General features: G+C 62.6%; 100 protein-coding genes and 2 tRNA genes (1 of these 102 running past the window's edge). 47 read left to right on the top strand and 55 right to left on the bottom strand.

The window, feature by feature from the left end; translation table 11 throughout:
• From gspN to gpmA, 12 genes are all read right to left on the bottom strand, one after another.
• On the bottom strand, nucleotides 1–254 hold the 5' portion of the coding sequence (gene gspN, locus AC56KZ_RS19185; RefSeq protein WP_497163783.1) for a type II secretion system protein N. The gene continues 520 nt to the left of window position 1, outside the view; 254 of the gene's 774 nt are visible here — the first part of the coding sequence; its start codon is at nucleotides 252–254; the stop codon falls past the left edge of the window.
• The gene (locus AC56KZ_RS19180) at nucleotides 251–772 is read right to left on the bottom strand and encodes a type II secretion system protein M (RefSeq protein WP_497163782.1); all 522 of its coding nucleotides are present in this window, start codon (nucleotides 770–772) and stop codon (nucleotides 251–253) included. Before AC56KZ_RS19180 ends, gspN begins: the two co-directional genes overlap by 4 nt.
• Complete coding sequence (gene gspL / locus AC56KZ_RS19175; RefSeq protein ID WP_497163781.1) at nucleotides 769–1,977, bottom strand: type II secretion system protein GspL; 1,209 nt, start codon at nucleotides 1,975–1,977, stop codon at nucleotides 769–771. The genes AC56KZ_RS19180 and gspL overlap by 4 nt, the downstream gene beginning before the upstream one ends.
• Before the next feature lie 16 nt (nucleotides 1,978–1,993).
• Nucleotides 1,994–3,127 (bottom strand): type II secretion system minor pseudopilin GspK, encoded by a 1,134-nt coding sequence (gene gspK / locus AC56KZ_RS19170; protein WP_497163780.1) that lies wholly within the window; start codon nucleotides 3,125–3,127, stop codon nucleotides 1,994–1,996.
• A gap of 13 nt (nucleotides 3,128–3,140) precedes the next feature.
• Nucleotides 3,141–3,773, bottom strand: coding sequence for a type II secretion system protein GspJ (locus AC56KZ_RS19165; protein ID WP_497163779.1), 633 nt, complete (start codon nucleotides 3,771–3,773; stop codon nucleotides 3,141–3,143).
• The gene (gene gspI / locus AC56KZ_RS19160) at nucleotides 3,770–4,147 is read right to left on the bottom strand and encodes a type II secretion system minor pseudopilin GspI (protein WP_497163778.1); all 378 of its coding nucleotides are present in this window, start codon (nucleotides 4,145–4,147) and stop codon (nucleotides 3,770–3,772) included. Before gspI ends, AC56KZ_RS19165 begins: the two co-directional genes overlap by 4 nt.
• 1 nt (nucleotide 4,148) lies before the next feature.
• Nucleotides 4,149–4,652 carry a GspH/FimT family pseudopilin gene (locus tag AC56KZ_RS19155; protein ID WP_497163777.1) on the bottom strand — a complete coding sequence of 168 codons (504 nt, stop codon included), beginning with the start codon at nucleotides 4,650–4,652 and terminating at the stop codon, nucleotides 4,149–4,151.
• Nucleotides 4,653–4,661: 9 nt separating this feature from the next.
• Nucleotides 4,662–5,114, bottom strand: coding sequence for a type II secretion system major pseudopilin GspG (gene gspG, locus AC56KZ_RS19150; RefSeq protein WP_497163776.1), 453 nt, complete (start codon nucleotides 5,112–5,114; stop codon nucleotides 4,662–4,664).
• 108 nt (nucleotides 5,115–5,222) lie between these two features.
• Complete coding sequence (locus AC56KZ_RS19145) at nucleotides 5,223–6,011, bottom strand: HesA/MoeB/ThiF family protein (protein ID WP_497163775.1); 789 nt, start codon at nucleotides 6,009–6,011, stop codon at nucleotides 5,223–5,225.
• Between the two features lie 18 nt (nucleotides 6,012–6,029).
• On the bottom strand, nucleotides 6,030–7,523 hold the full coding sequence (locus tag AC56KZ_RS19140) for a S41 family peptidase (protein WP_497163774.1): 1,494 nt from the start codon (nucleotides 7,521–7,523) through the stop codon (nucleotides 6,030–6,032).
• Nucleotides 7,524–7,539: 16 nt separating this feature from the next.
• Entirely contained in the window at nucleotides 7,540–8,907 is a 1,368-nt protein-coding gene (locus AC56KZ_RS19135; RefSeq protein ID WP_497163785.1) for a murein hydrolase activator EnvC family protein, read from the bottom strand.
• Between the two features lie 69 nt (nucleotides 8,908–8,976).
• Nucleotides 8,977–9,723 carry a 2,3-diphosphoglycerate-dependent phosphoglycerate mutase gene (gpmA, locus tag AC56KZ_RS19130; protein WP_497163773.1) on the bottom strand — a complete coding sequence of 249 codons (747 nt, stop codon included), beginning with the start codon at nucleotides 9,721–9,723 and terminating at the stop codon, nucleotides 8,977–8,979.
• 96 nt (nucleotides 9,724–9,819) lie between these two features.
• On the opposite strand from gpmA, the gene AC56KZ_RS19125 reads away from it, so the two are divergent.
• The 4 genes from AC56KZ_RS19125 (at nucleotide 9,820) to AC56KZ_RS19110 (ending at nucleotide 12,302) form a co-directional block, all read left to right on the top strand.
• Nucleotides 9,820–10,221: a rhodanese-like domain-containing protein gene (locus AC56KZ_RS19125; protein ID WP_497163772.1), complete on the top strand. Its 402-nt coding sequence runs from the start codon at nucleotides 9,820–9,822 to the stop codon at nucleotides 10,219–10,221.
• Between the two features lie 26 nt (nucleotides 10,222–10,247).
• Nucleotides 10,248–10,511, top strand: a complete 264-nt coding sequence (grxC, locus tag AC56KZ_RS19120) for a glutaredoxin 3 (protein WP_136221539.1) — start codon at nucleotides 10,248–10,250, stop codon at nucleotides 10,509–10,511.
• Between the two features lie 159 nt (nucleotides 10,512–10,670).
• Nucleotides 10,671–11,132 carry a protein-export chaperone SecB gene (gene secB / locus AC56KZ_RS19115; protein ID WP_193688000.1) on the top strand — a complete coding sequence of 154 codons (462 nt, stop codon included), beginning with the start codon at nucleotides 10,671–10,673 and terminating at the stop codon, nucleotides 11,130–11,132.
• A 162-nt stretch (nucleotides 11,133–11,294) separates the two neighbouring features.
• Entirely contained in the window at nucleotides 11,295–12,302 is a 1,008-nt protein-coding gene (locus AC56KZ_RS19110) for an NAD(P)H-dependent glycerol-3-phosphate dehydrogenase (RefSeq protein ID WP_497163771.1), read from the top strand.
• Between the two features lie 128 nt (nucleotides 12,303–12,430).
• On the opposite strand, the gene AC56KZ_RS19105 is transcribed toward AC56KZ_RS19110, so the two are convergent.
• The 4 genes from AC56KZ_RS19105 to mscL are packed head-to-tail and all read right to left on the bottom strand — an operon-like array spanning nucleotide 12,431 to nucleotide 15,143.
• Entirely contained in the window at nucleotides 12,431–12,805 is a 375-nt protein-coding gene (locus AC56KZ_RS19105; protein WP_497163770.1) for a cupin domain-containing protein, read from the bottom strand.
• 12 nt (nucleotides 12,806–12,817) lie between these two features.
• Nucleotides 12,818–13,504 (bottom strand): DUF2461 domain-containing protein, encoded by a 687-nt coding sequence (locus AC56KZ_RS19100; RefSeq protein WP_497163769.1) that lies wholly within the window; start codon nucleotides 13,502–13,504, stop codon nucleotides 12,818–12,820.
• Nucleotides 13,505–13,522: 18 nt separating this feature from the next.
• The gene (locus AC56KZ_RS19095) at nucleotides 13,523–14,710 is read right to left on the bottom strand and encodes a Do family serine endopeptidase (protein ID WP_497163768.1); all 1,188 of its coding nucleotides are present in this window, start codon (nucleotides 14,708–14,710) and stop codon (nucleotides 13,523–13,525) included.
• A 4-nt stretch (nucleotides 14,711–14,714) separates the two neighbouring features.
• Entirely contained in the window at nucleotides 14,715–15,143 is a 429-nt protein-coding gene (gene mscL / locus AC56KZ_RS19090; protein ID WP_497163767.1) for a large conductance mechanosensitive channel protein MscL, read from the bottom strand.
• Between the two features lie 310 nt (nucleotides 15,144–15,453).
• On the opposite strand from mscL, the gene petA reads away from it, so the two are divergent.
• From petA to AC56KZ_RS19050, 8 genes are all read left to right on the top strand, one after another.
• A complete protein-coding gene (gene petA, locus AC56KZ_RS19085) occupies nucleotides 15,454–16,068 on the top strand; it encodes a ubiquinol-cytochrome c reductase iron-sulfur subunit (RefSeq protein WP_497163766.1) in 615 nt (204 codons plus the stop codon).
• 2 nt (nucleotides 16,069–16,070) lie between these two features.
• The gene (locus tag AC56KZ_RS19080) at nucleotides 16,071–17,489 is read left to right on the top strand and encodes a cytochrome b (RefSeq protein WP_497163765.1); all 1,419 of its coding nucleotides are present in this window, start codon (nucleotides 16,071–16,073) and stop codon (nucleotides 17,487–17,489) included.
• Nucleotides 17,490–17,518: 29 nt separating this feature from the next.
• Nucleotides 17,519–18,280 carry a cytochrome c1 gene (locus tag AC56KZ_RS19075; RefSeq protein WP_497163764.1) on the top strand — a complete coding sequence of 254 codons (762 nt, stop codon included), beginning with the start codon at nucleotides 17,519–17,521 and terminating at the stop codon, nucleotides 18,278–18,280.
• A 92-nt stretch (nucleotides 18,281–18,372) separates the two neighbouring features.
• Nucleotides 18,373–18,984 carry a glutathione S-transferase N-terminal domain-containing protein gene (locus AC56KZ_RS19070; protein ID WP_497163763.1) on the top strand — a complete coding sequence of 204 codons (612 nt, stop codon included), beginning with the start codon at nucleotides 18,373–18,375 and terminating at the stop codon, nucleotides 18,982–18,984.
• 288 nt (nucleotides 18,985–19,272) lie between these two features.
• Nucleotides 19,273–19,758: a ClpXP protease specificity-enhancing factor gene (locus AC56KZ_RS19065; RefSeq protein WP_497163762.1), complete on the top strand. Its 486-nt coding sequence runs from the start codon at nucleotides 19,273–19,275 to the stop codon at nucleotides 19,756–19,758.
• 27 nt (nucleotides 19,759–19,785) lie between these two features.
• Nucleotides 19,786–19,861 (top strand) — tRNA-Thr (locus AC56KZ_RS19060).
• A 91-nt stretch (nucleotides 19,862–19,952) separates the two neighbouring features.
• The gene (locus AC56KZ_RS19055) at nucleotides 19,953–20,501 is read left to right on the top strand and encodes a DUF2939 domain-containing protein (protein WP_497163761.1); all 549 of its coding nucleotides are present in this window, start codon (nucleotides 19,953–19,955) and stop codon (nucleotides 20,499–20,501) included.
• A 169-nt stretch (nucleotides 20,502–20,670) separates the two neighbouring features.
• Nucleotides 20,671–21,441 (top strand): head GIN domain-containing protein, encoded by a 771-nt coding sequence (locus AC56KZ_RS19050; RefSeq protein ID WP_497163760.1) that lies wholly within the window; start codon nucleotides 20,671–20,673, stop codon nucleotides 21,439–21,441.
• Nucleotides 21,442–21,450: 9 nt separating this feature from the next.
• Here AC56KZ_RS19050 and AC56KZ_RS19045 read toward each other — a convergent pair whose 3' ends face one another.
• From AC56KZ_RS19045 to AC56KZ_RS18990, 12 genes are all read right to left on the bottom strand, one after another.
• Nucleotides 21,451–21,762 (bottom strand): BON domain-containing protein, encoded by a 312-nt coding sequence (locus tag AC56KZ_RS19045; protein ID WP_497163759.1) that lies wholly within the window; start codon nucleotides 21,760–21,762, stop codon nucleotides 21,451–21,453.
• A 93-nt stretch (nucleotides 21,763–21,855) separates the two neighbouring features.
• A complete protein-coding gene (locus tag AC56KZ_RS19040; RefSeq protein WP_497163758.1) occupies nucleotides 21,856–22,962 on the bottom strand; it encodes a LytR C-terminal domain-containing protein in 1,107 nt (368 codons plus the stop codon).
• A 19-nt stretch (nucleotides 22,963–22,981) separates the two neighbouring features.
• Nucleotides 22,982–23,920, bottom strand: coding sequence for a type II secretion system F family protein (locus tag AC56KZ_RS19035; RefSeq protein ID WP_497163757.1), 939 nt, complete (start codon nucleotides 23,918–23,920; stop codon nucleotides 22,982–22,984).
• 9 nt (nucleotides 23,921–23,929) lie between these two features.
• Nucleotides 23,930–24,907, bottom strand: a complete 978-nt coding sequence (locus tag AC56KZ_RS19030; RefSeq protein ID WP_497163756.1) for a type II secretion system F family protein — start codon at nucleotides 24,905–24,907, stop codon at nucleotides 23,930–23,932.
• A 33-nt stretch (nucleotides 24,908–24,940) separates the two neighbouring features.
• Complete coding sequence (locus tag AC56KZ_RS19025; RefSeq protein ID WP_497163755.1) at nucleotides 24,941–26,287, bottom strand: TadA family conjugal transfer-associated ATPase; 1,347 nt, start codon at nucleotides 26,285–26,287, stop codon at nucleotides 24,941–24,943.
• A 16-nt stretch (nucleotides 26,288–26,303) separates the two neighbouring features.
• Nucleotides 26,304–27,479, bottom strand: a complete 1,176-nt coding sequence (locus AC56KZ_RS19020; RefSeq protein ID WP_497163754.1) for a CpaE/TadZ family protein — start codon at nucleotides 27,477–27,479, stop codon at nucleotides 26,304–26,306.
• 54 nt (nucleotides 27,480–27,533) lie between these two features.
• Nucleotides 27,534–27,713, bottom strand: a complete 180-nt coding sequence (locus tag AC56KZ_RS19015; RefSeq protein ID WP_497163753.1) for a hypothetical protein — start codon at nucleotides 27,711–27,713, stop codon at nucleotides 27,534–27,536.
• A gap of 102 nt (nucleotides 27,714–27,815) precedes the next feature.
• Nucleotides 27,816–29,360 carry a type II and III secretion system protein family protein gene (locus AC56KZ_RS19010; RefSeq protein ID WP_497163752.1) on the bottom strand — a complete coding sequence of 515 codons (1,545 nt, stop codon included), beginning with the start codon at nucleotides 29,358–29,360 and terminating at the stop codon, nucleotides 27,816–27,818.
• 24 nt (nucleotides 29,361–29,384) lie between these two features.
• Complete coding sequence (gene cpaB, locus AC56KZ_RS19005; RefSeq protein ID WP_497163751.1) at nucleotides 29,385–30,242, bottom strand: Flp pilus assembly protein CpaB; 858 nt, start codon at nucleotides 30,240–30,242, stop codon at nucleotides 29,385–29,387.
• Nucleotides 30,239–31,651 carry a DUF8689 domain-containing protein gene (locus AC56KZ_RS19000; RefSeq protein ID WP_497163750.1) on the bottom strand — a complete coding sequence of 471 codons (1,413 nt, stop codon included), beginning with the start codon at nucleotides 31,649–31,651 and terminating at the stop codon, nucleotides 30,239–30,241. Before AC56KZ_RS19000 ends, cpaB begins: the two co-directional genes overlap by 4 nt.
• A gap of 101 nt (nucleotides 31,652–31,752) precedes the next feature.
• A complete protein-coding gene (locus AC56KZ_RS18995) occupies nucleotides 31,753–32,286 on the bottom strand; it encodes an A24 family peptidase (RefSeq protein ID WP_497163749.1) in 534 nt (177 codons plus the stop codon).
• A 56-nt stretch (nucleotides 32,287–32,342) separates the two neighbouring features.
• Nucleotides 32,343–32,528: a Flp family type IVb pilin gene (locus AC56KZ_RS18990; RefSeq protein ID WP_497163748.1), complete on the bottom strand. Its 186-nt coding sequence runs from the start codon at nucleotides 32,526–32,528 to the stop codon at nucleotides 32,343–32,345.
• A gap of 353 nt (nucleotides 32,529–32,881) precedes the next feature.
• On the opposite strand from AC56KZ_RS18990, the gene AC56KZ_RS18985 reads away from it, so the two are divergent.
• Nucleotides 32,882–33,922, top strand: a complete 1,041-nt coding sequence (locus tag AC56KZ_RS18985; RefSeq protein WP_497163747.1) for a GGDEF domain-containing protein — start codon at nucleotides 32,882–32,884, stop codon at nucleotides 33,920–33,922.
• Nucleotides 33,923–33,930: 8 nt separating this feature from the next.
• On the opposite strand, the gene AC56KZ_RS18980 is transcribed toward AC56KZ_RS18985, so the two are convergent.
• On the bottom strand, nucleotides 33,931–35,148 hold the full coding sequence (locus AC56KZ_RS18980) for an HD-GYP domain-containing protein (protein ID WP_497163746.1): 1,218 nt from the start codon (nucleotides 35,146–35,148) through the stop codon (nucleotides 33,931–33,933).
• A gap of 226 nt (nucleotides 35,149–35,374) precedes the next feature.
• On the opposite strand from AC56KZ_RS18980, the gene icmF reads away from it, so the two are divergent.
• Both icmF and AC56KZ_RS18970 read left to right on the top strand, forming a co-directional pair.
• On the top strand, nucleotides 35,375–38,662 hold the full coding sequence (gene icmF / locus AC56KZ_RS18975; RefSeq protein WP_497163745.1) for a fused isobutyryl-CoA mutase/GTPase IcmF: 3,288 nt from the start codon (nucleotides 35,375–35,377) through the stop codon (nucleotides 38,660–38,662).
• A 219-nt stretch (nucleotides 38,663–38,881) separates the two neighbouring features.
• Nucleotides 38,882–40,048, top strand: a complete 1,167-nt coding sequence (locus AC56KZ_RS18970; protein WP_497163744.1) for an acyltransferase family protein — start codon at nucleotides 38,882–38,884, stop codon at nucleotides 40,046–40,048.
• Between the two features lie 94 nt (nucleotides 40,049–40,142).
• Here the strand turns inward: AC56KZ_RS18970 and AC56KZ_RS18965 are convergent, their stop codons facing one another.
• From AC56KZ_RS18965 to AC56KZ_RS18950, 4 genes are all read right to left on the bottom strand, one after another.
• Nucleotides 40,143–41,375 (bottom strand): MFS transporter, encoded by a 1,233-nt coding sequence (locus AC56KZ_RS18965; protein WP_497163743.1) that lies wholly within the window; start codon nucleotides 41,373–41,375, stop codon nucleotides 40,143–40,145.
• 69 nt (nucleotides 41,376–41,444) lie between these two features.
• On the bottom strand, nucleotides 41,445–42,086 hold the full coding sequence (gene pgmB / locus AC56KZ_RS18960; RefSeq protein WP_497163742.1) for a beta-phosphoglucomutase: 642 nt from the start codon (nucleotides 42,084–42,086) through the stop codon (nucleotides 41,445–41,447).
• A 5-nt stretch (nucleotides 42,087–42,091) separates the two neighbouring features.
• Nucleotides 42,092–44,434 (bottom strand): glycoside hydrolase family 65 protein, encoded by a 2,343-nt coding sequence (locus tag AC56KZ_RS18955; protein WP_497163741.1) that lies wholly within the window; start codon nucleotides 44,432–44,434, stop codon nucleotides 42,092–42,094.
• Nucleotides 44,435–44,528: 94 nt separating this feature from the next.
• Nucleotides 44,529–45,539 carry a LacI family DNA-binding transcriptional regulator gene (locus AC56KZ_RS18950; protein ID WP_497163740.1) on the bottom strand — a complete coding sequence of 337 codons (1,011 nt, stop codon included), beginning with the start codon at nucleotides 45,537–45,539 and terminating at the stop codon, nucleotides 44,529–44,531.
• A gap of 187 nt (nucleotides 45,540–45,726) precedes the next feature.
• Here AC56KZ_RS18950 and AC56KZ_RS18945 point away from each other — a divergent pair, with 187 nt between their 5' ends.
• The 6 genes from AC56KZ_RS18945 (at nucleotide 45,727) to AC56KZ_RS18920 (ending at nucleotide 54,507) form a co-directional block, all read left to right on the top strand.
• A complete protein-coding gene (locus AC56KZ_RS18945; RefSeq protein WP_497163739.1) occupies nucleotides 45,727–48,180 on the top strand; it encodes a TonB-dependent receptor in 2,454 nt (817 codons plus the stop codon).
• 100 nt (nucleotides 48,181–48,280) lie between these two features.
• The gene (locus AC56KZ_RS18940; protein ID WP_497163738.1) at nucleotides 48,281–48,592 is read left to right on the top strand and encodes a hypothetical protein; all 312 of its coding nucleotides are present in this window, start codon (nucleotides 48,281–48,283) and stop codon (nucleotides 48,590–48,592) included.
• A gap of 153 nt (nucleotides 48,593–48,745) precedes the next feature.
• A complete protein-coding gene (gene prsT, locus AC56KZ_RS18935; protein WP_497163737.1) occupies nucleotides 48,746–51,520 on the top strand; it encodes an XrtA/PEP-CTERM system TPR-repeat protein PrsT in 2,775 nt (924 codons plus the stop codon).
• Between the two features lie 130 nt (nucleotides 51,521–51,650).
• A complete protein-coding gene (locus AC56KZ_RS18930; RefSeq protein WP_497163736.1) occupies nucleotides 51,651–52,421 on the top strand; it encodes an N-acyl amino acid synthase FeeM domain-containing protein in 771 nt (256 codons plus the stop codon).
• Between the two features lie 110 nt (nucleotides 52,422–52,531).
• Nucleotides 52,532–53,434, top strand: a complete 903-nt coding sequence (locus AC56KZ_RS18925; RefSeq protein ID WP_497163735.1) for a ThiF family adenylyltransferase — start codon at nucleotides 52,532–52,534, stop codon at nucleotides 53,432–53,434.
• Nucleotides 53,431–54,507, top strand: coding sequence for a nitroreductase family protein (locus AC56KZ_RS18920; RefSeq protein WP_497163734.1), 1,077 nt, complete (start codon nucleotides 53,431–53,433; stop codon nucleotides 54,505–54,507). The genes AC56KZ_RS18925 and AC56KZ_RS18920 overlap by 4 nt, the downstream gene beginning before the upstream one ends.
• 84 nt (nucleotides 54,508–54,591) lie before the next feature.
• Here the strand turns inward: AC56KZ_RS18920 and pepA (AC56KZ_RS18915) are convergent, their stop codons facing one another.
• The 4 genes from pepA (AC56KZ_RS18915) to AC56KZ_RS18900 form a co-directional block, all read right to left on the bottom strand.
• A complete protein-coding gene (pepA, locus tag AC56KZ_RS18915; RefSeq protein WP_497163733.1) occupies nucleotides 54,592–55,443 on the bottom strand; it encodes a flocculation-associated PEP-CTERM protein PepA in 852 nt (283 codons plus the stop codon).
• A gap of 221 nt (nucleotides 55,444–55,664) precedes the next feature.
• Nucleotides 55,665–56,513, bottom strand: coding sequence for a flocculation-associated PEP-CTERM protein PepA (gene pepA, locus AC56KZ_RS18910; RefSeq protein ID WP_497163732.1), 849 nt, complete (start codon nucleotides 56,511–56,513; stop codon nucleotides 55,665–55,667).
• 480 nt (nucleotides 56,514–56,993) lie between these two features.
• On the bottom strand, nucleotides 56,994–57,515 hold the full coding sequence (locus AC56KZ_RS18905; protein WP_497163784.1) for an XrtA/PEP-CTERM system exopolysaccharide export protein: 522 nt from the start codon (nucleotides 57,513–57,515) through the stop codon (nucleotides 56,994–56,996).
• Between the two features lie 263 nt (nucleotides 57,516–57,778).
• Nucleotides 57,779–58,561, bottom strand: coding sequence for a S1 family peptidase (locus AC56KZ_RS18900; protein WP_497163731.1), 783 nt, complete (start codon nucleotides 58,559–58,561; stop codon nucleotides 57,779–57,781).
• 386 nt (nucleotides 58,562–58,947) lie between these two features.
• On the opposite strand from AC56KZ_RS18900, the gene AC56KZ_RS18895 reads away from it, so the two are divergent.
• The 15 genes from AC56KZ_RS18895 to AC56KZ_RS18825 all read left to right on the top strand — a co-directional run bounded on the left by AC56KZ_RS18895 (nucleotide 58,948) and on the right by AC56KZ_RS18825 (nucleotide 78,182).
• A complete protein-coding gene (locus AC56KZ_RS18895; protein ID WP_497163730.1) occupies nucleotides 58,948–60,465 on the top strand; it encodes an XrtA system polysaccharide chain length determinant in 1,518 nt (505 codons plus the stop codon).
• Between the two features lie 31 nt (nucleotides 60,466–60,496).
• A complete protein-coding gene (locus tag AC56KZ_RS18890) occupies nucleotides 60,497–61,528 on the top strand; it encodes an XrtA-associated tyrosine autokinase (protein ID WP_497163729.1) in 1,032 nt (343 codons plus the stop codon).
• Nucleotides 61,509–63,071 carry a TIGR03016 family PEP-CTERM system-associated outer membrane protein gene (locus tag AC56KZ_RS18885; protein WP_497163728.1) on the top strand — a complete coding sequence of 521 codons (1,563 nt, stop codon included), beginning with the start codon at nucleotides 61,509–61,511 and terminating at the stop codon, nucleotides 63,069–63,071. The genes AC56KZ_RS18890 and AC56KZ_RS18885 overlap by 20 nt, the downstream gene beginning before the upstream one ends.
• Nucleotides 63,072–63,084: 13 nt before the next feature.
• A complete protein-coding gene (locus AC56KZ_RS18880) occupies nucleotides 63,085–64,116 on the top strand; it encodes an XrtA/PEP-CTERM system-associated ATPase (RefSeq protein ID WP_497163727.1) in 1,032 nt (343 codons plus the stop codon).
• A complete protein-coding gene (locus AC56KZ_RS18875) occupies nucleotides 64,113–64,997 on the top strand; it encodes an XrtA system polysaccharide deacetylase (RefSeq protein ID WP_497163726.1) in 885 nt (294 codons plus the stop codon). Before AC56KZ_RS18880 ends, AC56KZ_RS18875 begins: the two co-directional genes overlap by 4 nt.
• Entirely contained in the window at nucleotides 64,994–66,088 is a 1,095-nt protein-coding gene (locus AC56KZ_RS18870; protein ID WP_497163725.1) for a FemAB family XrtA/PEP-CTERM system-associated protein, read from the top strand. The genes AC56KZ_RS18875 and AC56KZ_RS18870 overlap by 4 nt, the downstream gene beginning before the upstream one ends.
• 3 nt (nucleotides 66,089–66,091) lie before the next feature.
• Entirely contained in the window at nucleotides 66,092–67,285 is a 1,194-nt protein-coding gene (locus tag AC56KZ_RS18865; protein WP_497163724.1) for a TIGR03087 family PEP-CTERM/XrtA system glycosyltransferase, read from the top strand.
• Nucleotides 67,276–68,808 (top strand): exosortase A, encoded by a 1,533-nt coding sequence (gene xrtA / locus AC56KZ_RS18860; RefSeq protein ID WP_497163723.1) that lies wholly within the window; start codon nucleotides 67,276–67,278, stop codon nucleotides 68,806–68,808. The genes AC56KZ_RS18865 and xrtA overlap by 10 nt, the downstream gene beginning before the upstream one ends.
• Before the next feature lies 1 nt (nucleotide 68,809).
• Nucleotides 68,810–69,994: a TIGR03088 family PEP-CTERM/XrtA system glycosyltransferase gene (locus AC56KZ_RS18855; RefSeq protein ID WP_497163722.1), complete on the top strand. Its 1,185-nt coding sequence runs from the start codon at nucleotides 68,810–68,812 to the stop codon at nucleotides 69,992–69,994.
• Nucleotides 69,982–71,895 (top strand): XrtA/PEP-CTERM system amidotransferase, encoded by a 1,914-nt coding sequence (locus tag AC56KZ_RS18850; protein ID WP_497163721.1) that lies wholly within the window; start codon nucleotides 69,982–69,984, stop codon nucleotides 71,893–71,895. Before AC56KZ_RS18855 ends, AC56KZ_RS18850 begins: the two co-directional genes overlap by 13 nt.
• Nucleotides 71,895–73,109, top strand: coding sequence for a TIGR04063 family PEP-CTERM/XrtA system glycosyltransferase (locus AC56KZ_RS18845; protein ID WP_497163720.1), 1,215 nt, complete (start codon nucleotides 71,895–71,897; stop codon nucleotides 73,107–73,109). Before AC56KZ_RS18850 ends, AC56KZ_RS18845 begins: the two co-directional genes overlap by 1 nt.
• Nucleotides 73,106–74,290, top strand: a complete 1,185-nt coding sequence (locus AC56KZ_RS18840) for a glycosyltransferase family 4 protein (protein WP_497163719.1) — start codon at nucleotides 73,106–73,108, stop codon at nucleotides 74,288–74,290. Before AC56KZ_RS18845 ends, AC56KZ_RS18840 begins: the two co-directional genes overlap by 4 nt.
• A gap of 36 nt (nucleotides 74,291–74,326) precedes the next feature.
• The gene (locus AC56KZ_RS18835) at nucleotides 74,327–74,455 is read left to right on the top strand and encodes a hypothetical protein (protein ID WP_497163718.1); all 129 of its coding nucleotides are present in this window, start codon (nucleotides 74,327–74,329) and stop codon (nucleotides 74,453–74,455) included.
• Nucleotides 74,448–75,872 (top strand): putative O-glycosylation ligase, exosortase A system-associated, encoded by a 1,425-nt coding sequence (locus tag AC56KZ_RS18830; RefSeq protein ID WP_497163717.1) that lies wholly within the window; start codon nucleotides 74,448–74,450, stop codon nucleotides 75,870–75,872. The genes AC56KZ_RS18835 and AC56KZ_RS18830 overlap by 8 nt, the downstream gene beginning before the upstream one ends.
• A 90-nt stretch (nucleotides 75,873–75,962) precedes the next feature.
• A complete protein-coding gene (locus tag AC56KZ_RS18825) occupies nucleotides 75,963–78,182 on the top strand; it encodes a glycosyltransferase (protein WP_497163716.1) in 2,220 nt (739 codons plus the stop codon).
• A gap of 57 nt (nucleotides 78,183–78,239) precedes the next feature.
• Here AC56KZ_RS18825 and AC56KZ_RS18820 read toward each other — a convergent pair whose 3' ends face one another.
• The gene (locus AC56KZ_RS18820; RefSeq protein ID WP_497163715.1) at nucleotides 78,240–79,697 is read right to left on the bottom strand and encodes an oligosaccharide flippase family protein; all 1,458 of its coding nucleotides are present in this window, start codon (nucleotides 79,695–79,697) and stop codon (nucleotides 78,240–78,242) included.
• A gap of 304 nt (nucleotides 79,698–80,001) precedes the next feature.
• On the opposite strand from AC56KZ_RS18820, the gene AC56KZ_RS18815 reads away from it, so the two are divergent.
• Nucleotides 80,002–81,051 (top strand): acyltransferase family protein, encoded by a 1,050-nt coding sequence (locus tag AC56KZ_RS18815; RefSeq protein WP_497163714.1) that lies wholly within the window; start codon nucleotides 80,002–80,004, stop codon nucleotides 81,049–81,051.
• A gap of 25 nt (nucleotides 81,052–81,076) precedes the next feature.
• Nucleotides 81,077–82,063 carry a glycosyltransferase family 2 protein gene (locus AC56KZ_RS18810; RefSeq protein WP_497163713.1) on the top strand — a complete coding sequence of 329 codons (987 nt, stop codon included), beginning with the start codon at nucleotides 81,077–81,079 and terminating at the stop codon, nucleotides 82,061–82,063.
• Between the two features lie 22 nt (nucleotides 82,064–82,085).
• Here the strand turns inward: AC56KZ_RS18810 and AC56KZ_RS18805 are convergent, their stop codons facing one another.
• The gene (locus AC56KZ_RS18805; RefSeq protein ID WP_497163712.1) at nucleotides 82,086–83,318 is read right to left on the bottom strand and encodes a pyridoxal-dependent decarboxylase, exosortase A system-associated; all 1,233 of its coding nucleotides are present in this window, start codon (nucleotides 83,316–83,318) and stop codon (nucleotides 82,086–82,088) included.
• Nucleotides 83,315–84,889: an acyl-CoA ligase (AMP-forming), exosortase A system-associated gene (locus AC56KZ_RS18800; RefSeq protein ID WP_497163711.1), complete on the bottom strand. Its 1,575-nt coding sequence runs from the start codon at nucleotides 84,887–84,889 to the stop codon at nucleotides 83,315–83,317. Before AC56KZ_RS18800 ends, AC56KZ_RS18805 begins: the two co-directional genes overlap by 4 nt.
• Before the next feature lie 108 nt (nucleotides 84,890–84,997).
• Between AC56KZ_RS18800 and AC56KZ_RS18795 the strand changes: the two genes are divergently transcribed.
• The 6 genes from AC56KZ_RS18795 (at nucleotide 84,998) to AC56KZ_RS18770 (ending at nucleotide 90,529) form a co-directional block, all read left to right on the top strand.
• Nucleotides 84,998–86,212: a DegT/DnrJ/EryC1/StrS family aminotransferase gene (locus AC56KZ_RS18795; RefSeq protein WP_497163710.1), complete on the top strand. Its 1,215-nt coding sequence runs from the start codon at nucleotides 84,998–85,000 to the stop codon at nucleotides 86,210–86,212.
• On the top strand, nucleotides 86,209–87,234 hold the full coding sequence (locus AC56KZ_RS18790; RefSeq protein ID WP_497163709.1) for a GNAT family N-acetyltransferase: 1,026 nt from the start codon (nucleotides 86,209–86,211) through the stop codon (nucleotides 87,232–87,234). Before AC56KZ_RS18795 ends, AC56KZ_RS18790 begins: the two co-directional genes overlap by 4 nt.
• 83 nt (nucleotides 87,235–87,317) lie before the next feature.
• Complete coding sequence (locus AC56KZ_RS18785; protein WP_497163708.1) at nucleotides 87,318–87,566, top strand: acyl carrier protein; 249 nt, start codon at nucleotides 87,318–87,320, stop codon at nucleotides 87,564–87,566.
• Complete coding sequence (locus AC56KZ_RS18780; RefSeq protein ID WP_497163707.1) at nucleotides 87,563–88,420, top strand: hydrolase 2, exosortase A system-associated; 858 nt, start codon at nucleotides 87,563–87,565, stop codon at nucleotides 88,418–88,420. The genes AC56KZ_RS18785 and AC56KZ_RS18780 overlap by 4 nt, the downstream gene beginning before the upstream one ends.
• 10 nt (nucleotides 88,421–88,430) lie before the next feature.
• Nucleotides 88,431–89,261: a hydrolase 1, exosortase A system-associated gene (locus AC56KZ_RS18775; protein WP_497163706.1), complete on the top strand. Its 831-nt coding sequence runs from the start codon at nucleotides 88,431–88,433 to the stop codon at nucleotides 89,259–89,261.
• An 8-nt stretch (nucleotides 89,262–89,269) separates the two neighbouring features.
• Complete coding sequence (locus AC56KZ_RS18770; protein WP_497163705.1) at nucleotides 89,270–90,529, top strand: glycosyltransferase; 1,260 nt, start codon at nucleotides 89,270–89,272, stop codon at nucleotides 90,527–90,529.
• Nucleotides 90,530–91,078: 549 nt separating this feature from the next.
• On the opposite strand, the gene AC56KZ_RS18765 is transcribed toward AC56KZ_RS18770, so the two are convergent.
• Nucleotides 91,079–92,308, bottom strand: a complete 1,230-nt coding sequence (locus AC56KZ_RS18765) for an acyltransferase family protein (protein ID WP_497163704.1) — start codon at nucleotides 92,306–92,308, stop codon at nucleotides 91,079–91,081.
• Between the two features lie 384 nt (nucleotides 92,309–92,692).
• On the opposite strand from AC56KZ_RS18765, the gene AC56KZ_RS18760 reads away from it, so the two are divergent.
• Nucleotides 92,693–93,724 (top strand): acyltransferase, encoded by a 1,032-nt coding sequence (locus AC56KZ_RS18760; protein ID WP_497163703.1) that lies wholly within the window; start codon nucleotides 92,693–92,695, stop codon nucleotides 93,722–93,724.
• Between the two features lie 9 nt (nucleotides 93,725–93,733).
• Here AC56KZ_RS18760 and AC56KZ_RS18755 read toward each other — a convergent pair whose 3' ends face one another.
• The 14 genes from AC56KZ_RS18755 to AC56KZ_RS18690 form a co-directional block, all read right to left on the bottom strand.
• Nucleotides 93,734–95,461: a 6-pyruvoyl-tetrahydropterin synthase-related protein gene (locus AC56KZ_RS18755; protein WP_497163702.1), complete on the bottom strand. Its 1,728-nt coding sequence runs from the start codon at nucleotides 95,459–95,461 to the stop codon at nucleotides 93,734–93,736.
• 30 nt (nucleotides 95,462–95,491) lie between these two features.
• Nucleotides 95,492–96,730: a carboxylate--amine ligase gene (locus AC56KZ_RS18750; protein WP_497163701.1), complete on the bottom strand. Its 1,239-nt coding sequence runs from the start codon at nucleotides 96,728–96,730 to the stop codon at nucleotides 95,492–95,494.
• Nucleotides 96,723–97,331 carry an arsenate reductase/protein-tyrosine-phosphatase family protein gene (locus AC56KZ_RS18745; protein ID WP_497163700.1) on the bottom strand — a complete coding sequence of 203 codons (609 nt, stop codon included), beginning with the start codon at nucleotides 97,329–97,331 and terminating at the stop codon, nucleotides 96,723–96,725. The genes AC56KZ_RS18750 and AC56KZ_RS18745 overlap by 8 nt, the downstream gene beginning before the upstream one ends.
• Nucleotides 97,328–98,386, bottom strand: a complete 1,059-nt coding sequence (locus AC56KZ_RS18740; protein WP_497163699.1) for a polysaccharide deacetylase family protein — start codon at nucleotides 98,384–98,386, stop codon at nucleotides 97,328–97,330. The genes AC56KZ_RS18745 and AC56KZ_RS18740 overlap by 4 nt, the downstream gene beginning before the upstream one ends.
• A 77-nt stretch (nucleotides 98,387–98,463) precedes the next feature.
• Nucleotides 98,464–100,188, bottom strand: a complete 1,725-nt coding sequence (locus AC56KZ_RS18735) for a 6-pyruvoyl-tetrahydropterin synthase-related protein (protein ID WP_497163698.1) — start codon at nucleotides 100,186–100,188, stop codon at nucleotides 98,464–98,466.
• Entirely contained in the window at nucleotides 100,185–101,234 is a 1,050-nt protein-coding gene (locus tag AC56KZ_RS18730) for a glycosyltransferase family 2 protein (RefSeq protein ID WP_497163697.1), read from the bottom strand. Before AC56KZ_RS18730 ends, AC56KZ_RS18735 begins: the two co-directional genes overlap by 4 nt.
• Nucleotides 101,210–101,599: a GtrA family protein gene (locus AC56KZ_RS18725; RefSeq protein WP_497163696.1), complete on the bottom strand. Its 390-nt coding sequence runs from the start codon at nucleotides 101,597–101,599 to the stop codon at nucleotides 101,210–101,212. The genes AC56KZ_RS18730 and AC56KZ_RS18725 overlap by 25 nt, the downstream gene beginning before the upstream one ends.
• A gap of 182 nt (nucleotides 101,600–101,781) precedes the next feature.
• Nucleotides 101,782–103,227 (bottom strand): right-handed parallel beta-helix repeat-containing protein, encoded by a 1,446-nt coding sequence (locus AC56KZ_RS18720; RefSeq protein ID WP_497163695.1) that lies wholly within the window; start codon nucleotides 103,225–103,227, stop codon nucleotides 101,782–101,784.
• On the bottom strand, nucleotides 103,224–104,585 hold the full coding sequence (prsR, locus tag AC56KZ_RS18715; RefSeq protein ID WP_497163694.1) for a PEP-CTERM-box response regulator transcription factor: 1,362 nt from the start codon (nucleotides 104,583–104,585) through the stop codon (nucleotides 103,224–103,226). Before prsR ends, AC56KZ_RS18720 begins: the two co-directional genes overlap by 4 nt.
• Nucleotides 104,586–104,599: 14 nt before the next feature.
• Complete coding sequence (prsK, locus tag AC56KZ_RS18710) at nucleotides 104,600–106,696, bottom strand: XrtA/PEP-CTERM system histidine kinase PrsK (RefSeq protein WP_497163693.1); 2,097 nt, start codon at nucleotides 106,694–106,696, stop codon at nucleotides 104,600–104,602.
• Between the two features lie 63 nt (nucleotides 106,697–106,759).
• Nucleotides 106,760–108,121, bottom strand: a complete 1,362-nt coding sequence (locus AC56KZ_RS18705) for a TIGR03013 family XrtA/PEP-CTERM system glycosyltransferase (RefSeq protein WP_497163692.1) — start codon at nucleotides 108,119–108,121, stop codon at nucleotides 106,760–106,762.
• Between the two features lie 68 nt (nucleotides 108,122–108,189).
• Complete coding sequence (locus AC56KZ_RS18700) at nucleotides 108,190–109,257, bottom strand: SDR family oxidoreductase (protein ID WP_497163691.1); 1,068 nt, start codon at nucleotides 109,255–109,257, stop codon at nucleotides 108,190–108,192.
• Between the two features lie 100 nt (nucleotides 109,258–109,357).
• Nucleotides 109,358–110,647, bottom strand: a complete 1,290-nt coding sequence (locus AC56KZ_RS18695; RefSeq protein WP_497163690.1) for a nucleotide sugar dehydrogenase — start codon at nucleotides 110,645–110,647, stop codon at nucleotides 109,358–109,360.
• A gap of 727 nt (nucleotides 110,648–111,374) precedes the next feature.
• Nucleotides 111,375–111,450, bottom strand: a tRNA-Arg gene (locus AC56KZ_RS18690).
• 234 nt (nucleotides 111,451–111,684) lie between these two features.
• Between AC56KZ_RS18690 and AC56KZ_RS18685 the strand changes: the two genes are divergently transcribed.
• Both AC56KZ_RS18685 and AC56KZ_RS18680 read left to right on the top strand, forming a co-directional pair.
• Nucleotides 111,685–112,629, top strand: coding sequence for a c-type cytochrome (locus tag AC56KZ_RS18685; protein ID WP_497163689.1), 945 nt, complete (start codon nucleotides 111,685–111,687; stop codon nucleotides 112,627–112,629).
• Nucleotides 112,630–112,885: 256 nt separating this feature from the next.
• Nucleotides 112,886–115,189: a hypothetical protein gene (locus tag AC56KZ_RS18680; protein ID WP_497163688.1), complete on the top strand. Its 2,304-nt coding sequence runs from the start codon at nucleotides 112,886–112,888 to the stop codon at nucleotides 115,187–115,189.
• Nucleotides 115,190–115,343 lie beyond the last annotated feature (154 nt).

The following is a 115,343-nucleotide window of genomic DNA, read 5'->3' as shown; positions in this document are numbered from 1 at the left end:
CCGAACAGGACCAGCGGCGACAACTGCCAAGAAAAGCGTCCCGGCAACAGCGGCGTCACCGATCCACCCTGGCCCGCCGCCCCGCCCACGAAGGCTGAACCGTTCCAGAGCGTACCTTGCGCATCCCCGAGAGTCAAACGGCCGCCGGTCTGGCGTTCCACGATCGTCCCGAGCCAACTTGCCGGCAGGAACACGAGCATCGTCAGCGTGACTGCCAGTACCAGCACCATCAACCATCCGAATGTTCGCTTCATCGGGCGCCGGTGCCAAGGTCCTGGCGCAAGGTCAGGCTGGCGTCGACCTGGCCGACCGGGTCCTGGGCGCTGAATGTGCCTTCTTGCACGGCGATGCGGTTTTCGCGGCGCTGGGCGTCGAGCCATCCGACCAGGTTGGCGAAGGACACCTTGGACACTTGCAGGCGGGCGAATTCGCCGGTCAGTGTCAGCGAGGTGGGCGTGATGCCGCGCGCGTTCAGGCTGGCCTGCAGGGTCTCGCGCGTCATGGGCGTGACTGCCACCGGCGCCTGGCCGACGAGCGCACGCGCCTGGCCGGCCATGCTGGCCACCTCGGCCGCCTGCAGGCGCAGCGCGGGCAGCGAGCGCTGCAGGCGAGCGCGGCCTTCGACCGCCGGTTCGATCAGGCCCATGTAGGTCAGCGCCAGCGCGACGACGACGAAACCGGCGGCAAGATAGCGGCGCTCCTGCTCGGTGCGCGCGATCCAGTAAGCGCCGGCGCGCTCGCGCGCCCGGCCGACAGTATTACCCAGGCTCATGGCTTGGCTCCCGTACTGCGCACCACCCAGTTGGCGGGTGCGGATGAGTCCAGAGTGAGGCCGCGTGCGGCCAGGGCCGCCTGCAGCTGGCGCAGCGCGTTCGGGTCGACCGTTTCAGGTTTGACTGTGACCCGCAGCGTGCGTTCCTTGTATTCGATTGAGCTAATGCCTGGTGGGCTCATCATTTCGCGGATGGCGTCGCCCAGCGAGCCGGCCATGTAAATGAATTCGTCGGGGCCGATCTTGCCGGTGCCGCTCTGGGCCCGGGCGATGTTCTGGCGCATCTGGGCAACGGGATCGGCGGCCGGCTCGTTCGGATACACCGACTTGAAGGTGTCGTTGATTTGCTGGCGCACGACGTTCGCCTCGCCACGCAGGCGCAGCCATTCGATGTTGATGCCGGCCAGGTTGACGACCACCGCCAGGAAAGTCAGCGCGATCGGCACGCGCCAGGGGCGCCAGTCGCGCTGGCGCGCACCGGCCGCGCCCAGGCCAGGCACCAAATCAAAAGTGACGCTGCGCGCGCCGGCGATCCAGTGCGCCCAGTCGTCGGCCTCGAGCATGGTGCCGGGACCGGCTTCGGCCAGCAGCACGCCGTATTCGCCCATCTGATCACGCGGCACGTAGAGCGTCAGGGGCGCGTCGCCGGCCAGCGCGCGCGCCGTCTGCAGCGCCACCGCCGGGTTGGCTTCGAGTGCCATTCCGAGCCCTTCGTACTGGCCCTGGCGCAGCAGCAGTTCGCCGCCGACGATGGCCGCGCTCACGCCGCCCGGCTGCCAAGGCAGGCACAGCTGCGCCGGCAGCGCCGACACGCCGCGTGCGCCTTGCGCCAGCAACGTGCGCACCAGCGGTTCGAGCCAGTCGCGCGCAACGACCGCCACCGGACACACGCCGGCGGCGCTGGCGGGCGCCGCGACCAGTACGCAGTCGAGCGGATCGCCCAGGATGTGTTCTTCGACCAGGCCGGGCAGCGCTGCGCGCAGGCGCGGACCGGACAGCGGCGGCACCTGCAGCGCCAGCATGTTGACGTCAGTACCGGCCAGCAGCAGCACGACGCGGCGGCTGGCGGCGACGATGTCGCTCAAGCCGCGCAGCACGCCCTCGCCTTGTTGTTCGATGTTGCCGCCGTCGCCGACGAGGGCATAACGGCAGGGCGTGTCTTCACCTTCTGCGCGCGCCGGATGCCGGATATAAAGTGTAGCCAAACCGTCTCGCTTTCTTTTAGTTTTGACGAACCCACACAACCTTGACAGCGCCGCCGATGCCGCCCGGCGTGTTGTCTTCGCGCTGGATCAGGGACTGCGCGTTGAGTGCGGCGCGCTCGAGCCGGATCCGGCTATTCACAATGAACCAGTTGCTTTTGACGCTGATCGAATCGTCGGCCCAGACGCGGGCGCCGCCGACATCCGTTTTGAACTTTTCCGGGTCGATCCATGGCACATTACGCCGCCGCGCCAGCAAGGCATTGGCTTCGGACAGCGAATAATTCGGTACCACCGCCGCCAGCACTTCGGCCGAGGCCGTATTCACATTCACCGCGGTGCGGTTGGGCAGCACGATCACGAAGGGACGCAGCCGCTCGAGCATTTCTGGCGTAAAACCTTTTACTGTCAGCAAATCGTCGACTTCCATGAAACGGATCGGGGTGCCGATGCCTTCGCGCGACACCGGCAGCGTATTGAGTGCACTCGGGTCGACGCCCGTATTGTCGCCGTCGCGGCCGGCTCCGGCCAGGCCGCCCCCACCGGCGCCGCCGGCGCCCTCGCCGCCCGGATTGCCGATCGAACCCGGATCGCGTTCGCGGCCGCCAGTTTCTTCGCCCGTGTTCGGATCGACATTGCCCTCCGGCTCGAACACCGGCTGGCTGGCCGCAACCAGATTCGCCGTGGTGCGCGCCAGCGCCGGATTGATGCGCAGGTTGGTCAAAAGGCGCTGGAAAATCTCCATCTGCGCCTTGTCGATCCTGTTTCCGCTTTCCAAGTTACGCAGATTGTAACGCGAGGTGGCATCCATGATCTCGCCCGACAGGCTGGCGTCGAAAGTTTCGCCTTCCACGCGCTCGCGCTCGATGTACTGGTCGAGCCGGGTTTCGGCCAGCGGCGTGGCCCAGACCTGGGTCAGCGCCGTATAGGTACTGGTGTAAGCGTCCTGGCGCAAGACCAGGGTGGCCCAGTCGAGGGCGCCGCGCAGGATCCAGCGCGTCTGCTGGTTCAGGCGCTGGTTTTCCATCGAGCGCACCTGCACTTGCTGCTGCCAGAACAGGCTGGTGACGATCGAGATCGCCAGCGTGGTCAGCAGCAAGGCGGTGATCACGGCGACGCCGCGCTGGCGCCGCGGGGCACGGTAAGGGCGCATCACATATTCCCCATCAGATATTCCCCAAGAGGAAAGATTTCGTCAGGGGCTGAGGATAGCCGCGCGTCGCCAGCACCACCTGCACGCCGCCGATGGCAAGCGCCGCCGGGGCGCCCTGCGGCACGGCCTCGGGCTGCTTGCGCCAGGCATTGTTTTGCCAGACCAGCACGCCCATCGAATCGACGCCGCCATGCAGGCGCACCGGCGGCGTGGTGTCGGTATCGCTGAGCGAGGCTTGCCACAGGGCGTCGAGTTCGAGCAGGTCGCGGGTGGCGATCGATTCGCGCCGCAGCAAGTTGCCGTCCTGCAGGCGGTAGGCCACCACCTGCAGCCGCGCCGGCTCGTTTTCGTTGAACACGGTGCGGATCAGGGTCAGGCGGTTGTCGTCCTGGGCCAGGTAGGGCCGGCGGCCCATCAGGGTGGCGTCGGCGGCGTGCTCGCAGTCGCTCTGCATCTGGGCAAAGGTCAGCTGCAGGCCGCGCGTCATTTCCATCTGCTCGGTGAGGGCGACGCGCGCGCGCACGATGCCGTCGAGGCCGCGCCAGCCGAGCACGGCCACCATGGCCAGGATGCCGATCGCCACCAGCAATTCGACCAGCGTGAAGCCGTGGGCCGAGCGGGAAAAGGAGCCGCACCGTGCTGTCATCGCGGCCTCAGCACAAGCTGGATCAGTTTCAGGATGCGCCGGTTCGGGTTGTCCATGTCGTAGACCGACACTTCGACCCGGCGCAGTTGCGGATTCGGGCTGACCAGGACTTCTTCCTGGCACATCAGGCGCAGGTCGCCCTGGCCGCAGGCAAAGCTGCGCTTGCCCACTTCGGGAAATTCCCGGGTCAGGCGAATCTGCACGAGGCGGTTCTCGGCCGACCAGGTGGCCATCATCGAGGCCCGCAGGCCGGCGCTGTTCGAGGCCAGGCTGCCGACCGCGCGCAGGCCGGCGGCCAGCGCCGTGCCGACGATGACGAGGGCGACCAGCACTTCGAGCAGGGTAAAGCCTCGGGAATGATTTCGGCGCAGCATTTTATTGTTGGCCCGGTTCGACGACCGTAAAGTGGCCCACGCCGTCGGCGCGGATCGCCACGCTATGGTCGCCGCTGGCCAGCGTCAGCACGAACGGCTTGTCGACCGGCTCGCGTCCAAAGGTGACGCGCAGCGACTCGTTGAAGCCCGGTGCGGGCGGGTCGAGCAGGAGCCGCACCGGCGCATTGCGAAACGGCCGTTCGCGCAGCAGGTCGTCGCGGGTCACCGGCGCCCAGCCGTCCTCGTTGCGCACCATGAAACGGTAGCGCTCGGGGCTGGCCTCGAAGGCCACCTGGCGGTTGCGCACGATGGCTTCGTCGCGCGCTAGCTGCAGCAGCAGCGTCAGGCGCTTGGCTTCGTCCTCGAGATCCTGGCGCGGGCTGGGAATGGCGTTCAGCGACACCATCCCCAGCGTGATGCCGATGATGGTCATCACGATCAGGATTTCGACCAGGGTAAAGCCTGCCGCCCGGTGAGCTTTGCGTGGCGGCGCGCTGGCAGCCATGGTGTGCTGTTATCCCTGCCAGGAGCCGACGTCGGCGTCCTCGCCCTCGCCGCCGGACTGGCCGTCGGCGCCGAACGAGAAGACGTCGATCTCGCCGTGCAGGCCGGGCGACAGGTACTGATAGGCATTACCCCAGGGATCCTTCGGCAGCTTTTCGACATAGCCGCCGTCTTTCCAGCCGTTGGCCGCCGGGCCGGACGTCGGCTTGGTGGTCAGCGACTGCAAGCCCTGCTCGGTGGTCGGATAGCGCTGGTTGTCCAGCTTGTAGAGTTTCAGCGCCTGCATCAGGGTGGCGATGTCGGTCCTGGCCGCGACGACGCGCGACTCGCCGGTACGGCCGAGCAACTTCGGCACCACCAAGGCGCCCAGGATGCCGATGATGACCACGACAACCATGATTTCAACGAGGGTGAAGCCGCGCGCAAAACGGCGGCGAACTGCACGGTGCGGAACGATCTGCATAGTCAATCTTGGTAGGTGGAGTGGAACAAGCGACTTAGTATAAGGCCGAATGGCGACAGCGGCCACCGGTGGGTGCAACATTGTAGGGCAGAGCCAGACCTGTCGCGTTCAACCGTGCGCAGGGTAGGTTGAGTGAGCCGAGTGGGCCGAACCGGCCGCGCAGACCGGGCAGGCCGGATTACGCGCGACGCTCACGGCTGTCCATTCCATGGCGCGGCCGTCGAGCAGGAGCAGGCGTCCGCGCAGCGGCTCGCCAATGCCCAGCAGCAGTTTTAAAGCCTCGGCCGCCTGCGCCGCGCCGACGATCCCGACCAGCGGCGCGAACACGCCCATCGTGCCGCAGGCGGCATCCTCGAAACCGCTGTCCTCGGGAAACAGGCAGGCATAGCAGGGGCAATCGGGGCGGCGGCTGTCGAACACGGACAACTGGCCGTCGAAGCGGATTGCGGCGCCCGCCACCAGCGGTACCCCGGCGGCGACGCAGGCGCGGTTCAGGGCGTGGCGGGTGGCGAAGTTGTCGCTGCAATCGAGCACGACCGAGGCGCCGCATGCCAGTTCGAGCAGGCGCTGCGGGCCGGCGCGTTCGCGCAGGCTTGTCACGCATACTTCCGGATTGATCTCGCCCAGGGCGATGCGGCCGGAGTCGACCTTCGCCATGCCGATGCGTGCGCTCGTGTGCATGAGCTGGCGCTGCAGGTTGGTGAGGTCGACCGTGTCGTCGTCGACCAGGGTGATGCGGCCGACGCCGCTGGCGGCCAGGTACAGCGCCGCCGGCGAACCCAGCCCGCCGGCGCCGATCACGACCGCGTGCGCAGCCAGCAGGCGAGCCTGGCCTTCGATGCCGATCTCGTCAAGCAGGATGTGGCGCGAATAGCGCAGGAGCTGGTGGTCGTTCAAGGACGCGTTCGAAAAAACTTATTTCTTCGAGCCCTTCAGTTCAGGCGGTTTCATTTCGGCGCCGGGCAATTGTTTGGGCGCGGCGTCGGGCTCAGGTGTCTCGGCCTTCGCCAATTTGACCGGCAAACCCTTGAAATGGTTCAGCGCCTGGGCCAGCTGGAAGTCGTCCTTGCCACCGAGCTCGAGCGGCTTGCGGTTCTTCAGCAGGGCCAGCGCGCGCTGTTGCTGCTCGGCGCTGTCGCGTGCCTGCCTGGCCGGCGCGCCCGGCTTGTCGGCGGTCTTGTCGCCGGTCTTGTCACCTTCGCTGGCGAGGTGGCGCTGCAGGTCGGATTCGCGCACGCGCAGCGCGTTCAGGCCGTCGCCCTCGAGGCTTTCGTCGACCAGCAGATCCGGCTTGATGCCGGTGGCCTGGATCGGCCGGCCTTTCGGCGTGTAGTAGCGCGCCGTGGTCAGCTTGATGGCGGTGTCGGCGGACAGGGGGCGCAGCGTCTGCACCGAGCCCTTGCCGAAGGTCTGGGTACCCATCACGATGGCGCGCTTGTAGTCCTGCAGGGCGCCGGCGACGATTTCCGAAGCCGAGGCCGAGCCGCCATTGACCAGCACCACCATCGGCACGGTTTTCGCGGCGGCCGGCAGTTTCGCCAGCGGGTCGGCGCCGCGCGGGGCATAAAACTCGCGGCGGCCGTAAAAGCTCTGGTTCGAATCGGGCAATTGACCCTTGGTCGAGACAATCAGTTCTTCCTTTGGCAGGAAGGCGCTCGAAACGCCGATGGCGCCCGGCAGCAAGCCGCCCGGATCGTTGCGCAAGTCGAGCACGAGGCCCTTGATGTTCGGATTGTCGGCGTACAGGGCGGCGGTCTTGGTGACCAGTTCGTCGAGCGTGGCTTCCTGGAACTGGCTGATGCGCACCCAGGCGTAACCGGGCTCGACCATTTTGGCCTTGACGCTCAGCACGCGGATTTCCTCGCGCGTGACGGGCACGACCCAGGGCCGGTCCTCGCCGCGGCGGGCGATGGTGAGGGTGACCTGGCTGCCTGGTTTACCGCGCATTTTCTTGACAGCATCGTCGAGCGACAAGCCCTTGACCGGGACGTTGTCGATCCGGGTGATCAGGTCGCCCGCCTTGATCCCGGCGCGGTAGGCCGGCGAATCCTCGATCGGGGACACGATTTTCACGTACCCGTCCTCGGCCGCCACTTCGATGCCGACGCCGACGAACTTGCCGGCGACGCTCTCGCGCATCTCGCGGTAGGTCTTCTGGTCGAGGTAGACCGAATGCGGGTCGAGCGAGGCGACCATGCCGCCGATGGCTTCGGACAAGAGTTTCTTGTCCTCGACCGGCACGACATAATCGCTCTTGATGAGGCCGTAGACATCGGCCAGCTGGCGCAGCTCGTCCAGCGGCAGCGGACTGCCTCCGCCCTTCTGGGCCCAGGCCGATACCTGTACCGTCAGTGCCACGCCGGCGACCACGCCCAGGCCGACCAGCCCCATGCTTTTCACTTTGCCCATCGCTGCCCCTAAAAACCTAGAATTTGACCCAGCTCGCCGGGTCGAAGGCTTTGCCCAGATGCCTGAGTTCAAAGTATAGCCCTGATTCTTCGTTACCGCCGGTGTTGCCCGCACTCGCAATCGGCTCGCCGGCGCGCACTGCATCGCCCAGGCGTTTCAGCAAGGTCTGGTTGTTGGCGTAGATCGAAAGATAGTCGCCGCCATGGTCGATGATGATAAGGTTGCCGAAGCCGCGCATCCAGCCCGAGTGCACCACCCGGCCGACCGCGACGGCACGCACCTCGGTGCCTTCCGGCGCCTTGATGAACATGCCTTTCCAGCTCGGGCCGTCGCCGCCGCGCTTGGCGCCGAAACGCGCCGCGATGCTGCCGCTGACCGGGGAGCTCAAGCGCCCGCGCATGCCGGCAAAGGCGCCTTTCGGTGCAGCCGGCGCCAGCGAGATGTCCGGCGTGCGTTCTTCCGCCACCGGTTTCGGCGTCTCGGCCACGCGCGGCTCTTCCGGCAGCGGCTTCGGTGGCGGTTTGCCGGCTTTTGCCGCTTCGCGCGCCAGGCGGTCGCGTTCGGCCTTGGCGGCGGCACGCGCTGCGATACGCGCTTTTTCCTCGATCGCGGCCTGGGCCGCCGCTTTGGCGCGCGCGGCGGCCAGTGCCTCCTGGCGCTTGCGTTCGGCCTCGGCCTGCTCGCGGATCAGGCGCGTCAACTGGTCGACCAGCCCGCTCATGCGCTGCTCGTCGCGCTGCAGGCTGTCGACCTGTTTGCGCTGGGTGACGAGTTTGCTCGACAGCTCGCTCAGCAGGGCCGCGCGACGGACTTTTTCCTGTTCCAGCACGCTTTTCTGGTCGCGCTGCTCGCCGGCGATTTCCTCGAGCTCGACCTTGGCGTTCTCGACCTTCGCGCGGTTCTGCTCGACTTGCACCAGGTTCGCGTTCAGCGAGGCCAGCAATTTGGCCTGGGCCTGCGACACATAGGCCATCATCTGCAGGTCGCGGTTGATGCGGTTCGGGTTGTCGCCGGAGAGCAGCAGCTTGATGCGGTCTTCATTGCCGGCGACATAATGCTCGCGCAGCAGCGACGACAATTGCTTTTTCTGGTTGATGATCGTCAGGGCGAGCCGCTCCTGCTCGGCGCCCAGCTCCTGCAGGCGCAGGTTGGTGTCGAGCTGCTCCTGGGCCAGGTCGCGCAGCGCGCGGTTGGCGTTCGAGATGGCTTCTTCGGACGCGGCCAGGGTGTCGGCGACGTCGTCCTTTTCGCTCTCGGTGCGGCTGATCTCTTTCTTGAGCGCCGTCAGCTTTTGCTGGATGCCCGCACGCTTGGCTTCGGCAGCGGCTTTCTGGCGGCTGCGCTCGGTCGGTTTGGCAGGCGCGGCCGTGACCACGACAGGCATGGCCAGGCCCCATACCAGCGCGCACAGCAGTGCACCGCCGGTCAATTTCTTCTTTGGAAAACGCAAGACTTACTTCGCCTTCCCTTGGTTCGCCACGGCCGCGACCGCTGCCGCCACCGCTGCCTGGTCGCCCAGGTAGTAGTGGCGGATCGGCTTCAGATTCTCGTCCAGTTCATACACGAGCGGCTGGCCGTTCGGGATGTTCAGGCCGACGATGTCGGCGTCGCTGATGTTGTCGAGCATCTTGATCAGGGCGCGCAGGCTGTTGCCGTGGGCCGAGATCAGGATCTGCTTGCCGGCGCGGATGGCCGGGGCGATCTCGTCATCCCAGACCGGCATCACGCGCGCTACCGTGTCCTTCAGGCATTCGGTCAGCGGAATGCTGTCTTTCGCCAGGCCGGCGTAGCGCGGGTCCTTGAACGAGGCGCGCTCGTCCGATTCTTCCAGGGCCGGCGGCGGCGTGTCGTAGCTGCGGCGCCAGACCAGCACCTGCTCGTCGCCGTATTTCGCGGCCGTCTCGGCCTTGTCCAGGCCCTGCAGCGCGCCGTAGTGGCGTTCGTTCAGGCGCCAGTCGTTCTTGATCGGCAGGTACATCTGGTCCATTTCGTCGAGCGCCAGCCAGAGCGTGCGGATCGCGCGTTTCAGCACCGAGGTATAGGCCAGGTCGAAGGCAAAGCCGTTCTCGCGCAGCACGCGGCCCGCGGTGCGAGCTTCGTTGATGCCCTTCTCGGTCAGGTCGACGTCGACCCAGCCGGTAAAACGGTTGGCCAGGTTCCAGGTGGATTCGCCATGGCGCATGAATACGATTTTGTACATAAGCTTTTCTTCTCTACTTGGAAAAAAACTGCGTTAGATGATTGCTCCAGCTTCTATTTTATAATGCGCGGATTGCGTTCAACCAATGGAAGCCTTGTGAAATTCATCCTCGATAATATCCTCTTCGTCGCACTTGCCGCCGTTTCCGGTGGTGCACTGCTGTGGCCGGCCCTCGCGCCCAAGGGCCGCCGCGCGACGCCGCTGCAGGTGACCCAGCTCATCAACCGCGGCAAGACCACGCTGCTCGACGTCCGCAGCGCCGAGGAATTTGCCGCGGCTCATCTGCGCGACGCGAAAAACATTCCGCTGGCAGACTTGGGCAATCGCCTCGGCGAACTGGAAAAATCCAAAACCCGCACCATCGTCGTCATTTGCCAGGCAGGCGCCCGTTCCGACAAGGCCGTGCGCCAGCTCAAGGCAGCCGGTTTCGAAGACGTGCTCAGCCTCGACGGCGGCGTGACGGGCTGGACCGCTGCCGGTTTGCCAGTCACCAAGTAAAGTAATCAAGACAGGAAGGAATACCGATGACTGCCCATGTTGTGCTTTATCACACCGCCAGCTGCCCGTATTGCGTGCGCGCCGAGCGCCTGCTCGAAGCGAAAGGCGTGACCGAGATCGAACGCATCCGTGTCGACCTTGACCCGGAACAGCGCCAGATCATGATGCAAAAGACCGGCCGCCGTACGGTGCCGCAGATTTATGTGGGCGAGACCCACGTCGGCGGCTTCGACGATCTGTACGCGCTGGACCAGGCCGGTCGCCTCGATCCCCTGCTGAAGGGCGAATAAATCCCGGGCCGACCTGGCCTGCCGAACTGCCGCCAATGGGCCGTGGTCAAACCGCTATTGCATCCAAATTGATTTTGATACAATTGCCGTTGCGTTTGACTCCAAGCCCATCGGGGGCGGCGCTTTGCCGTCCCTATTACTTCACAACGAAAGCGTTCCATGTCCGACGAAAACCTGCAACCAGTATTCCAAATCCAACGCGTCTATCTGAAAGACATGTCGCTGGAACAGCCGAATTCCCCGGCCATCTTCCTCGAGCAAGAAGCCCCGACGATCGAAGTGTCGCTGGACGTCGGCGCCGAAGCGATCGCTGAAGGCATCTACGAGTCGACCGTGACGATCACCGTGACCGCCAAGGTCAAGGACAAGGTCGCTTTCCTGGTCGAAGGCAAGCAAGGCGGCATCTTCGAAGCACGCAACATTCCTGCTGACCAGATGGACCCGCTGCTCGGCATCGGCTGCCCGAACATCGTTTATCCTTACCTGCGCGCGAACATCGCCGACGTGATCACCCGTGCCGGCTTCCCGCCAGTGCACCTGGCCGAGATCAACTTCGAAGTGTTCTACCAGCAGCGCCGCCAGGCAATGGCCGAAGCCGCTGCCGCAGCACCGGCAAACTAAGCAGCGCGTCCTCAGCGACCATGCTGCCTGTCATCTGCGCCGCGCTCCGAGCGGGGCGCAGGTGGCCTTCCTTCCGATCTTCCTCGTTTCCCTTCTGGCGCCCGGTTTTACCGAATTCGGAAAGCTCGCCATGACCCTGCTGCGCTTATTCTCCCGACAACCATGAACAAGATTACCGTCCTGGGCGCGGGTGCCTGGGGCACCGCCGTCGCCATCGCCGTGTCCGCGCGCAACGACGTGCTGCTGTGGGGCCGCAATCCCGAACAAATGGCCGCTACCGCAGCGGCGCGCGAAAACACGGCTTACCTGCCGGGACAGCCCCTGCCCGACGCGCTGCGCCTCACGGCCGACCTCGATGCGGCGCTGGCGCACGTTGAAGGTGGCGGCCCCGGTTCGCTGCTGATCGCGGCCTGCCCGGTGGCCGGCCTGCGTCCCCTGCTCGAGCAGCTGAAGGGGCGCGCCGTTCCGAACGTGGTCTGGCTCTGTAAAGGTTTTGAATACGGCACCGGCCTGTTGCCGCACCAGGTGGTGCGCGAAGTGCTGGGCGACGCCGTGCCGGGCGCTGCACTGTCGGGGCCCTCGTTCGCGCAGGAAGTGGCGCGCGGGCTGCCGTGCGCGCTGACGGTGGCGTCCGATAACGCCGCTTTGCGCGACCGCGTGGTCGCTGCCGTGCATGGCGGTAATTTGCGGGTCTATGCCTGCGACGACCTGGTCGGCGTGGAAGTAGGCGGCGCCGTGAAAAACGTGCTGGCGATCGCCACCGGCACCGCCGACGGACTGGGCCTTGGCCTGAATGCGCGCGCGGCCCTGATCACGCGCGGCCTCGCCGAGATCACCCGCCTCGGCACCGCCCTTGGCGGACGTGCCGCCACCTTCATGGGACTGACGGGCATGGGCGACCTGATCCTGACCTGCACCGGCGACCTGTCGCGCAACCGCCGCGTCGGCCTGGCGCTGGCCCACGGCAAACCCCTGGAGACCATCGTGGCCGAACTGGGCCACGTGGCCGAGGGCGTGCCCTGCTCGAAAGCCGTGCGCGACCTGGCGGCCAGGCTCGGCGTCGAGATGCCGATCACCGATGCGGTGGCCGCGGTGCTGTTCGATGGCTACGATGCGGCCGAGATGGCCAGGACCTTATTGGCGCGCGATCCGCGCAACGAGCTGGCGTAGGGTGGGCGGGTCCCCCGCTCACGCGTTCAAATCACGTATGAACTACCCGCTCGACCGATTCTGATGCGGGTTGAACGCGTGAGCGGCAAAGCCGCCCACCCTACGAAAGCCGAACCACGAGACTAGGGTCAGCCGCCCTGGCCGCGCGCCGCATTCGTCGGCCCGCCCGTCCGCACCGGCCCCAGCAGGATAGTCATCAGCGCCACCGCGTCCTGGTTGGCGCGGATCGCATGCGGCTCGCCGCCGGCGAGGTACACCATCTCGTTCGGGCGCAGCACGACGGTGCGCCCGTGGGCGTCAAAGGCGATTTCGCCTTCCAAGCACAGCAGCGTGACTTCCCCTTCGACCCGGTGCTCCGGCATCGGCTTGTCTTTGGTGACAACCAGCCGGATCAGTTCCATGTGCTCGGTCTTCGCCAGCGCGATCGACGTGAAATTCGCGATGTCGTCTTCGCCCCGGTTCAAGGCGATCCGCTCGCCCGATGCTGCGTGTTGCAAGGCCATGTCGCCTCCTATTCAATCTTCGTGGGTGTGGGGCACCGCGCGCAGCCAGGTAACCAGCGCAAAGGCATCCTCGAATCCGCGCGCCAGCCGCGGCACCAGCTCGTCCGGATCGTTCACCTTCAGCGGTAATTCGGTCCACACGAAAAAGCTCTTCAGCTTGATGTGTTCGATGTGCGGGTGCGCCGGGTCGAAACCTTTGGGCGGACGCTGCAGTTTGTCTTCATCCAGCAGGTCGCCGTAGGTCGCGCGCAGGTGTTTATTCTTTAACATTTTTGCGAAACCTGTCGCATCGTTGACCACGTGTTCGCGGATCGCCTTCAGGCGGGCGGCCGGGGGCAGGTATTCGCCGGCGCCGATGCCGAGGGCGCCCTTGGCGTCGACCTGGAAGTAGTAGGTCGAGCCGCCGCCGGCGCTCGGGCGGCGCTTGTTGTTGGGCGAGATGCCGGCCGAAAAACGCGTCTTGTAGGGCGTCTTGTCGTTCGAGAAGCGGATGTCGCGGTTGATGCGGAACATCGCTTTCTTCGGATCGACGCCGGCTAACTGGCGGTCGAAACGCGTCAATTCGGGGATCAGTTCGGTAACGACGGCAAGGAACTCTTCGCGCAGGATGTCATAGCGCGGCTTGTTCATGATGAACCAGGGACGGGTGTTGTTTTCGCTCAGCTCGTGAAGGAATTGCGTCAGGTCACGCAGGTGCATGGAGGGTCCGGAAAGTGATTATCGTGGTTTTGGAAGCGGCCGCTTGCCGACGGTGACGGCGACCGTCGATTCGCGGTTCTGGCGCATCAGTGTCAGGCGCGCCTTGGCGCCCGGCGCCAGGGCGGCGACCAGGTTGAGCATGTCGCCGGTGCTGGCGACCGCCTTGCCCTCGACCGCAAGCAGGATGTCGCCGGGGCGCACGCCGGCGCGGTCGGCCGGGCCATTGCGCACCACGCCGGCAATGATGGCGCCGCTCTTGCGCGCCAGGCCGAAACTGTCGGCCAGTTCCGGCGTGATGTCCTGCGATTCGATGCCGATCCAGCCGCGCACGACCTGGCCGTGCTTGATGATCGATTCGAGCACGTTGCGGGCGGTCGACACGGGGATGGCGAAGCCGATGCCGACCGAGCCGCCGGTCTGGGAATAGATCGCCGAATTGATGCCAAGCAGGTTGCCGTGGATGTCGACCAGCGCGCCGCCCGAGTTGCCGAAGTTAATCGCCGCGTCGGTCTGGATGAAATTTTCGAAGTGGTTGATGTGCAGGTTGTTGCGTCCCACGGCCGAGATGATGCCCATGGTTACCGTCTGGCCGACGCCAAAGGGATTGCCGATCGCCAGTACCACATCGCCGACCCGTGCATTGTCGGCCTCGGCCAACACCATCACCGGCAGCTTGCGCTCGGCAATGCGGAGTACGGCGAGATCGGTTTCGGGGTCGGTGCCGACGACGCGGGCGGCGACCTTGCGCCCATCGGCCAGGCCGACTTCGATCTGGTCGGCGCCTTCGACAACGTGGAAGTTGGTGACGATATAGCCTTCGCCGCTGACGATGACGCCGGACCCAAGGCTCGAGAGCTGTTCTTCGGGCGGCAGGCGGTCGCCGAAAAAGCGGCGGAAGAACGGGTCTTTCAGGATTGGATGGGCTTGGCGCGAGGCCTTGCTGGTGAGGATATTGACCACCGCCGGCATGGCGCGTCCGGCGGCGTCGCGGTAACTGGCCGCCGGCGGGCCGGATTGGGCCTGCAGCACCGGCACCGTGCTGGCGCCGGGGCCGACCGGGACCTGGACCGGCGGCCGCCCCAGCCAGTCGGGTTGCAGGGCCGCGACCACGAAATACAGGGCGAGCGCGACGGTTACCGTCTGGGCGAACAGCAGCCACAGGCGGCGCGCCGCGCTGGCTGTGGAGGTGATGACGTCATCTTTCACTTTTTCACTTTTTTAGTGTCAAGGCATCGCGGATTTCGCGCAGCAGCACCACGTCTTCCGGCGTCGCGGGCGTGGCTGCCACGTCGTCGGGCATGACGCGCCGGCGCAGGCGGTTGGTCATGCGCACCATCTGAAAGATGAGGAAGGCGAGGATGACGAAATTCAGCAAGATCGTGAGGAAATTACCGTAGGCGATGACGGCGCCGGCTTTTTTTGCCTCCGCCAGCGCCAGCCCGGTGAGCTGGCCATTCAGGGGAATATAATAATTGGCGAAATCGAGTCCGCCCAGCAGCCTGCCGATCGGGGGCATGATGATGTCCTGCACCAGCGAATCGACGATGCGTCCGAAGGCGGCGCCGATGATCACGCCAACTGCGAGATCCATGACGTTGCCGCGCAGGACAAACTGCTTGAATTCGCCCATCATTGCCATGCCGTTCTCCTGTTATCGAAATAGCCAATGTGATGATACCGCAAGGCCTTGGGAGCGTCTGCACGCTCGCCTTATTCCGCGCCGGCCCGCCAATTCCGGGTAGCCATGCTGTTCGGGAACACTCCCCCGTTAAGCCATGCACGCCCCGTGACAGGGGGGTTTTTCGAGGCTGGCGGGGACGTTCATGCCACCATTAACCCACACTCAATATTTTTTTCTCCAATAAAGATTGCCATTCACATATAATTTTGCGTTGCTGTAAGCATTTAATTGATACTCAAGATTCGACATTTCACGTAACGGGGTTGGTATGAGTAATGAAAAGCAGGTCGATTCAGGCCGACGCGGGTTGTTGATCGCGACATGCGCGGCCGGCGGCGTCGTCGGTGTAGCCACGGCGGGCGCCCTGGTCAGTACGTTCCAGCCGTCCGAGCGGGCCAAGGCCGCCGGTGCTCCGGTGGAAGTGGATATATCCGACGTCAAGCCGGGTGAAATGAAGGTCGTGGAGTGGCGCGGCAAGCCGGTGTGGATCTTGCGCCGCACGCCGGAAATGCTGGCCAGCCTGCCGAAGAATACCGAACTCGTGGCCGACCCGAACTCCGAAAAAATCTATCAGCTCGACATGCCGGAATACGCGAAGAACGAATTCCGCGCCCGGACCGAGCACAAGGAAGTGCTCGTTACCGTGGGCATTTGCTCGCACCTGGGCTGCTCGCCATCGTCGCGCCTGGCCGAAGGCGCCCAGCCGAACCTGCCGGACGACTGGCGCGGCGGCTTCCTGTGCCCTTGCCATGGCTCGACCTTCGACCTGGCCGGCCGCGTGTTCAAGAACAAGCCTGCACCGACAAACATGGACATTCCTCCATACATGTACCTCGCCGATAACAAGATCGTCATCGGCAAAGACGAGAAAGGCGAGGCGTAAACATGGGCGCTGGATTCAACGAAACAAAACTGCCGGCCGACGCGCCGGCGGGGCAGAAGGCGCTGGCCTGGGTCGACGACCGCTTCCCGCTGTCGAAACTCTGGAATGACCAGTGGGGCAAGTATTACGCCCCGAAAAACTTCAATATCTGGTACCTGTTCGGCTCGCTTGCGATGCTGATCCTGGTGCTGCAGATCGTGACCGGCATCTTCCTGACGATGCACTACAAGCCGGACGCCAACCTGGCCTTCAATTCGGTCGAGCTGACGATCATGCGCGACGTGCCCTGGGGCTGGCTGGTGCGTTACATGCACTCGACCGGCGCTTCGGCCTTCTTCATCGTGGTCTACCTGCATATGACCCGCGCCCTGCTCTACGGTTCCTACCGCAAGCCGCGCGAGTTGATCTGGCTGTTCGGTTTCGCAATCTTCCTGTGCCTGATGGCCGAAGCCTTCTTCGGCTACCTGCTGCCTTGGGGCCAGATGTCGTACTGGGGCGCCCAGGTGATCGTCAACCTGTTCGGTGCGATTCCCGTGATCGGTCCGGACCTGTCCTTGTGGATCCGCGGCGATTACGTCGTGTCGGATGCAACCCTGAACCGCTTCTTCGCCTTCCACGTCATCGCCCTGCCGCTGGTGCTGCTGGGCCTGGTTGCAGCGCACCTGATCGCCTTGCACGAAGTCGGCTCGAACAATCCGGACGGCATCGAAATCAAGAACACGATCGGCCCTGACGGCCATCCGGTCGATGCGATTCCGTCGCATCCGTACTACTCGACGAAGGACTTGTTCGGTGTGTCGATGTTCTTGCTGATCTTCTCGGCGGTCATCTTCTTCGCGCCTGAAATGGGTGGTTACTTCCTGGAGTACAACAACTTCATCCCGGCCGATTCGATGAAGACGCCGAACCACATCGCGCCGACCTGGTATTTCACGCCCTTCTATTCGGTGCTGCGCGCCACCACGGCCGACTTCATGTACGTGCTGATGGCTGCCATCGCCCTGTATGTCGTGTTCATCTGGATGAAGTCGAAGCTGTCGTTCAAGGCGAAGGCCGCGATCGCGGTGATTGCCCTGGTCATCATCATCGGTATGCTGCCGCAGGTGCTGGATGCGAAATTCTGGGGTGTGGTGCTGTTCGGTCTGTCGGTGGTAATCATCGGCGCCCTGCCGTGGCTCGACCATTCGCCGGCGCGCTCGATCCGCTACCGCCCGACCTGGCACAAGTGGGTGCTCGCGCTGTTTGGCCTGTCCTTCCTCGCCCTGGGCTACCTCGGCACCCAGCTGCCGACGGCGACGTACACCATCATTTCGCAGGTGTGCACGCTGTTGTACTTCAGCTTCTTCCTCCTGATGCCATGGTGGAGCACGGCCGGGCATTTCAAGCCGGTACCGTCGCGCGTGACCTTCCACCCGCACTGATGCCCCAGGAAACGAGCTTAAGGACAACCATGAACTTTACGAAGAAACTGATTGCGGTCCTGGCACTGGTGCCAGGGCTGGCATTTGCGGCCGAAGGCAATTTTGCGCTCGACCGCGCACCAGAGCGCAGCGACATGGTGTCGCTGCAAAACGGCGCCAAGCTGTTCGTCAACTATTGCCTGAACTGCCACTCGGCCACGGCAATGCGTTACAACCGCCTGCGCGATCTCGGCTTGAGCGACGAGCAGATCAAGACCAACCTGTTGTTCTCGGCAGACAAGGTCGGCGATGTGATGACGACCGCGCTGCGCCCGGCCGATGCCAAGGCATGGTTCGGCGCGGTGCCGCCGGACCTGTCGGTGATTGTGCGTGCCAAGTCGTCGCCGGCAGGCAGCGGCGCCGATTACCTGTACACCTACCTGCGCACTTTCTACAAGGACGATGCGCGCCCGACGGGCTGGAACAACATGGTGGTGCCGAACGTGGCGATGCCGCACGCGATGTGGCAAATGCAGGGCGTACGCACGGTAAAAATGGTCGACGCGCCGGACCCGCACGACGCTACCAAGACGATCCACAAGTTCGCAGGCTGGGAGCAGGTTGCACCAGGAACGATGTCGCAGCCGGAGTTCGACACCGCGACCGCCGACTTGGTTGCCTACATGAGCTGGATGGCTGAGCCAGCGCAAGGAACCCGCAAGAAGCTTGGTGCTATCGTGTTGATTTTCCTGTCGATCTTTGCGTTCCTGGCCTGGCGTTTGAATGCGTCGTACTGGAAAGACATGAAGTAATTCGTTTTCCTTGCCCGCTTGGCTATAATGTGGGCACATTTTTCGGGGTGAGCTAGACGCTCGCCCCTTTGTTTCTTAAGGAACGACCCACCATGATGGTTCTCTACTCCGGCACCACGTGCCCGTTCTCCCAACGCTGCCGCTTGGTCCTGTTCGAAAAAGGCATGGATTTCGAGGTGCGTGACGTCGACCTGTTCAACAAGCCGGAAGACATTTCGACGATGAACCCGTATGGCCAGGTGCCGATTCTGGTCGAGCGCGAACTGATCCTGTACGAATCGAACATCATCAACGAGTACATCGACGAGCGCTTCCCGCATCCGCAACTGATGCCGGCCGACCCGCTGATGCGCGCCCGCGCCCGCCTGATGCTGTTCAACTTCGAAAAAGAACTGTTCGTCCACGTGCACGTGCTGGAAAGCGACCGCAACAAGACGAACGAAAAAGCCCACGACAAGGCCCGCACCGAAATCCGCGACCGCCTGACCACGCTCGCTCCCCTGTTCCTGAAGAACAAGTACATGCTGGGCGACGAGTTCTCGATGCTGGACGTGGCCATTGCCCCGTTGCTGTGGCGCCTGGACCACTACGGCATCGAACTGTCGAAGACGGCAGCGCCGCTGATGAAGTACGCCGAGCGCATCTTCTCGCGCCCGGCCTACATCGAAGCACTGACCCCGTCGGAAAAGGTCATGCGCCGTTAATGGACCGCGGGGGCCGCTGATGCGGCGCTGATGCATGCTGCCGGCCGCCACGCGGCCGGCGCCGCATTCCCCCCCGCTACCTGCCCTTGCGCTCCTTGCGCCGGTCTCGCGCCGCCCTCCGGCGATTCGCAGTAGACTGCCGCTGTAATGACACTGTAATGACACTGTAATGACACGCTTCATACGCGCCACGCCGCGCCTTGCGTGTCGCGTCGAGTGCGGCTGCACATCCGTTTGCCGGTCGCGAATGCTTGCCTATTAACGGATTCTTGTTTATTTCATTCGCACATGCCCGAAATCTCCACCAAGCCCTACCTGCTGCGCGCCATCTATGAGTGGTGCACCGACAGCGGTTTTACGCCTTATCTCGCCGTGAAGGTCGATGCGTCCACGACGGTTCCGATGGAATATGTCAAGAAGGGCGAAATCATTCTCAACATCAGCTACGGCGCGACGTCGGGGCTGAAGATGGATAACGACGCCGTGCAGTTCCGCGCCCGTTTCGCCGGCGTATCGCGCGACATCTATGTGCCGGTGCACAATGTGCTGGCGATCTACGCCAACGAAAACGGCCAGGGCATGGCCTTCGAGGTCAGCACCGCGGCTGCCGATATGCCGGCTCCGAAGGAGGAAGCGGCGACGCCATCGCCGACCCTGTCGTCGGTGCCTGCCGGGACCAATGACGCGGCCGCGGCAAGCTTGTCGCATTCGCCCGACGACGACACGGACCCGCCGAAAAAAGGCGGCCGCCCGACGCTGACCCGGATTAAATAGCGTTATAATTCCTGTCGTACAGATTACGCCGGCTTAGCTCATTTGGTAGAGCAGTTGATTTGTAATCATCAGGTGGCCAGTTCGAAACCGGCAGCCGGCACCAACAGCAAGTGCAAAAGCCCAGCCCTCACCGGCTGGGCTTTTTTGTTTTCGCCCGGCTATACTGAATGGCCTGTTTCCGGAGCCGATCCACGATGAAAAGAAACCACGTCCTGATTGCAGCGGTCGCCGTCGCGGCAAGCCTTGTCCTGTCCAGCTATGCCAGTCCGTACTGGACGCTGCATCGGATGCAGTCGGCCGTCGCCGAGAAGGATGCGGCGCGCTTTTCCAGCTATGTCGACTTTCCTGCCTTGCGTGAGAGTGTCAAGGGCCAGATGATGGCCTTGATGAGCCGGCACATGTCGCGTCCGGAGCTGGCCGACAATCCGTTTGCCGGGATTGGCCAGGCGATGGGGGCGGCCCTGATCAATCCGATCGTCGATGCGGCGGTTTCGCCGGCGAGCGTCATCGCGATGTTTGAGTCGGGCAAGACCGGACTGATGGAGGCCCGGGCCGGCAAGACGGCGCCGCAGGACGCCGAGGCGAGGGCGGACTATGCAGTCAATTACGAAACATGGAACAGGGTGGCCATTTCGAAGCCTGGAGATGATGGCGGACGCTTCATCCTGAAACGCACTGGACTCTGGAGTTGGCAGTTGGCGGCACTGGCGTTTCCGACGACAGTTGCTGACTCGACCAGATAAGCTATTCGCTCATCGACCGGCACAGCAGGCCCCTTCGGGGGTACGGCGGCACTGCCTTGCATCGCCGTTCGACCTTCCATTCCGCATATTGTGCAGCCCGTCGCACAGCCGAGGCCCGGTGTTACTCACGGATCTATAGTGCAATCACTATTCGATCACGGAGACCACCATGAACAAACTGCTCGGCACCACCCTGATGGCAACCGCCCTCACCCTCAGCACCGGCGCCGCCGCGGCGGCCGATATCGTGCGCGAGACGCGTGCGGTCGATGCGCGCGTGTCGCGGATCAAGCTGGACGGCGTCGTCGATCTCGTTGTGCGCCAGGGCGCCAGGCCATCGCTCGTGCTCTCCGGCGAACGCGACGATATCGCACGCGTGACGATTCACCAGCGCGGCGACACGCTGGAAATCGACACTGAGCGCCGCAACAACTGGAACTTCGGGAACAGCAAGCCGCGTTTGCGCGCCGAACTCACCGTGCCGAACCTGACCGAATTCGTGTCCGAAGGCGTGGGAGCGAGCACGGTCAGCGGCTTTGGCGGCGACAAGATCAAGCTCGCCCTCGACGGCGCCGGGAGCATGACGCTCAACGGCAGCTATCGCAATATCGATGCCCGTCTCGGCGGAGCCGGCAGCCTGAAGATCGACGCGGCGAAGACGGAGCGGATGGATCTGGCGCTCAATGGTGCGGGGCAACTGGCTGTCACGGGACACACGCGAACCCTGCATGCGAGGCTGGCCGGCGTTGGCAATCTCGACGCGGAAAAGCTGCGCGCAGATACGGTCGACCTCGACGTGAGTGGTCTTGGTGGCGCGACCGTGCATGCCAGTTCGGCGATTGATGTCGACCTGAACGGCATGGGGTCGGTCACGGTGTACGGCAAACCCACCCAGCGCAACGCCACGACGGGCGGCCTGGGCAGGGTGACCTGGCGCTAAGCGCCGGGGCTATTTCACGATGGTGTTGTTGCGCACTTCGGTGACGCCCTTGACCTGACGCGCGATCTGCACGGCTTTTTGCGCGCTTTCACGCGATTCGACGAAGCCGCTCAGCTGTACCGTCCCCTTGAAGGTTTCGACTTGTACTTCCGTGGCTTTGACGGTGGGATCGGCGGCAAAGGCAGCCTTGACCTTGCTGGTGATGACGGCATCGTCGATGAATTCGCCCGTACCCTGGCGCGAGCTCGTTGGGGCGCATCCCGCCACCAGGAAGACGATGATGGTGGCGAGGATGGCAGTGAAACGCTGTGCAATATTCATGGCAACGCTCCCGTAGGATGAAGTGATATCGTCCATTTTCGGGTGCGCTCATTGCTGCGGTTTGATACGGAACAAAGGTGCTTTCGGCGCCTGTCAGGGGGCCGATGTCGGCAATGGCGTTGCCGCAAAGGTTTGTCCGCGTTCGGGCGCTGGCCGCAACGTCAGCTGCCCGCGCCCCAGGTCGCGGCCGAGTACCAGCCGCATATCGGTCGCATTGCAATTGTCGACCTGCACCACCTGGACCTTGTCGAAGCGCCCGCCGAGGCGTTCAGCCAGCCGCTCGGCGGCGCCGCGGAAAGCCGCGCTGTGCTCGATGCGCGTGCGCTGCACGTTGAAATTCTTTGCGTTACTCAAACGCGTGACCCGCAGGCCGTCATCCTTGACCTGGCGCGACAGCGTGCGTGCCATGCCGGTCACGCCATTTCCATTGCGAATTTCCAGCAGCACCAAATCCGGATGCCTGTCCGCCGGTGGAAGCGGTGCGGGTTCGCGCTGCGGCGCCGCGGCAATGGCTCGCTGCGCGGGCACCCGCAGCAGCTCGAGGGTACCGTCGGCGGCGGTACGCACCTCGGTCGCAGCCCAGTCCTGATCCGGCCGCGTCGGCATGGCGACGGCCGCTTCGATTGCCGCTACGGCGGTGCCGCCGACGGCGGCGTGGTCGCTCTGAAAATTGTGCTCGCGCAGAGCCGTGGCCTGGCGCAGCATCATGTCCGCGCGATCGAGCTTGCCGAGGCGGCGCAGCGATTCTCCCAGGTTATGCCAGGCGCGGTGATCGAGCGGGTCGAGCAGGCAGGCGCGTTCCAGCACGGCGACGGCTTTCTCAAAGTCGCCGCCCAGCAAATAGGCATAGCCAAGGTTGGCGAACAGGTAGGCGTTGTCCGGGCCGGCGCCCGCGGTCGTCTCTTCGGTCAGCGCACGCCAGATCGGGATGGCCTGGGCGAAGTCGCCCTTGCGCGCGTAGGTGGCAGCCAGTGCATTGCGTGCACGGACATGGCCCGGCGCTGTCGCCAGTACCGTGCGATAGGCGGCGATGGCTTCCTCATAGCGTCCGGCGAGGTGATGCTGGCGTCCTCCATCGTAGACCAGGTCAGTGTCGACCTGCAGCGTTTGTTCAGGGAGGCGCCTGGTCTCGGCACAGGCGAGCAGGAGCGTGCCTGCGCACAGGATCGACATTTTTTTGAGCATCATGCAGGTGGACATGGTCGTACTCCTATGAAAATCATTGCCCGCTGCTGACCGTTGCCAGTGTGCGGGTCAGCTGCAGTACGGCCGGCCCGACCAGGACCATCAGCAGCGTCGGGAAAATGCAGAAAATCAGTGGAAACAGCAGCTTCAAGCCGATCTTGGCCGCGCATTCCTCGGCTACCATGCGGCGTTTGGTACGCAGGTTTTCGGAGTACACGCGCAGGGAATCGCCGACGCTGGTGCCGAAACGCTCGGACTGGATCAGCATTGCTACCAGCGTGTCGATATCGTCGACGCCGCTGCGCAAGGCGAAGTTGCGCAAGGCTTTTTCCTTGGTAAAGCCAGCGCGCATTTCCATCAGCACGAGTTGCAATTCCTGCGCCAGAGTCACGCTTTTGATGTGAATCTCGCCGGCCACCTTGACGAAGGCGCGTTCCAGGCTCAGGCCGGCCTCGACGCACACGGTCAGCAGATCGAGCGCATCAGGGAGTGTCTCGAAAATCTCGCGCTTGCGACGGCGCACGATGCGCTCGAGGGCGAGGTTCGGCAGGTAGTAACCCAGCGTCGCCGTCAGCAGCAGCAGCAACATCAGCTTGCTCCCTGCAAGCAGGATGACCGAGGTTGCGACCAGCACGCCGACAACTGCCGGCCCGAGCAGCGCAAGCATCGTTTTCGAAGCGAAGAACAGGGTTGGCGAGACCGGGTTACGCCAGCCCGCATTCATGAAGCGGGTGCGCAGTGCCGACTTTTCCCAGCCCTCCTCCGGCACCGACAATTTCCCCAACGGCCGAGTGACCTTGGCTACGCGTTCGACCCATCCGTCGGATTCAAGCGCGGTGGTCTCGGATTTTCCGCTGAAGCGGCGCAGCCTGTTACGCAGCGCTACCGGCGCGAACAGCATCATCGCCAGCCAGGCCAATGCACAGACGATGCCGAAGATGATCAACAGGAACGATAATTGTGCAGCATTCATTGCGGCTCCTCAGACACGGATTCGGATGACCCTGCGCAGCCACACCACCCCGAACAGGATCATGCCGGCGGCGTACCACAGCATGCGCACCCCGCTGGGGTCGGTCCACAGCATGCTGACGTATTTCGGGTTGACCAATGTCAGCATCAGCGCGACGCCAAACGGCAACAGGCCGAGGATCCAGGCCGACATGCGTCCTTCGGCCGACAGCACGCGCACCTGGGCGATCAACTTCAGGCGGCTGCGGATGATGGTGCTGATATTCCCGAGAATTTCGGCCAGGTTGCCGCCTGACTCGCGCTGGATCAGCACTGCAATGATCAGGTAGCGCAGATCGGTCAGAGGGATGCGCTCGGCCATGTTGTGCAGGGCTTCGTCCATCGGCACGCCGTAGTTGATTTCCTCGCGCGCGACGCGAAATTCGCTGCTCAGCGGCTCGGGCAGCTCATTGCCGACAATTTGCAGCACATTCGTGAACGAGTGTCCGGCACGCAAGGCGCGGGCGATGAAATCGGCCGCGTCCGGCAGCTGGTGTTCGATACGGCGCAGGCGTTGCTTGCGTGAGCGCCGCAACAGGCAATATGGAATGCCGAATGCCATCAGCGCCAGCACGACACGCAGTGCGGCCGGCATCGGCCACCGTGCACTCGCCATAAAGACCAGCAGGAACAACGCCAGGGAGCAGCCGAGGAATCGCTCGATTGTCAGCTTGCTGCCGGCCTGGACCAGCAAGGTATCGAGTCGCTGCAGGAGCGTAAACTGCTGCAGCAGGCGATCGAATCCGTCATTGACGCTGAAACGGCGCTGCTTGAGGATCGAGATGCGTTCGGCACCGCGCCCTGCCCCGCCAGACATGACCTGCAGCCGGCGCGCGATGCGTTGCGCGGCCTTGCCATGCGTGCTCGACCACCATAGATAGACGCCTTCCATCAACAGGATGATGGCAGCGAACAGGAACACGGTGAAGCTGTAGAAAAGCAGGTCCATGGAGCGGCTCCACTGCAGGCAGGGCCTGCGGGTTCATTGATAAATACGGTCGGGATTGAAGGTATCGTCGGGAATGTCGAAGCCGTACATCTTGAGGCGGTCGGCAAAGCGCGGCCTCACGCCCGTTGCAGAGAAATGGCCGAGCACCTTGCCGTCGCGGTCGACACCGGTCTGCTCGAAACGGAAGATCTCCTGCATGGAAATGATGTCGCCTTCCATCCCGGTAATTTCCTGGATGCTGACCAGCTTGCGGCCGCCGTCGATCAGGCGCGAGGCCTGCACCACCACCGTTACCGCCGAGCAGATCTGCTGGCGGATCGCGCGTGGCGTCAGGTTTGCCCCGGCCATGCCGACCATGTTCTCGAGACGTGCAAGGGCGTCGCGCGGGGTGTTCGAGTGGATCGTGGCGAGCGAGCCTTCGTGGCCCGTGTTCATTGCCTGCAGCATGTCGAGCGCTTCGGCGCCCCGCACTTCGCCAAGGATGATGCGATCCGGCCGCATGCGCAGCGCGTTTTTGACCAGCGCGCGCTGAGTGACCTCGCCCTTGCCTTCGATATTCGATGGACGCGTTTCGAGGCGGACCACGTGTGGCTGGCGCAGCTGTAGTTCGGCCGCGTCTTCAATGGTAACAAGGCGCTCGTTGGCCGGAATGAAGCCTGACAGCAGGTTGAGCAGTGTGGTCTTGCCGCTGCCTGTGCCGCCCGAGATCAGGATGTTGATCTTGGCGACACCCAGGCCCTGCAGCACCTTGACCATCGGCGGCGTCATGCTCTTGTAATCGAGCAGGTTCTGCACCGACAGGGGCGAGGCGCTGAAGCGGCGAATCGACAGGATCGGTCCATCGACCGCCAGTGGCGGAATGATGGCATTGACGCGCGAACCGTCCGGCAGGCGGGCATCGACCATCGGGCTCGACTCGTCGACACGGCGCCCCACGCGCGAGACAATCTTCTCGATGATCTTCATCAGGTGCGCGTTGTCATGGAAGCTGATATCGGTCAGTTCGAGTTTGCCGCGACGTTCGACATACACCCGGTTGGCGGTGTTGACCAGGATGTCGGAGACGCTCGGGTCGTTCAGCAGCGGCTCGAGCGGGCCGAAGCCAAGCATTTCATGCTGGATATCGAGCACGAGATTGTGGCGCTCGTGCTGGTTCAGAACGATGCGTTCTTCCTCGATGATGCGTTGGATCAGCAGCGCCAGTTCGTGCTTGAACTGTTCGGCGGTCAGGCGCTTCAGGCGCTCCAGGTCGATCCGGTCGAGGATCATCTGGTGCATCGTCCTTTTGAGTTCCTGGTAAGCCCCGTTGCTGGCCTCGGCAGGCAAGACGCTGGCCTTGCGGTCGTCGTCCGGGGCGGAAAGGCGTTCGCGCAGCGACATGGATTCTCCTTACGAATTAAAAGTCGGCTTCGCCGCGCCCGAACAGGCGGTCCAGCAAGCCACGGGATTCGGGAGCGCGCCGTGCGGTCACCAGTTCGACCAAATCGGCCAGGCTGCGCGCAGCGGCGCTGGTGCGTGACAGTTCGAGTACCGGCACGCCCTGGTTGACCGAATCGGTAACGGCCACGTAGTCGTTCGGCACCGTATGCACGACTTCGCAGCCAAGCGCCGCGTGCAGGTCCGGCAAGCGCAGGCGGCCGCCTTTTTCGTAGCGATTGACGATCAGCCGGATGGTCTCGAGCGGGTAGCCGAGAGAGCGGAAGATGTCGAGCAGGCGGCGTGCGTCGCGGATGTCGGGCAGTGCCAGCTGGAGCACCGGATAGATGGTGTCGGTGCTGTCGAGCGCGCGCAGCGAAACGGCGTCGATCTGGCGCCCGACGTCGAGCACGATGTAGTCGTAGTGCTGGCGTGCGACGCGCAGGATGGCGTCGATGTGCTCGGGCTTGGCTTCCTTGGTCTGGGCCGGGTCATCGGCTGCGGCCAGCACCCCGAAACCGCGCGTTACATGCACCAGGCAGGAATCGAGAAACGGGCCGTCGATGCGCGCGATCTGTTCGCATACGTCGGACAGGGTCATGGCCGGCTTCTGGTCCGACACATATAAAGCAGCATCCCCGAACTGGCCGTGCAGGTCGATCAGCAGCACCTTCTTCTCGGCCAGCGTCGCCAGCGCGTAGCCGAAATTGGTGGAGATGAAGGTGGCGCCGCTCCCGCCTTTGCAAGCGATAAAGGCCAGCACTTTACCTTCGCGCAGCTGGCCGACACCAGCCGCAATGGCAATGCGATCCATCGCCTCATGGAAGGCGCGGTGTACCAACGGCAGCTGGAGCACCTCGCGCACGCCCGCACGCATCGCACGGATCAGGAATTCAGGCTGGTGCTGGCTGGTCAGCAGCATGAACTGGGCGTCGGGGTACTGGCGCGCCAGGCGCTCGAGCAGGTCGGCATCATCAGGCCCGACTTGGCTGGCGTCGACCAGGACCAGTCCCGGCGCCTCGCCCAGCGGCCGATCGAGTGCCTCGCGCATCGAGTCACGGCTGTTGGCCACGTTCAGCGGCGGCACGCGGGCCGCACCCTGGGACGCAAGCTCGGCAAACAGCAGGCTGTCGGGGCTGATCAAAAGGGCTTTCATGACGATCCTTGTTGAAGCACTGGGATGGGAGCCGAAACGGTCAGCCGCCGTCTGTCATTGCCCGCTGCCGAGCGTATTGAGCAGAGGCGCGGCTGCAGCGCTCTCGGGCCGGGTAAACGAACGCTGGTAACGCGCGTGTGCCGCCTGCGCGGCTGCTCCGTCGATGCCGCTGGCAGGATTGGCATTCGCTGCGCCGCGCGGGTCGACCGTCTGCGCCGCGAGATTGGCACGCACGGAGGCACCGAAATTCTTCTCGAAACGCGGCGTTGTCGAACAGCCCTGCAGCAGTACGAAAACTGCGATACATGCGAGTGTCTTGGTTGGCATAGCTGCCTCCTATTTGAGTTCGAAACCGTCGACGCTCTGGGCCGTGCGCGCAGCAGGCGCAGGCGCCTTGGCGGCACTTTCGAGGCGCCCGCCAAGCATCAGCGCAGCGCGCGAAGGCACACCGACGTTGTCGGTAGGCAGTGCGTAGCCGATTGCCGTCAACGGCTTGACCAGACGCGCAGTGATCACGAAGACCAGCTCGGTTCGGTCCTGTTGGAAGTCAGTACTGCGAAACAGCGCCCCGAGTACCGGCACCTCGCCCAGCATTGGCAAGCCCTTCAGGTTGGTGACAAGGTTGTTCTTGATCAGGCCGCCAATTGCAAAGCTCTGCCCGTCGTACAGCTGCACGGTGGTGCTGGCCCGGCGCGTCGTCACAACCGGCAGAACTGAACTGCCATTGGTGCCAGTGGCGTTGATGCCGATGCCTTCGCGCGACAATTCCGACACCTCAGGCGCCACGCGCAGATTGATCCGCCCAGCGCTGAGCACCGTTGGCGTAAAGCGCAGGCCCACGCCGAATTCCTTTTCTTCGAGCGTGACCTTATTATTGTCCTGCGCTACCGGGATATAAAACTTGCCGCCGGCGAGGAAGCTGCCTTCCTGGCCACTGATCGCCATCACGTTTGGCTCGGCCAGGACGCGAATTAGGCCGTTCTGAGTCTGAGCGTCCAAAGCGATGCCCTTGCCGCTCTCGCGACCGGCAAGCAGTCTTGCGCCGGCCGTGCCACTCAAGAAGTTCGATGTCAGGGTAGCGGCCCAGCTACCTGGCGAGAAGCTCCAGGTAGCGCCGGCCTCGAGCCGTTCAAGCAGGGTCTTCGACACTTCGGCGATCTTCACCTCCAGCATCACCTGCTGCGGTGCGCTGACGCTCAGCAGGTTGACTACGCGCACCTCGGGTCCTCCGCTGGTGGCGGCCGCGCCACCAGCCTTTGACTCAAGCTCCTTCGGCACCGCGCCCAACGGGCGCAGCGGACGGCGTACATAGGCCGCCGCCAGTTCGGCGGCGCGTGCCACTGCTGAGGCATCGGTAACGGTACCGGTCAGCACCAGCGAATCGGCGGCAGCCAATACCCGAATTTCTTTTTCTTCGGGCATGACGGTGGCGAGCGTGGCCTGCAGCGCGGTCGGGTCCATCGCTACCGTGATGTCGAGCATGCTGCACAGGCCGCTGCGTCCCTGAACGATCATATTGGTGGTACCGACGTCGACCCCGGCGATATACATCGTATCCGGTGCGACCAGCATTGCCTGGACAACAGCCGGATTGCCGACACTACGGTTCTGGACTGGCTCCGGCAGTCGCATCAGGGTCGATTTGCCCATCTGAAGTGCGATCTGGGCCGGGCGCGCGGCTTCACCTTTGCAGCGCGGACCGATTTCATTACGCTCTCCGACAACGGAGATCACCTCGGACTGCGCCGCCGGGCGTGCGCCGTGGGCACCGCCTGCCAGCAGCAGCGCCATGCTGCCAAGGACGACAGGACGCAGCAGGGGACGGCGCACCGCGTGCGACGCGGCATTCGGCCGGTATGATTGCATTGGGCGTGTATTCATGGTTTCACCTGACGCGGTAAGGGATCAGAAGCACTCTTGCGAGGAATGCAAGCCGTTGATGACGGTGACGCAGCTGCGCCTCACGGGAGGCATCGCGACCCGGTGCACGGCAGGCTTCTCGGGACGCCGCGGCGCGGCCACCGGTTTTACGGGGACGGGCTTGACGACTGGCGCCGCTGGGAGCAGGGTCAGTTTGGTAGCGCCCTCGGTCTGGGCCGATTGCGGATCGACCTGGTTACGCAGCGCCAGTGACAGCGTGCCGACACTGCGCGCCAAATCGAGCGTTTCGGCCTGTCCTGGCGTCACCTCGAGCGTGACCGCATTGACGACGCGCGGCTTGGTTTCGTCGCGGTTGACCTCCTGCGCCACCGCCAGCACCAGAATGCGCTCGAGCACGATCTTCGAGATGCTCTGTTCGCGGTTATTGGCCTCCGGGGTCGCGTCCTTTTCAGTGCTGACGATGATGTCGACGTAATTGCCAGGCAGAGTGAAGCCGGCGACACCGATGACGTCGTTGACCCGCACCGTGATCGCACGTTTGCCTTCAGTGATCAAGGCCGACAGGCCACCCAGCGTACCGACCGGCGCCAGCTTCGCTTCGCTGACCGGTTCGCCAATCAGCACACTGCTCTTCAGGACGCGCCCGGCCAGCTTCTGAGGATCGACAAAGGAGCCCTTCGGCACGCTGTCGGCAGGCCATTCGGCCAGCTTGACCATCTCGGGGGTAAGGCGCTGGCCAAGGCTGACATCCGCAGCCGCAACCACGATGTGTCCGCTACTAGTGCTGGGCTGCAACAGCAGCCATCGCGAAGCGAGAACCACGGCCGTCAGGCCGAACAGGATGGCAACGGCCATCACGACGAGAGCGCGCTTGTTTTTCATTGGTCGATTCCTGCGACTTGGCACGGGGCCGGGGCGCTGCCGCTGGACATGCTGTTCCACGCCTGCTCCAGGGCAGCGATCGTCAGGCGTGGTTCGGTTCCGGCAAAGCCGGCGAAATCAAATACACGGCTGAGCAGCTCGTGTGGATAACAGGCCAGCAGAGGCGTGCCGCTGGCGCGATGCAGCCGTCCAACCAGATAATCAAGCACCGTGTCGTCGCAATCGATGCCATGCAAGCGGCTTGCGCGCCGCAGCATTGCCCGGTAGGCCGGTTCGGCCAGCGGCCCAAGGCCGACCCGGTAGCCGATGCGGCGCAGGAAAGCGGGGTCGAACACGCTGGCCGGCGCCTGATGGGTGACGAAAACCAGCATCGCGTCGAATGGAATGGTCTCGCCATGTCCGCCCGCTACCAGGCGCGCCGCACCGCCATCGAGTGTACCGAGCCAGCCGGCAAGCAGTTCGGCCACTGGCGTCCGACCGCAGCCGAGATCGTCGAGGACGAAGATGCCATTGTTCGCTTGCAGCTGCAGGGGCGCGTGATGGATGCCGCTTTCCGGGTCAGGGCGCAGCGTCAGCATCGACGCGTCGAGTTCCGCGCCAACATGCACCAGCGGACGCTGGCAAATCGCCCAGCGCCCGTCGCAGCTGCGGCGCTCTTCCAGCTGGCGTCCCTGGTGCAGCGGTGGCGGGTGGCGTAGCGGATCGTGAAACGGGACGATGTGGCCCTCCACCAGGAGCGCATACGGTAGCGCGACCGCGCCCGGCAGCAGGCGCGTCAACTTGCGTGCCAGCGTAGTTTTGCCGGAGCCGGTCGGGCCATGCAGCAGCAGCGGACGCTGCGCGTGGAGAGCCGCGCCGAGCAGTTCACAAACAGCGGGATCGAGTCCGTCATCGGCCAGCACGGCCGCCAGTTCACTTGGCGTCGGGCCGCGCGCCGTCGATGCGGGCGCCCCTTGCCGCCCCGGCATTGCCAGGCGCAAGGACTGGCGCTCGACCATGGCACGGTAAGAAGCCAGCGTCACCGGCGCCGGGCCGACATAGCGGCACGCTTCCAGGCAGACGATTGCAGCGCGTTGGCCGATCGGGGTCAGCTGGTATTGCACGTCGATGTCCGAGTCGCCCGACCACGCCACTTCGGTTTGCTGGTCCACCGTCAGGAGGTTGAGCACCTCACGCAGCACACTGACTGACAATCGAAGTTTTCCGGCAAGCTGGGGCAATGGCGCGCGACCGGTAGCATGCAGGGTCTTGAGCACAAGGGCGCATAGCAAGCGCGGCTCGAGTCCCGTATCGCCGATTGTCCTTGGCTGGCGTGGCAGGGTTGCCGCCACTTCCAGCTCGTCGGGTGCCGAGGGCGGCGCCGTACGAGACGCCGTACCGGACGCGACGAACGACAGCGTTTCGTTCATGTATTTCTCCTTGCATTCATCGGGGTAAATTCCCCGAGAACATTGAATTCATTCTAACGACCGTGTCTCTACGGCCATTGAGGAACAGCAAGTCCTTACCTTCACGCATGGTGGCGTTGTGCCAGCAGCCAAAGTGTGCTGAGAGCAATTGCAAGTCCGTAAGGCATCGAACCGACACTGGTACGGACTGGTTCGGTTCCCGGCGCCGATGGCCCCAGGCGCAGCAGTATCGGCAGCAGCATCGCGCGCAGGTTGGTATAGGCAGCGGACCAACGGCGGGTGAAAAGGATGATGAGCAGTGCCATCGCACCACCCAGGCACCAGGTAAGGATGCAGGCATACAGAGTTTCGGCAGGCCCCAGGAACAGGCCGACGGTGGCCATCATTTTCACGTCCCCCGCAGCCATACCGCGCAATATGTACAAGGGCAAGAACAGCGCAAAGCCGACGAGGGCGCCGCCAAGCGCCATGCCGATCGCGGCGGCAGGCGCCGCAAAGCTGCAATACAAGCCGAGCGCGCCGATCCAGCCGCCCAGCAATAACAAATTCGGGATTTTGCGGATCGCCAGATCGATAACCGCAGCCGATACGACGAGAACGAGCAGCAACAGATCGAGCCAGGTGGTCGCGAGCATGGGCGTACTCCAAAAAAAAAGCCCTCCGGACAAGTCCGGAGGGCAAACTGAACCGATTACACCAAAGCTGCGGCCAGCGCCGTCGAGATCCGGGTAAAGGTGGTTTCAATCTGGTTGCCCACGGTCGCCGCCACGGTCGCCATCGCCACACCGATCAAAGCAGCGATCAGGCCATACTCGATGGCAGTCACACCGTCTTCGTCAGCAACGAAAGCTTGCACAGCAGTGAAGAACGTTTTCATAATGAACTCCATATGGTGGTTTATAAGAACAACCCTGAAGCGGCAGGAGACTTTCCCTTGACTTGGCTAACTGCGCTTTGCCGTTTCCGTTTCAGTGAGTTCACTATAAAAGATGATGCCGCACGGCAAGTTGATTGCAGGCAAGCTTTCCCGAGTGAATTATTTGCCCTGGGAAATTATTGATCCAAATCGCATTTCGTCTGGCCTGACCCACTAACACCTGGAAAAGCCGTTAGAAAAATTGCCGCGTTAACAGAAAAGGATTATTCTATTTCACTTGCCCTTTGGAAATTTCAGTGTTGCGACAGCGGCATTTCCGAGTGTGGTGGGCTGGTTACCTATCTGAGAACGACATGGATTCCCTTCTGAAACACATGGTGGACATGACTGGCCACCGCGATCACACGATGCTCGACATCTCGGTGGTGTCGGCGGTGCAGGAACTGGCCGCCGCCGCGCAGGCACGGGTCTGGTCCATCTCGACGATCGGCGACCGCACCTGGGTGCGGGTACGTGCCAGCATCATGGCGGGAGGCCATGCCCGCATTGAAGACACCCATGACAGCACTACCCCCGGCCAGCCGCTCGAAGCCTTCCCCGAGCTGGCCGCCTGCCTCGCGCGTCGCGAAACCAGCGCCCTGGCCTGCGGGCCGCAGTCGTCGCGCACCCTCTGGCTGCCGATCTGGCTAGGCGACCAGGCGCTTACCTGCCTCGAGATCGTGCGCCATACGCCGTTCCGGGCCGCGACCATCCACACCATCGCCGGCATCGTCGGCGTCTACCGCAACTTCCAGAATTTGCTCGACTACAGCGAGCGCGATTCGCTCACCGGCCTGCTCAACCGCAAAACCTTCGAGGACCAACTGGCCCGCATGCTGCAATGCCCGGTCGAGCAGGAGCCGCCGCTGCCAGGCCAACCCGAGCGGCGCTGCAGCAATGGAGAAGAAAAAGGGTGGCTGGCGGTGGTCGATGTCGACCATTTCAAGGTGGTGAACGATACCTTCGGCCACCTGTATGGCGACGAAGTACTGATCCTGATCGCCAACCAGCTGCAGGCGTCGTTTCGCTCACGGGACCGGGTATTTCGTTTCGGCGGAGAAGAATTCGTCATCCTGCTGCGCCCGACGACGCTCGCACACGCGCGCCGCATCATCGACCGCTTCCGCGGCAACATCGAGGCCTATGCTTTTCCGCAAGTGGGACGGGTCACGGTCAGCATCGGCTTCGTCAGCATCAGCCCCTACGACTCACCAGTCGTCACGCTTGGCCACGCCGACCAGGCCCTGTACTACGCCAAGACCAATGGCCGCAACCAGGCTTGCCACTACGACGACCTGGTCGAGCAGGGCCTGCTCAAAACGGTGGCATCGAACGATACCGCCGAATTTTTCTGACCAGGCGCTCAGGAAACAAGCAGGAATTTTTCCGGGTCGACCCGCCACTTGTCAGGCGACTCGTGGGACATGATCTTGTCGCCGCCGCCGAGACCGAGTGCGCGCGACAAATCCACCAGCTGGGGACGGATATAGGTCTCGCTCTTGGTGTTGAAGAACACATTGACCTTCGGCGTGAGCAAATTCGTTTCGTGCGGCTCGACCACCACCCCCAGGCGCCCCGACTGCAACATCACCATCGTGCCGACCGGGTAGATGCCGACACAGCGCATGAATTCCTGGACCAGCCCCGGATTGAAATGGAATTTGCTCCACTCGTAGATCTTGCGTAGCGCCTCGGCCGCCGACATGCCCTTGTGGTAGCAGCGGTCGGACGTGATCGCGTCATACACGTCGACGATCGCCGCCATCTGCGCCAGCTCCGAAATCTCCGACTCGCCCTGCATTTCCGGATAACCGCTGCCGTCGCGCCGCTCGTGGTGGTGCAGCGTGATGTCGAGCGGGATGGCCCCGATGCCCGGCGTCTGGCGCAGGAGATCATAACCATCGCGCGGATGGCGCTTGATGATCGCGAATTCCTCGTCGGTGAGACGCCCGGGCTTGTTCAGGATTGCATCAGGCACCAGCGCCTTGCCGGCATCGTGCAGCAGGCCGCCGATGCCCGCCTGGTAAATCGTGTCCTCGTCCATTCCGCGCGAGCGGCAAAACGCCACCAGCAAGGTGCAGACGCTGACCGAGTGCAGGAAGGTGTAATCGTCCTTGGTCTTGATGCGCATCAGGCTGAGCAAGGCGCCGGAATTACGCAAGATCGATTCGGTAATGTTTTCGACCACCGGCGACACATTTTCCAGCTCCACGGCCCTGCCCAGGCGCACGTCCTGCATCACGCTGCGCACCACGTTGACCGCCTGGCGCCGGATCCCGACGGCGCGCTGCATCTCGTCGCCCAGCGACGTGCGCACCGGTTTCACCAGCCTGGCGGCAATCGCCGTCACTTCCGCTTCGGTTTTCGCTTCGGCTTCGGCCAGCGTCGGCGCTTCCACATCGAGGCCCTTCGAGCAATCGATGACGACGTTGCGGATCCCGGCACTGGTAATCTTGCGGATCTCGTCCTCGCTGCTCAGGACAAACCTGGCGCGGACGAACGGGTGTTCCATCCAGCCGCAATCGAGGTCGTGGATAGCCATGCCCACGCGTAATTGGGAGGAATCGATTTTCTTTAGCATCCTGCGGCCTGACGGGTATATTAATCTGCGCCCACGACTGCGACGGACATGCAGTATAGCAATTAAGTTGCCGATCATAAACTTCTTGTCATTCGGGTGTTGCAACCAGACACAAATACAAGCGCTCGACCTGTTGATCGCCGCACCATCCTGAACTTGACGTTAACGTTAACGTCATATACCGTACAAATCGACCCTTTCCGTGCCCGAATTCACAAGGAATCCCATGAACGACATCACCCCCGCCGCCAAGCTCGACCTGCCGGAGCAGCCGAAGCTCGCCAACAAGGTCCGCTTCGTCACCGCCGCGTCGCTGTTCGACGGCCACGATGCCTCGATTAACATCATGCGCCGCATCCTGCAGTCGAATGGCGTCGAGGTTATCCACCTCGGCCACAACCGCTCGGTCGACGACGTCGTCACCGCGGCCCTCGCCGAAGACGTGCAAGGCATCGCCATCTCCAGCTACCAGGGTGGCCACGTCGAGTATTTCAAGTACATGATCGACCTGCTGCGCCAGCGCGGCGGCGCCCATATCAAGGTCTTCGGCGGCGGCGGCGGCGTCATCGTCCCGTCCGAGATCGAAGAACTGCATGCCTATGGCGTGACCCGCATCTTCAGCCCGGAAGATGGCCAGCGCATGGGCCTGGTCGGCATGATCCGCTCGATGATCGAGACCTGCGACATCGACCTCTCCCCTTATGCACCGACCACGATCGACGCCCTGCGCAGCGGCGACATGGCAGAGCGCCACCGGCCGCTGGCCCAGCTGGTCACGGCGCTGGAAAACGGCAAAGCCGACCCGGAACTGCGCAAGCAGATCGTCGACGCCGCCGACGCCCTGCGCGTGCCGGCCCTCGGCATCACCGGCACCGGCGGCGCCGGCAAGTCCTCGCTGACCGATGAACTGATCCGCCGCATCCGCCTCGACCAGAACGACCGCCTGAACATCGCCGTCATCTCGATCGACCCGTCGCGCCGCAAGTCCGGCGGCGCCCTGCTGGGCGACCGCATCCGCATGAATGCGATCGCGCCGTGGAATGGCGCGAGCCGCGTCTTCATGCGCTCGCTCGCCACGCGCGAAGCCGGTTCGGAAATCTCGCACGCGCTGCCCGACGTGATCGCCGCTTGTAAAGTCGCCGGCTTCGACCTGATCATCGTCGAGACCTCGGGCATCGGCCAGGGCGATGCGGCCATCGTGCCGCACGTCGATGCCTCGATGTACGTTATGACCCCGGAATTCGGCGCCGCCTCGCAGCTGGAAAAAATCGACATGCTCGATTTCGCCGATTTCATCGCCATCAACAAGTTCGACCGCAAAGGCTCTCTCGACGCACTGCGCGACGTCTCCAAGCAATACCAGCGCAACCGCGAGCTGTGGAGCCAGAGCCCGGACCAGATGCCGGTCTTCGGCACGCAAGCCTCGCGCTTCAACGACGACGGCGTCACCGCCCTCTACCACGGCCTGCTGCCGAAGCTGGCCGAGCTGGGCCTGCCGCTCGAGCCAAGCCGGCTCGCCGTCCCCGAACAGAAAGCCTCGAGCGGCAAGAACGTGATCGTGCCGCCGGCCCGTGCGCGCTACCTGGCCGAAATCTCGGACACCGTGCGCGGCTACCACAAGAACACCGCGAAGCAAGTGAAACTCGCGCGCGAGCGCCAGCAGTTATCGGAAACGAAGCGCATGCTGTCGGCCGCCAACCGCGACGTGGTCCTCGACGACCTGATTCTCGAGCGCGAGAACGCGATGGACGGCAGCGCGAAAAAACTCCTGGCCATGTGGCCGGACATGCAGGCCGCCTACGCCGGAGACGATTACGTCGTCAAAATCCGCGACAAGGAAATCCGCACCAAGCTGGTGCAGAAAACCCTGTCCGGCACCACCATCCGCAAGGTCGCCCTGCCGAAGTACGAAGACCACGGCGAAGTGCTGCGCTTCCTGATGCTGGAAAACGTGCCGGGCTCCTTCCCGTTCACGGCCGGCGTGTTCGCCTTCAAACGCGAGAACGAAGACCCGACCCGCATGTTCGCCGGCGAAGGCGACGCCTTCCGCACCAACAAGCGTTTCAAACTGGTCTCGACCGGCATGGATGCCAAGCGCCTGTCCACCGCCTTCGATTCGGTCACGCTGTACGGCGCCGACCCGGCGCTGCGCCCCGACATCTACGGTAAAGTCGGCAACTCGGGCGTCTCGATCGCCACCCTCGACGACATGAAGGTGCTGTACGACGGTTTTGATTTGTGCAGCCCGAGTACCTCGGTCTCGATGACGATCAACGGCCCGGCGCCAACCATCCTGGCGATGTTCATGAACACCGCCATCGACCAGCAGATCGACAAATTCATCAGCGATAACGGCCGCCAGCCGACTGACGACGAAGCGGCGAAAATCCGCGAATGGGTGCTCGCCAACGTGCGCGGCACCGTGCAGGCCGACATCCTCAAAGAAGACCAGGGCCAGAACACCTGCATCTTCTCGACCGAGTTCTCGCTGAAGGTGATGGGCGACATCCAGGAATATTTCGTGCACCACCAGGTGCGCAATTTTTATTCCGTGTCGATCTCGGGCTACCACATCGCCGAAGCGGGCGCGAACCCGATCTCGCAGCTCGCCTTCACGCTGTCGAACGGTTTTACCTTTGTCGAAGCCTACCTCGCGCGCGGCATGCACATCGACGACTTCGCGCCGAACCTGTCCTTCTTCTTCTCGAACGGCATGGACCCGGAATACACGGTACTGGGCCGCGTGGCGCGCCGCATCTGGGCCGTCGCCATGCGCGACAAGTACGGCGCCAACGACCGCTCGCAAAAACTGAAATACCACATCCAGACCTCGGGCCGCTCGCTGCACGCGCAGGAAATCGACTTCAACGACATCCGCACCACGCTGCAGGCCCTGATCGCGATCTACGACAACTGCAACAGCCTGCACACCAACGCCTACGACGAAGCGATCACCACGCCGACCGACGAATCGGTGCGGCGCGCGCTGGCCATTCAGTTGATCATCAACCGTGAATGGGGCCTGGCGAAGAACGAAAATCCGAACCAGGGCTCGTTCATCATGGATGAACTGACCGACATGGTCGAAGAAGCCGTGCTGCAGGAATTCGAGCGCATCGCCGAGCGCGGCGGCGTGCTGGGCGCCATGGAAACCGGCTACCAGCGCGGCAAGATCCAGGAAGAGTCGATGCTCTACGAGCACAAGAAGCACGACGGCTCGCTGCCTATCATCGGCGTCAACACCTTCCGCAACCCGAATGGCGGCAACGCCCCGACCACGATCGAGCTGGCCCGTTCCACCGACGATGAAAAGCAGTCGCAGCTGACGCGCCTGGACGCCTTCCACGCGCGCCATGCGGCGCAGGCCCCGGCCGCACTGGCGGCGCTGCAGCAGGCCGCGATCGACAACCAGAACGTGTTCGAAAAATTGATGGAGGCCGTGCGCGTCTGCTCGCTGGGCCAGATCACGACTGCCTTGTTCGAAGTGGGTGGCCAGTACCGCCGTAACATGTAAGCGCGCGGGTTGTAAGGCGAATGGCATTGGCGGCGTATGCTCCAATGCCATTTTTACGTATATATCCGGGCGGCCAGCCTCATGACCATCTTTTTACACAGTGTGTCTGCCTGCAAGATCGCAAATCGGTGGCTCCCCCATTGGAAGCCATGTTAACATCGCAAAGATTCTTGCACTAACTTTACATTTGACAACTTGGTGCGAGCTTTCAGGAGCGCTATGCAGAAGGAATTTTCAATTTATCTCGACCTGGTCCGCTTTATTGCTGCGGTCCTAGTTGTGATCGCCCATTCTAACCTTCGCAATCTGATCGCGGAGCCCGTGCCCGTGCCGTTGAGCGGTCACGGACATGAGGCAGTGGTGGTGTTCTTCATCCTGTCGGGCTATGTCATCTCGTACATCACGACGGAACGCGAAAAAACGCCGATCGACTATTGGTCGAGCCGGCTCTCGCGTTTTTATTCGCTGGTTATCCCGGTTGTGCTCCTTACCCCGTTGCTCGATGTCATCGGCGAATCGATGGCGCCCCAGTTTTACGTCGGCAAGACGACACATGACTTGGTATTGGTCAGAATACTGGCCAGCCTGACCTACATGAACGAGATCTGGCACCTCTCCATCATGTCGTTTTCAAACGTACCGTTCTGGTCGCTTTGCTACGAGATGTGGTATTACCTAATGTTTGCGGTCGCCATCTTCACGCGTGGCCGTATGCGCTATTTTCTGCTGGCCGCGGTGGCCCTTGTCGTTGGTCCGAAAATTCTCCTGTTGGCGCCGATCTGGATGCTGGGCGTCGTATTGCATCGATCGAAAGCACTTGCCAGCTTGTCAGTGCCCGTCTGCTGGGCCCTATTCATCGGATCGATCGCGGCGTACGTGTTAGTGCATTACTATGAGATGACCACACATGGGGGCCGCCTGTTGCGCGACCTGGTGGGCGCACACTGGCACGACCTCCTTGCGTACTCCCGGCTTTTCCCTGGCGACTATCCGCTTGCACTGATCATCGCCGCCAACTTCATCGGCTTTCGCGGTATTGCTCATCAATTTTCCTGGCTTCTGCTGCCTGCGGAGCGGCCGATCCGATGGGTGGCAGGACTGACCTTTTCCCTGTACATCATGCACCAGCCGTTGCTGTTCTTCTTTGCCGCCCTGATCCGCGGCGATAACAGCACGCCTGTGTTTTATTTCCAGGTGCTGGCTTGTACTTTCGCCACCGTTGCTGTGGTTGGTCGGTTCACTGAACAGAAGCGACATGTGCTGAAGCGTTGGATTAAATCTGTGTTGGTCAGACTGGCCGACTGGTGGCAGCAACGCCAAGCCGCCAGCACTCCGGCAACGCCATCAGCGACAAGCAGAGCGCCAACGACGGCTGGCGAAAACTGACGTCCGACATCCAGACTGGGCAGCGCTACGACAGGCCAGTGCGGCCGCCGTCATCAATCCACCTGCCGGATGAGCTGGCGGCCTCCGGGTTGCGTCAAGCCACCTGCGCCACCGCATCTCCGCTTCGCTCCACCTGGCGGCGGAAGAAGAACAGCGTGATCAGCACCAGCGTGATCGGCACCAGCGTCAGGTAAAACGCGAAATGCCCGCTGAAGTTGCCGAACACATAGCCCGTCACGAACGAGCCGGTGGTGCCGCCCAGCGCCGAAAAGATCACCAGCAGCCCGGTCATGCTCGAGTGCTGGTTTTTCGGCAGGGAACTGAGCATGACCGAATTGATGCCCGGGTAGATCGGCGCCATGAACAGGCCCATCAGCGGGAACAGGAAGATCGCCAGCGGCGCGTTGGCCCAGGTGACATTGGCGTCGATGGCCAGGTCGCGCGTGAGCGGCAGCGCCAGCAAGACCATCGCCGCCATCCCGATCACGCAAGCGTTCATTACCGTGTACCAGTGCACCTTGCGCATCACGACACCGGCCGACAGGCGCCCGATCGCGAGGCAGGCCGCGAAGATGCTGGCCACCTGCACGCTCATCGCGGTCGGCAGCTTCAGGATTTCGTTATTGAAGGTTGGCAGCCAGGTGCCGACGCTCTGCTCGATCAGCACGTACAGGAAAGCGGTCAGCACGAACACGCACACCAGCGGCTTGAAGAACAGCTTGAACATCGCGCAGAAGTCTTCCCAGCGGCTGCGCCCTTCGGGCAGCTGCGCTTCACGCTCGTCGAAAGGCGTCAGGGCGAGCAGGACGAAGGTGAAGGCGCACAGCGCGCCCAGCACCCAGTACACCTGCAGCCAGCTCTGCGACTTCGGGTTGTTTGAATCGATGAAGTGCGCGAATACCCAGTAGGCACTGAGTACGCCGACCATGAAAAAGCCCTCCAGCGTATTCATGATGCTGGCATGGTGCTTGCGATCGGTGGCGATCAGGCCGAGGGTCGAATATACCGACACTTTTACCAGCGCAAAAGCGACGCCGACGCACAGGAACAGCATCTTGGTCGTCAGGAAGCTCGGCAGCAGCGGCATCGCGATGCAGGCGGCGCTGACGATCGCCAGGCCGACCAGCATCGCGTTCTTGTAACCAAGCCGCGGCAGGAAGGAGGCGACCAGGAAGGAGACCACCGCGATCGGCAAGTCCTTGAAAGCCTCCAGCACGCTCGCGCCGGACTTGCTGACGTCATAATTGTTGATCACTTGCAGGATCACCGTACCCACGCTGTTGAGCAGGATCGCGAACACGAAGTAGATCAGGAATAAGGCAAGCAAAATCCGTTGGTTTGCTGTTTTAGAATGCTCCACGCTGTCTCCGATTTTTATTGTGTGTGTGCTTGCGTGTCAGTAGTCGCCGAGCCGGAACTGCGCCAGGCTCGGGATCACGCGGTCGGCCTGGGTCAGTACGGCCGGACTGCCCACGCCAAGGGCAAACATGCCCGCCGACTTGATCGAGGCGACGCCCGCCACCGCGTCCTCGACCCCGAGGCAATCGGCAGGCGCCACGCCGAGGCTTGCCGCGGCATTCAGGAAAATCTCCGGGTGCGGCTTGCTGTTGGCGATCAGGGCCGCATCGACCACGTAATCGAAGTGCTCGCGGATACCAAGGCGGTCGAGCACCGTAAAGGCGTTCTTGCTGACCGAGGCCAGGCCGATGCGCAGGCCCGCCGCGCGCACCGCGGCGAGCGCATCGAGGGCGCCCGGCAGCAGGTCCGCCGCGCTCATGGTCGCGATCAGTTCGACGTACTGGCGGTTCTTGCGCTCGGCCAGCGCCAGCTTTTGTTCCATCGAATAGGCCTTGCTGGCGCCGGCCAGGATCAGCTCCAGCGACCCCATGCGGTCGACGCCCTTCAAATTCTCGTTGAAGGCGTGGTCGAAGTGCACGCCCTCGGACTCGGCCAGCGCCTTCCAGGCCAGGTAGTGGTAATGGGCGGTGTCGGTGATGACGCCGTCGAGATCGAAAATAACTGCTTTATAGTGGTTCATCGGGGTCATGCCTCCAGCGGGATGCGGGCCTCTGGCGCCGCGCGGGTCAGGGCCACCGCCTGGCCCTGGTGGGTAAAGTCGAGGGCCTCGCCCTGCAGCAGCGTGTAGTCGGTTCCCTCGCTGCTGACGCGCACGGCCAGCATCGCGCCGTGCAGCTGCACCTGGAACCGGTAGTGCTGCCACTGCTGCGGCAGGGTCGGCGCGAAACGCAGTTCGCCATGGCTCACGCGCATGCCGCCGAAGCCATAGGCCACGCCCATCCAGGTGCCGGCCATCGCCGCCGTGTGCACGCCGTAATGGGTGTTGCCATGGGTGTCGTCGAGGTCCAGGCGCGCCGTCTCCATGAAGTAATCGTAGGCCTTGTCGTGGTAGCCCACTTCGGAGGCGATGATGCTGAAGATGCAGGACGACAGTGAAGAGTCGTGGGTCGTTACCGCCTCGTAGTAATCGAAGTCGCGCCGCTTGTCGTGCAAGGTGAACTCGTTCGACAGCAGCAGCAGCGCCAGCACCACGTCGGCCTGCTTGCAGACCTGGTGGCGGTAGATCACCATCGGGTGGTAGTTCAGCAGCAGCGGATAATTCTCTTTCGGCGTATTCGCGAAATCCCAGGCCTTTTTCGACAGGAAGCTGTCGTCCTGCTCGTGGATGCCGAGCGTCGCGTCATAAGGCAGGTGCATCAGGGAGGCGGCACGGCGCCATTCGTCGACCTCGCCCGCCTCGAGGGCGGTGGCGCCGGCGATGCGTGCGAAATCGTCCGGACGCTCTTTCCGGATGGTGTCGACCATGTCGGCGGCGAAGTGCAGGTGCATGCGCGCCATCGCATTCGTGTAATAGTTGTTGTTGACCAGCGCCGTATATTCGTCGGGGCCGGTCACTTCGTTAATGCAGAAGCGCTGCTCACGGTCGTAGTTGCCGATGCCGAGCCAGATGCGCGCCGTTTCCAGTACGATCTCGAGACCGGCCTGCGCCATGTAATCCAGGTCGTCCGTCGCTTCGTAATAGGACTTGATCGAATAGGCGATGTCGGCGTTGATGTGGTACTGCGCGGTTCCGGCCGGGAAGTAGGCCGAGCACTCGCCGCCGGCGATGGTGCGCCATGGGTACAAGGCGCCGCGCGTGTGCGACATCTGGCGTGCGCGCTCGCGCGCCTGTTTCAAACCCGCGTAGCGGTAGTCCAGCAGCTTGCGTGCGATCTCCGGTTTCGAGTACAGGAAGAAGGGGAAGATGTAGATTTCGGTATCCCAGAAATAGTGGCCTTCGTAGCCCTCCCCGGTCACGCCCTTGGCTGCGATGTTGGTGCGGCCGTCGCGGCCCACCGACTGCAGCAGGTGGTATTGATTGAAACGGATGCCCTGCTGCAGGGCGTCGTCGCCGGCGATCTCGACGTCGGCGCTGTCCCAGAAGTCGGCCAGGTAGGCCGCCTGCGATGCGCACAGGGCCTCGATACCGGCGGCCTTGGCGGCGGCCAGGGTAGCGCGCGCAAGAGCCGGCAGTTCGCCTTCCGGATAGTCGCGCGACGAGTAATACGCGCCGTATTTGGTCAGGCGCAGCGGCTGGCCCTCGACGGCGGCGCAGGTGAACACCTGGCCCAGCTGCTCTCCTTCATGCCAGGCGGCGGGGATCACGCCATCGACGCTGCTGTCGATCGCGCTGACCAGACTGAAGCCGCTGTTGTGGGTGCGCTGCACCAGCATCGACAGCGACGCGTCCTGGGCGACGGACATGGTTTGCAGCGCCGGACCCGAGACGGCCGAACCGACGCGCGGATCGTCGCCCGCCTCCTGGTTCCTGACCAGGCCGTCGATGAAGGAGCGCAGCGTGACCTGTCCCGAAAAATTCAACGCAGTCAGCTCGAATTCTATGGCGAACAGGTGTTTGTTCGTGAACGCCACCAGCCTGCGGCTGCGCAGCGCGATGCGCTTGCCGCTCGGCGCGGTCCATTCGAGGGAACGCTGCAGCACGCCGCTGCGAAAGTCGAGCGAGCGCTCGTAGCGATCGAGCTTGCCGAGCAGCGGATCGAAGCGCTCGCCGTCGATCGTCAACGCGATCCCCTTGGCGTTCGGGACGTTGAGCATGAACTGGTTGGTCCTGGCCAGCGCATGCGCCGCTTCCGGGTAGACAATCGGCTCGGACTCGTAGAATCCGTTCAGGTAGGTGCCGTCGAGCGAGGTGCCGGCCGGGCCGCTGTACCCTTCCTCGCCGGTGCCGCGCAGGCCGATGTAGCCGTTACCGAGCGCGAACAGGGTCTCGCGCAGGAAGTGCGAGGCGGTGTCGAAACCGGTTTCGCGGATGCACCAGGGGTCGAGCGGAAGGGTGGAAGTGGAAATGGGGCTGTCTGATGGCTGCACGTCGGGTCCTCAAAGCGGTGGTGTCTGTCGATCGAAGTCGACACTGGTGCCGGCGCGCGCGGCGCGCCGGAAGCTACAAATAACAGGTCAACAATCAGGTCTGGCGCACGATCAGGCGGGTCGGCAGCATTTCCGATTCGACGGCTTCGTCGTTGAGCAGCGCCAGCATCTTGCGCCCCAACAGCACGCCGCCGTCGCGCAGGTCCTGGTGCACGCTCGTCAGAGGCGGCACGAAGCTGGCGGCGCCCGGGGTGTCGTCATAGCCGATCACCGACACCTGGTCCGGCACGCGCAAGCCATGCTCGGACAGCGCGCGGATCGCGCCCATGGCCAGCAGGTCGCTGGCGGCGAACACGCCGTCGGCCACGGCCGCGCCCTTTTTCTTGAGCAGGCTGGTCATGCTCTCGAAGCCGGCTTCGAACGTAAACGCTTTCGGGCGCAGGATGTGCACGCTGCCGTTGCCGCGCATGGCGTCGATGAAGCCGGAGCAGCGCTGCTGCACCTCGGCATGGTCGACGTCGCCCAGGAACACGAGCTTGCGGCGGCGCTGTTCGATGAAGCGTTCGGCCGCGCTGGCGCCGCCCGCCCGGTTGTCGCTGCCGACCACCACATACGACGCGCTTTCTTCCGGCGCGCCCCAGACCACCAGCGGCAATCCCGCCTTCTGCAATACCTTCACGGCTTCGCCATGCGAACCCTGGCCGAGCAGGATCATGCCGTCGGCGCCGCGCACCGGCGCGCTGTCGAGCAGCTGGCGCGAGGTCAGCACGACCGTATAGCCAGCCGTGGTCAGCTCCTGTGTGATCCCGCCGAGCAGCGCCAGCGGATACGGATCCGACATCGGACGCCCTTTGACCGGCGTCATCTCCACCACCACCGCCACCGAATTGCTGCGCCCCATGCGCAGGTTGCGCGCGCTGATGTTCAGGCGGTAGCCCTGCTCCTCGGCGATGCGGCGCACCTTGGCGCGCGTCTTGTCGGTGACGAGCGGACTGTCGCGCAAGGCGCGCGATACCGTGATCGGGGAGACGCCGGCGAGCCGCGCCAGGTCTTCCATCGTGGTGCCGGCCTCGCTCTTGCGTGTGGATGTCTTGTTAGTCGCCATTGTGCTCGCGTGAAGGAAAAACAACTCTGCGGCAAATTATGACAGATTTAAATGTCGATGGAAGGCCAAATGACATCGATAACATTTAGATTGACATCGATATCATTCCTTGTTTCAATGCCACACAGTGACAGGGCGTACTTTGTCCAGGAGACCGATCTTGAACCATAAAAACGAGAGCATACACATGAATAATTCCAAGCATTTTCTCCGGTCTGCGGTGGCACTGGCCGTACTGACCTTGGTAAGCCAGGTCCAGGCCGCCGGGCAAGCCACCTCGGCCACCCCGGCCGTCCAGGATGCTGCCGGCGTCCAGCTGACCCAGGAAATCCAGCAAGTCGTCGTCACCGGTACCGCGCGCGCCAGCGGCACCCGCAAGATCGACACCGCGTTTTCGATCACCACCGCCACCGCGGAACAGCTGAAAGCAGCTTCGCCGAGCAGCACCGCCGACATCCTGAAACTGGTGCCGGGCGTGTATGCCGAATCCACCGGCGGCCAGTCCGGCGCCAACGTCGAGGTCCGCGGTTTCCCGTCGGGCAGCGATTCGCCCTTCGTGTCGGTGCAGCTGAACGGTAACCCGATCTATCCTGTGCCGGTGCTGTCCTTCTTCGAAGGCACCTCGGCCTTCCGCCTGGACGACACCATCGAGCGCGTCGAAGTGCTGCGCGGCGGTCCGAGCACGATCTATTCGGTCGGCCAGCCTGGGGCGACCATGAACTTCATCCTGAAAACCGGTGAAGACGAGCCTGAGCGTACGATCCGCCTGACCACCGGCACCGGCAGCCTGCGCCGCGGCGACATTTTCCTGGGCGGCAAGATCGCTGAAGGCTGGTACGGCACCTTCGGCGGCTTCTATCGCCAGAGCCACGGCGTGCGCGACCCGCAATTTCTCGCCGACGACGGCGGCCAGCTGACCGCCACCCTCACCCGCAAGCTCGATGGCGGCGCCGTGACGATGTACGTGCGCGCTACCGACGAGAAAAACGCCTTCTATACCGGCGTACCCCTCATTTCCAGCAATGAAGGGCGCGACATCAGCGAATTCCCCGGCTTCGACCCGCTGACCGGCACCCTGATGAGCAACGAGATGCGCCGCTTCACCATCGATGCGGCGCCAGGAAAAACCCTCGAGCGCGACCTGGCCGACGGGCGCGGCATGCAGGCGGCCGTCTGGGGCTTGAACTACGAGCAAAAGCTCGGCGGCTGGGATGTGTCGAACAAGGCGAATTATTTCAATGGCGACCTGAACACGATCTCGATGTTCACCGGTAACAACCCGCTGACGGCGCGCGACTACCTCGCCGGCGCCAACCGGACCTACAACCCGACCGCCGCGACCGCTTCCGGCAGCATGACCTATGTCAGCGGCGGCGTCGTCGATCCGAACCAGCAAGTGGTGCAGGCGGGCCTCTGGTCGGTCGAGAAAAAATTGACTTCGTTCACCAACGAATTGCGCATCAGCCGCGAACTGTTCGCCGGCCACACGCTGACCGCCGGCAGCTACTATGCCAACTACAAGTCGGACGACGAGTGGTACCTGGGTAACAGCCATCTGATGACGGCCACGCCGAACGCGCGCCTGATCAACGTCAGCCTGACCAACGGTACCGTCGTTGCGCGTAACGGCAAGGATGGCAATGTCTTCTACGCACCCGTGGCCAGCTACAAGGGCAACAACCTGGCTCTGTTCCTGGCCGACGAGTGGAAGATCAGCAACCGCCTGCGCGTCGATGCCGGCCTGCGCCGCGAGCGCCAGAGCCTGGAAGGCTCGGTCTCGAACCTGCGTTCGGGCGACACCGACAACAATCCGCTGACCGTCTATAACAACGGCACCTCGATTCCGACCGGCAGCTTCACCCGCCTGGAACGCGACGACAGCGTCACTTCCTTCACCGCCGGCGGTTTGTACAAGCTGGACAAGGACACCAGCGTGTTCGTGCGCGCCAACACCGGCAACACCTTCATCTACTTCGACGACATGCGCAACGCCGGCACCCAGGCCGCGCTGAACGACCGCAACGGCGTGCCGAACCCGGAAGTGACACAGTACGAAATCGGCTTCAAGACCGCCAACCCGTTGTATAGCGCTTACATCAACGCGTTCTACACCGACTTCACCGGCATCTCGTTCCAGCAGATCACGACCAATGCCGTCCTGAATTCGGTCAGCGGCTCGCGCGGGCATGGCCTCGAATTCGAACTAGCCCTGCGTCCGACCACGAACCTGCAAATGACGCTGACCGGTAACTACCAGAAATCGGAGTACCGCGACAATCCAGCCATCGCCGGCAACGACGTGCAGCGCCAGCCGAACCTGCAGTTCCGCTTCACGCCGAGCTACCGCATCCCGCTGGGCGAAAACAGCGTAAAACTGTACGGCACCTACACCCACATCGGCGACCGCTGGGCCGATCAGGCCAACCTGTCTTACCTGCCGTCCTACCAGACGGTCGACCTGGGCGCGCTGGCCAGCATCGGCGCCAACTGGGAAGTGCGCGTCGCCGCAACCAACCTGACGAATGAACTGGGCCTCACCGAAGGCAATTCGCGCCTGACCGGCGCCCAGAGCAGCGGCCCGATCAACGCCCGTCCGATCTTCGGACGCGCCGTGGAAGCATCGGTGATGTACCGCTTCTGATTCAAGCCTGCAGAGCTGTGACCTTTGGGAGCGCCTTGCGCTCCCTTTTTTTCGGCCCTGCCCTACAATAAGAGCGTCTGCCAACACCGTGAGGCTTCGCATGCCGATCAAGCCGGACCAACTCGCTGCCCTGATGCGCGAAGTCGAGCAGGAAGATCCGATCGATTTCGCCGACCTGCCCTTTGCCGAGGACGAGCTGCGCGGCCTGGTAGCGACCCATCTGTGCGAAATGGCGGGGGCCATGGAAAATTTCAGTACCGAAGACAAGTTGATGACGCTGCTCGCCGTCTCGGCCAAGCTGGTGCTGGAAAACCTGGTATTGCACGTTCAGTTGCTGCGCCGCCACGGTTTGCCGGTCGGCGACAACGTCGATGCGCTGCTGAGCCGTCTGCGCAAGGGCGAGTCCGAATAGGCGCCGCACGTCGCGATTCCGCACAGAAATCGCATCTGTGCAACAACAAACGCAATGTGCGGGAATGAAGCCATTCCTTGAGGTATTATTGTTAGTGAGGAAACTCGCGGCCACGATGTCGGCGGCGTGCACTACGTAAAACCTGAGGAATCCATGTCCCGTACTATCTCTAAGATCAAGTTGACCACCGCCGTCGTATCCGGCGCACTGCTGCTGGCAGGCCTGGGCGGCTGCAACCGCGACCAGTCGACCGCCAGCCTGCTGGCTGAAGCAAAGCAATACCAACAAAAGGGCGACGACAAGGCCGCCCTGATCCAGCTGAAGAATGCAGTAGCGAAGAGCCCGGAAGATGGCGAGGCGCGCATACAGCTGGGCAGCTTGTACCTGGAGACCGGCGACCCCGTCTCGGCCGAGAAGGAACTGCGCAAGGCGGCCAGCCTCGGCCTGCCTGCCGAGCGCACCCAGCCCCTGCTCGCCCAGGCGATGCAGACGCAGGGCAAGTTCAAGGAATTGCTGGCCGAGATCACGCCGGAACGCGTCGCCAGGTCGGCGCCGCTGACGGCAACCCGCGGCGACGCGCTGATCGCCACCAACGATGTCGACGCCGCCAAGGCCGCCTACGAGGCGGCGCTGGCGTTGCAGCCGGCGAACGGCGCCGCCCTGACCGGCCTGGCGCGCGTGGCGCTGATCAAGCAGGACATGCCGACGGCCGAACGCTATGCCAGCGAAGCTATCGCAAAAGACCCGAACAATCCGGAAGTCTGGATGTTCCGCGGCGGAATGCTGCGGGGCATGAACAAGCCGGACGAGGCGATCGCCGCCTTCGACAAGGTGCTCAGCCTGCGTCCGCGCGACCGCAACGCGAATTTGGAAAAAGCCTATATCCGCATCAACCAGCGCAAATTCACTGAAGCGCGCGCCGAAATCGAGGCGAGCCGCAAGAACGCGCCCAACAGCCTGCTCGTGACCTACGCCCAGGGCCTGCTCGACTACAGCGAAGGCAAGAATGAAGCGGCACGCGAGTCGCTGCAGCGCGTCCTGAAAAGCGCCCCCGAGCACATGCCGAGCATCCTGCTGGCCGGCGCCATCGAGCTGAACCTGAATGCGCCCGAACAGGCGCAAATGCACCTGCGCAAGTACCTGGAAGTGGACCCGAACCACCAGCATGCACGCAAGCTGATGGCGCAAGCCCAGCTCCGGACCGCGCAGCCGGGCGATGCGGTCAGCACGCTGGCGCCGATGCTGGACAAGTCGAGCGACCCGCAAATGCTGGCGCTGGCCGGCGAATCGCACATGCAGGCGCGCGACTTCGCCAAGGCGATCACGTATTTCGAAAAAGCGGCCGAGCTGGCGCCGCAGGCAGCCGTCCTGCGCACCTCGCTGGGCCTGGCGCGCCTGGCCCAGGGCGACACCAGCCGCGCAATCACTGAACTCGAACGCGCCACCGAGCTCGATCCGAAGTCGGACCGCGCCCTCTCCGCCCTGGTGCAAGCCGAGTACAGCCTGAAGCACTTCGACAAGGCCCTCGCCGCCGTGACCAGGCTCGAGCAGATCAAGGGCGACGACCCCCAGACCCATAACCTGAAGGCGACCATCCTGATCGGCAAGGGCGACGTCGCCGGCGCCCGCGCCGCTTTCGAGAAGGCCTTGCAGCTGAAGCCCACCTTCTTCCCGGCTGCGGCCAACCTCGCCAGGCTCGACCTGCTGCAAAACAAGCCTGACGCGGCGCGCAAGCGTTTCGAGACCGTGCTGGCAACCGACAAGAAGAACTTCGGTGCGATGGCGGCGCTGGCCGAGATAGCGGTCCTACAGAAGCGTCCCGAGGAAGCAACGACCTGGCTGGAGAAGGCCCTGGCGGAAAACCCGGACGCGATTCCACCGGCGCTCAAGCTGGGCGGCCATTACCTGTCGACCAAACAGGAAAAAAAGGCGCTGACGCTGGCGCGCAAGTTCCAGGCTGCGAATCCGGCCAACGCCGAGCTGCTCGAGCTGCTGGGCCAGGCCCAGATGGCGAATGACGACGCCCAAGGCGCACTCGACAGTTACAGCAAGCTGATCAACGTAGTGCCGAAATCGGCCATGGCGCAAATGCGCCTGGCCTCGGCCCACATCAAACTGAAGAACGACAGCGCCGCCGCCGAAGCACTCAAGCGCGCCGTCGCGCTCCAGCCCAACCTGGTCCAGGCACGCGTGGCCCAGGTCGAACTGGCGGTGCGCCGCGGCCGTACCGACGAAGCGCTGGCACTGGCCCGTGAAGTCCAGGCGCAAGACGCGAAATCGCCGATCGGCTTCCTGCTCGAGGCCGACCTGCACCAGGCCCAGAAGAAGCCGGCGCTGGCACTGGCTGCCTATGACAAGGCATTGGCCATCAACAAGTCGGGCGCCATCACGATCCGCACCGCCGAGCTGCTCAAGACCATGGGCAAGGCCAAGGAAGCGCAGGCACGCGTCGCCGCGTATGCAAAAGCCAATCCGAACGACGGCGCGGTCCAGATGTATCTGGCCGAATCGCACCTGACGGCGGGCGAATACAAGCCGGCGGCAGGCATCCTCGAAGGCCTTGTCAAGCGCTACCCGAACAACGGCGCAGCGCTCAATAACCTGGCGTGGGCTTACTCGCAGCAGAAAGACCCGCGCGCGCTGGCCACGGCCGAGCAGGCTTACAAGGTGGCCGGGGACAATGCCTCCGTGATGGACACGCTGGGCTGGATGCTGGTCGAACAGGGCAATACCGCGCGTGGCTTGCCGCTGCTGCAAAAAGCCGCTGCCGGAGCGCCAACCGCGCCGGAAATTCGCTATCACCTGGCGGTTGGCCTGCATAAATCGGGCGACAAGAATGGCGCACGCAAGGAGCTTGAAACGCTGCTTGCACAAAACCGTCCATTCCCGCAGCTCGAGGAAGCACGTTCGTTGCTAAAAACGTTATAACCGTCTACTATCTGAAATAAATAATACCCACAATGGACCGCGCTTTTCGCTTCGGCGAACCAGGTGCGGCAAACGCCAAAAGGCGCCGCCAGCACAAGCGGCGGCGCCGCCAAACGAAGGTGTCCCGATCATGAATCACGACGATTTGCAGGAACTTGAAGAGAGTACCGTCGAATTTCTATCGAACGCTCATGTTTCAGAGGATCGCGATAATATAGCGAACTCAGAATTAGAGGATGTTATCGTGAACCAAGATTCATATGGAATCCGGCTTACCGATACGGCAAAAGGACGCAACTCGGCCAGCATGCTGGTCAACAAAATGTACGCTTGGCGCGGCTATGCTGGCTCGCACCAGTTCAGCGACGATCCCAATCGCATTACCCTGACTGCCACTGACAAAGGCGATGTGGTAGGCACCCTGACGCTCGGTATCGATTCGCCGATCGGCCTGATGGCCGATCAGATTTTCAAGAATGAACTCGACGTGCACCGCGCACGTGGGGCGAAGCTGTGCGAATTCACGAAACTGGCCTTCGACCCCACCGTTCGCTCGAAAACCTCGCTCGCCAACCTGTTCCACCTGGCCGTGATTTACGCCCGCGACATCCACGACTGCACCGACATCGTTATCGAAGTCAATCCCCGCCACCGCCGTTTTTACGAGCATATGCTCGGATTCAAGCGTGAAGGCGATTTGAAGGACAATCCGCGCGTAAGTGCACCGGCTTATCTGCTGCGGATCGAACTGTCGTATGTCACCGAGCAGATCAAAAAACACGGCGGCACCTTCAGCGAAACCTCGACCGAGCGCTCGTTTTATCCCTACTTTTTCTCGGCACGCGAAGAGCAGGGTATTATCAACCGCCTGCGCCGTATCGACGAACAGCAGGTGGTGTAACGCCTCCCTGCGCCGGGACGGCGTCCCGGCGTATCAATATGCGCACCAGGGAGCTTCGCCATCGGCGTCTCCGGGTGCTGCCCCTTTCCTCAGCTTTATCGTTCCAGCACATGACCACTCCTTTTCGCTATGAGCAGGCTTTTTCTCGAAATATTGGCTGGGTAACGCGAGAGGAGCAGGCGCTGTTGCGAACCAAGCGGGTTGCGATCGCAGGCGGCGGCGGCGTCGGCGGGGTCCATGCGCTGACCCTCGCCCGGCTCGGCGTGACCAGGTTTCGCATCGCCGATTTCGATACCTTCGACGTACCGAACTTCAATCGCCAGGTCGGCGCCATGATGTCGACCATCGGGCAGCCGAAGGTCGACGTCATCCGTCGCATGCTGCTCGATATCAATCCCGAATGTGAGGTCGAGGTGTTTGCCGATGGCATCAACGACGCCAACCTGCTCGCCTTCCTCGACGGCGTCGACACCTATGTCGACGCGCTCGATTTCTTTGCCTTCGATATCCGCCAGAAAACCTTTGCGCTGTGCGCTCGGCTTGGCATCCCCGCCAGCACGGTGGCCCCGCTCGGCATGGGCGCGGCGCTGCTGAACTTCCTGCCGGGGAAGATGACCTTCGAGGAATACTTCCAATGGGGCGACCTGCCGGAAACCGACAAGGCCGTCCATTTCGTCGTCGGCCTGGCGCCCGCCGGTTTGCACCGCGCCTACCTGGTGGTGCCCGAAGCCGTCAACTTCGTCGAGCGGCGCGGGCCTTCGACCATCATGGCCTGCCAGTTATGCGCCGGCGTGATGGGCACCGAAGTGCTCAAGATCCTGCTCGGCCGCGGGCGCGTGCTGGCCGCGCCCTGGAGCATCCAGTTCGATGCCTACCGCAACAAGCTGGTGCGTTCATGGCGTCCGGGCGGAAACCGTAATCCGCTGCACCGCCTGATGATCAGGATCGGCAAGAAGCAACTGGCGAAAGATTTGGCGGCGGCGGAACTGACCACCGCGGGAGCGACACCATGAACACGAGCACCAACACCACCGTCGAACAGATCCTGGAACTGGCGCGCTGGGCGCCCAGCGGCGACAACATGCAGACCTGGCGCTTCGAAGTCACGGCGCCCGACCAGCTGGCCGTGCATGCCTATGACACGCGCGACCACTGCGTCTACGACCTCGACGGCCACCCGAGCCAGATCGCCTTCGGCACCCTGCTCGAGACGATCGCGATCGCCGCCAGCGCCCACGGCCTGCGCGCCGACTTCGAACGGCGCCCGGATGCGCGCGCGACGCACCCGATTTTCGACGTTCGCTTCGTTGCCGACCCGGGCATTGTGCGCAGCCCCCTGGTCGATGTCATCGACAAGCGCACGGTGCAGCGCCGTCCGATGCGCACCACCCCGCTGACCGCCGAACACAAGCGCCTGCTGGAAGCGACCGTCGCGCCCGGTTATTCTCTGAGCTGGCTCGAGAGCCGTGACCAGAAGTGGAAAGCGGCCAAACTGATGTTCAATAACGCGCGCCTGCGCCTGACGATGCCGGAAGCGTTCGAGACGCACCGCAGCATCATCGACTGGGAAAACCGCAAGGAGAGTCCGGACAAGGTGCCGGCAGGCGCGCTCGGCGTCGATGCCATGACCTTGCACCTGATGAAATGGGCGATGGTGAGCTGGCGCCGCATGGCCACCGTGAATACCCTGATGGGCACCTGGGCGCCGCGCCTGCAGATGGACCTGGCGCCCGGCATGGCCTGCGCGGCCCACTTCGTGCTCAAAGCGAAGCAGGCACCGCAGTCGATCGACGACTACGTCGCCGCCGGCCGCGCGCTGCAGCGCTTCTGGCTGACCATGACCACGTTCGGGCTATACATGCAGCCGGAAATGACGCCGCTGATTTTTTCGAAATACGCGCGCGAAGGCACGCGCTTCACGGCCCAGCCGAAACTGCAAACGGCGGCGCTGGAATTGCAGCGCCAGACCGAGGCGCTGATCTTCAACGATGCCCTGTTCCCGGTCTACATGGGGCGCCTCGGCTATGGCCCGGCCCCCGACGCCCGCTCGGTGCGCCGGCCGCTGGCCGAACTGATGAAGCGCTGAAGAAAAGAAGCGAAAAAAAGCGGCGGCGACCATGGAGGTCGCCGCCGCTTTTTTTCATCCAGCTACGCTGCGTTCAGGAGGCAATCAAGCCTGCTTGGCGCGCTTGCGGCTGACGATGCCGGCGCCCAGCATGGCGATGCCGAACAGGGCCAGCGAACCTGGCTCTGGAACTTCAGCCAGCTTGAACTGGCCGTTGTTCGACACGAAGAACGCACGGTTGCTGTTAGCGTAGTCACCGCCACCGCAGCCGCTGCCGGTGAAGCCAGCGTATTGGCAAGCCACTTCGCCCACGAGGGTGCTGGTAGGCGAGCCGACGGTGTTAGCGTTGGTGAAAGCGAAGGCCATGATGTCTTCCAGCGACAGGTCCATGCCATTGCCGCGGAAGAAGTAGCCGGCGTCCATGTCGATTGCCTGTGCCAGGACACTCACCTGGCCGTTGTTGACTGGCGAGCCGTTGGCATTGACGTTGCCGCCGCCGCCAGGGAGCACGTTGAACGAAGCGATTTCATTGCCCAGGTTGGCGCCGTAGATGCCTGCGGTGGTGCCGTACTGGTTGGTCGTGTTCTGGAACAGGCGAATGGTACCGCCGCTGAACTGGAACGCGCCGCTGAAGTTACCCTGGCCGGTCGCTTCGAAGAGTGCGCTGATGTTGCCGCCAGCGTAGTTCGATGCGAACGGCTGCCCGTTGCTGTCAGCTTGCAGGATGTTGAACACAGCGTGTTCGGTGAACGTGAAACTATTGCCGCCGGTTGGGGTCAGCTGGATGAAGCCATTGCCGTTCACGTCCAGGTATTCGTTGATCACCTGGCCGCCCGCGAAGCCGCCACCGACTGGGTTAAATACCCAGTTGTTCAGTACGATACCAGCGGCGCTGGCCGAGCCGGCGAAGGTCATTGCAACAGCAGCGGCGCAAGCGATTTTTTTCAGGAATTTCATGATAAGTATCTTTATGTAATTGATTATAAGGTTATAAGCCTACGTAAGCAATTACCGTGCCATATAATATTGTTTCATTAAATCAACGACTTATGCATAACAGACAGTTTTACTCGAACTCGACTGTAAAGAAATCCGACGCCGGTGCGAAGCCGCCGCACAAATGAAAAGAGCGGGCAAGCCCGCTCTTTTCATTTCATTACCCCGCGTTCAAAAAGCAATCAAGCCTTCTTGGCGCGCTTGCGGCTGACGATGCCAGCGCCCAGCATGGCGATGCCGAACAGGGCCAGCGAACCTGGCTCTGGAACTTCAGCCAGCTTGAACTGGCCGTTGTTCGAAACGAAGAACGCGCGGTTGGTGTTGCTGTAGGCTTGGCCGTTGCAGCCGTTGCCAGTGTAGCCAGCGTATTGGCAAGCCACTTCGCTCACCAGCGTGCTGGTAGGCGAACCGACGGTGTTAGCGTTGGTGAAGGCGAAGGCCATGATGTCTTCCAGCGACAGGTCCATGCCGTTGCTGCGGAAGAAGTAGCCAGCGTCCATGTCGATCGCCTTGGCCAGCACACTCACCTGACCATTGTTGATTGGCGAGCCGCTTGCATCGACATTACCGCCGCCACCAGGCAGAACGCTGAACGAAGCGATTTCGTTGCCCAGGTTGGCGCCGTAGATGCCTGCGGTGGTGCCGTACTGGTTGGTCGTGTTCTGGAACAGGCGGATGGTACCGCCGCTGAACTGGAACGCGCCGCTGAAGTTACCCTGGCCAGTGGCTTCGAAGAGTGCGCTGATGTTGCCGCCTGGGAAACGTGCCGCGAACGGCTGGCCGTTGCTGTCAGCTTGCAGGATGTTGAACACAGCGTTTTCGGTGAAGGTGAAGCTGCTGCCGCCAGTTGGGGTCAGTTGGATGAAACCATTGCCGTTCACGTCCAGGTATTCGTTAATCACCTGGCCGGTGGCGAAACCGCCACCGATTGGGTTGAAGACCCAGTTGTTCAGCACGACTTCGGCACTGGCGGCGCCAGCGAAGGACATTGCAACAGCGGTGGCGCAGGCCAGTTTCTTCAGAAATTTCATGATTCGTAATCCTCGTTTAGTTGATCGGTTGGGCAAACACACTCACCTATTAGCAAGTGCCGTGCCAGATTTTAATATTTCATTAGAATCAATGACTTATCTGATCAAAACAAAGGTAACTCAACACGTCTGTAAAGAATCCCGACAGCATATTTCGAATAATAATTCCTTGAGGAATCTGTATTTTTTTTTAAGGAATAAGTCACAATGTTGCTTTTTTCCTGAAGGGCTCGCGGGCTTGTAAGAGCACTCCTACGGACCATGGAATATGATGGAATTTACGTTGCTTGCATAGCGATGGCGGTCCAAAGCCTATTTCCGAGGAAATTTCTCTTCAATATACGCTCGCACATGTCCTTCTATACAGAAGCGTGCATAAGTCATGTTCAGGACCTGCTGCTCACAGCGCGCTTGCGCTGCACCAGAACGACAAACGGCGCCCGAAGGCGCCGTAACGAGAGTATCCAAACACGCAGCTTCTTAGAAGAAGCTTTCCGGAATCACCAGGATATCGCCAGGACGCATCGGCATGTTGGCCGAGATGTCGCCATCCTTGATCAGGTCGTCGAGGCGCACGTTCAGCTTCTGCTGCCTGCCGTCGATGGTGCGGATGATGCTGGCCCGGTTGCCCGAAGCGAACTCGGTGACGCCGCCGACGGCAATCAGGACATCCATCAGCGACATGTCGCGGCGATATGGCAGGGCTTGTGGCTTGGCGGCCTGGCCAATCACCCGGATCTGCTCGCCGTAATTGCCGACGAAACCGGTAACGACGACGGTGACGACTGGTTGCTGGATGAATTTAGCCAGCGCCTTCTCGATGTCGCGCGCCAGTTCGGTCGAGGTCTTGCCCGCTGCCGGCAGGTCTTCGACCAGCGGGGTCGTGATCTTGCCGTCCGGACGGACAGGCACCGACATCGACACTTCCGGATTGCGCCAGACGATGATGTTGACCGCGTCGCCGGGGCCGATCAAGTAATCGGCTGGTACGACACTCGTCATCGAGACGGGCGACTGCGCCGGCGAGCGGAACTTGTCCCACACCGCGCAGCCGGACACGGTCAGGGCACAGGCCGAAGCCAGGGCCAGTTTCGTCAGATTCATCATCATCTTGCTCACTTCATTCCCCTTCACGACAAGCAGCGGCGGCATCGCCAGACTGTTGTTAAAGCAAATTAAAAATTGTTATTTAGCCATCAAACCGGCGTATTGTATCGTAATCATGCAGGCCAATAAGCCATGCACGATTGAAATATTCCATTTTTTTACTTTCGCTGCAACAGCTCATGCACGTACTGGGCCGGGATCGCATAGCTGATCCCGCTCGGGCTGGTAATCGCGTTTTCCTTCAATCCCTTGACGAACACCATATTGATGACTCCGAGCACGGCGCCGGTATCCGGATCGTACACGGGACTGCCGCTATTGCCGGGGTAAGCAGTGCCGTCGAGCTGGAAGATTTTCAGGGGATCGCGCTGCAACTGGGTGATCGCACGCGCATCAAGCCCACGCGAACTCATCGACGGCATGACGAGCGGCGTCACCGCCGACAGCGTGGCGCGGTGGGTAACGTGGTTCAGTCCCAGCACCATCCCGAGAGGGAAACCAGTGAACGCCAAGGCCTGCCCTTCGAGCGCACTGCGCGAGTCGCCCAGGGCCAGTGCCGGCAACGGCGGCCCGCTCGTCAAGCGCAGATGCGCCAGGTCGCGTCCGCGGTCGAGCGCCACCAGGCGTGCCGGCCGGAAGCTGAAGTCACGGCCGGCGCCGACCACGATGCCCAGCTCTTCCATTTTCGCAGCGTCGAGCATGGTCGGCACCACATGCGCATTCGTGATAATGGACAGCCCGTCGCCGACGGCGAAGCCGGTGCCGCTGAACACGACCGAGGGACTACGGGTCTTGAGGAAACTGCCGACACCGACAACCGACGGCTTGAGCGCGGCAATCGTGCGCGCCAGGCCATCGGCGTGGCTGGACGCTGTCGCAGCGCTCAGCGTAAAAACGCCGAAAGCCAACATTAAACGGCGGCGTATTGAGAACTTATTCATGTTGCATTCATTATTTCGGATAGGAATCAATCGTGCAGACCCTTTAGCTATTCCAACATTACAATACTGCAGCTTGATGTTGAGCAAAGACGTGGTCCGGGACGAAAGTCAGGACTTTCGTTTGTAGTAATGCATTGATGTAACGCAACACTTTTGGGAGTTGAAGTTTGTCTGGAAGCAATAATAACGCTCCAGGCGAGGTCTGGCACCCGATTTCAGCGTTGCATTGGGGAATTTGTGTTGTAACGCGCGCTATGCATGACGTTTATTAGCACGATTTGCCTGCATGCAATTGCAATTGCACAAACTACAAGCGATGATGCGTGTTCTTTTGTTGATTGTACGTGCTTGGCTTCCTGCCGGGCACTCATGGCGAGACTGATGAGATGGCAGAGATAACAGCCCTAATCCTGAATTTCCTTAAGGCCATCGGTAAATACCGCTGGCATGCACTGGCCATCACCTGGTTGGTGGCGCTGGTTGGCTGGGCCGTCGTGCTCAAGCTGCCGAACCAGTACGAGACCTCGGCACGCGTGTATGTCGATACCCAGAGCATCCTCAAGCCTCTGCTGGCTGGCATGACGACCTTGCCGAACGTGGACCAGCAAGTCATGTTCATGCGCCAGACCCTGATCAGCCGCCCGAACGTTGAGAAGGTGATGCGCGATACCGACCTCGACGTCAAGGCTGCCAACAGCGACGAAAAGGACGAGATGGTCGATGAGCTGATGAAGAATATCAAGATGGCCGGTACCGAGCGTGACGACATCTACACCATCAGTTATACCTCGCCTGATCCGAAGCTGGCCAAGGACGTCGTCCAGGCTCTGCTGACGATCTTCATGGAAGGCAGCTTCGGCGGCAAGAAGCAGGAGTCCGACAATGCGATCCAGTTTATCGACAACGAGATCCGCAATTACGAGGAAAAGCTGGCCACGGCCGAGAACAAGCTGAAGGAATTCAAGATCAAGAACGTCGGCTTGCTGCCGAATGGCGGCGATTTCGGCACCAAGGTCGCTGCCGCCAACGATGCCCTGAGCCAGGCCCGTCTGGAGCTGGCCGAGGCAGCGCAGTCGAGCAGTGCGATCCGCCGCCGCATGGCCGGCGGCGGCGTCGCCATGAGCAGCGGCAGCGGCCCGCTCGATCCGGAACTGGAAAGCCGCATCATCGCTGCCCAGAAGAGCCTTGACACCTTGCGCCTCCAGTACACCGAGGAGCACCCTGACATCATCGCCACCAAGCGCTTGGTCGAGCAGCTCCAGGCGCGCAAGCGTGAAGATGCGAAGAAGAGCCGTCCTGATCCTGCCGTCGCCGCCAGCCCGATGATGCAGCAGCTGACGGTGTCGCTGTCGGAAGCCGAATCGAAGGAAGCCGCGCTGCGTGCCCGTGTCAGCGAATACGCCCAGCGCGTGGCGGTCCTGCGCGGCCAGAGCACGACGGCGCCCGAAGTCGAGGCCCAGCTGGTCCAGCTGAACCGCGACTACGAGGTCAACCGCGAGAACTATAACCAGCTGGTCCAGCGCCGCGAACAGGCAAAGCTGTCGGGCAACCTGACCTCGGCTACCAACATGATGACCTTCCGCACGATTGAGCCGCCAGTGGCCGCGCTCAAGCCGGTCGGCCCGAACCGCCTGGCGCTGTTCTCGGCCGTGTTCGTGGGCGCCCTGCTTGCCGGCCTGGCTGGCGCATTCCTGATGGCCCAGGTGCGTCCGACCTTCCTGAGCCATGCAGCGCTGCGCGAAACGACCGGCGTGCCGGTGCTCGGATCGATCAACATGCACTGGACCGGCAGCCAGAAGGCGATGCGCAAGCGCCGCCTGATCGGCCTCGGCGCTGCCTTGCTGGCGCTGTTCGGCGCCTATGGCATCGGCGTCGCCGCCATGCTGATGCGCGCTGGCGCGTAAGCGCCGTAACGGAACAATATTAGGAGCGAACGTGAGCATTATCGAAAAAGCGGCCAGCCGCATTGACCACACCCGCGCGCCAGCGCCGGCCCCAGTCGTCGTCGAGCACGGCGACCAGACGGTCGTCCTGCAGCCGCACACGGCACCGGGCGTCGCCACGCCGGGCGTCGCTACGCCGGCCGCCACAACCCCGGCCGCCCTGTCGCACACCCCTGCCAGTGCGCCTGCTGCGCCGGCGCCTGCCCCGCTTGCCCCTGCGGCCGCGCCGCGGGCGGATTCACGCTCCGCACGCGCCGAGCCACGCCTCGAGTCGTCGCGCATGACCACCCCGAAGCCGGGCACGCGCAAGGTCGACCTCGACCTGGCGGCGATGCGTGAAGCAGGCCTGGTGACGGCTGCCAGCGGCCGTACCAGCCTGCTGGAAGATTTCCGCGTCATCAAGCGCCCGTTGCTGCAGCGCGCCTTCACCCCGGCCACCGGTGGCCGTCCGAACAACCTGATCATGATCACCAGCTCGCTGCCGGGCGAAGGCAAGACGTATTCGGCGATCAACCTGGCGATGAGCATCGCGATGGAACTCGACCACACGGTGCTGCTGGTCGACGCCGATGTCGCCCGTCCGTCGGTGCTGCGCACGCTTGGCCTGCCGGCCCAGCGCGGCCTGATGGATATCCTGGTCGACGACAAACTCGACCTGGCCGACGTGATGCTGCGCACCAATGTCGACACCCTGAGCATCCTCCCGGCCGGCACCAGCACGCCGCGCGCCACCGAACTGCTGGCCAGTTCGACGATGAGCAACCTGGTCAACGAGATTGCCCACCGCTATCCGGATCGCGTCATCATTTTCGATTCGCCGCCGCTGCTGCTGACGAGCGAATCGCGGGTCCTGGCCAGCCACATGGGCCAGATCGTGATGGTGGTCGAAGCCCAGGGCACGACCCAGCAAGCGGTCCAGGAATCGCTGCGCCAGCTCGAAGGCTGCAGCAACGTCAACCTCATCTATAACAAGGCGCGGGACATCCCGGGGATCGAAGAGAAGTATGACTACAACTACGGCTAAGCAAATCATCGGCAAGCTGCCCCGGCTTCTGCCGCTGGCAGCGGCGCTGCTGGTGGTGCTGCCGGCCCAGGCGCAGTGGCGCGTGACGCCCGCGCTGTCCGTCACCGAAGTGCTGACCGATAACGCCAACTTCAACAGCAGCCCGAACCGGAACGCCCGCCTGATCACCGAGCTGACGCCTCGGATCAGCGCTTATGGCCAGAACGAATATGTCCAGCTCAGGGCCAATGCGAGCGCCTCGCTGTTCGGCTACGTCGGCGGCGGCAGGGACGATTCGCGCAGGAACCTGGTTCAGTACGACGCGGCCGGCCGCCTGAAGGTGATCGACGAATTCATGTATGTCGACGCCAGTGCGCAAAGCAGCAACCAGGCCATCTCGGCCTTCGGCCTGCTCGGCAAGGAAGCACGCTACAACAACGAGAACGTCACCGACGTCAGTACCTGGAGCATCAGCCCGAATATCAACCAGCGCTTTGGTAACTTTGCCAAGGCCACGCTGCGCTACACCCTGAACAGCGTCAAAGCCGACCGGACACTGTTCGGCAGCAGTACCGCTCACGGTCCATCGTTCAACCTGGCCAGCGGGCGCTCGTGGCAAGACCTGGGCTGGAACCTGAGCTATTCACGCCAGGAAGTCGACAACGAATTGTTTCCAGACACCGCATCGGAAGACGCCCTGCTCGACCTCAACTATCGCCTCAGCCGCACTTTGCGCCTGACCGCCAGCGGGGGCTACGAAAGCTATGACTTCAATGCCATCGGCGGACGCACCGCCGGGCGCTTCTGGTCGGCGGGCTTCGCCTGGCGGCCGTCCTCGCGCACCAGCCTGGACGTGTCGGCGGGTCGCCATTTCTTCGGCAACACCGGCTCGCTGTCGGCCTTGCACCGCAGCCGCCACACGGTCACCAGCCTGAACTACTCGGACAATGTGACGACCGCGCGTGAACAGTTCGCCTCTTCAAGAACGATCGACACCGCGGGCCTGCTCGATTCGCTGTATGCGGCGACGATTCCCGATGCGTTCGCACGGCGGGAGGCGATCGACGCCTACCTGCGGGTCACCGGCTTGCCGGCCAGCACGATCGAAGCAGTGAATTTCCTCAGCAACCGCTACTTCCGCCAGAAGAGCGCCCGGGCCTCGGTGGTCTACACCTGGAGCACCCACAGCACGATCCTGGGCGCCTACGCCAACGAGCGGGTCGCCTTGTCGCCGGCCGAGACCGGCATCGTCCAGGTCGGCACCCCGGCGTTTCCATTTGACGCCAATGTTCGCCAGGTCGGGCTCGATCTCGCCCACAGCTATCGGCTCAACACGAAGACCAGCGCAACGGCCTCGCTGACGGCGTCGCGCGCGCGTTCCCTGGACACCAACATCGAACAGGACCAGCAAACGCTCAGCACGGGCCTGAGGCATATTTTCAGCCGCAAGATGCTGGGAAGTGTCGAACTGCGCCACACGCGCGGCCAGGACGCCTTTGGCCGCTTCGGCGGCAGGCATTACTACGCCAATTCGATCAGCGCCACCCTATCGGCCCAGCTTTAAGTGGAGTGACACGATGTACGAATCATATTATGGATTTTCGGCCAAGCCCTTCCAGCTGCGCCCCGACCCGCACTTTTTCTTCGGCAGCAAGGGCCACAAGCGCGCCATGGCCTACCTCGAGTACGGCCTGTCGCAGGGCGAGGGCTTCATCGTCGTTACCGGCGAAGTCGGTGCCGGCAAGACCACGCTGGTGCGCAACCTGTTCAACAAGATGACGCACGAGCAGATCGTCGCCGCCCACATCGTCAATACCCACCTCGATCCGGACGACACGCTGCGCATGGTGGCCTCGAGCTTTGGCCTGCCCCATGAAGGCGCCACCAAGACCGACCTCCTGACCCGTTTGGAGGCCTTCCTGCACGGCGTCGACCGCCAGGGCAAGCGCGCCCTGCTCGTCATCGACGAGGCGCAGAACCTGAACCCGAAGACGGTGGAAGAACTGCGCATGCTGTCGAACTTCCAGACCGACGAAAAATCCCTGCTGCAGACCTTCCTGCTCGGCCAGCCGGAGTTTCGCGCCACGCTGCACAGCCCCGGCATGCAGCAGCTGCGCCAGCGCGTCATCGCCAGCTACCACCTCGGCCCGATGGATGCGCAGGAAACCCGCGCCTATATCGAGCACCGCCTGCACACGGTCGGCTGGAACGGCGACCCGAGTTTCGACGACGAGGCCCACGCGGCGATCTTCGGCTACACCGGCGGCATTCCGCGCAAGACCAACACCTTGCTCGACCGCGTGCTGCTGATGGGCTACCTGGAAGAATTGCACCACTTTACCGGCGAGCATATCCAGACCGTGATCGACGACGTCAGCGAAGAGTTCCAGCAGCCGGAAGCGACGCGCGCGCCCTCCCTGGCCTCGGGCGCTTCCTTCCTCGACGACGGCATCGGCGGCACGCCGGACCGCCGCGACAGTATCGAAGTGCTCGACGAGCGCATGATGCGCCTCGAGAAATCGGTCGTCTCGGTGCTGTCGATCCTGAAAAAAATCGTCGCCAACCCGCAAGGAGTGCAGGCGGCCCAACACGTGGATACCCAGGAATGAAGATGCAGACCCCCGCAGCCCGGCCGCAGCGCCAGCCGGGCGAGCGCATCCGAAATGCCATGACCTGCGATGTCGAAGACTATTTCCAGGTCTCGGCCTTCGCTCCTTACATCAGCCGCGACAGCTGGCCGGCGCGCGAATGCCGGGTCGAGGCGAACATCGAACGCATTCTCGCGCTGTTTGAGAAAAACGACGTCAAGGCGACCTTCTTCACGCTCGGCTGGATCGCCGAACGCTATCCGGCAATGGTGCGCCGCATCGTCGCGGCCGGCCATGAACTGGCCAGCCACGGGTATGGCCACGAGCGCGCGTCGGACCAGAACCGCGAGCAGTTCGACAACGATATCCGCTCGGCGAAGGCCCTGCTGGAAGACATCGGCGGCCAGGCCGTCATCGGCTACCGCGCCCCGAGCTTCTCGATCGGCCACGGCAACCTGTGGGCGCTGGACGTCCTGAGCGAAGCGGGGTATCGCTACAGCTCGAGCATCTACCCGATTGCCCACGACCACTACGGCATGCCGGACGCACCGCGCTTCGCCTTTTATCCGAACGGCCCGGACGGCCTGCTCGAAGTGCCGATCACGACCGCCATGCTGGGCGGGCGCAAGCTGCCGGCCGGCGGCGGCGGCTACTTCCGCCTGCTGCCTTACGCGCTGTCGAAATGGATGGTCAAGCGCGTCAACGAGATCGACAACGAGCCGGCGCTGTTCTACTTCCACCCGTGGGAAGTCGATCCCGGCCAGCCGCGCCCGGAAGGCCTGGGCGCCAAGGCGCGCTTTCGTCACTACATCAACATCGATCGCATGGAAGGGCGCCTGGCCGCCCTCGCCGGCGATTTCGCCTGGGACCGGATGGACCGGATCTTCCTGAACAAGCCATGAATTCGATTATTGAAAAGTCCCAGGAGTTGCGGACCGAGCGTCCGCACGCCTCGCCTCCGACCCTGCACCTGTTGAAACCGCAAGACCGGGCCCGCTGGGACGCCTTCGTGCGCAGCTGCCCGGACGCTACTTTCTTCCACCTCTCCGGCTGGCAGCCGGTGATCGAGCAGTCCTTCGGCATCAAAACCTGGTTCTATTATGTGGAACGGGACGGCCAGATCCAGGGCGTGCTGCCGCTGGCGCAAGTCAAGAGCCGCCTGTTCGGCCACGCGCTGGGCGCGATGCCGTTCTGCGTGTATGGCGGCGTGGTCGCGCTCGACAGCCAGGCCAAAGTGCTGCTCGACGAAGCAGCCGACAAGCTGGCGCGCGAACTCGGCGCCGGCCACCTCGAATACCGCGGCATGGAACGCGCCCACCCGGACGATCCAAGCTGGCTGACCAAGGAACTCTACGTCACCTTCCGCAAGGCGATCTCGGGCGACGACGAGGAAAACCTGAACGCGATCCCGCGCAAGCAGCGCGCGATGGTCCGCAAAGGGATCAAGCTCGGCCTGCGCGGCGAAGTCGACAGCAATGTCGATCGCCTGTTCACGGCTTACTCGCACAGCGTGCACCGTCTCGGCACCCCGGTGTTCCCGAAAAAATACTTCGCGAACTTGCAAAAAGAGTTCGGCGACGAATGCGAAGTGCGCACCATCGTTACCGAGGACGGCCGCCTGGTCGGCTCGGTACTGAGCTTCTACTGGCGCGACGAGGTCGTTCCCTACTACGGCGGCGGCATGGACCTGGCGCGCGAAGTGGCGGGCAATGACTTCATGTACTGGAATCTGATGCAGGCCGCCGCCGCGCGCGGCAGCCGCCTGTTCGATTTCGGCCGCAGCAAGCTCGGTACCGGCGCCTACGATTTCAAGAAGAACTGGGGTTTTACCGCCCAGCCGCTGCCGTATGAATACAAGCTGTACGGCGCCGATGCGTTGCCGGATAATAACCCGCTGAACCCGAAATACCAGCTCTTCATCAAGATGTGGAAAAAGTTGCCAATCCCACTGGCAAACCTGATCGGGCCACACATCGTTCGAAACCTGGGGTAATCCGTGCAAGACCTGCTGCTACTGATCCACCGGATCCCTTACCCGCCGAACAAGGGCGACAAGATCCGCTCCTACCACCTGCTCAAGCACCTCGCAGGCCAGTACCGCGTCCATCTTGCCACCTTTGTCGACGATGCCGACGATTGGCAGCACGTCCCCAAGGTCGAGGCGATGTGCGCCAGCAGCCACTTCGCACCGCTCAACCCGACGCTGGCGCGCGTGCGCAGCCTCGGCGCCCTGCTCAAGAACCGCTCCCTGTCGCTCGACTACTACCGCGACGCGAGCCTCGAGCGTTGGGTCGACGCCACAGTTGCCCAGCACAAGATTACGCGCGTGCTGGTCTTCTCGTCGGCGATGGCGCAATACGCCGACAAGTATCCGCAGGCGCGCCGCGTGGTCGATTTCTGCGACGTCGATTCCGATAAATGGCGCCAGTACGCCGACCAGAAATCCTGGCCGATGAGCTGGCTGTACCGCCACGAGGCGCGCCAGCTGCTGTCCTACGAACGGCGCGTCGCGCGCGACTACGACGCCTCGCTGTTCGTCTCGGCGCCGGAAGCGGACCTGTTTCGCAAGCTGGCCCCGGAAAGCCGTGAGCGCATCGGCTTCTTCAATAACGGCGTCGACACCGATTACTTCAGCCCCGACACCGTTTACCCGAATCCCTACCAGCCAGGCGAGCGCGCCATCGTGTTCACCGGCGCCATGGATTACTGGCCGAACGTCGACGCGGTGAGCTGGTTCACGGGCGAGGTATTGCCCGCACTGCGCACCCGCTTCGCCGACCTGCATTTCTATATCGTCGGCGCGCGCCCGACCCAGGCCGTGCGCGACCTGGCCAAGCTGCCGGGCGTTTTTGTGACCGGCACCGTGCCCGATGTGCGCCCGTACATCTTCCATGCCCAGGCCTCGGTGGCGCCGCTGCGCATCGCGCGCGGCATCCAGAACAAGGTGCTCGAAGCGATGGCAATGGCGACCCCGGTCGTGGTCTCGCCCCAAGCCCTGGAAGGCATCGAGGCCCGTCCCGACGCCGAACTGGTGCTGGCCGACGGCGCCGAAGCGTTTGTCGACGCCGTCAGCGGCATGCTGGGTGCGCGCCGGGATGACATGGGACGCGCCGCCCGCAGCTGCGTCGAGCGCCAATACAGCTGGCCGAGCAACCTGGCCTGCATCGGAGAGCAACTGGAATGTTCCTGAAACCGCCGCCCGGCGTGGCCGCCAGTTCCGCGCGCCCCGTCGCTACCTCCACGCTGGTCCTGATCGTCCTCGCGCTGCTGGCGCCGCTGGCGCTGTATTTCGGCACCGCGCGGTCGATCGTCGACGTCTGGAACAGTTCGGAAACCTTCGCCCACGGTTATGCCATCGTGCCGATCAGCCTGTGGCTGATCTGGCGCCGGCGCGCCAATTTTTCGCTGATTCCGGCCGCGCCAAGCTGGCCGCCGCTGGTGTTGCTTGCCCTCGCGGGCGCCGGCTGGCTGGTCGCGCGCATCGCCGGCGTACAAGTCGTGATGCAGTACGCGTTCGTCGCCATGTTCCCGCTGGCGGCCTTTGCTCTGCTCGGGCGGCGCCTGGCCGGCTCGTTCGCCTTTCCGCTGCTGTTCCTGCTGTTCGCAGTGCCCTTCGGCGAAGTCTTCGTCGATCCGCTGATCGGCATCACCGCCGACTTCACGGTCTGGGCGGTGCAGATGACCGGCATTCCGGTGCTGAGGAATGGCACCCGCTTCGACCTGCCCACCGGCAGCTGGTCGGTCGTGGAAGCCTGCAGCGGCGTGCGCTACCTGATCTCCTCGATCACGCTCGGCTGCCTGTACGCTTACCTGACTTACCGCTCGAGCACGCGGCGTGCGCTGTTCATCGGCCTGTCGGTGATCGTGCCGATCATCGCCAACGGTTTGCGCGCCTACATGATCGTCATGATCGGCCATTTTTCCGGCATGGAGCTGGCTACCGGCGTCGACCACCTGATCTACGGCTGGCTATTTTTCGGCATCGTGATGTTCCTGATGTTCTGGATCGGCAGCTACTGGCGCCAGGAAGAGGCGCCGGCGCCTGTCGCCGCCACCCAGATTGCACAGGCGGCGGCGCAGTCGAGCCGCTCGCCCCTGCCGATGGCCTTTGCGGTCGTTGCCGTGGCCGCCATCTGGCCGGCCTTTGCTGTCTATAACGATCGCGCCAACCACAATCCGCAGGCGGTGAGCCTGGGCCTGCCGCAACTGGCCGGCCTCGACGCCGGCGCCAGCTTCCCGGGCTGGGAACCGGATTACATGACGCCGGACGCCAAAGCGGCCGCCGTCTACACCGAAGGCAGCCGCTTGGTGAAACTGCAGGTGCTCTACTACCGCAATCAGGACAAGACCAAAGGCCTGATCAGTTCGATCAACCGCCTGACCGGCCCGAAGGATGCGTGGCACGCGACCGATAGCAGCAGCCGCCTTGAAAGCGGCCTGGCAGTGCGCGAAACCACCCTCGCCGGTCCCGGCGGGCCGCTGCTGGTCTGGCACTGGATGTGGATCGATGGCCGGAACACCACCAGCAACATCGTCGGCAAGCTGTACCAGGCCCGAGGCAAACTGCTGTTCCATGGCGACGATGGTGCATTGGTGCTGCTGGCCACGCCCATGAACGACGACCCGCAGGCGGCACGCGCTGCGCTGCGCGCCTTCATGGCCCGGGGCGGCAGCGCCATCGATGCCACGCTGCAGCAAACGCGGGGGCGCTAGGATGGCCGTGGTAACGTCTGATCGCACCGCCCCGCTGGTGGTGCACCTGATTTACCGTCTCGACATCGGCGGGCTCGAAACGCTGCTGGTCGACACGATCAACCGCATGCCGGCCGGACGCTACCGGCATGCGGTCGTCTGCCTGACCGACTACACCGATTTCGCCAAGCGCATCGAGCGCAGCGACGTGGAGTTGTTCGCACTGCACAAGGCGCCGGGCCTCGCGCCCGGCGTGCACCTGCAACTCTTCAAACTGCTGCGCCGGCTGCGCCCGGCGATCCTGCACACGTATAACCTCGGCACCATTGAATACCAGGCCGTCGCCCTGCTGGCGGGCGTACCGGTGCGCATCCACGCCGAGCACGGGCGCGATGCCGGCGACCCGCAAGGCCTGAACCGCAAGCACAACCTGCTGCGGCGCCTGCTGGCAAAGGCGATCGACCGCTATGTTCCAGTCTCCGCCGACCTCGCGCGCTGGCTCGATACGGTCGTACGCCTGCCTGCGCACAAGGTCGAAACCATCATCAACGGCGTCGACACCGAGCGGTTTTACGCGGGAGCGCCGGTGCATCCGGAAGCGGCCGCCTGGCGCGCCGACGGCGCCTTTGTCATCGGCGCCGTCGGCCGCCTGCAGGACGTCAAGAACCATGCCGCTCTGATCGACGCCTTTGCCCGCCTGCGCACGCGCATCCCGGAACGAAAACTGCGCCTGGTGCTGGTCGGCGACGGCCCGCTGCGCACGCGCCTGGAACAGCAGGTCGCAACGAGCGGGCTTGGTACCGACATCGTCTTCGCCGGGGCGCACGCGAACGTCGCCGCGGTGCTGGGCGGCTTCTCCCTGTTCGCCCTGCCCTCGATCGCCGAAGGCACGCCGGTGACCCTGCTTGAAGCCATGGCCAGCGAACTGCCCGTCGTGGCGAGCCGCGTCGGCGGCATTCCGGAAGTCGTCACGCATGGCATGAATGGCAGCCTGGTGCCGGCCGGCGACCCGGAAGCGCTGGCGCAGGCGCTGGCCGCCTACGTGCGCGACCCCGATCTCGCGGCGGCGCACGGGCGCGCCGCTCGTGCACGCATTGAACACACCTACAGCATGGCGGCCATGCTGACCGCCTACCTCGGCCTCTACGACCGCCTTTGCAAGCGCAAGACAACACTTCAACAAGCAATCACACCATGTGCGGAATAACTGGCATTTTTGACCTGCGCGGCAACCGGCCGATCGACCCGGTCTTGCTGCAGCGGATGAACGACTCGCAATTTCATCGCGGCCCGTCGGAAGGCGACCTGCACCTGGAACCGGGCGTCGCCTTCGGCCACCGGCGCCTGTCGGTGATGGATCTGGCCGCCGGCCTGCAGCCGATGTTCAACGAAGACCACAGCGTGGTCATCGTGTTCAACGGCGAAATCTACAACTTCCGCGCGCTGATGACGGAACTGAAAGGCCTGGGCCACGAGTTTCGCACCCGCTGCGACACCGAAGTCATCGTCCACGCCTGGGAAGAATGGGGCGAAGAATGCGTCCACCGCCTGCGCGGCATGTTCGGCTTCGCGATCTGGGACCGCAACAAGCAGACCCTGTTCATGGCGCGCGACCGCCTCGGCATCAAGCCCTTCCACTACGCGCTGCTGCCGGACGGGATGTTCGCGTTCGGCTCGGAACTCAAGTCGCTGCTGACCCTGCCGAACCTGGTGCGCGAGATCGACCCCTGCGCGGTCGAGGAGTATTTCGCCTACGGCTACGTGCCCGAGCCGCGCACGATCTTCACCGGCGCTTTCAAACTGCTGCCGGGACATACGCTCACCTTGAAACCCGGGATGACGGCGCTGCCGGCCTCGAAGCAATTCTGGGACGTGCCGTTCACGCCGCACGCCGCCATGACCGATGGGGACATCGAAGGCGAAACCATTCACCGCCTGCGTGAAGCGGTCGAGAGCCACATGGAAGCGGACGTGCCGCTCGGCGCCTTCCTGTCGGGCGGCGTTGACTCGTCCGCGATCGTGGCGATGATGGCCGGCCTGTCGGACCGGCCGGTGAACACCTGCTCGATCGGCTTCGACGAGGCCGACTTCGACGAATCGACCTATGCGAAGCAGGTGGCCGAGCGCTACAAGACCAATCACCGGACCGAGATCGTCGACAAGGACGATTACGGCCTGCTCGACCTGCTCGCCGGCCTGTACGACGAGCCGTATGCCGACAGCTCGGCGATCCCGACCTACCGCGTCTGCGAACTGGCGCGCAAAACCGTGACCGTGGCGCTGTCGGGCGACGGCGGCGACGAGAATTTCGCCGGCTACCGCCGACACCGGATGGCGATGGGCGAAGAGCGGGTGCGTTCGATGCTGCCGCTGGCGCTGCGCAAGCCAGTGTTCGGCATGCTCGGCAAAGCCTATCCGAAGGCCGACTGGGCGCCGCGCGTGTTCCGTGCCAAGACCACCTTCGAGGCGCTGGCGCGCGACCTGACCGAGGGTTACTTCCATGGCGTGTCGATCAATAACGACCGCGTGCGCGATGGCATGTTCTCGGATGGCTTCAAAGCCAAGCTGCAGGGCTACCGCGCGGTGGAAGTCATGCGCGGCTATGCGAATAACGCGCCAACCGACGACCCGCTGTCGATCATCCAGTACATCGACATGAAAACCTACCTGCCGGGCGATATCCTGACCAAGGTAGACCGCGCATCGATGGCGCACGCCCTGGAGGTGCGCGTGCCCCTGCTCGACCACCAGTTCGTCGAATGGGTGTCGGGACTGCCATCAAGCTGCAAGCTGCGCAACGGCGAAGGCAAGTACATTTTCAAAAAGGCGCTCAAGCCTTACCTGTCGGACGATATTTTATACCGCAAGAAGATGGGCTTTTCGATTCCGCTGGCCAGCTGGCTGCGCGGCCCGCTGGCCGGCGCCATGAAAGCGGCGGTGCTCAATCCCGCCCTGCTCGACACCGGCATTTTCAACGCGAACACCCTCAAGCAGATGGTTGACGAACACCAGGCATCGACCAAGGACCACAGCACGACGCTGTGGTCGGTGCTGATGTTCGAAGCCTTTTTGCGCAAGAACGGCGCCGCCGCCCCAAGGAGCAACTGATGCGAGTCCTTCACGTCCTCGACCATTCGATCCCGCTCCACAGCGGCTATACCTTCCGTACCCGTTCGATCCTGCGCGAACAGCGCGCGCTCGGCTGGGAAACCTTCCACGTCACCGGCTCCAAGCAGAATTCCGACGACGCGCTCGAAGAAACCGTCGATGGCCTGCATTTCTACCGCACGCCGAAGTCGACCGGGACGCTGGCGCGCCTGCCGGTGCTGAACCAGAAGGAAGTCATCGACGGCCTGGCCCGGCGCCTGGCGGAGATCATCCCTATAGTGAAGCCCGACGTGCTGCACGCGCACTCGCCGAGCCTGAACGCGATCGCCGCCCTGCGCGCCGGCAAGCGCTTCGGCATCCCGGTGGTCTACGAAGTGCGCGCCTTCTGGGAGGACGCGGCCGTCGACCACGGCACCAGCGCCGAGAACGGCCTGCGCTACCGCGCCACGCGCGCCCTGGAAACCTATGCGCTGCGCCAGGCCGATGCCGTCACCACCATTTGCGAAGGCCTGCGCCGTGACATCGTCGCGCGCGGCATCCCAGCCGATAAGGTGACCGTCATCCCAAATGCGGTCGACATCGACAAGTTTGCGGTGGGTGGCAGCGCCGACCAGGACCTGAAGTCGCGCCTGGGCCTGGGCGGCGCCCGCCTGATCGGTTTCATCGGCTCGTTCTACGCCTACGAAGGCCTCGACGTGCTGCTGCGCGCGGTCCCGGCCATGGTGGCGCGCCTGCCGGACCTGCGCGTGCTGCTGGTGGGCGGCGGTCCGCAGGACGCGCAGCTGCGCCAGCTGGCGCAAGACTTGAACATCGCCGACAAGGTGGTGTTTACCGGCCGTGTACCGCACGACCAGGTCAACATGTATTACGACCTGCTCGACGTGCTGGTCTACCCGCGCCTGCCGATGCGCCTGACCGAGCTGGTCACGCCATTGAAACCGCTGGAAGCGATGGCGCAGGGCCGCATCCTGGCCGCCTCCGACGTCGGCGGCCACCTGGAACTGATCGAAGACGGCAAGACCGGCGTGCTGTTCAAGGCGGCCGACCCCGTGTCGCTGGCGAACAAAGTCGGCGACCTGCTCGAGCAGCAGGAACTGTGGCCGCAACTGCGCGCGAATGGCCGCCATTACGTCGAGACCGAGCGCAACTGGCCGGTCAGCGTGGCGCGCTACCAGGACATCTACACCCGCCTGACAAGGCGTCAAGCTGCATGAAGATCCTGACCTTCAGCACCCTGTTCCCGAACAGCGAAAAGCCCGGCCACGGGATTTTCGTGGAAACGCGCCTGCGCCACCTGGTCGCCAGCGGCCAGGTCGAGGCGCGCGTCGTGGCGCCGGTGCCCTGGTTCCCGTCGACCAATCCGCGCTTCGGCACGTATGCGAAACAGGCCAGGGTCCCGCGGGAGGAAATCCGCCACGGCCTGCGCGTGGCGCACCCGCGTTATCCGACGATTCCGAAAATCGGCATGAACGTCGCGCCCCTGCTGTTGGCGCAGGCGGCCAAGCCGACCATCGCGCGCATGCTCGACGAAGGCTACGACTTCGACCTGATCGACGCCCATTATTTTTATCCGGACGGCGTGGCCGCGGCCATGCTCGGGCGTTACTTCAACAAGCCGCTGGTGATCACCGCACGCGGCTCGGACATCACGCTGCTGCCGAACTACCCGCTGCCGCGCCGCATGATCCGCTGGGCCGCCCGCCGCGCCGACGCCGTCATCACCGTCTGCAATGCGCTGCGCGACGAAGTCATCGCACTCGGCGTCGACGCCGAACGCGTGACCTCGCTGCGCAACGGCGTCGACCTGGCGCTGTTCCAGCCAATCGAGCGGGCCGCCAATGCCAGCTTTACCCTGCTGACGGTCGGCCACCTGGTGCCGGTCAAGGCCCAGGAGTTGATTATCGCGGCGCTGCCGCTGCTCGCCGGCGTGCGCCTGGTGGTCGCCGGCGACGGCCCGAACCGGCAAATGCTGGAAGACCTTGCACGGCGCTTGCACGTCGCCGAGCGGGTCGAATTCCTCGGCGCTGTACCACAAGCCCAACTGCGCGGCCATTACGGCAGCGCCGACGCCCTGGTGCTGGCCTCGTCACGCGAAGGCTGGGCCAACGTCCTGTTAGAATCGATGGCTTGCGGCACGCCGGTCGTCGCCAGCCGCGTGTACGGCACGCCTGAAGTAGTGGCGGCGGCGGAAGCGGGCGTGCTGATGGCCGAACGTACGCCCCAGGGCCTGGCCGACGCCGTCAACGCGCTGCGCGCGAATTACCCGGACCGCGCCGCGACCCGCCGTTATGCCGAAGGCTTCAGCTGGGATGACACCACGGCCGGTCAACTGCGGCTGTTCAACAGCGTACTGGCGCGGCGCACGGGTTGCGTGGCAAGCGCCTTGTCGGTTTGACACGCACAGACAGCTAAGAGATACAGGGACAGGACGATGGAAACAATTTTATGGGCGTTGGACTTGGCCGCCGTCGGTTATCTTTGCCTGTGGGCGCTACGCGCCGACAAGGCCGAGGCCAAGACAGACAAAGCCACACCGCCGCAGGGATCGAAGAATGCGTGACATATTTCTGCTGGCAATACTCCCGCTACTGCTGTATGCCATGCTGCAACGCCCGTTCATCGCACTGGCGATGTGGCCCTGGACCGCGCTGTTCAACCCGAACGGCTGGGTGTACGGGGCCGCCGGCAGTATCCGCTACAACCTGCTGTTCGCGGGCGTGACGATATTCGCCTACCTGTTTCACAAGCATAAACCGAAAGTCGATTTCGGCGCGCTCGGCATGATGGTCTTACTGTTTTTCGTGTGGACCACCATTAGTACTTCCATGTCGCTCAGGGCAGACGAGGCGCCTTGGGAAATCTGGAATCGCTTCGCCAAAGTGATTACCTTGTTCATATTCGTCGTGCTCATTGTCGAGAAAAAGCTGCACGTCGACGTCATCCTCTGGGGCATCGTGCTGTCGGTGGGCTTCTATGGCAATCTCGAAGCACTCAAGTTCATTGCGAGCGGCGGTTCCCACAAGATCGCCGGCATGGCCGAACATGTGCTGGGCGACCGTAACGAGCTCGCGGTTGCCTTCGTCATGACGCTTCCCCTGTGTGTCTATCTGCTGGGCGAGTACGGTAAGCGCTCGCGTATTCTCAATCTAGGCCTGATCGGTACGATGGCGCTGCTGTCGATCGGGGTGATCGGAACCCAATCGCGTGGCGGCTTCCTCGCGCTGCTAGCGCTGGGAGGTTATCTGTTCGTCAAGAGCGACCGCAAACTGCTGCTGGGAGCGCTGGCCGTGGTGCTGACCATCGCTTTGTCCTACCTTGTCTCTTCAGAATGGAGTTCGCGCATCGACAGCATCAATTCGGCAGGTGATGACGCCTCGTTCATGGGCCGTCTGGTGGCCTGGAAACTCAGTTTCATCATGGCTTCACAGAATCCGTTCTTCGGCGGCGGCTTCAAGTCGCTCGAATACTTTCCGGTCTGGATCGAGCTGACGCGCGAATTCTTCTCGTACTCGTGGTTCTATACCGGCGACGCACTGCCACCGACGAATCAAGTCCGTGCCGCGCACAGCGTATACTTCCAGGTATTGGGCGAGCACGGTTTCGCAGGCCTGGCTATTTACCTGGCCTGCCTGGTCGGCGCCTTCCGGAAAGCAGGCAAGATTGCGAAAACCATGAAACTGCACGGCGGCCCCGCATGGTTGCGGACGCTGGCGTCGATGCTCCAGCTCAGCATCTTTGCATTCGCACTGGGCGGTGCAGCGCTCAGTTTTGCCTATTTCGACCTCGTCTTCACTCTATTTGGCTTGGTAATCGCTATCGAAAAACGTCTTCTCCCTGCTGTTCTGGCCGAGTGCCGCAAAGCGCAAGCCGATACCGCCGCTTCGAGCGGCGCAGGGAAACATGGCGTGCCGCCCGCTTACGCTTTCACCCAATCGAATGCATTTGATGGTGTGGACAGCTCGCGGCCGGTTCGATAGCCAATTCGCTGCCAGAATCAAACCGACGCCAGCGCGCCCATAGACCCTGAACCCTCCGCCTAATACATGAGATCAACATTTGTACGAAGCATGCTTTCGCTTCTTTCGCCGAACGGCAGCGCGGGGCGCTTATCGGTTCTAATGTTTCACAAGGTGCCGACGGTCGCCGATCCTGTCACCAAGGACGAGATGGACTTGCCTCGACTGGAACGGATCCTGGATTTCCTGGTCGAGCATGCCAACGTGCTGCCGCTGAGCGAGGCCACGGTTGCGCTGCAAAAGGGAACGCTGCCAAGACGCGCCATGGCCCTGACATTCGACGATGGCTATGCGGAGTGGTTAACCAATGTGAGTCCGGCACTACGCAAGCGTAACCTGCCGGCCGCCTTCTTCGTCACTACTGGACAACTCGGCGGCAGCGGCCACCTCTGGCACGAGCGCATCGTCGCTGCCGTGCGCGCCCTGCCCGCGTCGGGGGTATCGCTACCGTATGGCTTCGGCAATTATGCCGATCTCAGCAAGATCGAAAACCGCAGCCGGCTGGCGGTGGAACTCCAGGAACGGCTGAAATATGCGCCGCTCGAGCAGCGCACGAGCGCCATTGAACTTTTGGAAGCGCAGGCGAACAGCCAGCTGATCCTGCCGCCCGCATTCGACGCGGCCGCGGTACGGACCCTGCACAGCCAGGGATTTGAAATCGGCGGGCATACTGTCAATCATCCGATCCTCAACGAATGTACGCGCACCCAAGCGCGCGCGGAAATCGGCGGCTGCAAAGAAGAACTCGAATCACTGATTGGCGGACCGATACACTCGTTTGCTTATCCGAACGGTCGTCCGCACGAAGACTTTAACGCCGAACATGTGGCAATGGTCAAATCGCTCGGCTACAGGAATGCGGTAACCACCGACATCGGGGTAGCCAATGCCTCCTCCGATATCTTCCAGATTCCGCGCTTTACCCCTTGGGGGATCGGTGATTGCGAGATCGCGTTCCAGCTTGGGCGTAACATGCGTACCGTATTGCCGCCTTTGAAACCGGTTCATGTGCTGCGCGATGATGACGTCGAGGCCGACACGAAAGTACGGTGCATGATGATTGCGAGCACTTTCCCGCCGATCCATGGCGGCTCGGCAGTTGTTTACCAGAACATCTGCGAGAAAATGCCCAACGGAAGTATACGAGTGCTCTCGGCGCGCAGGAATTACCAGAACAACCGTGAGATCGAAGGCTGGCGTGAACATGATGCCAGCTGCACCTTCCCGATCGACCGTATCGAATTGCTGCGCCCGCTCCTTGCGCCTCCGCCTGCCAACATCGTTGTCTCGCTCGCGCGCCTGATTTTCCAAGACGCACCCTTGTACGCAAAAGTGTTGATGCGTGCCGCCAGCCTCGTGCGGCGCCACGATATCAATGTGATCTGTATCGGCGAACTGGGCGCCGGCAGCTGGCTCGGTATCGCCTTGAGCAAGCTGTTCAATTGCAAACTGGTTTTGTATGTGCACGGCGAAGAAATCACTACGACCGGCAGCGGACGCCTGTTTGCGAACAAGCGCAAGCAGTACTTGGCGGCGGCTGACAAAATCGTCGCAGTCAGTTCGTTTACGTGCGACGCCCTGACCTTGCAAATGGACGTACAACCGGAGTCGGTCGTGCTGATCCACAACGGCGTCGACACCGACCGCTTCAGTCCAGGCCCGCGGGATCCTGCGCTCATCGCGCGCCACGGGCTGGAAGGAAAAAAAATAGTGCTCACCGTTGGCCGCCTTATCCCGCGCAAAGGCATCGACATGACGATCCGAGCGATGGCGACGGTCGTGCGTGCGCGCGATGACGTGCGTTATCTGATTGTCGGCGATGGCGAGATCCGCGCCGAGCTCGAGCAACTGGTTGCTGCCGAAGGACTAAGCGACTACGTTACCCTGGTTGGCAAAGTGAGCGACCATGAGCTGCTCTGCTACTTGCGCACTTGCGACCTGTTCGTCATGCCAAACCGCACCATGCCCGATGGCGAAACCGAAGGTTTTGGCTTGGTCTTCCGCGAAGCCAACGCTTGCCACAAACCGGTCATCGGCGGGCGTGCAGGGGGCGCGGTCGAAGCAGTGCTGGATGGCCACAGTGGCTTGCTTGTGGACGGCACGAATCCGCAGGAAATCTCGGATGCGATCGTTCGTGTGTTGTCGGATTCCGCGCTGGCGGCGAACCTAGCCGACAATGGTTTGCAATTGGCTCGGGACAATGACACGGCGGCGGTAGCGCGGCAGTTCCTGCGCACTTGTGAACGCCTGCTGAGCGAATCGCCCCGTTAAAAGAGAGTATCCGGCGGCGCGCCTTTCATCGCTGACGCGCCGGCTCACAGATGCCTGCTAGGCCAGCGGCGCGCGCACGAAGCGCGACTTCAATCCTGCCGCTAACAGATGCACTTCGAGCAGCAGTTCATGGCGCGTGACCCGGAGCGCCATATACCAGACTGCCGCGAGCACGAGCGCCATCGTCAACAGGCGCGCCAGGACGGGAATCGAGTCCGGGAGCACCAGCTTCAACCCCATGCACACTAACACGCACATAAGCGTTACCAGCGCGCTCAGGCGCACGCTACCCAGGGCCTCGCGAATCGGATAGCCAAGGTAGCGCCGCTGCTGAAGCGCCATCACAGGGGCGGCAATCAAGGTTGCCAGGCAGATTGTCCAGGAAAAAGTACTGAGGGTGCCGTCGAACAACCAGAAGCCGAAGCCGATGCGGGTCAGCAGCGTCACCCCCACTGAAATTGCGCCGAGATAAGGCGATCCGATGGCAGTCAGTGCGGTGGGGGCGTACTGGAACATCATCGACACCGCTGCGGCAATCGTCAGTGGCAGGATCGCCGGCACGCACTCGATCCATTTCGCGCCGTACAGTACCAGCACGATCTCATGTCCCAACATAGCGGTCAGCGCATATGCCGGCCAACCGACGCCGGTCAGCAGTGCAGTTGCGCGGCTGAGCACAGGCGACAGTGATTCGCCACGGTGGTGCGACTGCGACAAATACGTGATGGCGCCGTAGTTAATCGTCGAGCCTGCGGCATAGGTAAAAATCGACACGGTCGAATTGGCACGACTAAACAGGCCGACATGATGTGCGCTGCCGAGCTTGCCAAGCAGCAGGTCGGGAATTGAATTGTTCACTGCAGTGGCAGTGTTCGTAATTAGGGTGCCAACGCCGAAGTGCGTGATGCTGCGCCAGTGGCGGAACGACGGCATCCACGGCATGCCCTTCGGACGGAACGGGATATAGCAGAGCGCGCAAGTGATGATGTTAACCAGGTTAGCCCAAGCCAGGCTCATGGTCCCGAAGCCAAGCTTTGCGAACAACAGGCAACTGACGCAGTAGGCGACAGTGGAGGTGGCAATAACGATGGCCTGCTTGTCGGCGGCTAATTCACGTACGAGCAGCCCTTGCGTAATCGACCCGAACGGAATGATGAGGAAGCCGATCGCCAGCACCCGCATCACCGGCTCCATTGCAGGTTCTTTGAACCACTCTGCTAACCAGGAACTGATTGCGAACAGCACCAGTGCGATCAGCCATGACGAGGTGAACAGCACCCCGATGGCCGAACGCATCTTTTCCCGCGTCAGATCTGGCTCGCGCTGAATATAAGTGGCAACCCCGAAATCACGAAAAATGTGGGCAACGTTGACGAACACGACCGTCATTGAGAACACCCCAATTTCACTCGGGCTGAGCATGCGCGCGAGCAACACGCTAACGATAAATTGCAGGACCGCCGCGCCCGACGATGAGAAAAAGTTAATTACAAGCGAGCGACGCAGATTTGCCATGTTGATCCTGATGCTTCCCCGATTTAGCACATAGTGCGCACCGACATGACGAAGCTGAATCTTGTCGGCGAATTTTCGATTTTACACTGGGTTCGGACAATGAGCGTTTACAGTTGGAAATGGTTAGTGATAAGCATCAGGCGTCTGCACGCCCTCAACTAGCCACAAACTGTTTCTTAATAGCAACATAAACTTTATCTTTTTCTTGCGTCCTGCTAACATTGCCTGCTGAGTTATCTCGCCTGCCCCCTGCACACGTCATGACCGTCAACGAAAGCGCAATGCCATGCCAAGAAACTTCTCCATGTACCTGGACATCATCCGCTTTACAGCCGCCATGGTCGTGTTTCTGGGGCATGCATCGGGCCGGTCGTGGACCGGGAGCTTCCTTTGGCAGCTCGGCGGCTACGGCGACACCTGTGTCGTCATATTTTTCCTCCTGTCCGGGTACGTGATTGGCTACGTCTGCGATGTGAAGGAGAAAACCTGGCAGAACTACGCTACCAACCGTGCAGCGCGCTTGTGGTCGGTAGTAATTCCTGCACTGGCGCTGACTTACGCAATCGACTTTGCCGGGGTGCGCATCGCGCCAGAACTGTACATCGGGCAAGCGTGGTATGCGGGCGACATGCCTGCCTTGCGCTATCTGGCTTCGCTGCTGATGTTGCAGGAAGTGTGGAATACCCACATGGTTCCGGGAATTAATGCGCCGTTCTGGTCGCTCAGCTTCGAGGCTATCTATTACCTGGCCTTCGGCATCGCGTTCTTCGCACGCTCACGCTGGAAGTGGCTCGCTGTCGCGGCCGTGCTGGTGCTCGGCGGGCCGGTCATTGCAGCACTGTTCCCGATCTGGATCCTGGGTTTCCTGTCGTATCGCCTAACTACCCGCCTGGAATTGAGCGCACCGGTTAGTGCCGCCTTGTTTATCGCGGGCGCCCTGCTGTTGGCTGCGTCTCCGTACATTCGCGCAAGCGACCTATTCCCACTCAAAGTGATGGGTCAAGTGGTTATTGAGCGCTATATAGACGCCCTGGGGTTCTTCATGAACCTGGTCGGCGCATACGGCTTGTGCCGCCACAGCAGGCAACTGTCTGCGCGTTCTGCCGGCATTGTGGCGCATATCGCGGGAACGACTTTCGTGCTGTATCTGTTCCATCGTCCGCTGATCCAGATGTTCAGCTATCTCGGCCCTGAAGACCCGTCGAGCTGGTCCCGCCGCGCACTCGTCATTGTCGGGACGCTGGCCATCGTTTATGCAGCCACCCCGGCTACCGAAGCATTGCGCACCTGGATGCGCTCTCTCGGCAAGCGCCAGTGGAGAGTACGCACTGCCATGCCTTCACTATCCCCTTAATCCGCAGTCACCAGAGAACCATATCGTGCAGCCAACCACTATTCCGACTCAGACACAGAGCAAGATGCTGTGTATTGTGCTCAGCTTCAACGGCTACGATGATACGTCGCACTGCCTGAAAAGCATACTTGACCAGGGACCAGGGCGTTTCGACTTGCTGGTGGTCGACAATGCCTCCGAGCCAGGGGTTGTGGAACGCTTGCGCGAGGAATTTCCCGCTACCGAATTGCTTGCCCTCAGCGAAAACCTTGGTTGGGCCGGTGGCAACAATGTCGGCATCCGCTGGGGACTCGAGCGCGGCTACGAATGGATCTGCCTGCTCAACAATGACCTTGTGTTTCCGGACGGAGCGGTCGCCAACTGGCTGGCAGCGGTGGATGGCTTGCCGCCCTGCCTGCTCCATCCATCGATCTACTACTGGGACGAGCCGGAAGTGGCGCAGGTAAATCCCGGCAAGGACGGTCGCCCGGAATCGGTCGCGCCGCCCCTGCAAGGCAAAATCGCGATGGACTACGCCTATGGAGCATGCCTCGGCGTGCACCGTTCGATTTTCGAACAGGTGGGTGTGTTCGATGAGCGCTTCTTCCTCCAGCTGGAAGAAACCGACTTCTACCTCCGGGTGGTGCAAAAGGGCTACCGGGCAGTGTGCGAGCCAAAGGTGCGGATCTTTCACAAGGAATCACGCGCCTTCGGTGGAACTACGGCACCGATCAAGACCTATTATTCGACACGCAATACCCTGCTATTGATGCAAAAGAAGCAGCTTGGCCTTGGCGCCAAACTGCGTGAACTGAAAGCGCTGTACTGGTCGCTGTCCAACCTGGCCTCGGCCACTGGCGATGGCCGACCGCTTGGCCCGCTTCAATTCCTGTCCTGGGTATTTTCGTCCAGGGCGTCAGCGCAGGCGATTCGAATGGGGGTCGCCGACTTCCGGGCCGGGCGCTTCGGACGTATTGAAGACGCCCGTCATGCCGTGCTGAAAGCGAGCCAGGCCAAACCCGTCAAATCCTAGTCCGCCGGAGGCGCCTCTCTTTCTAAACCAGCACCTCGGCCGGCAGCGCATGCCCGAGGAAGCCGACCGGACTGGTTGACAAGCCGTAGGCGCCCGACTGGAACACCACCACCAGGTCGCCCGGCTCGGCCGGCGCCAGTTCCATCTTGTCGGCCAGGATATCGAGCGGCGTGCACAGGGGGCCCACGACCGAGGCGTTTTCGCGCTCGAGCGTCGCCATCCGGGTGCCGATCGCGACCGGATAATTTTTGCGGATCACCTGGCCCAGGTTGCCCGAGGCGGCCAGGTGGTGGTGCATGCCGCCGTCGGTGACGAGGAACACCTGGCCGCGCGACTCCTTGCGGTCGATAATCTTCGCCACATACACCCCGGCCTCGCCGACCAGGTAGCGGCCCGATTCGAGCGAGACCCGCGCATGGGTAAGGGCGCCGTCGAGGCGACCGAGCGCCAGCGCGAGACTTTCTCCGATGGCGTCGAGCACCAGAGGCGCCTCGCCGGGAAAATACGGGATGCCGAAGCCAGCGCCGAGGTTCAGCACTTGCAGCGGCGCGCGGGCGCCGTCGGCCAGTCGCGCAGCCAGCTCGAAGCTGCGGGTATGGGCCTCGATGATGGCGTCGGCCTTCAAACTTTGCGAGCCGCAGAAGATGTGAAAGCCCAGCATGTCGAGGTCAAACGCCGCCGCTTGCGCCAGGCGCGCCGGCACCTGTTCGGCGTCGATGCCGAAGGGCTTGGCGCCGCCGCCCATGCGCATGCCGGAGGATTTCAGTTCGAAGTCGGGATTCACCCGCAGCACGACGCGCGGACGGATGCCGAGCGTGTCGCCGGCACGCGCCACCCGCTCGATTTCGGCGCCCGACTCGAGGTTGATGCAGACCCCGGCCGCCACCGCGCGGGCCAGTTCGGCATCGGTCTTGCCCGGGCCGGCAAAGCTGATGTGGGCGGGATCGAAGCCGGTGTCGAGCGCGGTTTTGAGTTCGCCCGCAGACGCCACGTCGAGGCCGTCCACCAGGGCGGCCAGGTGCTGCACCAGCGCCGGCATCGGATTGGCCTTGATCGAGTAATGCAGGCGGATTTGCTCCGGCAGCGCCGCGCGCACTGCGGCCACGCGCGCCGTCAGCAGCGCCCGGTCATAGGCATAGAAGGGGGTGCTGCCCACGCGCGCAGCCAGGCGCGTGAGCGTGACGCCGCCCACCTGGAGTTCGTCGCCGGCGACGGAAAACTGGGTTTGCGGCGCGTGTACGGGTTTGCTGCTCATGTTTGGGGACTTTCAAATAACGTGGCAAATTCCGCCCGCAGCGATGCGCGGTCGATCTTGCCATTCGGATTACGCGGAAAGGGCTCGCGCCGCAGCGCCACGTGGACCGGCACCATATATGCCGGAAGCTGGCGCTGGCAAGCCTTGAGCAGCGCCTGCGGCTCGGCCTCGGCGGCCACTGCCAGCAGCACGATGGCCTGGCCGAGCTCGGGATGGGGCACGCCGAATACCACGACGTCGTCGACCAGGCCGCTGGCATGCACGACTTCCTCGACTTCAAGCGGACTGACTCGGTAGCCCGATACCTTGATCAGGTCGTCGCCGCGGCCGACGAAATACAGGTAGCCGTCCTCGTCGGCGTACACGGTGTCGCCCGACCAGACCGCCATTTCGGGCAGCGGCAGTCCGGGATCCTGTCCGGGGGCCGGCTTGAAACGTTCGGCGGTCTTGGCCGGGTCGTTCCAGTAGCCGAGCGCGACCAGGGCGCCGCGATGCACCAGTTCGCCTGGCTCGTGCGGCGCGCAGCGGCTGCCGTCGGGGCGCACCACCATCACCTCGGCGTTTGGGATCGCGCGGCCCATCGAACCGGGGCGCTGCGCGATCTGGTCCGGCGGCAGGTAGGTCGAGCGGAAGGCCTCGGTCAGGCCGTACATCAGGAACAGCTCGGCATCGGGCAGCCGCGCGCACAGGGCGGCGACCGTGGCACCCGGCAGCGCGCCCCCCGAATTGGTCAGATAGCGCAGGCTGTTCGGGCGCGGCCACTCGAGCCGCGCCAGCTGGTTCCACAGTGGCGGCACCGCCGCCAGCCCGGTGATGGATTCCTCGACCACGGCGCGCACGACATCCTTGGCGAACAGGTGGTTGATCAGCACCACGCAGGCGCCGACATGGAAAGCGCAGGTCAGCTGCGACAGGCCATAGTCGAAACTGAGCGGCAGCACCGACAGCACCCGGTCCGAGGTACGCATGCGCAGGTAGCCGGCAACGCTGGTGGCGCCGGCCACCAAGTTCCGGTGCGACAGCACGACGCCCTTCGGTTTGCCGGTACTGCCTGAGGTATACAGGATGGCGGCGACATCGGTATCGATCCGGCGGTGCGTCGCCATCAAGCCATCGGTCGCCCCGCCCTGCCATTCGCGCAGCACCAGCCTGAGGGGCAGGCCGTGGCGCACGGCGGCGCCGGTGACGAGGACCGTATGCAGGTCGGGGCAAGCGGCCAGCGCCGGCGCCAGCAGCGTCAAGCGTTCGGGCGAGGTCACCAGCACCCGCACATTGCAGTCGGCCAGGATGTGCGCGACCTGGTCGGGTTTCAGGAGCGGGTTGACCGGTACGAACACGGCGCCGGCCGCCGCCGCCCCGAACAGGGCGGCCACGTTTTCGACGCGCTTCTCCAGGTACACCGCGACCCGTTCACCGGCCTCGATCCCGGCGTCCAGCAGCGCCTGGGCGGCGCCGCGCACTTCCCCTGCCAGGGCCGCATAATCGAGGCGCTGGCCGGCGTACACCAGCGCCGGCGCGGTCGGCCGACGCTCGGCGGTACGGAACAGGAAGTCGTGGACCAGGTCGCTCATTGATTGTTTCCAAAGCCGCAATCTTACCATTGGCACGAGCCGAAACCCCTTGATAAACGTGCCCGGCGATTGTGCTCGACCGGAACATGTGGCTGCGCGTATACTTTAATGATGCGCAACCTGAAACAGACCACCACGACCGGCATGGGAGCGCTCCAGCCCGCCGTGCCGATTGCGCCATTGTTGTCGTTCGGGGCATTCGGGCGCTCGGGCAAGGGCATGCCCTGCGTGCTCGACGCCGGCCCGGCGCGCCTGGTCACCAGCGGGCGCATCGCGATCGGCCTTGCGCTGCGCGAAATGGGCGTGGGCGAAGGCGACGTGGTGCTGCTGCCGGCGTATCACAGCATGTCGATGGTGTCGCCGGTGCTGTGGCGCGGCGCAACAGCGGTGTTCTACAAGGTCGGCCCGGATACCGCGGTCGACCTGGCGGACGTCGCCGCCAGGCTGGGCCCGGCAGTGAAGGCGATCATCGCCACCAATTACTTCGGTTTTCACCAGGATCTGGTGCGCATCCGCGCCTTTTGCGACGCGCACGGCATCGCGCTGCTCGAAGACTGCGCCCACTGCTTCTTCGGCGAGCACGCGGGCCGCCCGGTCGGCTCCTTCGGCGACTACGCCATCGCCAGCAGCATGAAGTTCTTCCCGGTGTACGAAGGCGGCGTACTGGTGTCGGCGCGCCATTCGCTGGCGGGCGTGCCCCTGCATTCGGCCGGTGCCGGCTTCGAAGCGAAGGTGGCGCTGACCACGCTGGAAAAGAGTTTTGCCTATCGCCGCCTGGGCGCGCTGCGAGCGGCGCTGTGGCTGCCTTTGAGGGCGAAGGACCTGATATGGCGGGCGCTGAAGGCACGCCGGCCCGCGGCTCCAGGAGCCGCCGCGCTCGCGCCGGATTCGTCCGACAGCAGCTATCGCTTCGATCCGCGCTGGATCGACAAGCGCTCCTCGATTTTTTCGCGGCTGATGTTGCGCATCGTCTCGCGCCGGCGCATCGTAGCCCTGCGCCGCGCTCACTACCTGCGCCTGCAACACGCGGTGCGGGGCCTGCCCGGCTGCCGGCCGCTGTTCGCGCACCTGCCGGACGGTGTCTGCCCGTGGCAGTTCCCGCTGCTGGTCGACGATCCGGAGCCGCTGTTTCAACGCCTGCGTGGGCAGGGTGTGCCGGTGGTCCGCTTCGCCGAAACCTTGTGGCCAGGCGTCGACGCCGCCACCTGCGCCAACAGCGCCTACCTGTCGCGCCACGTGCTGGCCTTTCCCTGCCACCAGGAGCTAACGCCCTCGGAGCTGGACTGGATGATCGCGCGCATCAAGGAAGCGGGCGCCGCATGAGCTGGTCGCTGGCTCCGGTCTCCGCCTTCGCCGAGTTCGCCCCGCGCTGGGAGGCGCTGCACCTGGCCGCGCGCACGCCGCCGATGCTCTCCGCCAACTTCGTCGCGCCGCTGCTGGACGAATTCGCCGGCAGCGGTGAGCTGCTCGCCTGCTATACGAGCGGCGGCCAGGTCCGCGCCATGGCCGTGCTGACGCGCGGCGCGCGCGGCGCCTGGTCGACCTTCCAGCCGCCTCAGGCCCCCCTCGGACTATGGCTGCAGGAAGCCGGCGCCGATACCGCGCCCCTGCTCGACGCGCTGTTTGCCGTGCTGCCCGGCTTGCCGCTGGTGCTCGCGCTCACGCAGTGCGATCCGTTGTTCGCTCCACGCCCCCCCGCTGGCGCGCGCCAGCATAGCCTTGACTATATCGACACGGCCCGCATCACGGTCGCGGGCAGCTTCGACGACTTCTGGAACGGGCGCGGCAAGAACCTGCGCAGCAACCTGAAAAAGCAGCGCGCGCGCCTCGAGAAAGACGACGTGGCGCTCAGCCTCGAGACGATTCGCACGCCTGCAGACGTGGCGGCGGCGATCGTCGACTACGGGCGCCTCGAGGGCGGCGGCTGGAAGGCGCAAGACGGCACCGCGATCGGCGCCGAGAACGCCCAGGGCCGCTTTTATCGCGCGATGCTGACCGCGTTTTGTAGCCAGGGGCTTGGGCGCATCTACCGCTACCGCTTCGGCGACCAGGTGGTGGCGATGGACCTGTGTATCGAAAACGACGACTGTATCGTGGTGTTGAAGACCGCCTACGACGAAAGCGTCCCTTCGGCCTTCTCGCCCGCCTTCTTGATGCGTGAAGCGATCTGCCGCCAGTTGTTCGACGAGGGCCGCTTCGCGCGCATCGAGTTCTACGGAAAAGTGATGCCCTGGCATCTGCGCTGGACCGATGAAGTACGCACCCTGTACCACCTGAACCGCTACCGCTGGGCGCCGCTGAAGGCGCTGCACCTGCGTCTGCAGCGGCGGGCAAGACAGCCATGAGCGTCATGGCCGATTTGCTACAATCCTGCGCATCGCCTTGGCGCTGTCGCCACTGCGCTTCCTCACCGATTTCTGGAGTTCGGATGTATCTAGACCAAGTAAAAACCATCCTGATCGATGTCCTCAACCTGGGTGAGGCCGGCCAGGCGCTGGGCGCCGATTCGCCCCTGCTGGGCGCCGTCCCGGAACTCGATTCGATGGCCGTGGTCGGCGTGATCGGCGCCCTCGAGGACAGCTTCGGCATCGTCGTCGACGACGACGACATCAGCGCCAGCACCTTTGAAACTCTGGGCAGCCTGGCCGCTTTCGTCGCCGAGAAAACGCAGCAATGAGCGCGGCGGTGGACAGCCCTGGCGCCCAGCCCTTCTTCCTCGCACGGGACGATGGCCAGCGCTTTTGCCTGTATTACCCGCCCGCTGACTACCCGCCGGCTGGCTCCGCCTGCCGCGGCGCTGTGCTCTACCTGCATCCGTTTGCCGAAGAGACGAACCGTTCGCGCCGGATGGCGGCCCTGCAGTCGCGCGCGCTGGCCGCGCTGGGTTATGGTGTGTTGCAGATCGACCTGCATGGCTGCGGCGACAGCAGCGGCGACTTCAACGAGGCGCGCTGGAGCACCTGGAAGGACGACGTAGCCGCGGGCTGCGCCTGGCTGAGCGAGCGCCTAGGGCAACCAGTCACGCTCTGGGGCCTGCGCCTGGGCGCGCTGCTGGCGCTCGATTACGCCGCCGGCGCGGCGGTGCGCCCTGCGCGCCTGCTGCTGTGGCAACCGGTCACCAGCGGCGCCTCCCACCTGACCCAGTTCCTGCGCCTGCGCATCGCCAACGACATGCTCGGCGGCGAACCCGCGCGCGGTGGCACTGAAGCGCTGCGCAAGACGCTGGCGGCCGGTGAGATGCTGGAAATCGCCGGCTACGACCTGGCGCCGGCGCTGGCGGCAGCCATCGACGGCGCTGACGCCACCAAGCTATTTCCGATTGGGATCCCGGTCGATTGGTTCGAGATCGGCGCCGGCGCCGGACGCCCGGTGTCGCCGGCGACCGAGCGGGTGGCGACCAACTGGCGCCTGGTCGGAGTGCGGGTGAACCTGCATGCGGTAGCCGGGCCGCCGTTCTGGTCGACCCCGGAAATGACCGAATCGGCAGCCCTGGTCGAGGCCACCTGCCAGTGCCTGATGGAGCAGCCATGAAGGAACAGCCATGATGCGAGAGCAGGCGCTCGCCTTCCGCTGCGAGCAGGACTGGTTGTACGGCGTCGCCAGCCTGCCGCAGCAAGCGTGCACGCGCGGCGTGCTGATCGTGGTGGGCGGCCCCCAGTACCGGGTCGGCAGCCATCGCCAGTTCGCCCTGCTCGCGCGCAGCCTGGCCGAACAGGGAATCGCGGCGCTGCGCTTCGACTACCGCGGAATGGGCGACAGCGAAGGCCAGCCGCGCAGTTTCGAGTTGGTCGATGCCGACCTGCGGGCCGCCACCGACGCGTTTTTCGCGGCCGTACCCAGCCTGCGTGAGGTGGCGCTGTGGGGTCTTTGCGACGGTGCGTCGGCGGCCCTGTTCTACGCGGCGCAGGATGCGCGCGTGACCGGCGTGGCCCTGCTTAATCCCTGGGTGCGCACCGAACAGGGCATCGCCAGGGCAACCATCAAGCACTATTACCGGGCGCGCCTGTTCGACCCGACGCTGTGGCGCAAGCTGCTGGGAGGACGCTTCGAGTGGCGCACCGCCGTGGCGTCGCTGCGCCAGCTCATGGGCAGCGCGCGCCAGCCGGATGCAGGCAATACCCTTTTCCTCCCCGAACGAATGCGCACCAGCCTCGAGTCGTTCTCCGGAAAAGTCCTCCTGATCACCAGTGGCAAGGACCTGACGGCGCGCGAATTCGACGACCTGGCGGCGGCGTCGCCTGCCTGGCGCCGCCTGCTGGCGGCGCCGCGCGTGACCCGGCACGAGCTGGCCGCGGCCGACCACACGTTTTCGCGCCGCGCCTGGCGCGACCATGTCGCCGCATGGACGGCAGCGTGGTTGCGTTCGTGGTAAATCATGCGGTGAATCACGCGCCAAAGCGCGTGCTGATGATCGCCTTTCACTTTCCGCCGCAGCGTGGCAGCAGCGGCGTGCAGCGCACGCTGGCGTTTTCGCGCCACCTGCCCGCGCTCGGCTGGCAGCCGGCCGTGCTGACTGCGCATCCGCGCGCCCACGCCAGCCGGGGCGAGGAACAGGTCAGAGAAATCGCCCCGGATCTGCCGGTGGAACGTGCCTTCGCACTCGACACCGCGCGCCATTTGAGCATCCGCGGCCGTTACCTGGGCCTGCTGGCCTTGCCCGACCGCTGGGTGGCCTGGTGTCTGGGCGCGATTCCCGCCGGCCTGCGCATGATCCGGCGCCTGCGCCCGGCCGTGATCTGGTCGACCTATCCGATCGCGACCGCCCACCTGATCGGGCTGGCGCTGCACCGGATGACGGGCCTGCCCTGGGTGGCCGACATGCGCGACCCGATGATCGACGCCGAGTATCCGCGCGCACCTGCCGAGCGCAGCTTTTTTACCTGGATCGAAGCGCGTACCGTCAGGCATGCAGCGCGCGTCGTCTGCACCACCCGCGGCGCCATCGCGGCCTACCGCGACAAGTACCCGGAGCTTGACCCCGCCAAATTCGTCCTGATCGAAAACGGCTACGACGAGGACAATTTTGCCGGCGCCCAGGCGGCTCCCCGCGCGGACGAATCGCAGCCCTTGCTGCTGCTCCACAGCGGCATCATCTACCCTTCCGAACGCGATCCGGTGCCATTTTTCCAGGCCCTGGCGGCGTTACTGGCGGAGGGAAAAATATCGGCGGCGAGTCTGCAGGTGCGCCTGCGCGCGGCGGTGCACGATGCCTACCTCGGCGGGCTGATCGAGCATTACGGGATCGGCACAATCGTCTCGCTGGCGCCGCACCTGCCTTACCGCGAGGCGCTCTCCGAAATGCTGTCGGCAGACGCCTTGCTGGTGCTGCAAGGGGCGAACTGCAATTGCCAGGTGCCCGCCAAGCTCTACGAATACCTGCGCGCGCGGCGCCCGATCCTGGCGCTGACCGACGGCGCCGGCGACACCGCTGCCACCCTGCGCCGGGCCGGTATCAATGCCATCGGCCCGCTCGACGAGCCGGCGCGCATCGCCGCGCTACTGCTCGATTTCCTCGCGAGCGTCAAGGCAGGCGGCGTAGTACTGCCGGCCGATGCGGTGGTGCTGGCCAACTCGCGCCAGGCACGCGCGCTGCAGCTGGCTGCGCTGCTCGACGAGCTTATCGTCCAGCGCGAGGCCTGATCGGTCCAGACGAACTCTGCTATCCAGGCAGAGTCCGCGACCGCATTGCGTCGCTGCGGTGTGTCATGGTTTGGGGGGTAGTGATCTCGCACGCCCGGAATATGTTTTGCTCGCCGAACTTGGCAGTGGCCGATTCGATCTCATGAAGGCTTTTTCCAAAGCGCGCTTTTCCGGACCACAGCGACCGTACTGACCTTCCTGTCGGGCTACATGTTATTCAGCTCCGGACTCGACCGCAAACCCGCGCAACCGGCGTCCCGGAACTTCGATTCGCTGATCCTTCCTTTCCTGAGCTTTGACCTGCCCCTGCTGGCGGCCGCCGTCACTGGGCAAGGGCTGCTTCGACTTGGATTGGGTCCTCAACCGATCGGCGCCGATGCGGCCACATGGCTGGACGCTGCATTCGGTCTACACGCTCCCATGTCGTGTGCGCAAATGCCGAGCAATTGCAGGTTGAGAACGCCTGACAAAATCTCAGGGCAAGGGATGCGGCTACCCGACGCGGCGACGAACGGGCAAGGACTGAGCATTATGTGTGGTGCAGTCCCGTTACGAGGCTGGTTGCAACTCTGCGTCCCTTACAGCCGGCACCTCGGTGAGAACGGCAGGAGCAACGCGTCGCTGATGGCGCGTGCTCATGAAAGGCGCTTCGCAGTATCGATAGAAAAAATAGCAGAGCGTTGACGTGAGCACGATGGTAAATATGAGATACAGCGGGTTTCGTGGCGACAGCAATTGTCGAGCGATCATGTCCGGCAGGAGGTAGAGTTTACCGTGTAACAAGTACAGGGAATAACTCGAGGCGCCCAGGAATAAAAACGGTTTCAGCAGCGCAGTGCGCAGCACTTGCCACGCAGGCCGCCCAGTATGCCCCGCGAACGCTTGCTCAACGCCACCCCCGCACCACAGCAATCCCGCCGAGTAGAGCGAGAACACGATGAAACCGGCTTGCGCTGACATGGCCGCCTCCAGGCGGGCCGACCAGGCAGGGGAATAAACTGCAACAAGGCCGCCGGCCATTAGGACACCCAAGCCGAGCAAAGCACAAGGCCCTGCATGGCGGCCGAAGATACCCTGTGCGGTCCAGCCCTCCTCATGCAGGTAGCGCAAGGCGAGACCGCATGAGAATGCCGGCCAATACGGCAGGAACAGGCCGGTCACGTTGGCAGTGGCTGGTATCAGGCTTATTCCCAACACAAGCACGAGCAGCACGCGCCAGATACGCGGGAAAAACAGGACCCCATACATAACCAGGTAGAACTGGAATTCGATGGCCAGGGTCCAGTACACCGCGTTGACCGGAGTGAAGGCTGCCTGCAAGTCACCGGGAGGCGCGACGAAAACCTGTGCCAGGGTAACGATGCCAACCCAGTCCATGCTGCTCAAGTTCATCCAGATGGGCGTCGGAGTGACGAACACGCCGTTCTTGACCGAACTGATTAACTCGAACAGGTAAGGCAGCGCCAGTACGACCACGATGGAAATCCAGAACGGCGGAAAGATGCGCATGAAGCGGCGTTTCAGGAATGCGGCAGGAGTGCGGCCACTGGTCACCGCGGCAGCGGTTGCGGAGTACAGGCAGTAGCCCGAGATGACGAAGAACAAAGCCACGCCAAAATGACCGTGAGCGGCAAGGGGGGCTGCTGCAGGACTGGACGAAAGCACCATTGGGTAGATATGGAACGCGAAGACCCACAGTGCAGCCAGGCCGCGCGCGGCCTCCAGGAAGAGTAATGGCATAAAAAGTCTGGTAAAAAAGCGCTGCTGGTGACGGCGCATGTCGTACGGAGCGGCTCAAAGGTACAGCCTGAGTCAGCAAACCCGAGTCGACAGCAGAGCCGATATGAGGATGAACTTGTTGGAACTGATTAAAGCGTTACAACCCCCTGTTGCGCTACCAAGGTTTGGTGCCTACGTTCTTGTAGGGACACCAATGGCAGCGCAATAAAAGTTACCTTAAGGCAGATTTTGATCTATAAATGCTGTATTGGCAAGCGGCGAATTACTGCAAGAACCACTGAGGCGGTGCTGGGTTGCACCTGCGAGGCAAGCTCGAAAGCAATGCTTGGTTAGTGGCAAATTTGCGACTACCTTGTTGTTTTACCGATAGGCAGCTGATACCCTGTTTAAATTGCAATTACTTCATTTTTCGTGAACCCTATCGTGCCACGTATCACAAGCGTCGATTCTTTCCGCGTGCTGGCTATCTTGGCCGTCATTGTCATACATACGGTTCCTTTTTCGGAGTCGAAGAGCATTGGCAACGAGTTAAATCTGGCACTCATCGTCAACCAACTGGCGCGTTTTGCAGTTCCTTTTTTCTTTGTCGCATCCGGTTATTTCTGGTCAAAAAAAATCACCACTCGCGAAGAAATACTCGCGCTGTCGATAAAAGCAGCCAGACGCATTCTTACGCTTTTCCTGTTGTGGTCGTTCGCTTATGTCTGCATCACAGGGACTAACCTCCTGTTGATGAACGGACACGCTGCTTATTTGAAAGAAGTGCACTTCTTTCTCGATGCCCTGATTCATCGCCCTCTCACTTCGCTGCTTCAGGGAAGTAAAGGTCATCTGTGGTTTTTGCCCGCCCTGCTCATCAGTCTACTGGCCACGGCCTTCTTTCTAGCAAAAAATCAACTCCGCGCATTGCTCATAGTTGCGCTTGGTTTTTACATTATTGGCCTGCTGGGGGGCGCCTATCGCGACAGCCCTCTTGGTATTCAGGCGCATTTCAATTTTAGAAACGGCCCTTTCTTTGGCCTTTTGTTTTTCGTCGCTGGCCACGTGTTGCAGCAATTCGAGCCAAAGCATTCTTGGTTGATGTATGGATTTTTCCTCACCATCGCTGCGCTTATAGGTCAATTTTTTGAGTTGAATTTTCTTTTCAACACATGGGGGACAAGCCGTTTGCAAGATTATGTGTTCAGTACGTTTTTTCTAGGCATTGGAGTGTCCATGATGGCACTCTCGAATCATCCCAAACTCAGCTGGGATAAACTCTCGGCTTTTGGACCGCTCATTTTGGGGGTGTATGCTGTCCATTTCATATTCGTGGAGCTGCTCGCTTTCCAGCACCACTGGACCGGAATTGCATGGGCTGACGACATTCTGTATATAACTGCCGTATTCGTACTTTCAGCGTCGGCAGCATCGCTAATGTCACGCTTCAGCATTACAAAACCGCTTGTCGCTTAATGCAAGCGTTTACCTCTCGACTTTGTTCGGAATTACCCGCCTTAGAGCAGCCAGCGATTTATCACCTTGTTCCCGGTTCCGAAATCGTGATTGCTCCTTGCGTTGTGCGCGGCGTCTGAGGAATTCGAGGGTGGCCAGCAGGCAGAGCGCCATTGCACTGATGCGCAAGCCGTGTTTTTCCGCAGCCAGGGGGACCCATTGCAGGGCGACTACATGCTGGCCAGCCGGCAATTCGACCAGAAACATTCCCGTGGCCTTGTCCACGGCGTAGGGATAAATCTGGCCATCCACGCTGGCCTGCCAAGCCGGGAATGCGAACACGGGCAAACGCACGCTGACGGAGCGGGGGCTTGTGATTACAACCGACATCTCGTGGGTACATTGTCGCGGTTCGCTGCACGCGATCTGCAGGCGGCGGCATTCGCCGGCCAGCTTGCCCTCGTCTGCATACCATTTCCATTCTGGGCCATGTACCGCCGGCAGGTACTCTGGCTGCCCGAAGCGCCCTGCCATAACGGTTCCCCGGTCGGGAAGGCGTTCCCCGCCGCGAATGATTTTCCATTCCAACACAGCGATCTGTCCGAAATATGCGAAGAACAGGCATACTGCTGCCACCCTGGCCGTCATACCCCAACGACGCCAGGCCCCTTCGTTCAATTGGATCATGAATGCTACCCCTGCCAGCAACGTTGCCAAGAACAGGAAACGGTAGGGAAACTGCAGTTTATGTAGTGGGGTGAACACCGAGTAAAGGGGATAAGCCAGTTCGCTGCCGAGAACGAGAGCCGCAAGCGCGACAATGGCCAGCCGGCGCGCCGTGGTGGTCATCGGTGTGGGTTGCTTCGCCTTATCAGGCAACAGGGCCAAAATGCCCATGATGAGCGCGAGCAATGGGAACGGCCACTGTGGCCCGAGCCATTTGATCCCGTACTGGAAGTAAGTAAACAGGGGAAAGATGAATCCGCGCCGCCAGTCAAACCCGTTGCCATTCGTCCAACCCGCAGGCGTAATAAGGCGCAGTTCCGTCAATGCCGGGTACAGATAAAACGCTGCCAGCCCGAAGCCCAGGGCGACGCCAGCCCCCCAAACGAGGTGACTACGGATCGTCGTTCGGCTCGGGAATGCGAAGATCAGCCTGGCCAGCCCTGTACACATCACTGTCATCATTGCGCTTAGCAGGTGGCTCAGGCATATAAGGGCAATCAAGACGGCCAGGTGCCCGGAACGCGGGCGTTCCCGAATGCTTTCTGCAACAAACCATATGCTGAACGGGAAGCTTAGTACCCATGGGAATGCGGCCATTTGCGTCGACAGGAAAAACATCGGCGGACAGGCCACTACAAACATGACCCCGAGCGCCCCGCGATACGGGCGATACTGGCGTAGGAAAGACCGATAGACGACGATGCTTAACAGCAAGTAAACGCTGACGCCTCCTGACAGCAGGCTGTACGGCATTGACATGCCAAGAAGCGCGAAACAGCTAGTGAGATAGTAAAAGAGCGGCTGGTAATAAAAGAAGGTCGGGTCACCCAAGCCGTCGAACGAAGCATACGCCCAGCGCGGCAGCAGCCGGCCCTCTTGCAGTGCCGAGTGAAACTGGTCGGACCAACGCAGGTGCACGGCAGCATCCCATTGCGCGGCCAGCTGCATCGTCAACAACGGATAAGACCAGAGCACGAGGATAAACACGAGCACACCGATTGAGGCCAAGAGCCTGGCATTCAAGCGGATCATCGGTTTTTCGTCATGTCGTTTGGATTGATATCAGCGGCTGCGCGCACCAGGAATTGCTTTCCGAAGCATTTGCCCCAAGTCGCTGAAGAATGGCTTAGGATCGCGTGTATCGAAAACGTAGTAGCGGCTGCTGGGGCGCAGAAAATCGATGCAAAATCCTACCAACGTCGGTAACCGTCGAAATACCAGCGTCTTGTCCGCAATATGCTGCTGGCCGAACAGGACACGCAGCAGGCGCTTCGTCTCCGGCACCATATAGCGGCAACGCATGCCGCTGCGATAAGGCGCATTCACGACCTGTTCGCCAAGGCCGAGCACCTGGTAGCACAGGGTCGGGAAATTGGCGCCGGCATGATAGGCCAGCGGCAGGCTGCCCCAGAAGCGGCCATTAATTTCCATCAGTGCCGACTCGCCCGTGGCCGGGTCATGGCGATATTCGACCATCGCCACCCCTTCCCAGCCGAGTTCGCGCAGCAGGGCCACCGACTTGTCCATCAGTTCAACATGCTCTTCACGTCCGATTGATTCGCACATGCTCGAAAATCCGCCTTCGGGCGGCCATTCGTGCAGACGTTTGTGCTGGAAGTTGTACTGCACTTGGCCGTTTTTTATCAGGATAAACTGCCCCAGGCCGTAACCAGGGCAGTATTCCTGAATCAGGGGATAAAGGCCGACCGCTTTGAAAGGCTGCAGGTAGGCCAGCAACTCGGCCGGCGTGTCGCAGTAATGCGTTTTGTCGAGGTGCAGCCCGGCAGCGTCCAGCGCATCGACGACGAGCAGCGGATTGGCCCATTTCAGCACGACCGGAAAACGTAGCGACGTTCCCAGCGCCTCGGCCTGCGCCATGCTGGTGACTTGCTCGGTGCGTGGCGTGCGGATGCCAACGCGCGCTGCGGCCGCATAAGTCCGGTCCTTGTTGAGAACGCTGTCCATGCGCTCATTATCAGCGAACATGATCTTGTAGCCAGTCAGGCGAGGCCGGTGGCGGTTCAGCAAGGCGATATCGCCTTCGGAAATCGCAAACAGGCAGGCCGTGCCGAGGCGCCGATTCAAAGCGACGAGCTGGTCGATCGTTGCTTCCTCGCCTTTGTCGCGCACCAGGCCGGAGCGAAGGTAACGCGAGGTCAGGCCGAGCGCTTGCGCCGAACGCGCAATGCCATGCACTTCGATGCCGCTGCGTCCCAAGTCGCGCACGATCGTCAGTCCGATCGGCGTATCGATGCCAAAGACCACGGCAGGCATCTTGTTGGTGCTCACACTGTCATGCATGCTGACTGGCCTTCTGGTAAGTACGTTCCTGCGCCAGCCCGGCACGCGCGTTCGGCAAGTCAGCGTCCAGGTACCTGACCGCTTGCTTGACGCGTTCAAAGCAGCGATCGAAATAGCGATCGCTCAGCGTGTATGGGTCGTGCAGGTGCGGCATGACGGGTTTGCACCACATGCCAAGCAGGCAGATTTGCACGTCGTCACGGCCGCCCAGCCTGCGCCTGACTTCATGGGCTTGGCGCACCTCCATCACCAGGAACAGGTCGCCAGGACGCACGTCGAAGTCCGGCCATGCCGTAGCGCGATGGACCTCAAGGTCAATGCCGGCGCGCGCGGCGCTGGCGATGGCCGGCGCCGGCGAGCGCCCGCCGGTCGTTGTCGACAGCCCCAGCGAGGCCACGTTCAGGCCGTATTTCACTGCCTCGTGGTGCCCGAATGCGCTACGACAGATATTGCCGTGGCAAACGAATACCACGCGCTGCACCGTCGCGGGCTTTTTCAAGGTAAAAGCCTGCAGGCGGCCAGTGGCCAGTTCAGCGCGGGCCAGCAATGCGCGTACCAGGCCGCGCCAGGTACCGTATTGATTATTGATCCAATTTTTCATACCAAGCTCTTGAATGATCCATGTTTACGCGCCAGCATCCAGCGGCCGAAGCGGTGATACGCAACCTGCGCCGCCATGCGGGGTACAGCGTGTCTTAGCGCGCCCTTGAGGAGAGTGTTCCCCGGCACAGTGTTCGCAGGAATCGTCGATGCCGCCGCCGCCATGCCCGAGGCATCAAAGCGGTCGCTGTTTTGCTGCAGGAAATGGCACAATTTTTTCAGCCGTGATTGGGTCATGTGGTTGCGCCGCGTTTGCTGGAAGGCCAGGTCGCGATTTTGTACATATTCGAACGGATGGGTCAGCACAACCACCAGCGGAATGCCTTCGCTGCGGGCCTTCTCCAGCAAATGCCGCGTTTCGGCAAAGCTCGAGCCGGCGATGGTCAGGGACTTGACGTTTTGTCTGGACCCGATCTTCCAGTCCGAAAACGACAGTACCGGAAACTCCCTGACGCCGTGGCGCTCATGCTGGCCGCTGTAGAGCTTGTAGTCGGGATTGCCACTGTCGTAGATCGCCACGCCCACGTTCGAACTGTAGGGAATGCCGGTCAGCGCAAGAGCGCGGTACAGGTCGTCGCTGTGATTCAGATTACCGCTACGGAAAACCTGGGGGCGGGGAAGCCCCCACTCCCTGAACGTGTCGATGCCCTGGTTGATCAGCTTGACTGCCTCATCGACGCTGCGCTTGCCGATGTCGTCGGTTTCCTTCTGGCCGCGGGTGAGACTCCACCAGTCGGCATGCTGGAATACCGACCAGCAGGGATGGGTATGCAGTTGCACTTCATGTCCTTCCGCATGGATCTTCTGCGCAATCGGGCGCATGGGGTCGTGTCGGAAATGGTGTCGTTGCTGGGTTTCGACGAAGAAGGTCGCCTGTACATCATATTGACGAAACGTGTCGAGCATGAAGCCGAGGCCCTCCGAACGGCCCTCGACATTGCACCAGACCAGAGGCTCCGCGACCGGCTGTCTGGCCTGGTCCGCAAACGCTCCTCCAATACTGAATTCGGTGTCGATGGTAATGCAGACCCGCGTACGTGCTACCGCTGTATTCATGATATTAATGGGTAAAGTTTATTAGCCTGCAGCATGGCGTGCGTTGATATGGGAAGCCGGGTGGCTGCCCTGCAGTCTCAGGCATTGCTCACGGCGCGCGTTTCCCGGGCCTTGTGCAAGCCGCCTGCCCCCTGCCCGGCAGCGCCGGGTGGCTGGCGGCCGCGGCGCAAGCGCCCCGCTGACAGCGTAGCGAGCAGCGCCAGCAGCGCGATCCCCGTGATCCACCAGCCGATGATTTCCGCAGGCATCCGAGACCAGCCCACGTTGACGACATGTACGCCCGGCGAGAGTGTAACCAGAATCAGCCCGGCTGCCTCATCAGCAACCAGGGCAACGGGCTTGCCATCGACCGTAACACGCCACGCTGGGAAGGCAAAGACAGGCAAGCGTACGCTCACCGGTGCGGCAACGGTAATCCGGGTAGAGAAATCATGCGTGCGCTGCACCGTGTCGCTACAAGCGATGTTCAGGCGGGTGCACTCGCCGGCGAACTTGTTCATTGCAAGATAGGCTTCCCAATCGGGGCCGCGGACGCCGGGAATATATTCCGGTTGCCCAAACTTGCCCTGCATGAATGTCGATTGCGCAGGCAGTTTCACCCCACGCTTGACCAGGTCCCACTGCAAGTGCGCCATGATGGCGGCTTGGGCCAATACCAGACCGAGCACAACTATGCGGACAGGCCGAACCCACCGCTGCCACGCCCCTTCGCTTAGCTGGATCACCAGCGCGATGTTTGCCAGCAATAAGGCAACGAAAACAAACCGGTAGGGGAACTGAAGCTTCTGCAGGGGGCTCAGGAGGGCATACAGTGGATAGGCGAGTTCGCTTCCCAGTGCGAGCGCCGCAAGCGCGACATAGCCCAGGCGTTTGGCCGACACCTTACCGGGTGTGTCGGCAGCGCCGGCCAGCCGCGACACAACCAAGGCACTCAGCACCAGCGCAATTAACGCATACGGTACTTGGATAGCGAACCAGCGGAAACCATATTGAGCGAACGTGAACGTCGGCAGGGCAAATGCGCGGCGCCAGTCGAAATTGTCACCCTGGACCCAGCCATTCGTATTAATCAGGTGCAGCTGGCTGATGGCCGGATAGAGGAAGAAACCAGCCAATCCCAGCCCCAGCACTACACCAGCTGCCCACTTGAGATGAGCGGTCACGGCCGGCCGGTTGCTTGGAACGGCAAACACCAGGCGCGCCACGCCAACGCACAGCAGCGCCATCAGGCCGCTGAGCAAATGGCTCAGGCAGATCAACCCGAGAAAAAGGGCAAGGCGCACGGGCCGCGGTTCGGTGCGCGTGCTCTCTGCGACAAACAGCACACTGAAAGGCAAGCTTAGCGCCCACGGGAATGCGCCGACGCTGGCAGTAACAAAATACAGTACCGGGCAGGCCAGGATGAATATCGCTCCCAGCAATGCGGTGCGCTTGTGGTAAGGACGCAGGAGGTAACAATAAACGATAGCGCCAAGCAGCATGAACGGCACCATCGCCGCGCACAGCAAGGCGTATTCCGCGCGCAAGCCGAGCAGCGAAAACGCGCTGGTGATGTAATAGAACAGCGGCTGGTAATAAAGGAAAGTCGGGTCGCCCAGGCCACCGATCGAGGCCGAGGCCCAACGTGGCAGCAACCAGCCTTCACGCAGTGCTGCCAGGAACTGGTCGGCCCAGCGCAGATGGACGATCGTGTCGTTCTGGTAAGGCAGGCGCAAGCTCAGCAGGCTGGAAAGCCAGATCAGCACTGTCAACAGCAGTAGCCACGCCAGGCCCTCGAACCGGTCGCGTCCCGACACTGTCATGGATTGTTTCCGCTATCGGACGCGCCCGCGTCGCGGAGATTAGAACCCAGCAGTCGGTTTACCAGATACAGCGGGCGCTGTTTGACTTCGTTGAAAATTCGCCCCACGTATTCCCCGAGCAAGCCGATCGAAATCAGTTGCACGCCGCCGAGGAAAAGCATAACCGCCATCAGTGACGGATAACCCTTGACCGGATCCGAGAACATCAGTGCTTTCCAGATCACCACTGCTGCATACACGAGCGCCATCACGGCGACCGACAGGCCGAGATAGGTCGCGACCTTGAGTGGCGCTACGGTGAAGGAGGTGATGCCTTCGAGGGCAAAATTCCACAGGTTCCAGTAGTTCCAGGTTGTTGTGCCGGCCGCGCGGGGGTCGCGGCGGTAGAAAACCGGTGTTGAAGGAAATCCGATCCAGGCGAACAGGCCCTTCATGAAACGGTGCTCTTCGCGCAACTGGCAGACCGCATCCACCGCACGCCGCGTCATCAACCGGAAGTCGCCGGTATCGGTCGGGATATTCACGCGGCTAATCTTCTTGATAAGGCGGTAAAAATACTTGGCCGTCAGTTTCTTGAACCAGGTTTCGCCGTCGCGCTGGGTGCGCACGCCATAGACGACGTCATATCCGAGGCGCCAGGAAGCGAGCATTTCCGGAATCAGTTCTGGCGGATCCTGAAGGTCGGAATCGAGAATCACGACAACATCGCCCTTGGTGTGGTCGAGCCCTGCACTCAGCGCAATCTCTTTGCCGAAGTTGCGTGACAAATCGACCACAGCAACATGGGGATCGCGTTCGCGTAGCGCATGCATGAGTGCAAGCGTGGTGTCGCGACTGCCGTCATTGACCAGGACGATTTCGTATTCGCAGCCCAGCTTGGTGAGTACCTCGGTCACGCGCCGGTGAAATTCTCCCAGCACTTCCTGTTCGTTATAGGCCGGCGCGACCACAGAGATACTTGGCATGGCCATCGCATCGCGCGGGGACAGGGCGGCGCTGATACCTGCATTTGCAAATGCCGTTATTTCGGTTTTTGAAATATCCATTTTTTACTTATCAAAAAATTTGCAATGAGAATGGTGGCGGTGGCAATGAACTGGGCAAACAGGAAATGCATGCCAAGGCCCGACAGCTTGCTGACGATCAGGCCGTTGGCGACGGCGCCAACGGCTGCCACAGCAAAAAACCGCGGCATCATCTCGCGATGCGGACGGGTGCTCGCAAACGTGAACCGCTGGTTCAACCAATAGTTGACGCCGGCGCCAAGTGATGCGCCCACTGCCGAGGCGACACCGGGCGAAGCCAGCGACAGCAAGACCAGGGCGGTCAGGGCCAGATAATGCAAGACAGTGCCGGCAGCGCCGACCAGGACGAAGCTGAAGAACTGCAGGGTTGGCGTGCGCAAGGTCATGGCAGCGTTGCGTTGGCCGGCACGAGATTCATTCATAAGGCGGGATTTGGACGGAAAAAGCCTGAGCCCAAGACAGGACTCTGTAATATTCCGATAATTGTAGGAGTTTTCCTAGCGGCGATTCTATCTTAATAGTGAATCGGACATCAGACGCATAATATCTTTTCATCGTTGCAACTTCGCTACAGACCGGGTGCATGGGCCGAGCGCGGCCGCAGGCAGCCTGCGAAGTCGTCGAAAGCGCCATAGGTCACTCGCCCGGCGGGCGCCGTGCCGCACAAATCGCTGCGCCCTGGAGCTTCCGCGCGGCGCGGCGCCCCGCCATCGATCCAGCGCAAATCGAGCCGGTCAGGATTGGCGAACTGGTTTCGCTGCGGATGCCGTCCCAGATACAGCCAAGCGATGTCGGTGCTGAGGTTGTCGCCCAAGTGCAGCACGCCGCCGTCGCGTGACTGCAACGGTCCGTCGACCAGGTTGCCCTCGAAGCTGGCGCCACTTTCAGGGAAGCGCACCTGAACCCCGGCGGTATCGAGCAGGGTGTTGTCGAGCACTTGGGTAGTGGCAGCGCTGTTGAGGTAAATTCCCGCATCCGAGCAGCCGGATATGAGGTTGGCGCGCATGATGCCGCCGTCATGCTCGGTAATACAGCGCCCGTCGCGACAGTAGGGCTTGCCGGTGCCGCCGCCGCCGAAGGACAGGCCGACGCGCTGTCCCGGCTGGCCGGCCAGCGCGCGCTCGCACAGCACCACGTTACGCTCGAAGACGGTACGCTGCGCCCCGCCCTTGGCGAAGGCTCCATAGCTGATGCCATCCCCCCAGGCCTTCACGAAATCCGTGATTAGGTTGGCGCGGACGATCCAGTCGCTGGCCGCCACGAGGTCGATCGGCGTGACCGGATTAGCGGTGCGGCGCGGCGCTGTGTTACTCAGGGTATTCGATTCAATCAGGCCATGGTCGGGGAAGCTGCCGTGCTCGCCATTGATCTTGAAGTGAGCGTTGAAATCAAGAATCGTATTGTTGCGGGCAACGAAATGCTGGGCCTTTCCCACGACATGGAATGCATGTTCGCAGTGGCCGTCGTCGCTGCAGGCGCCCTTGATCGTCAGGTTCTCAAAACGCCAGTACGGCGCCGCAACGTTGAAGCCCTCGCCGCTAGTGAAGGCGATCGTCACCGTACCTGGCCGCGCTGCGCGCACCACGATCGGGGCCGTGGCGCTGCCGGGCCGGCTGGCGTAGACGGTAGCGCCGATTGCATAGTCGCCAGGCAGGAAAGTGATGACATCGCCCGGGGAAGCCTCCGCCATCGCCTTGCGCGCTTCGTCGGCGGTGCCGACCAGGCGCTCATTGCCGCCGGTCGCCGGCGCTGCTTGGAGCTGGGCGCCCAGCGTCAGCGCCGGCAACAGATAGGGGGTGGCGGCCCCCCTGTCGAGGCGCATCAGGGTCGCGGCGGCAAACTGCCCGGTCTTGACGATCACAGGATTGTGGCCGCTGGAGCGCTTCAGGATATAAGGCGCGAGCGCGCGCGGGGTCACGCCCTGGGACTGCAGGAAGACAAGGCCGGCAACGCCGGCGCCTGCCGCCAGCAGCAGCGGCACGGCCAGCAGGGCGAGCACGCGCGAGCGCTTCATGCCGCGGTCTTGATGTTGTGACGGCTCATCAGGTCGTACATGGTCGGGCGGCTGATGCCGAGGATTTCGGACGCCTTGACGATATTGCCGTCGACGCGCGCCAGCGCCTTGATGATGGCCTTGTACTCGGCTTCGTCGCGCACCTGGCGCAGGTTGATCGGCTCTTCTTCCAGGCCCTCGCCCGGCAGTCCGAGGTCGTCGGCGACGATGGTGTTCCCGTCGGCCATGATGACGGCGCGCTTGATGTAGTTTTCCATCTCGCGCACATTGCCCGGCCACGGATACGCTTCGATCGCGGCGATCGCGTCCGGTGCGAAGTGCAGCGCCGCGCGCCCTTCAGCGTTGCAGAACTTGTTCTTGAAGTGGTGCGCCAGCAGGGCGGCGTCACCCTCGCGATCGCGCAGCGGCGGGATCGTGACCACGATCTCGGACAGGCGGTAATACAAGTCCTCGCGGAAGCGCCCGGTGGCGCACAGTTCCTTCAGTTTCTGGTGCGTTGCGCAGACGATGCGCACATCCACCGGAATCTCTTCATGCCCGCCCAAGCGCTCGATCACGCGCTCCTGCAGGAAGCGCAGCAGTTTCGCCTGCAACGGCATTGGCAGGTCGCCGACTTCATCGAGGAAGAAGGTGCCGCCGTGCGCCATTTCGACCTTGCCCTTGGTCTGCTTGGCCGCGCCGGTGAATGCGCCCTTTTCGTAGCCGAACAGTTCGCTCTCGAGCAGGTTTTCGGGAATGGCGGCGCAGTTGATCGCCATGAAGCGTTCCTTGGCGCGCGGCGACAGCGCGTGCACGGCGCGCGCCAGCACTTCCTTGCCGGTGCCCGATTCGCCCAGCAGCATGACCGAAGCGGAGGTTGGCGCCACCTTTTCGACATTGCGGCAGATTTTCAGCATGCTCGGGGCGCGCGAGATCACGCCCGACATCGGCGAGTCGGCCTGCTGCTGCTGCATGCGGCGGTTTTCCTGCTGTAGTTCGTGCAGGAAGAAGGCGCGCTGGATCACCAGGTTCAGCACTTCCGGGTCGCACGGCTTCTGGTGAAAGTCGTAGGCGCCGAGGCCGATCGCCTTGACCGCGTTGGTGTGGTCCTGGTTGCCGGTCAGGACGATGACGCGCGTGTCCGGTGCCAGCGCCAGGATTTGCTGCAGCGTGGCCAGGCCTTCGGTCGAGCCGTCCGGATCAGGCGGCAGGCCGAGGTCCATCGTCACCACCGCCGGCTCGTGGCGGCGGATCTGGGCCAGCGCCGCTTCGCGGTCGCCCGCGACGGCCACGTCATAGGCGTCGAGGCTCCATTTCAGCTGCTTTTGCAGGCCGGGATCGTCCTCGATGATCAGGAGTTTCTGTTTGGTCTGTGTCACGGTAATCCTCGGGTTCAGGCTGCCCGTTCGGCGAGCAGCGCATCCTGCTGGTAGAGCGGCAGGATGACTTTGAAAGTGGTGCCGGCGGACGGCTGGCTGATGACTTCCAGGCGTCCGCCCAGCTCATTGATGTATTCGCGGCTCTCGAAGACGCCGATGCCCATGCCTGCCGACTTGGTCGACTCGAAGGGTTTGAACAGGCGCTCGCGGATGAACTCTTCGCTCATCCCTTCGCCGGTGTCGGTGATCTCGATCTGCACCGCCCCATGCCCCGCAACACCTTCGGCGCGCGACAGGGCGATGGTGACGCTGCCCTCTTTCGGCGTGGCTTCGATTGCGTTCTGGATCAGGTGGCCGACAACGCGCTCTAACCGCTCGCGGTCGGCCAGCACGCGCAGGCCGGTGTCGCGCACGTCGAGCTTCGGGCGCGGTTCGAACGCCGCCTTCATGGCCACGGCCTGGCGCACCACCTGGTCCATCGCCAGCGGCACTGGCTTTTCCGCGATGTCGATGCGCGAGAGCTTTTGCAGCATCAGGCGCATCTTTTGCACTGACAGCGACACCGTTTCCAGCATGTCGGCCTGGAACTCGGGATTGTCCTTGTGCTTTTCGGCGTTGGCGTTCATCAGCGACAGCTGCGATACCAGGTTTTTCAGGTCGTGCACGACGAAGGTGGACATGCGGTTGAAGGATTCGAACTGGCGGGCCACCATCAGTTCGTTGGCGGCGTCCTGCTGCGCCAGGTAGCTGGCGGCCTGGCTGCCGGCGATTTCGAGCAGGTCCAGCACTTCCCAGTTCAGCTTGACGCGGCTGCGCGCCGATTGCAGCACCACGAAGCCGAACAGCCGCGCGCCCATCATCAGCGGCACCACCAGCCAGCCGCGCGGCCAGGCGGGCAACCATTCCGGCAGCTTCAGGCCATCGTATTTGTCCGGGTCGTCCGCGTATTCGCCAAGGTCGATTACCCATTGGGTCGACTCGAGGAAGCGGACCAGCGGCGAATCGGCCGCTTCGACCGCATCGGGCATCGGTACCTGCCAGCCGGCCACTGGCTCGAAGGCGCCCGACTCGCGGCGCTGCCAGAGCGCCCCGCCCTGGCTCTCGACCAGCGCGGCCACGGCGTGTACGGCGCGCTCGCCCAGGTTCGGCCCGGCCTGCGACAGGGTGCGCGTGAAACGCGTCCACTCCTCGCGGTAGTCATAGCCGTAGCTGTAGAAATGCTTGCTGATGAAAACCTTCAGCCAGGCGCGGAAGGTGCCAGAGAACAGGATACCGGCCAGCAGCAGCAGCGCGCCGAACAGGAAGGTGACCTGCATCACCGTGCCCCAGCTGCCGCCGAAGTAGCGCAGGTAGTAGCCGGCCGAGCCCATTGCCAGCAGGTAGATGGCCGAGCCGAACAGCGCGGCCGAGTGGAACATCACGCGGCGCGACACCGCCAGCGGCGAGCGCCAGGACTTCGCACGGCCCATCGACAAGGCCAGCAGCGGCACCGTCAGCGCGTTGATGACGCCGCGCGCGATCCAGATATCCTGGTCGACTTCGCGGAACAGCATCGCGTGGCTGTACAGGTAGAAATCGTAGGCGAACATGCCGCCGATGCCGAGGCAGGCGAACTTGATGGCCCAGCGTTCTTGGATCGTCTTGTTGCGATAGACCTGCTCGACCAGCAACATGCCGCCGACCGCCTGCATCACACGCGCCATCACCGGCAACAAGCTGTCGAGCAGGGCCAGGTCCCAGTAGCCGAGCATGGCGGCGCACAAGGCCAGCAGGTAACACAGCGCTGCCACGAACAGGGTCGGGCGCAGGCCCAGGGTCAGGCGGCTGCCGGGTTTGCGCCAGTCGCCCAGCAGCACCACCAGGAACAGCGACCAGGCGGCATTCCGGGCCACCTCGAAACCGTCCGAGAGGTCGGTCCACATCAGCAAGTCGGTAGCGGCCCAAGCCAGGGAAGCAGCCCAGAATCCCGATGCCAGGCAGGCGGCGACCAGCACCGGGCCGTAGGCGCGCTCGCGCCAGCTCGTCAAGAGCGGAACGCACAGGCCAAAGAAGCCGATGGCGGCCAGGCCATAGCTGTAGGCGGCGATGCTGGTGGGGGACACACTATCCATGGGCGGGAGCCGGGCTGTTTTCAAGCCCCAGGCAAAACGTTATCCGGGCCTGGCCCGGCGTCCTTAACGGCCGCTGCGGAACAGGACAACTTTCAAAGTGTTAATGAGAACCAGGAAGTCCAGGAACAAGCTGTTGTTCTTCACGTAATACAGGTCGTACTGCAGCTTTTGCAGCGCGTCCTCGGCCGACGAACCGTAGCCGTAACGCACCTGGGCCCAGCCGGTAATGCCTGGCTTGATGCTGTGACGAACATTGTAGTACGGAACTACTTCGATCAGTTGCTCGACGAAGTAAGGACGCTCCGGACGCGGGCCGACGAAGGACATTTCGCCCTTGAAAACGTTGAGGATCTGCGGCAGCTCGTCGATACGGGTCTTGCGCATGAAGTTGCCCACGCGCGTGACGCGCGGGTCGTTCTGCGCGGCCCACTGTGGCTTGCCGCTCTTTTCGGCGTCGGCGCGCATGCTGCGGAATTTGTGCACGAGGAAGCTCTTGCCGTCACGACCGACCCGTTCCTGCGAATAGAACACCGGGCCGCGATCTTCCAGGCGCACCGCCAGGGCAGCGAGCAGCATCAGAGGGAAGGTGGCTGCCAGGATCGCGCCGCTGCACAACAAGTCGAAGGTGCGCTTCATGAACATGCGCACGAAACTCTGGTCGAAGCCGCCGCCGAACACGAGCCAGCTCGGCTGAATCGAATCGACCCGGATCTGGCAGGTTTCGCGCTCGAAGAAGGTGGCCGCGTCGGTCACTTTCAAGCCTTGCAGTTTGCAGTCGAGCAGTTCCTTGATCGGAAAGCCGCCGCGGCGGTTTTGCACCGACACGACAATTTCCGACACGTTGTACTGGCGCGCCAGTTTTACCAGAGAATCGCCATCGCGCATCTTGAGCAGGTTTTTGTCCTCCACGCACAGCTCTTCGCCCGGGGCCGGGATGAAGCCGGCGATGCTGTAGCGGTGGTAGCGGTTGGCGCGCTCGGCCAGGTCGGCGCATTCCTTGGCCAGCGGGCCGCCGCCGAGGAACATGATGCGCGACTGCAGGAAGCGCGCTTCCGAAGTTTTGAAGAAGATCATGCGTGCAGTGAAGATGCCCACCGCCGACAGACCGAACACCAGCACCAGGATGCCACGCCCGAAAGCCAGCTCCGGGGCCATATAAAACACCAGCGTCAGGATCAGGAAGCCCATCACGAACGATGGCATCAGCTTCATCAGGAAGGGATGGCGCAGGCCTTCCTCGAAATCGAGCTGGTACATGCCCATGGCGCTCATGCTGAACACGATCGCCAGCGTGAACGCGAGGGCCGAGGTGAAGAAATGGTCGAGCGATGGCGCGCTCACCCCGGCATCGATGTCCATGAAGCGCAGTGCGGCGCCGGCATAGGCTGCGCCAAGCAGCACCAGCACTTCCACGACCAACAGCATGGAAACAATCTTTGACACGTAGTGGTTAGAAATCCTGAACACGTCAGCCTCCTGATAATTCTTTTTACTTACTCGGATACAACAGGCGCGGGTGCCCCGTGCACGCCCTGCCCCAGGAGGTCGTGGACATACCAGTCCATGGCTTGTGCCAGGCCTTCGCCAATGCGGTGCGTGGGCGCGTAGCCCAACAGCGCGGCGGCCTTGCCGATGTCTGCCTGCGAATGGCGCACGTCGCCACGGCGGAAGTCGCCATACTGCGGCTGGTGTGCGTCGACATGCGGGAAGCGCGCACGCAGCAGGTCGCGCATCATCGCGTACAGCTGGTTCAGGCTGGTGCGCTCGTTGAGCGCCACGTTATACACCTGGTTCGCCGCTTCGGCCGGGGCCATGGCCGCCAGCAGGTTCGCCTGCACCACGTTGGCGATGTAGCAGAAATCGCGGCTGGTTTCGCCGTCGCCGTTGATGCGCAGCGGCTGGTTGCGGATCAGCGCGGCCACCCACTGCGGGATCACGGCAGCGTACGCGCCATTCGGATCCTGGCGCGGGCCAAACACGTTGAAGTAGCGCAGGCCGATCGCTTCGGTACCGTAGGTACGGCCGAACACGTTCGCATACAGCTCGTTGACGTACTTCGTCACGGCGTAAGGCGAGAGCGGATTCCCGATCACGTCTTCGACTTTCGGCAGTGCCGGATGGTCGCCATAGGTCGAGCTCGAAGCTGCGTAGACGAAGCGCCGTACTTTGGCATCACGCGCGGCGACGAGCATGTTGAGGAAGCCCGTGACGTTGGTTTCGTTGGTGACGATCGGGTTGTCGATCGAGCGCGACACGGAGCCGAGCGCGGCCTGGTGCAGGACAAAATCGACCCCGGCGCAGGCTGCGGCGCAGTCGACAGGATTACGGATGTCGCCTTCGATGAAATTAAATTTCATCCAGGCTTCCGGCGTGACAGATTCTTTCACCTGCTCCAGGTTGTGGCGATGCCCGGTGGCAAAGTTATCGAGCCCGGTCACGCGCTGGCCGAGCGCGAGCAGCGCCTCGACCAGGTTCGAACCGATGAAGCCGGCTGCACCGGTGACCAACCAATGATGGCTGTGTTCGCCCAGCTGCTGCCTAACGTCTTGAATCTTATTCACAATTTTCCGAACATTTCATGGATAACGAAGAAAAAACCCCGTACGGCAGTGCCGGACGGTACGACAAGGCCGCGCGGCCTTGTCATTTTATTACTTCGTGTTACAGACGCCAGACGCAATAGCCCGCTTCACGGATGGCTTTCTGATCAAACTGCGACTTGACGTCGATGAAGCAGCCACCGTCGTTGAGCTTGGTCTGGAAATCGGCCAGCGACATGGCCAGCACTTCCTTGTGCGGCACGGCGGCGATCACGGCATCGGCCTTCGGCAGGCTATCCCAGCTTTCCAGCTTGATGCCGTACTCGTGCTCAGCTTCGCCGGCATCGGCCAGCGGATCGTAGACATGGACGTCGACGCCGTAGCTTTGCAGCTCATGGACGATATCGGCTACTTTCGAGTTACGCAGGTCCGGGCAGTTTTCCTTGAAGGTCAGGCCGATGACGTTAACCTTTGCGCCTTTTACGTGGAAGCCCGAGGAGATCATCGACTTCACGGTTTTTTCCGCAATGAACTTGGCCATGCCATCGTTGATGCGGCGGCCTGCCAGGATCACCTGCGGGTGGTAGCCGACCATCTCGGCCTTGTGCGTCAGGTAGTAGGGATCGACGCCGATGCAGTGGCCGCCGACCAGGCCTGGGCGGAACGGTAAAAAGTTCCACTTGGTGCCGGCCGCTTTCAGCACTTCCAGCGTGTCGATGCCGATCTTGTCGAAGATGAGCGCCAGTTCGTTCATGAGAGCGATGTTGAGGTCGCGCTGGGTGTTTTCGATGACCTTTGCCGCTTCGGCCACCTTGATGCTCGAGGCGCGGTGCACGCCGGCGGTGATGACCGACTCGTACAGCTGAGCGACGCTTTCCAGGGTCTCGGCATCGTCGCCCGACACCACTTTCAGGATCGTCGTCAGCGTATGTTCCTTGTCGCCCGGATTGATACGCTCCGGCGAGAAGCCGACGTGGAAGTCTTGCATCCAGGTCAGTCCCGAATGCTTTTCCAGCAGCGGGATACAGATCTCTTCGGTGGCGCCCGGGTAGACGGTCGACTCGAAAATGACGATGGCACCCTTTTTGAGGTTCTTGCCCACCGTGGTGCTGGCGCCGATCAGCGGCGTGAAGTCCGGGTTGTGTGCGATGTCGACCGGGGTCGGCACGGCAACGACAACATAGTCCGCCTGGGCCAGCATGGCCGGATCGGTCGAGACTTCGAGTTGACGCGCAGCCTGCAGCTGTTCGGTCGAGACTTCGCCGGTCGGGTCAATAAATTTTTTGTAGTTTTCGATTTTCGCCGCCGACAGGTCGAAACCGATCGTCCGTACTTTCTTGCCGAATTCTACTGCGAGCGGTAACCCGACATATCCCAGTCCTACTACCGCGACGACCTGATCTGCTTTCATTATCAGCTTCCGTTTTCGAATAAAGTTTTGCTATTGCGCCAACTAGGTGGCAAGGAAAATTGTGGTGCCCCGGTCACACCGGCAGCGTGTGTTGTACATGCCGGTCATTGAAGAGCGCGCATACAGGGAACCCGTCTGGCATCTGTCTTCTTCCTGTGTGCGGCAGCGACAGGGACGGCGGCCCACAGTGAATAATTGAAATCTTAGCATTTTCCACGAAACAAGTTGCGATTTGAAAATGAATCGTGCGCACCGGATTTATATATGCACTGTATCAACTTCCGCCCAAATGGGATCTCGCCACAGGCACCCGACAGTTCAGGCATGGTGCGAAACCGCAGCAGCTCAATGACTACGACCAACAGAGCGGAACTGCAGACGAAAGGAAAGAGCGATGGAACAAGCAGGAGGACCACCCCGAAAATCATCAGGAAGTGCCACATGGCGATGCGTAAGCGCACCCGTTCTTCTACTGACATTTCGACATTTCCTTGGACATTACGGCAGCGGCAACCGCGACTGTAACTGAGACCGAAAGTATAACCGATGCACTATTCAGCTTGCATTTGAGACAGGGAAATTCGCGGAAGCTGTTGTTTTTGCTGACATTACGGTCGAGCCAAGGCAAACGATTGCTGTGTTGGCAATGTCGAAGGATGAGCACAGGAGGTAAAGCGGACCGGCCAAGATGTTGGCGGGCGTCAATGCGCAGGGACTGACGGGAAAATGGTGCGGCTGGCTGGGATCGAACCAGCGACCCTTGGCTTCGGAGGCCAATACTCTATCCACTGAGCTACAGCCGCACGGGGTAACATGTCGAGGCACACTGCCGGGAAAATCCCACGAGGAATGCCTGAGCGAGGCGAAGGATACCGCCTTTCGCGCCCCACGTCCACGGAAAGCTAGGCTCCGCACATAATGCATGTGCCATAAGGAATCTTTTGAGACTATAATCGCCGGTTGGCGGCCTTTGCAAAAAGTCATGCAGAAAGCAGACACGCCGGGTAGCAGGTTTTTTTATTCGCATTAGGGAAATCATGAGCGACGCACATAATGAACAATCGTTTATCCGGACGCCAAAGCAACTGATCGGCGTAGTCGCAGGCTTCTTCCTGGTAATCGTCATCGGCATCATTCTTCTGGTTGTGTTTGTCACCAGCGACAGTCTGGAAGGCGCCGGCGCCAACAGCATGGCGCCGCAAGCGGTAGCGGCACGTATGCGCCCTGTGGCCGAGGAAGGTTTTACGCTGCGCGACGCGAACGCGCCGAAAGTGCTGCAAGCGGGCGGCGCGGTCTATAGCGCCGTGTGCGCAGCCTGCCACGCCAGCGGTGCGGCAGGCGCGCCAAAAACCGGCGTCGCCGCCGACTGGACCGCGCGCTTTGCGCAGGGTTATGACACGCTGGTCAAACACGCCATCGAAGGCATCCGCGCCATGCCGGCCAAAGGCGGCAACCCGGACCTGGACAATCTCGAAGTTGAACGCGCTGTCGTCTACATGGCCAATCAGAGCGGTGCCAGTTTCAAGGAGCCGGCAGTGCCTGCGGCACCAGCAGCTCCAATGCCAGGAACCGAGGTGGCGGCCGCGCCGGTTGCGGTGAATCCGAACACGGCTTCGCCAGTCGCCGGCACCCCGGCCAGCGCCACGCCGACAGCGCCGGCAAGCGCGGCGACCCCGCCTGTCGCAGCCGCTGCAGTCCCGGCGCCAGCCGCGGCCCCGGTCGTCGCGAGTGCCGATACCGGCAAGGCGCTCTACAACAGCGCCTGCATCGCCTGCCACGGTTCCGGCATCGCCGGCGCCCCGAAAGTGGGCGACAAGGCCAACTGGGCGGCGCGCATCAAACAAGGCAATGCCGTGCTGTATGAGCACGCGATCAAGGGCTACCAGGGTAAGGCCGGCGTGATGCCGCCGAAGGGCGGTTCGAGCGCACCGGACGCCGACGTCAAGGCGGCAGTGGACTTCATGGTGGCGTCGTCACGTTGAGCCAGGTCAGCCTCCATGTTAAAAACCGCCTATAGGGCGGTTTTTTTATTTAGCAATACTGTTGATCGAAGCAATAAAAAAAAGATAAGAAGCTTTCAAAGCAAATAATATTCGCTAAATATTCGACAACGATATGTTGTATTTGGACGAATTTTTGAACAGATTTTTTGTGGGTCCTGTCCTACATCTTTGCTTTGGCGTAATCTCGTAGAAATTCCTTGGGGCAATATTTATTCCCCATAGTAACTCTTCGAAGATGGCCATGAAACTCTCACTCCAGAACTTTGCAATGCGAATTGCCGCAATCGCGGCATTCGGTACTACCCTCGCTGCATGTGGTGGTGGCGGGGCAGGCTCGAACACCAGCCTCGCATCGCCTACCTCCGCCAGCCCGACCGCACCTGCTGTTTCCACTGTGCCATCCTTCGCTGCTATCGCTCCTGTCGCTGGCACGCCGACCGAGGGCGCCCAGGTGGCGCCTGTTACGCCAACCCCTGTCAGCGCGCCAGTCGTCGTATCCCAGCCGGTTGTCGTTGCCTCGGGGACGTCGACAACAACCTATAGCGTGTTTGGTGTCGTTACCGACGTGCGTATCGAGAACACTTCCGCCACCGCTCAGGAAAAACTGCCGGTGACCTTCGGCCAGGTATTTGCAGTCGGCGACCTGCTGCCAAGCGAATCTCTGGTCGGCCGCTTCGACAACGGCCTTACCATTCCGCTCCAGCTCAATGTCAAGGCAACCCATGCCGACGGTTCGGTGCGTCACGCGGTGGTGTCAGGCATCGTCCCCAACATGGCCGCAGGTGAAGGCCGCGCACTGTCGCTGATGAAATCGAACGCGCCGCATGTCGCTGGACTCGCCCCGCAGAAACTGTTGGCGAACGGTTTCAGTTCTTCCGTGCAGGCGACCATTGGCGGCGTGCGTTATTCGGCGTCGGCCGACGACCTGATCAAGACCGGCGCGCCTGTCCAGACCTGGCTCTCCGGTGCCGTCGCCAATGAGTGGCATGTCTCGGCCCCACTGACGACGTCCGAGGGCGTCGCCCACCCGCACCTGAGCGCACGCTTTGCGATCCGCTGGTACGACGCCATCAAGAAGGCACGGGTCGACGTCACCATCGAAAACGCCTGGGCCTACGAGCCGAACCCGCAGAACATCAGCTATGACGCCGAAGTCATGGTACGCGGCGTCGTCGTATATTCGAAACCGGCTATGAACCACCTGCACCACAGCCGCTGGCGCAAGGTCTTCTGGTGGGGCGGGGATGCCGGCCAGGCCCATGTGAAGCACAATACTTCTTACCTGATCGCCAGTCGTGCGGTGCCGAACTATGACCAGAGCGTAGTGATCCCAGAAACAACCCTGGCCGATTACAAGAAGAGCTGGACCGGCACCGCTGTCGAGCCGATGGGCGTTGGCCTGGCTGTTTCGTACATGCCAATGGGTGGCGGGCGCAATGACATCGGCCTGTTGCCTGGCTGGGCAGCCAGCTATCTGCTGTCGATGGATGCACGTGCCAAGCAAGTCACGCTGGGCACGGCGGATCTCGCCGGCAGCTGGTCGATGCACTACCGCGACAAGAATACCGGCCGCCCGGTCAGTTTGGTCGATTACCCCAACATCACCATTCTTGGCAACTATGGGGACACATTTAATTCGACTACCAAGAAGCACGAAGCGTTCCCATGGTGTGCAACCGCCATCTGCGCAACACCGAACGCCCATGATAGTGCGCACCAGCCAGGCTTCGCCTACCTGCCTTATCTGGTCACCGGTGATTACTATTACCTGGAAGAGCTGCAGTTCTGGGCTATGTACGACATCTTCGAGTCCAATCCTGGCTATCGCGAATCCGGCAAAGGCTTGCTGGCGGCAGGCGGCCAGGTGCGCGCCGAAGCATGGAGCTTGCGCACCGTGGCTGAAGCAACCTACATCACGCCCGACAGCGACGTCCTGAAGGGGCACTTCACACGCATTCTGACGAACAACCTGGATTGGTACAACGCCCGCTACACAAACAACGCCGCCGCCAACGTCTTGGGCGTGCTCGATGGCGGCGGCGCAGTTGTGTATAACAGCGGCCGCGGCGTCGCGCCATGGCAGGACGATTTCTTTACTGCGGCTGTTGGCCATGCCGCCGAGCTCGGCTTCAGCGGCGCCAAAACCTTGCTGGCCTGGAAAGCGAAGGCGCCGGTACTGCGCATGAGCGAGCCAATGTGCTGGATTAACGGTGCCTTATACTCGATGAACATCCGCGATTCGGCCACAAGCCCAATCTATACGACAATGGCGCAGGTCGTAGCAGCCAACTACACGGCGGAATCGCCTAACCTGCCCTGCAACAGCCAGGCCATGGCAACTGCGCTGAACCTGAAGGTTGGTGAAATGACCGGTTTCTCGAGCAGTATCGCCGGCTACCCGTCGAACATGCAGCCCGCCCTGGCCTACGCCGTCGATGCACGCCTGCCCAACGGCGCCACCGCCTGGGCCAAGTTCATGTCGCGTACGGTCAAGCCCGACTATGGCGTGAGCCCGCAGTTCGCGATCGTGCCGCGCTAAGCTACGGGAGATCCCAAAAAAAACCCCGCCAGTCTGATGAACTGACCCCAATAAGTTGGACACCAACTTATTGGGGTTTTTTCATGTCGAAGTACTCGGAGCAGTTCAAGCTAGCCGTTGTTGAGCAGTACCTGGCCGGCCCATTGGGATTTCA

The organism is Telluria sp. LT2P34 (assembly GCF_059685915.1).
Note: the sequence above shows the minus strand (reverse complement) of the source record. Positions and strands in the feature narration are given on the sequence as shown.

Coding starts and splice junctions, on each gene's coding strand:
- AC56KZ_RS19180 (WP_497163782.1), bottom strand. CDS start 772: ATGAGCCTGGGTAATACTGTCGGCCGGGCGCGCGAGCGCGCCGGCGCT.
- gspK (WP_497163780.1), bottom strand. CDS start 3,127: ATGCGCCCTTACCGTGCCCCGCGGCGCCAGCGCGGCGTCGCCGTGATC.
- AC56KZ_RS19165 (WP_497163779.1), bottom strand. CDS start 3,773: ATGACAGCACGGTGCGGCTCCTTTTCCCGCTCGGCCCACGGCTTCACG.
- gspI (WP_497163778.1), bottom strand. CDS start 4,147: ATGCTGCGCCGAAATCATTCCCGAGGCTTTACCCTGCTCGAAGTGCTG.
- AC56KZ_RS19155 (WP_497163777.1), bottom strand. CDS start 4,652: ATGGCTGCCAGCGCGCCGCCACGCAAAGCTCACCGGGCGGCAGGCTTT.
- gspG (WP_497163776.1), bottom strand. CDS start 5,114: ATGCAGATCGTTCCGCACCGTGCAGTTCGCCGCCGTTTTGCGCGCGGC.
- AC56KZ_RS19140 (WP_497163774.1), bottom strand. CDS start 7,523: ATGGGCAAAGTGAAAAGCATGGGGCTGGTCGGCCTGGGCGTGGTCGCC.
- AC56KZ_RS19135 (WP_497163785.1), bottom strand. CDS start 8,907: ATGCCTGTCGTGGTCACGGCCGCGCCTGCCAAACCGACCGAGCGCAGC.
- gpmA (WP_497163773.1), bottom strand. CDS start 9,723: ATGTACAAAATCGTATTCATGCGCCATGGCGAATCCACCTGGAACCTG.
- grxC (WP_136221539.1), top strand. CDS start 10,248: ATGACTGCCCATGTTGTGCTTTATCACACCGCCAGCTGCCCGTATTGC.
- secB (WP_193688000.1), top strand. CDS start 10,671: ATGTCCGACGAAAACCTGCAACCAGTATTCCAAATCCAACGCGTCTAT.
- AC56KZ_RS19110 (WP_497163771.1), top strand. CDS start 11,295: ATGAACAAGATTACCGTCCTGGGCGCGGGTGCCTGGGGCACCGCCGTC.
- AC56KZ_RS19105 (WP_497163770.1), bottom strand. CDS start 12,805: ATGGCCTTGCAACACGCAGCATCGGGCGAGCGGATCGCCTTGAACCGG.
- AC56KZ_RS19100 (WP_497163769.1), bottom strand. CDS start 13,504: ATGCACCTGCGTGACCTGACGCAATTCCTTCACGAGCTGAGCGAAAAC.
- mscL (WP_497163767.1), bottom strand. CDS start 15,143: ATGGCAATGATGGGCGAATTCAAGCAGTTTGTCCTGCGCGGCAACGTC.
- petA (WP_497163766.1), top strand. CDS start 15,454: ATGAGTAATGAAAAGCAGGTCGATTCAGGCCGACGCGGGTTGTTGATC.
- AC56KZ_RS19080 (WP_497163765.1), top strand. CDS start 16,071: ATGGGCGCTGGATTCAACGAAACAAAACTGCCGGCCGACGCGCCGGCG.
- AC56KZ_RS19075 (WP_497163764.1), top strand. CDS start 17,519: ATGAACTTTACGAAGAAACTGATTGCGGTCCTGGCACTGGTGCCAGGG.
- AC56KZ_RS19070 (WP_497163763.1), top strand. CDS start 18,373: ATGATGGTTCTCTACTCCGGCACCACGTGCCCGTTCTCCCAACGCTGC.
- AC56KZ_RS19065 (WP_497163762.1), top strand. CDS start 19,273: ATGCCCGAAATCTCCACCAAGCCCTACCTGCTGCGCGCCATCTATGAG.
- AC56KZ_RS19055 (WP_497163761.1), top strand. CDS start 19,953: ATGAAAAGAAACCACGTCCTGATTGCAGCGGTCGCCGTCGCGGCAAGC.
- AC56KZ_RS19050 (WP_497163760.1), top strand. CDS start 20,671: ATGAACAAACTGCTCGGCACCACCCTGATGGCAACCGCCCTCACCCTC.
- AC56KZ_RS19045 (WP_497163759.1), bottom strand. CDS start 21,762: ATGAATATTGCACAGCGTTTCACTGCCATCCTCGCCACCATCATCGTC.
- AC56KZ_RS19040 (WP_497163758.1), bottom strand. CDS start 22,962: ATGTCCACCTGCATGATGCTCAAAAAAATGTCGATCCTGTGCGCAGGC.
- AC56KZ_RS19035 (WP_497163757.1), bottom strand. CDS start 23,920: ATGAATGCTGCACAATTATCGTTCCTGTTGATCATCTTCGGCATCGTC.
- AC56KZ_RS19030 (WP_497163756.1), bottom strand. CDS start 24,907: ATGGACCTGCTTTTCTACAGCTTCACCGTGTTCCTGTTCGCTGCCATC.
- AC56KZ_RS19025 (WP_497163755.1), bottom strand. CDS start 26,287: ATGTCGCTGCGCGAACGCCTTTCCGCCCCGGACGACGACCGCAAGGCC.
- AC56KZ_RS19020 (WP_497163754.1), bottom strand. CDS start 27,479: ATGAAAGCCCTTTTGATCAGCCCCGACAGCCTGCTGTTTGCCGAGCTT.
- AC56KZ_RS19010 (WP_497163752.1), bottom strand. CDS start 29,360: ATGAATACACGCCCAATGCAATCATACCGGCCGAATGCCGCGTCGCAC.
- cpaB (WP_497163751.1), bottom strand. CDS start 30,242: ATGAAAAACAAGCGCGCTCTCGTCGTGATGGCCGTTGCCATCCTGTTC.
- AC56KZ_RS19000 (WP_497163750.1), bottom strand. CDS start 31,651: ATGAACGAAACGCTGTCGTTCGTCGCGTCCGGTACGGCGTCTCGTACG.
- AC56KZ_RS18995 (WP_497163749.1), bottom strand. CDS start 32,286: ATGCTCGCGACCACCTGGCTCGATCTGTTGCTGCTCGTTCTCGTCGTA.
- AC56KZ_RS18990 (WP_497163748.1), bottom strand. CDS start 32,528: ATGAAAACGTTCTTCACTGCTGTGCAAGCTTTCGTTGCTGACGAAGAC.
- AC56KZ_RS18985 (WP_497163747.1), top strand. CDS start 32,882: ATGGATTCCCTTCTGAAACACATGGTGGACATGACTGGCCACCGCGAT.
- AC56KZ_RS18980 (WP_497163746.1), bottom strand. CDS start 35,148: ATGCTAAAGAAAATCGATTCCTCCCAATTACGCGTGGGCATGGCTATC.
- icmF (WP_497163745.1), top strand. CDS start 35,375: ATGAACGACATCACCCCCGCCGCCAAGCTCGACCTGCCGGAGCAGCCG.
- AC56KZ_RS18970 (WP_497163744.1), top strand. CDS start 38,882: ATGCAGAAGGAATTTTCAATTTATCTCGACCTGGTCCGCTTTATTGCT.
- pgmB (WP_497163742.1), bottom strand. CDS start 42,086: ATGAACCACTATAAAGCAGTTATTTTCGATCTCGACGGCGTCATCACC.
- AC56KZ_RS18950 (WP_497163740.1), bottom strand. CDS start 45,539: ATGGCGACTAACAAGACATCCACACGCAAGAGCGAGGCCGGCACCACG.
- AC56KZ_RS18945 (WP_497163739.1), top strand. CDS start 45,727: ATGAATAATTCCAAGCATTTTCTCCGGTCTGCGGTGGCACTGGCCGTA.
- AC56KZ_RS18940 (WP_497163738.1), top strand. CDS start 48,281: ATGCCGATCAAGCCGGACCAACTCGCTGCCCTGATGCGCGAAGTCGAG.
- prsT (WP_497163737.1), top strand. CDS start 48,746: ATGTCCCGTACTATCTCTAAGATCAAGTTGACCACCGCCGTCGTATCC.
- AC56KZ_RS18930 (WP_497163736.1), top strand. CDS start 51,651: ATGAATCACGACGATTTGCAGGAACTTGAAGAGAGTACCGTCGAATTT.
- AC56KZ_RS18925 (WP_497163735.1), top strand. CDS start 52,532: ATGACCACTCCTTTTCGCTATGAGCAGGCTTTTTCTCGAAATATTGGC.
- AC56KZ_RS18920 (WP_497163734.1), top strand. CDS start 53,431: ATGAACACGAGCACCAACACCACCGTCGAACAGATCCTGGAACTGGCG.
- pepA (WP_497163733.1), bottom strand. CDS start 55,443: ATGAAATTCCTGAAAAAAATCGCTTGCGCCGCTGCTGTTGCAATGACC.
- pepA (WP_497163732.1), bottom strand. CDS start 56,513: ATGAAATTTCTGAAGAAACTGGCCTGCGCCACCGCTGTTGCAATGTCC.
- AC56KZ_RS18905 (WP_497163784.1), bottom strand. CDS start 57,515: ATGACGAGTGTCGTACCAGCCGATTACTTGATCGGCCCCGGCGACGCG.
- AC56KZ_RS18900 (WP_497163731.1), bottom strand. CDS start 58,561: ATGAATAAGTTCTCAATACGCCGCCGTTTAATGTTGGCTTTCGGCGTT.
- AC56KZ_RS18895 (WP_497163730.1), top strand. CDS start 58,948: ATGGCAGAGATAACAGCCCTAATCCTGAATTTCCTTAAGGCCATCGGT.
- AC56KZ_RS18885 (WP_497163728.1), top strand. CDS start 61,509: ATGACTACAACTACGGCTAAGCAAATCATCGGCAAGCTGCCCCGGCTT.
- AC56KZ_RS18880 (WP_497163727.1), top strand. CDS start 63,085: ATGTACGAATCATATTATGGATTTTCGGCCAAGCCCTTCCAGCTGCGC.
- AC56KZ_RS18875 (WP_497163726.1), top strand. CDS start 64,113: ATGAAGATGCAGACCCCCGCAGCCCGGCCGCAGCGCCAGCCGGGCGAG.
- AC56KZ_RS18870 (WP_497163725.1), top strand. CDS start 64,994: ATGAATTCGATTATTGAAAAGTCCCAGGAGTTGCGGACCGAGCGTCCG.
- xrtA (WP_497163723.1), top strand. CDS start 67,276: ATGTTCCTGAAACCGCCGCCCGGCGTGGCCGCCAGTTCCGCGCGCCCC.
- AC56KZ_RS18855 (WP_497163722.1), top strand. CDS start 68,810: ATGGCCGTGGTAACGTCTGATCGCACCGCCCCGCTGGTGGTGCACCTG.
- AC56KZ_RS18850 (WP_497163721.1), top strand. CDS start 69,982: ATGTGCGGAATAACTGGCATTTTTGACCTGCGCGGCAACCGGCCGATC.
- AC56KZ_RS18845 (WP_497163720.1), top strand. CDS start 71,895: ATGCGAGTCCTTCACGTCCTCGACCATTCGATCCCGCTCCACAGCGGC.
- AC56KZ_RS18840 (WP_497163719.1), top strand. CDS start 73,106: ATGAAGATCCTGACCTTCAGCACCCTGTTCCCGAACAGCGAAAAGCCC.
- AC56KZ_RS18835 (WP_497163718.1), top strand. CDS start 74,327: ATGGAAACAATTTTATGGGCGTTGGACTTGGCCGCCGTCGGTTATCTT.
- AC56KZ_RS18830 (WP_497163717.1), top strand. CDS start 74,448: ATGCGTGACATATTTCTGCTGGCAATACTCCCGCTACTGCTGTATGCC.
- AC56KZ_RS18825 (WP_497163716.1), top strand. CDS start 75,963: ATGCTTTCGCTTCTTTCGCCGAACGGCAGCGCGGGGCGCTTATCGGTT.
- AC56KZ_RS18820 (WP_497163715.1), bottom strand. CDS start 79,697: ATGGCAAATCTGCGTCGCTCGCTTGTAATTAACTTTTTCTCATCGTCG.
- AC56KZ_RS18815 (WP_497163714.1), top strand. CDS start 80,002: ATGTACCTGGACATCATCCGCTTTACAGCCGCCATGGTCGTGTTTCTG.
- AC56KZ_RS18805 (WP_497163712.1), bottom strand. CDS start 83,318: ATGAGCAGCAAACCCGTACACGCGCCGCAAACCCAGTTTTCCGTCGCC.
- AC56KZ_RS18800 (WP_497163711.1), bottom strand. CDS start 84,889: ATGAGCGACCTGGTCCACGACTTCCTGTTCCGTACCGCCGAGCGTCGG.
- AC56KZ_RS18795 (WP_497163710.1), top strand. CDS start 84,998: ATGATGCGCAACCTGAAACAGACCACCACGACCGGCATGGGAGCGCTC.
- AC56KZ_RS18790 (WP_497163709.1), top strand. CDS start 86,209: ATGAGCTGGTCGCTGGCTCCGGTCTCCGCCTTCGCCGAGTTCGCCCCG.
- AC56KZ_RS18785 (WP_497163708.1), top strand. CDS start 87,318: ATGTATCTAGACCAAGTAAAAACCATCCTGATCGATGTCCTCAACCTG.
- AC56KZ_RS18780 (WP_497163707.1), top strand. CDS start 87,563: ATGAGCGCGGCGGTGGACAGCCCTGGCGCCCAGCCCTTCTTCCTCGCA.
- AC56KZ_RS18775 (WP_497163706.1), top strand. CDS start 88,431: ATGATGCGAGAGCAGGCGCTCGCCTTCCGCTGCGAGCAGGACTGGTTG.
- AC56KZ_RS18765 (WP_497163704.1), bottom strand. CDS start 92,308: ATGCGCCGTCACCAGCAGCGCTTTTTTACCAGACTTTTTATGCCATTA.
- AC56KZ_RS18755 (WP_497163702.1), bottom strand. CDS start 95,461: ATGATCCGCTTGAATGCCAGGCTCTTGGCCTCAATCGGTGTGCTCGTG.
- AC56KZ_RS18750 (WP_497163701.1), bottom strand. CDS start 96,730: ATGCATGACAGTGTGAGCACCAACAAGATGCCTGCCGTGGTCTTTGGC.
- AC56KZ_RS18745 (WP_497163700.1), bottom strand. CDS start 97,331: ATGAAAAATTGGATCAATAATCAATACGGTACCTGGCGCGGCCTGGTA.
- AC56KZ_RS18740 (WP_497163699.1), bottom strand. CDS start 98,386: ATGAATACAGCGGTAGCACGTACGCGGGTCTGCATTACCATCGACACC.
- AC56KZ_RS18735 (WP_497163698.1), bottom strand. CDS start 100,188: ATGACAGTGTCGGGACGCGACCGGTTCGAGGGCCTGGCGTGGCTACTG.
- AC56KZ_RS18730 (WP_497163697.1), bottom strand. CDS start 101,234: ATGGATATTTCAAAAACCGAAATAACGGCATTTGCAAATGCAGGTATC.
- AC56KZ_RS18725 (WP_497163696.1), bottom strand. CDS start 101,599: ATGACCTTGCGCACGCCAACCCTGCAGTTCTTCAGCTTCGTCCTGGTC.
- AC56KZ_RS18720 (WP_497163695.1), bottom strand. CDS start 103,227: ATGAAGCGCTCGCGCGTGCTCGCCCTGCTGGCCGTGCCGCTGCTGCTG.
- prsK (WP_497163693.1), bottom strand. CDS start 106,696: ATGGATAGTGTGTCCCCCACCAGCATCGCCGCCTACAGCTATGGCCTG.
- AC56KZ_RS18705 (WP_497163692.1), bottom strand. CDS start 108,121: ATGCTGTTGGTCGTGGAAGTGCTGGTGCTGCTTGGCGCAGCCTATGCC.
- AC56KZ_RS18695 (WP_497163690.1), bottom strand. CDS start 110,647: ATGAAAGCAGATCAGGTCGTCGCGGTAGTAGGACTGGGATATGTCGGG.
- AC56KZ_RS18685 (WP_497163689.1), top strand. CDS start 111,685: ATGAGCGACGCACATAATGAACAATCGTTTATCCGGACGCCAAAGCAA.
- AC56KZ_RS18680 (WP_497163688.1), top strand. CDS start 112,886: ATGGCCATGAAACTCTCACTCCAGAACTTTGCAATGCGAATTGCCGCA.